Source organism: Limimaricola hongkongensis DSM 17492 (assembly GCF_000600975.2).
Taxonomy (GTDB): Bacteria; Pseudomonadota; Alphaproteobacteria; order Rhodobacterales; family Rhodobacteraceae; genus Limimaricola; species Limimaricola hongkongensis.
The window spans coordinates 497078-605930 of record NZ_KK088650.1; the positions used below are offsets into that span (position 1 = coordinate 497078).

Annotated in this window: 105 protein-coding genes, 2 tRNA genes, 1 other RNA gene and 2 pseudogenes (2 of these 110 cut by a window edge); 60 read left to right on the top strand and 50 right to left on the bottom strand. The window is 69.3% G+C overall.

Going from position 1 to position 108853, the window contains the following annotated elements; genetic code table 11:
- The 7 genes and pseudogenes from LOKHON_RS07030 to LOKHON_RS07060 all read left to right on the top strand — a co-directional run.
- Positions 1 to 428 (top strand): annotated as a pseudogene (locus LOKHON_RS07030) (methyltransferase domain-containing protein) (it extends 335 nt beyond the left edge of the window).
- Between the two features lie 253 nt (positions 429 to 681).
- Complete coding sequence (locus LOKHON_RS07035) at positions 682 to 1248, top strand: F0F1 ATP synthase subunit delta (protein ID WP_017928910.1); 567 nt, start codon at positions 682 to 684, stop codon at positions 1246 to 1248.
- Positions 1248 to 2786, top strand: coding sequence for a F0F1 ATP synthase subunit alpha (atpA, locus tag LOKHON_RS07040; protein WP_017928911.1), 1539 nt, complete (start codon positions 1248 to 1250; stop codon positions 2784 to 2786). The genes LOKHON_RS07035 and atpA overlap by 1 nt, the downstream gene beginning before the upstream one ends.
- Positions 2787 to 2816: 30 nt before the next feature.
- Positions 2817 to 3689 (top strand): F0F1 ATP synthase subunit gamma, encoded by an 873-nt coding sequence (locus tag LOKHON_RS07045; protein ID WP_017928912.1) that lies wholly within the window; start codon positions 2817 to 2819, stop codon positions 3687 to 3689.
- An 18-nt stretch (positions 3690 to 3707) separates the two neighbouring features.
- Positions 3708 to 5132, top strand: a complete 1425-nt coding sequence (gene atpD, locus LOKHON_RS07050; RefSeq protein ID WP_017928913.1) for a F0F1 ATP synthase subunit beta — start codon at positions 3708 to 3710, stop codon at positions 5130 to 5132.
- 12 nt (positions 5133 to 5144) lie between these two features.
- On the top strand, positions 5145 to 5582 hold the full coding sequence (locus tag LOKHON_RS07055) for a F0F1 ATP synthase subunit epsilon (protein WP_017928914.1): 438 nt from the start codon (positions 5145 to 5147) through the stop codon (positions 5580 to 5582).
- Positions 5583 to 5652: 70 nt separating this feature from the next.
- Positions 5653 to 6003 (top strand): H-type lectin domain-containing protein, encoded by a 351-nt coding sequence (locus LOKHON_RS07060; RefSeq protein ID WP_017928915.1) that lies wholly within the window; start codon positions 5653 to 5655, stop codon positions 6001 to 6003.
- A gap of 90 nt (positions 6004 to 6093) precedes the next feature.
- Here the strand turns inward: LOKHON_RS07060 and LOKHON_RS07065 are convergent, their stop codons facing one another.
- Positions 6094 to 6297, bottom strand: coding sequence for a hypothetical protein (locus tag LOKHON_RS07065; RefSeq protein ID WP_017928916.1), 204 nt, complete (start codon positions 6295 to 6297; stop codon positions 6094 to 6096).
- Between the two features lie 187 nt (positions 6298 to 6484).
- The gene (gene ettA / locus LOKHON_RS07070; protein ID WP_017928917.1) at positions 6485 to 8140 is read right to left on the bottom strand and encodes an energy-dependent translational throttle protein EttA; all 1656 of its coding nucleotides are present in this window, start codon (positions 8138 to 8140) and stop codon (positions 6485 to 6487) included.
- 124 nt (positions 8141 to 8264) lie between these two features.
- Between ettA and LOKHON_RS07075 the strand changes: the two genes are divergently transcribed.
- The 5 genes from LOKHON_RS07075 to LOKHON_RS07095 all read left to right on the top strand — a co-directional run bounded on the left by LOKHON_RS07075 (position 8265) and on the right by LOKHON_RS07095 (position 12611).
- Complete coding sequence (locus LOKHON_RS07075; protein ID WP_245631439.1) at positions 8265 to 9539, top strand: AI-2E family transporter; 1275 nt, start codon at positions 8265 to 8267, stop codon at positions 9537 to 9539.
- Between the two features lie 89 nt (positions 9540 to 9628).
- Positions 9629 to 10663 (top strand): L-glyceraldehyde 3-phosphate reductase, encoded by a 1035-nt coding sequence (gene mgrA, locus LOKHON_RS07080; protein ID WP_017928919.1) that lies wholly within the window; start codon positions 9629 to 9631, stop codon positions 10661 to 10663.
- A gap of 104 nt (positions 10664 to 10767) precedes the next feature.
- The gene (locus LOKHON_RS07085) at positions 10768 to 11265 is read left to right on the top strand and encodes an A24 family peptidase (protein ID WP_017928920.1); all 498 of its coding nucleotides are present in this window, start codon (positions 10768 to 10770) and stop codon (positions 11263 to 11265) included.
- Between the two features lie 66 nt (positions 11266 to 11331).
- Positions 11332 to 11910 carry a nitroreductase family protein gene (locus LOKHON_RS07090; protein ID WP_017928921.1) on the top strand — a complete coding sequence of 193 codons (579 nt, stop codon included), beginning with the start codon at positions 11332 to 11334 and terminating at the stop codon, positions 11908 to 11910.
- On the top strand, positions 11907 to 12611 hold the full coding sequence (locus LOKHON_RS07095) for an EI24 domain-containing protein (RefSeq protein WP_017928922.1): 705 nt from the start codon (positions 11907 to 11909) through the stop codon (positions 12609 to 12611). The genes LOKHON_RS07090 and LOKHON_RS07095 overlap by 4 nt, the downstream gene beginning before the upstream one ends.
- Here LOKHON_RS07095 and LOKHON_RS07100 read toward each other — a convergent pair.
- Together LOKHON_RS07100 and mce are read right to left on the bottom strand one after the other, a co-directional pair.
- Positions 12601 to 12894 carry a DUF1467 family protein gene (locus tag LOKHON_RS07100; protein ID WP_017928923.1) on the bottom strand — a complete coding sequence of 98 codons (294 nt, stop codon included), beginning with the start codon at positions 12892 to 12894 and terminating at the stop codon, positions 12601 to 12603. The genes LOKHON_RS07095 and LOKHON_RS07100 overlap by 11 nt on opposite strands.
- 10 nt (positions 12895 to 12904) lie before the next feature.
- Positions 12905 to 13309 (bottom strand): methylmalonyl-CoA epimerase, encoded by a 405-nt coding sequence (gene mce, locus LOKHON_RS07105; protein WP_017928924.1) that lies wholly within the window; start codon positions 13307 to 13309, stop codon positions 12905 to 12907.
- Between the two features lie 154 nt (positions 13310 to 13463).
- On the opposite strand from mce, the gene LOKHON_RS07110 reads away from it, so the two are divergent.
- Positions 13464 to 14180 carry a response regulator gene (locus LOKHON_RS07110; protein ID WP_017928925.1) on the top strand — a complete coding sequence of 239 codons (717 nt, stop codon included), beginning with the start codon at positions 13464 to 13466 and terminating at the stop codon, positions 14178 to 14180.
- 20 nt (positions 14181 to 14200) lie between these two features.
- Here the strand turns inward: LOKHON_RS07110 and LOKHON_RS07115 are convergent, their stop codons facing one another.
- From LOKHON_RS07115 to truA, 3 genes are all read right to left on the bottom strand, one after another.
- Positions 14201 to 19459: a translocation/assembly module TamB domain-containing protein gene (locus LOKHON_RS07115; protein ID WP_017928926.1), complete on the bottom strand. Its 5259-nt coding sequence runs from the start codon at positions 19457 to 19459 to the stop codon at positions 14201 to 14203.
- Complete coding sequence (locus LOKHON_RS07120) at positions 19456 to 21285, bottom strand: autotransporter assembly complex protein TamA (RefSeq protein WP_017928927.1); 1830 nt, start codon at positions 21283 to 21285, stop codon at positions 19456 to 19458. Before LOKHON_RS07120 ends, LOKHON_RS07115 begins: the two co-directional genes overlap by 4 nt.
- Positions 21286 to 21398: 113 nt before the next feature.
- Positions 21399 to 22172: a tRNA pseudouridine(38-40) synthase TruA gene (gene truA / locus LOKHON_RS07125; RefSeq protein WP_017928928.1), complete on the bottom strand. Its 774-nt coding sequence runs from the start codon at positions 22170 to 22172 to the stop codon at positions 21399 to 21401.
- Between the two features lie 155 nt (positions 22173 to 22327).
- Between truA and LOKHON_RS07130 the strand changes: the two genes are divergently transcribed.
- Both LOKHON_RS07130 and LOKHON_RS07135 read left to right on the top strand, forming a co-directional pair.
- Positions 22328 to 23746 carry a YcjX family GTP-binding protein gene (locus LOKHON_RS07130; RefSeq protein ID WP_017928929.1) on the top strand — a complete coding sequence of 473 codons (1419 nt, stop codon included), beginning with the start codon at positions 22328 to 22330 and terminating at the stop codon, positions 23744 to 23746.
- A gap of 10 nt (positions 23747 to 23756) precedes the next feature.
- Positions 23757 to 24764, top strand: a complete 1008-nt coding sequence (locus LOKHON_RS07135; protein WP_017928930.1) for a YcjF family protein — start codon at positions 23757 to 23759, stop codon at positions 24762 to 24764.
- A 30-nt stretch (positions 24765 to 24794) separates the two neighbouring features.
- Here the strand turns inward: LOKHON_RS07135 and LOKHON_RS07140 are convergent, their stop codons facing one another.
- Positions 24795 to 25196, bottom strand: a complete 402-nt coding sequence (locus tag LOKHON_RS07140) for a group III truncated hemoglobin (RefSeq protein ID WP_017928931.1) — start codon at positions 25194 to 25196, stop codon at positions 24795 to 24797.
- A gap of 282 nt (positions 25197 to 25478) precedes the next feature.
- Between LOKHON_RS07140 and ileS the strand changes: the two genes are divergently transcribed.
- The gene (gene ileS / locus LOKHON_RS07145; protein ID WP_017928932.1) at positions 25479 to 28400 is read left to right on the top strand and encodes an isoleucine--tRNA ligase; all 2922 of its coding nucleotides are present in this window, start codon (positions 25479 to 25481) and stop codon (positions 28398 to 28400) included.
- Between the two features lie 118 nt (positions 28401 to 28518).
- Positions 28519 to 29355 (top strand): EamA family transporter, encoded by an 837-nt coding sequence (locus LOKHON_RS07150; protein WP_017928933.1) that lies wholly within the window; start codon positions 28519 to 28521, stop codon positions 29353 to 29355.
- On the opposite strand, the gene LOKHON_RS07155 is transcribed toward LOKHON_RS07150, so the two are convergent.
- From LOKHON_RS07155 to fsa, 4 genes are all read right to left on the bottom strand, one after another.
- Positions 29352 to 30047 (bottom strand): CDP-alcohol phosphatidyltransferase family protein, encoded by a 696-nt coding sequence (locus tag LOKHON_RS07155; RefSeq protein ID WP_017928934.1) that lies wholly within the window; start codon positions 30045 to 30047, stop codon positions 29352 to 29354. The genes LOKHON_RS07150 and LOKHON_RS07155 overlap by 4 nt on opposite strands.
- Positions 30048 to 30112: 65 nt before the next feature.
- Positions 30113 to 31027: a tyrosine recombinase XerC gene (locus LOKHON_RS07160; protein WP_017928935.1), complete on the bottom strand. Its 915-nt coding sequence runs from the start codon at positions 31025 to 31027 to the stop codon at positions 30113 to 30115.
- On the bottom strand, positions 31024 to 31731 hold the full coding sequence (locus tag LOKHON_RS07165) for a DUF484 family protein (protein ID WP_017928936.1): 708 nt from the start codon (positions 31729 to 31731) through the stop codon (positions 31024 to 31026). The genes LOKHON_RS07160 and LOKHON_RS07165 overlap by 4 nt, the downstream gene beginning before the upstream one ends.
- A 131-nt stretch (positions 31732 to 31862) precedes the next feature.
- On the bottom strand, positions 31863 to 32516 hold the full coding sequence (fsa, locus tag LOKHON_RS07170; RefSeq protein WP_017928937.1) for a fructose-6-phosphate aldolase: 654 nt from the start codon (positions 32514 to 32516) through the stop codon (positions 31863 to 31865).
- 282 nt (positions 32517 to 32798) lie between these two features.
- Here fsa and LOKHON_RS07175 point away from each other — a divergent pair, with 282 nt between their 5' ends.
- The 6 genes from LOKHON_RS07175 (at position 32799) to LOKHON_RS07200 (ending at position 38978) form a co-directional block, all read left to right on the top strand.
- Positions 32799 to 34991: a primosomal protein N' gene (locus LOKHON_RS07175; RefSeq protein ID WP_017928938.1), complete on the top strand. Its 2193-nt coding sequence runs from the start codon at positions 32799 to 32801 to the stop codon at positions 34989 to 34991.
- A 112-nt stretch (positions 34992 to 35103) separates the two neighbouring features.
- Positions 35104 to 35532, top strand: a complete 429-nt coding sequence (locus LOKHON_RS07180; RefSeq protein WP_110549248.1) for a cupin domain-containing protein — start codon at positions 35104 to 35106, stop codon at positions 35530 to 35532.
- A 44-nt stretch (positions 35533 to 35576) separates the two neighbouring features.
- Positions 35577 to 36815: an MFS transporter gene (locus LOKHON_RS07185; protein WP_026147531.1), complete on the top strand. Its 1239-nt coding sequence runs from the start codon at positions 35577 to 35579 to the stop codon at positions 36813 to 36815.
- Between the two features lie 56 nt (positions 36816 to 36871).
- Positions 36872 to 37522, top strand: a complete 651-nt coding sequence (gene msrA, locus LOKHON_RS07190) for a peptide-methionine (S)-S-oxide reductase MsrA (protein WP_017928941.1) — start codon at positions 36872 to 36874, stop codon at positions 37520 to 37522.
- Between the two features lie 99 nt (positions 37523 to 37621).
- Positions 37622 to 38494: a 50S ribosomal protein L11 methyltransferase gene (locus LOKHON_RS07195; protein ID WP_017928942.1), complete on the top strand. Its 873-nt coding sequence runs from the start codon at positions 37622 to 37624 to the stop codon at positions 38492 to 38494.
- A 130-nt stretch (positions 38495 to 38624) separates the two neighbouring features.
- A complete protein-coding gene (locus LOKHON_RS07200) occupies positions 38625 to 38978 on the top strand; it encodes a hypothetical protein (RefSeq protein ID WP_017928943.1) in 354 nt (117 codons plus the stop codon).
- 21 nt (positions 38979 to 38999) lie between these two features.
- Here LOKHON_RS07200 and LOKHON_RS07205 read toward each other — a convergent pair whose 3' ends face one another.
- Positions 39000 to 40019 (bottom strand): ribose-phosphate pyrophosphokinase, encoded by a 1020-nt coding sequence (locus LOKHON_RS07205; RefSeq protein WP_017928944.1) that lies wholly within the window; start codon positions 40017 to 40019, stop codon positions 39000 to 39002.
- Between the two features lie 126 nt (positions 40020 to 40145).
- On the opposite strand from LOKHON_RS07205, the gene LOKHON_RS07210 reads away from it, so the two are divergent.
- The gene (locus LOKHON_RS07210; protein ID WP_017928945.1) at positions 40146 to 40745 is read left to right on the top strand and encodes a 2-hydroxychromene-2-carboxylate isomerase; all 600 of its coding nucleotides are present in this window, start codon (positions 40146 to 40148) and stop codon (positions 40743 to 40745) included.
- A 28-nt stretch (positions 40746 to 40773) separates the two neighbouring features.
- On the opposite strand, the gene LOKHON_RS07215 is transcribed toward LOKHON_RS07210, so the two are convergent.
- The 6 genes from LOKHON_RS07215 to LOKHON_RS07240 all read right to left on the bottom strand — a co-directional run bounded on the left by LOKHON_RS07215 (position 40774) and on the right by LOKHON_RS07240 (position 45423).
- A complete protein-coding gene (locus tag LOKHON_RS07215; RefSeq protein ID WP_017928946.1) occupies positions 40774 to 41820 on the bottom strand; it encodes a threonine aldolase family protein in 1047 nt (348 codons plus the stop codon).
- The gene (locus LOKHON_RS07220; protein WP_017928947.1) at positions 41820 to 42260 is read right to left on the bottom strand and encodes a YcgN family cysteine cluster protein; all 441 of its coding nucleotides are present in this window, start codon (positions 42258 to 42260) and stop codon (positions 41820 to 41822) included. Before LOKHON_RS07220 ends, LOKHON_RS07215 begins: the two co-directional genes overlap by 1 nt.
- Positions 42253 to 43191: a bifunctional riboflavin kinase/FAD synthetase gene (locus LOKHON_RS07225; RefSeq protein ID WP_017928948.1), complete on the bottom strand. Its 939-nt coding sequence runs from the start codon at positions 43189 to 43191 to the stop codon at positions 42253 to 42255. The genes LOKHON_RS07220 and LOKHON_RS07225 overlap by 8 nt, the downstream gene beginning before the upstream one ends.
- Positions 43192 to 43247: 56 nt before the next feature.
- Complete coding sequence (locus LOKHON_RS07230) at positions 43248 to 44126, bottom strand: TIGR01459 family HAD-type hydrolase (RefSeq protein WP_017928949.1); 879 nt, start codon at positions 44124 to 44126, stop codon at positions 43248 to 43250.
- Between the two features lie 4 nt (positions 44127 to 44130).
- The gene (locus LOKHON_RS07235) at positions 44131 to 45048 is read right to left on the bottom strand and encodes a manganese-dependent inorganic pyrophosphatase (protein WP_017928950.1); all 918 of its coding nucleotides are present in this window, start codon (positions 45046 to 45048) and stop codon (positions 44131 to 44133) included.
- A 123-nt stretch (positions 45049 to 45171) separates the two neighbouring features.
- The gene (locus LOKHON_RS07240; protein WP_017928951.1) at positions 45172 to 45423 is read right to left on the bottom strand and encodes a hypothetical protein; all 252 of its coding nucleotides are present in this window, start codon (positions 45421 to 45423) and stop codon (positions 45172 to 45174) included.
- A 598-nt stretch (positions 45424 to 46021) separates the two neighbouring features.
- Here LOKHON_RS07240 and groES point away from each other — a divergent pair.
- The 3 genes from groES (at position 46022) to LOKHON_RS07255 (ending at position 48898) form a co-directional block, all read left to right on the top strand.
- Positions 46022 to 46309, top strand: a complete 288-nt coding sequence (gene groES, locus LOKHON_RS07245) for a co-chaperone GroES (RefSeq protein WP_017928952.1) — start codon at positions 46022 to 46024, stop codon at positions 46307 to 46309.
- 48 nt (positions 46310 to 46357) lie between these two features.
- Positions 46358 to 48013, top strand: coding sequence for a chaperonin GroEL (groL, locus tag LOKHON_RS07250; protein WP_017928953.1), 1656 nt, complete (start codon positions 46358 to 46360; stop codon positions 48011 to 48013).
- A 138-nt stretch (positions 48014 to 48151) separates the two neighbouring features.
- A complete protein-coding gene (locus tag LOKHON_RS07255; RefSeq protein ID WP_017928954.1) occupies positions 48152 to 48898 on the top strand; it encodes a sulfite exporter TauE/SafE family protein in 747 nt (248 codons plus the stop codon).
- Here LOKHON_RS07255 and LOKHON_RS07260 read toward each other — a convergent pair.
- A complete protein-coding gene (locus LOKHON_RS07260) occupies positions 48895 to 49341 on the bottom strand; it encodes an NUDIX domain-containing protein (RefSeq protein ID WP_017928955.1) in 447 nt (148 codons plus the stop codon). The two genes, LOKHON_RS07255 and LOKHON_RS07260, sit on opposite strands and share 4 nt — an antisense overlap.
- Before the next feature lie 77 nt (positions 49342 to 49418).
- Here LOKHON_RS07260 and LOKHON_RS07265 point away from each other — a divergent pair, with 77 nt between their 5' ends.
- Entirely contained in the window at positions 49419 to 50165 is a 747-nt protein-coding gene (locus tag LOKHON_RS07265) for an alpha/beta fold hydrolase (protein ID WP_017928956.1), read from the top strand.
- A 104-nt stretch (positions 50166 to 50269) separates the two neighbouring features.
- A complete protein-coding gene (locus tag LOKHON_RS07270; protein ID WP_017928957.1) occupies positions 50270 to 50497 on the top strand; it encodes a WGR domain-containing protein in 228 nt (75 codons plus the stop codon).
- A gap of 12 nt (positions 50498 to 50509) precedes the next feature.
- Here LOKHON_RS07270 and LOKHON_RS07275 read toward each other — a convergent pair whose 3' ends face one another.
- From LOKHON_RS07275 to LOKHON_RS07285, 3 genes are all read right to left on the bottom strand, one after another.
- The gene (locus LOKHON_RS07275) at positions 50510 to 51466 is read right to left on the bottom strand and encodes a calcium/sodium antiporter (RefSeq protein ID WP_017928958.1); all 957 of its coding nucleotides are present in this window, start codon (positions 51464 to 51466) and stop codon (positions 50510 to 50512) included.
- 120 nt (positions 51467 to 51586) lie between these two features.
- A complete protein-coding gene (locus LOKHON_RS07280; protein ID WP_017928959.1) occupies positions 51587 to 52717 on the bottom strand; it encodes a Gfo/Idh/MocA family protein in 1131 nt (376 codons plus the stop codon).
- Positions 52718 to 52726: 9 nt separating this feature from the next.
- Positions 52727 to 53428 carry a GntR family transcriptional regulator gene (locus LOKHON_RS07285; protein ID WP_026147533.1) on the bottom strand — a complete coding sequence of 234 codons (702 nt, stop codon included), beginning with the start codon at positions 53426 to 53428 and terminating at the stop codon, positions 52727 to 52729.
- A 97-nt stretch (positions 53429 to 53525) separates the two neighbouring features.
- On the opposite strand from LOKHON_RS07285, the gene LOKHON_RS07290 reads away from it, so the two are divergent.
- The 7 genes from LOKHON_RS07290 to LOKHON_RS07320 all read left to right on the top strand — a co-directional run bounded on the left by LOKHON_RS07290 (position 53526) and on the right by LOKHON_RS07320 (position 60259).
- Positions 53526 to 54680 (top strand): LLM class flavin-dependent oxidoreductase, encoded by a 1155-nt coding sequence (locus LOKHON_RS07290; RefSeq protein WP_017928961.1) that lies wholly within the window; start codon positions 53526 to 53528, stop codon positions 54678 to 54680.
- The gene (locus LOKHON_RS07295; RefSeq protein ID WP_017928962.1) at positions 54680 to 55570 is read left to right on the top strand and encodes an aldo/keto reductase; all 891 of its coding nucleotides are present in this window, start codon (positions 54680 to 54682) and stop codon (positions 55568 to 55570) included. Before LOKHON_RS07290 ends, LOKHON_RS07295 begins: the two co-directional genes overlap by 1 nt.
- Positions 55567 to 56076 (top strand): flavin reductase family protein, encoded by a 510-nt coding sequence (locus tag LOKHON_RS07300; RefSeq protein ID WP_017928963.1) that lies wholly within the window; start codon positions 55567 to 55569, stop codon positions 56074 to 56076. Before LOKHON_RS07295 ends, LOKHON_RS07300 begins: the two co-directional genes overlap by 4 nt.
- Positions 56077 to 56134: 58 nt before the next feature.
- Entirely contained in the window at positions 56135 to 56725 is a 591-nt protein-coding gene (locus LOKHON_RS07305) for a TRAP transporter small permease (protein ID WP_026147534.1), read from the top strand.
- Complete coding sequence (locus LOKHON_RS07310; protein WP_017928965.1) at positions 56725 to 58014, top strand: TRAP transporter large permease; 1290 nt, start codon at positions 56725 to 56727, stop codon at positions 58012 to 58014. The genes LOKHON_RS07305 and LOKHON_RS07310 overlap by 1 nt, the downstream gene beginning before the upstream one ends.
- A gap of 35 nt (positions 58015 to 58049) precedes the next feature.
- Entirely contained in the window at positions 58050 to 59108 is a 1059-nt protein-coding gene (locus tag LOKHON_RS07315; protein ID WP_017928966.1) for a TRAP transporter substrate-binding protein, read from the top strand.
- 158 nt (positions 59109 to 59266) lie between these two features.
- Complete coding sequence (locus tag LOKHON_RS07320; RefSeq protein WP_017928967.1) at positions 59267 to 60259, top strand: YeiH family protein; 993 nt, start codon at positions 59267 to 59269, stop codon at positions 60257 to 60259.
- An 8-nt stretch (positions 60260 to 60267) separates the two neighbouring features.
- Here the strand turns inward: LOKHON_RS07320 and LOKHON_RS07325 are convergent, their stop codons facing one another.
- Genes LOKHON_RS07325 through LOKHON_RS07335 form a run of 3 tightly spaced genes read right to left on the bottom strand, consistent with a single transcriptional unit; the run spans position 60268 to position 63354 of the window.
- Positions 60268 to 61335 carry an ABC transporter substrate-binding protein gene (locus tag LOKHON_RS07325; RefSeq protein WP_017928968.1) on the bottom strand — a complete coding sequence of 356 codons (1068 nt, stop codon included), beginning with the start codon at positions 61333 to 61335 and terminating at the stop codon, positions 60268 to 60270.
- Complete coding sequence (locus LOKHON_RS07330; RefSeq protein WP_017928969.1) at positions 61332 to 62690, bottom strand: sensor histidine kinase; 1359 nt, start codon at positions 62688 to 62690, stop codon at positions 61332 to 61334. Before LOKHON_RS07330 ends, LOKHON_RS07325 begins: the two co-directional genes overlap by 4 nt.
- Positions 62683 to 63354, bottom strand: a complete 672-nt coding sequence (locus LOKHON_RS07335; protein ID WP_017928970.1) for a response regulator — start codon at positions 63352 to 63354, stop codon at positions 62683 to 62685. The genes LOKHON_RS07330 and LOKHON_RS07335 overlap by 8 nt, the downstream gene beginning before the upstream one ends.
- 155 nt (positions 63355 to 63509) lie before the next feature.
- Between LOKHON_RS07335 and LOKHON_RS07340 the strand changes: the two genes are divergently transcribed.
- From LOKHON_RS07340 to LOKHON_RS07350, 3 genes are all read left to right on the top strand, one after another.
- Positions 63510 to 64499: a Bug family tripartite tricarboxylate transporter substrate binding protein gene (locus LOKHON_RS07340; RefSeq protein WP_017928971.1), complete on the top strand. Its 990-nt coding sequence runs from the start codon at positions 63510 to 63512 to the stop codon at positions 64497 to 64499.
- Between the two features lie 71 nt (positions 64500 to 64570).
- A complete protein-coding gene (locus LOKHON_RS07345) occupies positions 64571 to 65002 on the top strand; it encodes a tripartite tricarboxylate transporter TctB family protein (protein ID WP_017928972.1) in 432 nt (143 codons plus the stop codon).
- A gap of 10 nt (positions 65003 to 65012) precedes the next feature.
- Positions 65013 to 66554, top strand: a complete 1542-nt coding sequence (locus tag LOKHON_RS07350; RefSeq protein ID WP_017928973.1) for a tripartite tricarboxylate transporter permease — start codon at positions 65013 to 65015, stop codon at positions 66552 to 66554.
- A 39-nt stretch (positions 66555 to 66593) separates the two neighbouring features.
- On the opposite strand, the gene LOKHON_RS07355 is transcribed toward LOKHON_RS07350, so the two are convergent.
- Positions 66594 to 69521, bottom strand: a complete 2928-nt coding sequence (locus LOKHON_RS07355) for a hybrid sensor histidine kinase/response regulator (protein WP_017928974.1) — start codon at positions 69519 to 69521, stop codon at positions 66594 to 66596.
- A gap of 190 nt (positions 69522 to 69711) precedes the next feature.
- Between LOKHON_RS07355 and LOKHON_RS07360 the strand changes: the two genes are divergently transcribed.
- From LOKHON_RS07360 to LOKHON_RS16080, 5 genes are all read left to right on the top strand, one after another.
- A complete protein-coding gene (locus LOKHON_RS07360; protein ID WP_026147535.1) occupies positions 69712 to 70848 on the top strand; it encodes a TRAP transporter substrate-binding protein in 1137 nt (378 codons plus the stop codon).
- 62 nt (positions 70849 to 70910) lie between these two features.
- Positions 70911 to 71498 carry a TRAP transporter small permease subunit gene (locus LOKHON_RS07365; protein ID WP_017928976.1) on the top strand — a complete coding sequence of 196 codons (588 nt, stop codon included), beginning with the start codon at positions 70911 to 70913 and terminating at the stop codon, positions 71496 to 71498.
- 40 nt (positions 71499 to 71538) lie between these two features.
- Positions 71539 to 72960 (top strand): TRAP transporter large permease, encoded by a 1422-nt coding sequence (locus LOKHON_RS07370; RefSeq protein WP_017928977.1) that lies wholly within the window; start codon positions 71539 to 71541, stop codon positions 72958 to 72960.
- A 1-nt stretch (position 72961) separates the two neighbouring features.
- Complete coding sequence (locus tag LOKHON_RS07375) at positions 72962 to 74332, top strand: amidase (RefSeq protein ID WP_033315602.1); 1371 nt, start codon at positions 72962 to 72964, stop codon at positions 74330 to 74332.
- On the top strand, positions 74326 to 74484 hold the full coding sequence (locus tag LOKHON_RS16080; protein ID WP_017928979.1) for a hypothetical protein: 159 nt from the start codon (positions 74326 to 74328) through the stop codon (positions 74482 to 74484). Before LOKHON_RS07375 ends, LOKHON_RS16080 begins: the two co-directional genes overlap by 7 nt.
- 93 nt (positions 74485 to 74577) lie before the next feature.
- Here LOKHON_RS16080 and gndA read toward each other — a convergent pair whose 3' ends face one another.
- The 7 genes from gndA to LOKHON_RS07410 form a co-directional block, all read right to left on the bottom strand.
- On the bottom strand, positions 74578 to 75996 hold the full coding sequence (gene gndA, locus LOKHON_RS07380; RefSeq protein ID WP_017928980.1) for an NADP-dependent phosphogluconate dehydrogenase: 1419 nt from the start codon (positions 75994 to 75996) through the stop codon (positions 74578 to 74580).
- A gap of 134 nt (positions 75997 to 76130) precedes the next feature.
- Positions 76131 to 76205, bottom strand: a tRNA-Glu gene (locus tag LOKHON_RS07385).
- A 52-nt stretch (positions 76206 to 76257) separates the two neighbouring features.
- A tRNA-Glu gene (locus LOKHON_RS07390) sits at positions 76258 to 76332 on the bottom strand.
- 99 nt (positions 76333 to 76431) lie between these two features.
- Positions 76432 to 78177: a single-stranded-DNA-specific exonuclease RecJ gene (gene recJ, locus LOKHON_RS07395; RefSeq protein WP_033315603.1), complete on the bottom strand. Its 1746-nt coding sequence runs from the start codon at positions 78175 to 78177 to the stop codon at positions 76432 to 76434.
- Between the two features lie 153 nt (positions 78178 to 78330).
- Positions 78331 to 79314, bottom strand: a complete 984-nt coding sequence (gene glpX, locus LOKHON_RS07400; protein WP_017928982.1) for a class II fructose-bisphosphatase — start codon at positions 79312 to 79314, stop codon at positions 78331 to 78333.
- A gap of 179 nt (positions 79315 to 79493) precedes the next feature.
- Positions 79494 to 80780, bottom strand: coding sequence for a homoserine dehydrogenase (locus LOKHON_RS07405; protein WP_017928983.1), 1287 nt, complete (start codon positions 80778 to 80780; stop codon positions 79494 to 79496).
- Positions 80781 to 80831: 51 nt separating this feature from the next.
- Positions 80832 to 81221: a hypothetical protein gene (locus tag LOKHON_RS07410; RefSeq protein WP_017928984.1), complete on the bottom strand. Its 390-nt coding sequence runs from the start codon at positions 81219 to 81221 to the stop codon at positions 80832 to 80834.
- Between the two features lie 175 nt (positions 81222 to 81396).
- Between LOKHON_RS07410 and LOKHON_RS07415 the strand changes: the two genes are divergently transcribed.
- Positions 81397 to 81867, top strand: coding sequence for a hypothetical protein (locus LOKHON_RS07415; protein WP_017928985.1), 471 nt, complete (start codon positions 81397 to 81399; stop codon positions 81865 to 81867).
- Here LOKHON_RS07415 and LOKHON_RS07420 read toward each other — a convergent pair.
- From LOKHON_RS07420 to LOKHON_RS07430, 3 genes are read right to left on the bottom strand one after another with little or no spacing between them, the layout of a single operon-like run.
- A complete protein-coding gene (locus tag LOKHON_RS07420) occupies positions 81864 to 82454 on the bottom strand; it encodes a TadE/TadG family type IV pilus assembly protein (protein ID WP_017928986.1) in 591 nt (196 codons plus the stop codon). The genes LOKHON_RS07415 and LOKHON_RS07420 overlap by 4 nt on opposite strands.
- Positions 82451 to 82969, bottom strand: a complete 519-nt coding sequence (locus LOKHON_RS07425; protein WP_017928987.1) for a TadE/TadG family type IV pilus assembly protein — start codon at positions 82967 to 82969, stop codon at positions 82451 to 82453. Before LOKHON_RS07425 ends, LOKHON_RS07420 begins: the two co-directional genes overlap by 4 nt.
- 8 nt (positions 82970 to 82977) lie before the next feature.
- On the bottom strand, positions 82978 to 84552 hold the full coding sequence (locus LOKHON_RS07430; RefSeq protein ID WP_017928988.1) for a TadE/TadG family type IV pilus assembly protein: 1575 nt from the start codon (positions 84550 to 84552) through the stop codon (positions 82978 to 82980).
- A gap of 208 nt (positions 84553 to 84760) precedes the next feature.
- On the opposite strand from LOKHON_RS07430, the gene LOKHON_RS07435 reads away from it, so the two are divergent.
- The 8 genes from LOKHON_RS07435 to rpmG all read left to right on the top strand — a co-directional run bounded on the left by LOKHON_RS07435 (position 84761) and on the right by rpmG (position 90794).
- Entirely contained in the window at positions 84761 to 86182 is a 1422-nt protein-coding gene (locus LOKHON_RS07435; protein ID WP_017928989.1) for a Glu/Leu/Phe/Val family dehydrogenase, read from the top strand.
- A 16-nt stretch (positions 86183 to 86198) separates the two neighbouring features.
- Positions 86199 to 86855: a hypothetical protein gene (locus tag LOKHON_RS07440; protein ID WP_017928990.1), complete on the top strand. Its 657-nt coding sequence runs from the start codon at positions 86199 to 86201 to the stop codon at positions 86853 to 86855.
- Positions 86856 to 86884: 29 nt separating this feature from the next.
- Positions 86885 to 87172, top strand: a complete 288-nt coding sequence (gene gatC, locus LOKHON_RS07445) for an Asp-tRNA(Asn)/Glu-tRNA(Gln) amidotransferase subunit GatC (protein WP_017928991.1) — start codon at positions 86885 to 86887, stop codon at positions 87170 to 87172.
- 10 nt (positions 87173 to 87182) lie between these two features.
- The gene (gene gatA / locus LOKHON_RS07450) at positions 87183 to 88667 is read left to right on the top strand and encodes an Asp-tRNA(Asn)/Glu-tRNA(Gln) amidotransferase subunit GatA (protein ID WP_017928992.1); all 1485 of its coding nucleotides are present in this window, start codon (positions 87183 to 87185) and stop codon (positions 88665 to 88667) included.
- Between the two features lie 38 nt (positions 88668 to 88705).
- Positions 88706 to 89398, top strand: coding sequence for a hypothetical protein (locus tag LOKHON_RS16335; RefSeq protein WP_017928993.1), 693 nt, complete (start codon positions 88706 to 88708; stop codon positions 89396 to 89398).
- 8 nt (positions 89399 to 89406) lie between these two features.
- Positions 89407 to 90096 carry an N-acetylmuramoyl-L-alanine amidase gene (locus LOKHON_RS07460; RefSeq protein ID WP_017928994.1) on the top strand — a complete coding sequence of 230 codons (690 nt, stop codon included), beginning with the start codon at positions 89407 to 89409 and terminating at the stop codon, positions 90094 to 90096.
- An 11-nt stretch (positions 90097 to 90107) separates the two neighbouring features.
- An RNA gene (gene rnpB, locus LOKHON_RS07465) (RNase P RNA component class A) lies at positions 90108 to 90500 on the top strand.
- 126 nt (positions 90501 to 90626) lie between these two features.
- Positions 90627 to 90794, top strand: a complete 168-nt coding sequence (rpmG, locus tag LOKHON_RS07470; RefSeq protein ID WP_017928995.1) for a 50S ribosomal protein L33 — start codon at positions 90627 to 90629, stop codon at positions 90792 to 90794.
- A 60-nt stretch (positions 90795 to 90854) separates the two neighbouring features.
- On the opposite strand, the gene LOKHON_RS07475 is transcribed toward rpmG, so the two are convergent.
- Positions 90855 to 91745 carry a LysR substrate-binding domain-containing protein gene (locus tag LOKHON_RS07475; protein ID WP_017928996.1) on the bottom strand — a complete coding sequence of 297 codons (891 nt, stop codon included), beginning with the start codon at positions 91743 to 91745 and terminating at the stop codon, positions 90855 to 90857.
- 120 nt (positions 91746 to 91865) lie between these two features.
- Here LOKHON_RS07475 and LOKHON_RS16450 point away from each other — a divergent pair.
- Positions 91866 to 92148 (top strand): annotated as a pseudogene (locus tag LOKHON_RS16450) (DUF6552 family protein).
- Here LOKHON_RS16450 and LOKHON_RS07480 read toward each other — a convergent pair.
- The 9 genes from LOKHON_RS07480 to LOKHON_RS07520 form a co-directional block, all read right to left on the bottom strand.
- Positions 92145 to 93449, bottom strand: a complete 1305-nt coding sequence (locus tag LOKHON_RS07480) for an NAD(P)/FAD-dependent oxidoreductase (protein WP_017928998.1) — start codon at positions 93447 to 93449, stop codon at positions 92145 to 92147. The pseudogene LOKHON_RS16450 and the gene LOKHON_RS07480 sit on opposite strands and share 4 nt — an antisense overlap.
- Positions 93446 to 94798 carry a glutamine synthetase family protein gene (locus tag LOKHON_RS07485; RefSeq protein ID WP_017928999.1) on the bottom strand — a complete coding sequence of 451 codons (1353 nt, stop codon included), beginning with the start codon at positions 94796 to 94798 and terminating at the stop codon, positions 93446 to 93448. The genes LOKHON_RS07480 and LOKHON_RS07485 overlap by 4 nt, the downstream gene beginning before the upstream one ends.
- Complete coding sequence (locus tag LOKHON_RS07490; protein ID WP_017929000.1) at positions 94795 to 95472, bottom strand: type 1 glutamine amidotransferase; 678 nt, start codon at positions 95470 to 95472, stop codon at positions 94795 to 94797. Before LOKHON_RS07490 ends, LOKHON_RS07485 begins: the two co-directional genes overlap by 4 nt.
- 67 nt (positions 95473 to 95539) lie before the next feature.
- Positions 95540 to 96346, bottom strand: a complete 807-nt coding sequence (locus LOKHON_RS07495) for an ABC transporter permease (protein ID WP_017929001.1) — start codon at positions 96344 to 96346, stop codon at positions 95540 to 95542.
- Positions 96343 to 97248, bottom strand: coding sequence for an ABC transporter permease (locus LOKHON_RS07500; protein WP_017929002.1), 906 nt, complete (start codon positions 97246 to 97248; stop codon positions 96343 to 96345). Before LOKHON_RS07500 ends, LOKHON_RS07495 begins: the two co-directional genes overlap by 4 nt.
- Before the next feature lie 45 nt (positions 97249 to 97293).
- Positions 97294 to 98031: a transporter substrate-binding domain-containing protein gene (locus LOKHON_RS07505; RefSeq protein ID WP_017929003.1), complete on the bottom strand. Its 738-nt coding sequence runs from the start codon at positions 98029 to 98031 to the stop codon at positions 97294 to 97296.
- Between the two features lie 41 nt (positions 98032 to 98072).
- A complete protein-coding gene (locus LOKHON_RS07510) occupies positions 98073 to 98861 on the bottom strand; it encodes an ABC transporter ATP-binding protein (protein WP_017929004.1) in 789 nt (262 codons plus the stop codon).
- A 113-nt stretch (positions 98862 to 98974) separates the two neighbouring features.
- Positions 98975 to 99421 carry a tellurite resistance TerB family protein gene (locus tag LOKHON_RS07515; RefSeq protein ID WP_017929005.1) on the bottom strand — a complete coding sequence of 149 codons (447 nt, stop codon included), beginning with the start codon at positions 99419 to 99421 and terminating at the stop codon, positions 98975 to 98977.
- 42 nt (positions 99422 to 99463) lie between these two features.
- Positions 99464 to 100249 (bottom strand): 23S rRNA (adenine(2030)-N(6))-methyltransferase RlmJ, encoded by a 786-nt coding sequence (locus LOKHON_RS07520; protein WP_017929006.1) that lies wholly within the window; start codon positions 100247 to 100249, stop codon positions 99464 to 99466.
- A gap of 166 nt (positions 100250 to 100415) precedes the next feature.
- On the opposite strand from LOKHON_RS07520, the gene LOKHON_RS07525 reads away from it, so the two are divergent.
- The 3 genes from LOKHON_RS07525 (at position 100416) to LOKHON_RS07535 (ending at position 102315) form a co-directional block, all read left to right on the top strand.
- Entirely contained in the window at positions 100416 to 101195 is a 780-nt protein-coding gene (locus LOKHON_RS07525; protein WP_017929007.1) for a MipA/OmpV family protein, read from the top strand.
- Between the two features lie 79 nt (positions 101196 to 101274).
- On the top strand, positions 101275 to 101754 hold the full coding sequence (locus LOKHON_RS07530; RefSeq protein WP_017929008.1) for a GNAT family N-acetyltransferase: 480 nt from the start codon (positions 101275 to 101277) through the stop codon (positions 101752 to 101754).
- Between the two features lie 93 nt (positions 101755 to 101847).
- Positions 101848 to 102315 (top strand): lysozyme inhibitor LprI family protein, encoded by a 468-nt coding sequence (locus tag LOKHON_RS07535; protein WP_017929009.1) that lies wholly within the window; start codon positions 101848 to 101850, stop codon positions 102313 to 102315.
- 57 nt (positions 102316 to 102372) lie between these two features.
- Here the strand turns inward: LOKHON_RS07535 and LOKHON_RS07540 are convergent, their stop codons facing one another.
- Positions 102373 to 104016 (bottom strand): CTP synthase, encoded by a 1644-nt coding sequence (locus LOKHON_RS07540; protein WP_017929010.1) that lies wholly within the window; start codon positions 104014 to 104016, stop codon positions 102373 to 102375.
- Between the two features lie 173 nt (positions 104017 to 104189).
- A complete protein-coding gene (secG, locus tag LOKHON_RS07545) occupies positions 104190 to 104549 on the bottom strand; it encodes a preprotein translocase subunit SecG (RefSeq protein WP_017929011.1) in 360 nt (119 codons plus the stop codon).
- A gap of 174 nt (positions 104550 to 104723) precedes the next feature.
- On the opposite strand from secG, the gene LOKHON_RS07550 reads away from it, so the two are divergent.
- The gene (locus tag LOKHON_RS07550; RefSeq protein ID WP_017929012.1) at positions 104724 to 106016 is read left to right on the top strand and encodes an adenylosuccinate synthase; all 1293 of its coding nucleotides are present in this window, start codon (positions 104724 to 104726) and stop codon (positions 106014 to 106016) included.
- 13 nt (positions 106017 to 106029) lie between these two features.
- A complete protein-coding gene (locus tag LOKHON_RS07555) occupies positions 106030 to 106266 on the top strand; it encodes a DUF2842 domain-containing protein (RefSeq protein ID WP_017929013.1) in 237 nt (78 codons plus the stop codon).
- A gap of 83 nt (positions 106267 to 106349) precedes the next feature.
- Here LOKHON_RS07555 and LOKHON_RS07560 read toward each other — a convergent pair whose 3' ends face one another.
- Positions 106350 to 108401, bottom strand: coding sequence for a hypothetical protein (locus LOKHON_RS07560; protein WP_162561767.1), 2052 nt, complete (start codon positions 108399 to 108401; stop codon positions 106350 to 106352).
- Positions 108402 to 108538: 137 nt separating this feature from the next.
- On the opposite strand from LOKHON_RS07560, the gene LOKHON_RS07565 reads away from it, so the two are divergent.
- A protein-coding gene (locus LOKHON_RS07565; protein ID WP_017929015.1) for a thiamine diphosphokinase crosses the window boundary here: on the top strand, positions 108539 to 108853 show its beginning. 363 nt of this gene lie beyond the right edge of the window; 315 of the gene's 678 nt are visible here — the first part of the coding sequence; it begins with the start codon at positions 108539 to 108541; its stop codon lies off the right edge, out of view.

Sequence of the window (108853 nt, forward strand, 5' to 3'; positions counted from 1 at the left end):
ACACGCGACCGCGCTTTTGGAGGAGTGCTGGCGGGCGCTGGGGCCGGGGGGCCGGGCGGTGTTCGTGGTGCCGAACCGGGCCGGGCTGTGGTCGCGGTCGGACGCGACGCCGTTCGGCTATGGGCGGCCCTATTCGCTGGGTCAGCTCGAAGCGCAGCTCAAGGCGCATCGCTTCGAGACCGAGCGCGCGGTCTCGGCGCTGTACCGGCCGCCGAGCCTGCGCCGCGGCTGGCGCCGCTCGGCGGCGCTTCTGGAGAGGGCGGGGCGGCACATGCCGGTGCTCAACACCGGCGGCGTGCTGATGGTCGAGGCCACCAAGCAGGTCGCGGCCCCCCAGCCGTCCGGGGCTGACGGCGGCGGTGAAGCGGCCCTTGCGGGTGCTCGAAGGGATCGGCTCGCCGGTGCCCGAGCCGTCGCGGCGCGGCTGAGCCGGCGCCGGGTCTTCGGGCGGGCAGGGGCGCAGCCCGCGGCGCGCGGGCAAAACGTCGCACCCCCGATGGGCTTGTGACCATGGGGCAAAGCCCTGCCATCCGCCGCTTCAAGGCGGTTGCGACAGCCGGATCGCTCTGCTACATCGCCCCTGATTTTGACGGCCTTCGCCCGCGCGAGGGCCATGCAAGCTGCCCGGCCGTCGCCATGTTCCCATGGCGCGGCAGCGCCGGGCCCAAAGACTGCGGAAGGGTGGACGTGTCCGAACCAGCATCGATCTCAACCGGCATCGCTCAGCGCTATGCCACGGCCGTGTTCGACCTGGCGCGGGAGGGCGACGATCTCGCCGCCCTGACGTCGGATGTCGACGCGTTGCGCGCGGCGCTGTCCGACAGCGCGGAGTTTCGCGACCTGATCTCCTCGCCGGTCTACAGCCGCGACGATCAGGGCCGCGCGATGTCGGCGATCGCCGCCAAGATGGGGCTGACCCGGACCATGGCGAACGTGCTGGGCCTGATGGCCTCCAAGCGCCGCCTGTTCGTGCTGCCGCAGATGCTGCGCGCGCTCGACGCGCAGCTGGCCGAGGCCCGCGGCGAGGTGACCGCCGACGTGACCACCGCCAAGGCGCTGTCCGACAAGCAGAAGTCGGCGCTCGCCGCCGCGCTCAAGGAGAGCGCCGGGCGCGAGGTGAAGATCAATCAGACCGTGGATGAAAGCCTCATCGGCGGTCTCGTCGTCAAGCTGGGCTCGAAGATGATCGACACCTCGATCCGCTCGAAGCTCCAGGCACTCCAGAACACCATGAAAGAGGTCGGATAATGGCGATCCAAGCTGCGGAAATCTCCGCGATCCTGAAGGACCAGATCAAGAATTTCGGCCAGGAGGCCGAGGTCGCGGAGGTCGGTCGCGTGCTCTCCGTCGGTGACGGCATCGCCCGTGTCCACGGTCTCGACAACGTCCAGGCCGGCGAGATGGTCGAATTCCCCGGTGGCATCCAGGGCATGGCGCTCAACCTCGAGAGCGACAATGTCGGCTGCGTGATCTTCGGCTCCGACCGCGACATCAAGGAAGGTGACGTCGTCAAGCGCACCAACTCGATCGTGGACGTGCCCGCCGGCATGGGGCTTCTGGGCCGCGTCGTGGACGGCCTTGGCAACCCGCTCGACGGCAAGGGCCCGATCGAGGGCGCCGAGCGCCGCGTCGCCGACGTCAAGGCGCCGGGCATCATCCCGCGCAAATCGGTGCACGAGCCGATGCCGACCGGCCTGAAGTCGATCGACGCCATGATCCCGATCGGCCGCGGCCAGCGCGAGCTGATCATCGGCGACCGCCAGACCGGCAAGACCGCCGTGGCGCTCGACGCCGTGCTCAACCAGAAGACCTATAACGATGCCGCCGGCGACGACGAGAGCAAGAAGCTCTACTGCGTCTACGTCGCGATCGGCCAGAAGCGCTCCACCGTGGCGCAGCTGGTGAAGAAGCTCGAAGAGACCGGCGCGATCGAATATTCGGTCGTCGTGGCCGCCACCGCCTCGGACCCCGCGCCGATGCAGTTCCTCGCGCCCTATGCCGCGACCGCCATGGCCGAGTATTTCCGCGACAACGGCAAGCACGCGCTCATCATCTATGATGACCTGTCCAAGCAGGCCGTGTCGTATCGCCAGATGTCGCTGCTGCTGCGCCGCCCGCCGGGCCGCGAAGCCTATCCGGGCGACGTGTTCTATCTCCACTCGCGCCTGCTGGAGCGGTCGGCCAAGCTCAACGAGGATCACGGCGCCGGTTCGCTGACCGCGCTGCCGATCATCGAAACCCAGGGCGGCGACGTGTCGGCCTTCATCCCGACCAACGTGATCTCGATCACCGACGGCCAGATCTTCCTCGAGACGGAACTGTTCTACCAGGGCATCCGCCCGGCGGTGAACACCGGTCTCTCGGTGAGCCGCGTGGGCTCCTCGGCCCAGACCAACGCGATGAAGTCGGTCGCCGGCCCGGTGAAGCTCGAGCTCGCGCAGTACCGCGAGATGGCCGCCTTCGCGCAGTTCGGCTCCGACCTCGACGCCTCGACCCAGCAGCTGCTGAACCGTGGCGCGCGCCTGACCGAGCTGATGAAGCAGCCGCAGTATTCGCCGCTGACCAACGCCGAGATCGTCTGCGTGATCTTCGCGGGCACCCAAGGGTACCTCGACAAGATCGCCGTCAAGGATGTCGGCCGTTTCGAACAGGGCCTGCTGAAGCACCTGCGCAGCAATGACCGCGAGCTGCTGGACTGGATCACCACCGAGGATCCGAAGATCAAGGGCGACGCGGAAGCACGTATCCGCAAGGCGATCGATGCGTTCGCCAAGGACTTCGCCTGAAACCAGCCACGGACTTAGGGAGGCTGGCCGATGCCTAGTCTGAAGGACCTCAAGAACCGGATCGCGTCGGTCAAATCGACCCGCAAGATCACCAAGGCGATGCAGATGGTCGCGGCGGCAAAGCTCCGCCGCGCCCAGGATGCCGCCGAAGCGGCGCGCCCCTATGCCGAACGGTTCGACGCCGTGATGGCCGGGCTCGCCTCCTCCGTGGGCGGCTCCGACGGGGCGCCCAAGCTCCTTGCCGGGACCGGCAAGGAGGACGTGCACCTGCTCGTCGTCATGACCGCCGAGCGCGGGCTCTGCGGCGGCTTCAACGGCTCGATCGTGCGCAAGGCGCGGATCCGCGCCAGCGAGCTGATCGCGCAGGGCAAGACGGTGAAGATCCTCACCGTCGGCAAGAAGGGCCGCGAGATGCTGCGCCGCGATTACGGTCAGCACTTCGTCGGCCATGTCGATCTCAGCGAGGTCAAGCGCGTCGGTTACGCCAACGCGCAGGACATCGCCCGCGACGTGCTCGACCGCTTTGCGGCGGACGAGTTCGACGTGGCGACGATCTACTATGCGCGGTTCCAGAACGTGATCACCCAGATCCCGACCGAGCAGCAGATCATCCCGGCCAAGTTCGAGGGCGGGGACGAGGCCGACACGGCGCTCTACGACTACGAGCCCGGCGAAGAGGAGATCCTCGCGGATCTGCTGCCGCGCGGCGTGGCGACGCAGATCTTCGCCGCCCTGCTGGAAAACGGCGCCTCCGAACAGGGCGCCCGGATGAGCGCGATGGACAACGCGACCCGCAACGCGGGCGAGATGATCGACAAGCTGACGATCGAGTACAACCGCTCGCGCCAGGCCGTCATCACCAACGAGCTGATCGAAATCATTTCGGGCGCCGAGGCGCTCTAAGAGAACCGGAGAAACGACATGGCTAACGCAACAGGCAAGGTCACCCAGGTGATCGGCGCCGTCGTGGACGTGCAGTTCGGGGATCACCTGCCGGAGATCCTCAACGCGCTGACCACCGAAAACAACGGCAAGACGCTGGTTCTCGAAGTGGCCCAGCACCTTGGCGAGAACACCGTGCGCACCATCGCGATGGACGCGACCGAGGGTCTCGTGCGCGGCGCCCCCGTGACCGACAGCGGCAAGCCGATCTCGGTGCCGGTCGGCAACGCGACGCTGGGCCGCATCCTCAACGTCATCGGCGAGCCGATCGACGAAAAGGGCCCGGTCGAGACCACCGAGACCCGTCCGATCCACGCCGAGGCCCCGACCTTCGCCGAGCAGTCGACCTCGTCCGAGATCCTCGTCACCGGCATCAAGGTCATCGACCTGCTGGCCCCCTATGCCAAGGGCGGCAAGATCGGCCTGTTCGGCGGCGCCGGGGTGGGCAAGACCGTGCTCATCATGGAGCTGATCAACAACATCGCCAAGGTGCACTCGGGCTACTCCGTGTTCGCCGGCGTGGGCGAGCGGACCCGTGAGGGCAACGACCTCTACCACGAGATGATCGAATCCAACGTCATCAAGCCCGACGCGCTGGGTGAGAGCCAAGTGGCTCTGGTCTATGGCCAGATGAACGAGCCGCCGGGTGCGCGTGCCCGCGTCGCGCTGACTGGACTGACGCTGGCCGAGCAGTTCCGCGACCAGTCCGGCACCGACGTGCTGTTCTTCGTCGACAACATCTTCCGCTTCACCCAGGCGGGCTCCGAGGTGTCGGCGCTTCTGGGCCGCATTCCTTCGGCCGTGGGCTACCAGCCGACGCTGGCGACCGACATGGGCGCGCTGCAGGAGCGGATCACCTCGACCAAGAACGGCTCGATCACCTCGGTGCAGGCGATCTACGTTCCGGCCGACGACCTCACCGACCCGGCGCCGGCGACCTCGTTCGCCCACCTCGACGCCACCACCGTGCTCAACCGCGCGATCTCCGAGCTCGGCATCTACCCGGCCGTGGACCCGCTCGACTCGACCTCGCGCCTGATGGACCCCGCGGTCGTGGGCGAAGAGCACTACCAGGTGGCGCGCGACGTGCAGGGCATCCTGCAGCGCTACAAGTCGCTTCAGGACATCATCGCGATTCTCGGCATGGACGAGCTTAGCGAAGAGGACAAGCTGACCGTGGCCCGCGCCCGGAAGATCCAGCGTTTCCTGTCGCAGCCCTTCGACGTGGCGAAGGTCTTCACCGGTTCGGACGGCGTGCAGGTGCCGCTCGACGTGACCATCGCCTCGTTCAAGGCGGTCGTCGCGGGCGAGTACGACCACCTGCCGGAATCGGCCTTCTACATGGTCGGCGGCATCGACGAGGTGAAGGCCAAGGCCGAGAAAATGGCCGCCGCCGCGGCCTGATAGGAGGGCTTCATGGCCGACACGCTGCAATTCGACCTGGTCAGCCCGGAACGGAAGCTTGCTTCCGTTTCGGCGACCGAGGTGCGCATTCCGGGCACCGATGGTGACCTGACGGCGATGGCGGGCCACACGCCCACCATCACCACCCTGCGTCCCGGCCTCTTGCAGGTCGTGCATCAGGGCGGGACCGACGACTACGTGATCTCCGGCGGTTTCGCCGAGATCGGCCCCGACAACGTCTCCGTTCTGGCCGAGCGCGCGCTGCCGCGCGGCGAGGTCACGCAGGAGGTCTATGAGGGCATGGTCGAGGAATTCGCCGCCGCGCATCGCGACGCGAAGGCGAAGTTCGAGAACGAGCCGGGCCCGGTGGACGACACCGCCAAGCTTCTGGCGGACATGGTCGCGATCGGCACGCATATCGGGCTCGACCCGAAGCAGCCGAACTTCTGATCAAACCGCGCATCGAACGACGAAGACCCCGCCCCGGCGGGGTCTTTTCGTATGGGGGGAGGCAAATCACATGGCGCGCTACATGCAGGGCGGCTTCGGGATCGATCAGGGCGAGCTGATTCCGTTCGACGATTTCGAGACCGGCGGCTCGATGTGGACCGGCGCGGGCGCGCGCGAGCTGCGCCGGCGCGTCGATTTCAACCTGGCGTTTTCGCAGCCGCCGCTGGTGCAGCTCGGCGTGACGATGTGGGATGTCTCGAACGCGGCGTCGATGCGGCTCGACGTGCGGGCCGAGGAGATCGCGCGCACCGGCTTCGTGCTGCGCACGCATACGTGGAGCGACAGCCGAATCGCCCGGATCCGTGTCGCGTGGACGGCGTTCGGCGCCTGCTACGACGATGAAAGATGGGATATCGATTGACGCGAAGGGGCGGTGGCGGCCTCTGCGGTCGAAGGGGCCGTGGCGGCCCCGGCGGTCTTTCAGCGCGCGGAGGGACGCCGCGCCGGATGGTCAGGCGAGATGCCGGATCGGCCCCGCATGGCGCACCGCGCGGCTCAGCGGCATGATGATGGCGGTGAACATCAACGCCGCCACCGGACCCGAGGCGATCCAGATGGCCAGCCCCGCAAGAAGCGGAAGATTGCCGAACCCGACGAGGAACACCGCGGCGATGAAGCCGAGCATGCTTCCGGCGAGGATGAAGATCGTGCCCATTCCTGCGTCTCCTGTGCTATCCTGTATAGGTTGCAGGGCAATCAGGCAGGAATATGACCTGCCGCGGGCATTATAGCTCAAATCATCGCGTTCGGGCATGGCGCTCATGCGCAGGCCGAAGAGGCGGCCCGGTTCGGGCGCCCCCTCATGCGGGACGGGCGGAGCCATGGCCCCGCCCGCCGCCATGTCAGCGCGTGAACTTCTTGAACTTGACCCGCTTGGGTTCCACAGCGTCGGGGCCGAGGCGGCGCTTCTTGTCCTCTTCGTAATCCTCGAAGTTGCCCTGGAACCACTCGACATGCGCCTCGCCCTCGAAGGCGAGGATGTGGGTGCAGATCCGGTCGAGGAAGAAGCGGTCGTGGGAGATCACCACCGCGCAGCCCGCGAAATCGACCAGCGCGTCTTCGAGCGCGCGCAGGGTTTCGACGTCGAGATCGTTGGTCGGCTCGTCGAGCAGCAGCACGTTGCCGCCATCCTTCAGAAGCCGCGCCATGTGGACGCGGTTGCGCTCACCGCCCGACAGCAGGCTGACCTTCTTCTGCTGGTCGCCGCCCTTGAAGTTGAACGCGCCGCAATAGGCGCGCGAGTTCATCGAGGCGTCGCCCAGCTCGATCACCTCGGCGCCGCCCGAGATCGCTTCCCAGACGGTGGCGCCCGGGTCGAGATCGTCGCGGCTCTGGTCGACATAGGACAGCTTCACGGTGTCGCCGAACTCGATTCGCCCCTCGTCGGGCTGTTCCTGACCGGTGAGCATCTTGAACAGGGTCGACTTGCCGGCGCCGTTCGGACCGATCACGCCGACGATGCCGCCCGGCGGCAGCGAGAATTCCAGATCCTCGATCAAGAGCTTGTCGCCCATCGCCTTCTTCAGGCCCTCGACCTCGATCACCTTGCCGCCGAGACGCGGGCCGTTCGGGATGACGATCTGCGCCTTGCCGACGCGCTCGCGCTCGGACTGGCTCGCCAGCTCCTCATAGGCCGCGATCCGGGCCTTGGACTTGGCCTGGCGCGCCTTCTGGCCCTGCCGCATCCATTCCAGCTCGCGCTGCAGCGTGTTCTGCTTGGACTTGTCCTCGCGGGCCTCCTGCTCGAGCCGCTTGGCCTTCTGCTCCAGCCAGCTCGAATAGTTGCCCTCGTAGGGAATGCCGCGGCCACGATCGAGCTCGAGGATCCAGCCGGTGATGTCGTCGAGGAAATAGCGGTCGTGGGTCACGACGAGAATCGTGCCCTTGTACTCGATCAGGTGGTTTTGCAGCCACGCGATCGTCTCGGCGTCGAGATGGTTGGTCGGCTCGTCGAGGAGCAGCATGTCGGGGGCTTCGAGCAGCAGCTTGCACAGCGCCACGCGGCGCGCCTCGCCGCCCGACAGGGTGGTGACGTCGGCGTCGTCCGGCGGGCAGCGCAGCGCCTCCATCGCGACGTCGATCTGCGCGTCGAGATCCCACAGGTTCTGGGCGTCGATGTCGTCCTGAAGCTGGGCCATCTCCTCGGCGGTCTCGTCCGAGTAGTTCATGGCCAGCTCGTTGTAACGCTCGAGCACGGCCTTCTTGGCGGCGACGCCTTCCATGACGTTCTCGCGGACGGTCTTGGTCTCGTCGAGCTTGGGCTCCTGGGGCAGGTAGCCGACGCGGGCGCCCTCGGCGGCCCAGGCCTCGCCCTGGAAATCCTTGTCGAGCCCGGCCATGATCTTGAGCAGGGTGGATTTACCGGCGCCGTTGACCCCGACCACGCCGATCTTCACCCCGGGCAGGAAGTTCAGCCGGATGTTCTCGAAGGTCTTCTTGCCGCCGGGATAGGTCTTGGAGACGCCATCCATGTGATAGACGTACTGGTAGCTGGCCATCGGGGAACTCCTGTCTGCGATCGGCCCTCCTCATACGCGCGCAGGCGCGGCGTAGCAATCGGGCGCGCGCGGAACCGGCGCCTGCGCGACGACGTTGGGCGGCATTGCGCATGGGGGAGCTGCGGTGGCAATCAGCGAGACGGGCGGCGCGCCGGTGCCCCCCAGGGACAGGTCCGGTGACAGGTCCGGTGACAGGCCCGGCCAAGAGGCCGGAAACGGGGCCGGTGACGGAGACGCGCCGGATGACTGGCAGCACGATCTGACCGAGCAGCGCCTGTCGGAGCTGCGCAAGATCCGGCGGCTGATGCTGTGCTCGTTCCTGCTCGCGGCCTTTACCGCCACCTATTTCGCGCGCGACGTGCTGTTGCCCATCGTTCTGGCGGTGCTGCTGACGCTGACGCTGCGTCCGGTGGTGCGCGGATTGCAGCGGATCGGCATTCCGCCGGGGGTCAGCGCGGTGCTGCTGATGCTGGCGATCGGGCTGGGATTCGCGGTGGCGGGCTATTTCCTGTCGGGACCGATCGGCGAGATGGCGGCGCGGGCGCCGCAGATCGGCACGGAGGTACAGCGAAAGCTGGCGGGGCTGATGGACCGGCTGGCCTCGATCCGCGAGGTCGGCGAACAGGTGACGGAGATGGCCGACGCCGCCGGGGCGACCGGCGAGAAGATGGAGGTGGTGGTCGACCAGTCGGGACCGATCCCCTCGGCGGTGGGCAGCGCCGCCTCGATCGGCTCGACGCTGGTGGCGGCGATGATCCTGACGCTGTTCCTGCTGGCATCGGGCGATTTCTACCACCGCCGCATCGTCGAGGCCTCGCCCAAGCTGCATGACAAGAAGCGCGCCCTGACCATCGTGCGCGACGTGGAGCGGCAGATCTCGCGCTATCTCGGCGCGATCACGGTGATCAATGCCGGGCTGGGCGTGGCGATCGGGATCGCGCTGTGGATCATCGGCCTGCCGATGCCGCATGTCTGGGGCACGCTGGCCTTTTTGTTGAACTTCATGCCCTTCATCGGCGCGATCATCGGCACCGTCGCCGCCGGGGCCTTTGCGCTGGTGAGCTTCGACAGCGTGCCTTACGCGCTTTTGGTGCCGCTGTCCTACTTCACCCTCACCACCATCGAGGGCAATTTCGTCACGCCGATGCTGGTCGGGCGCAGGCTGGAGCTGAACATCGTGTCGGTCTTCGTCACGGTGGCCTTCTGGATCTGGCTGTGGGGCGTGCCGGGTGCGGTGCTGGCGGTGCCGTTTCTCGTGGTGGTCAAGGCGGTCTGCGACCACGTTCCCTCGCTCAAGGCCTTTGGCGGTTTCCTGTCCGGCGACCCGGCGGTGAAGGCTGAGGACCGGGAAGGCGACCCCAAGGACCGAACCGGCAAACCCGCCGCGCGGCACGCCTGAGGCCGGTTTGACAGCGCGCGAAGCCCCGGCCTAGGGTTCGCCGCGATGCCGGGCCCGGAAACGGCCGCGGCCCCAAGGAGATCCGACAGATGAGCTACGTCCCCCACCCAGACCGCTACACGCGGATGGCCTATCGCCGCTGCGGCGCATCCGGGCTCAAGCTGCCCGCCATCAGCCTCGGGATGTGGCACAATTTCGGCGATGACACGCCGCACCAGACCAAGCGCGACATCTGCCGCGCCGCCTTCGATCACGGCATCACGCATTTCGATCTGGCCAACAATTACGGCCCCGAGCCGGGCGCCGCCGAGACCGCCTTCGGCGAGATCCTGAAAACCGATTTCGCAGGCTATCGCGACGAGCTGCTGATTTCGTCCAAGGCGGGCTACGACATGTGGCCGGGACCGCATGGCGAATGGGGCAGCCGCAAGCATCTGATCGCGTCCTGCGACCAGTCGCTCAAGCGGATGGGGCTCGACTATGTCGACATCTTCTACTCCCACCGCTTCGACCCCGAGACCCCGCTCGAGGAAACGATGGGCGCGCTCGATCACATCGTGCGCTCGGGCCGCGCGCTCTATGTCGGCATTTCCTCCTACAACTCGGATCGCACCCGCGCGGCGGCGGCGATTCTCAAGGAGCTCGGCACGCCCTGCGTGATCCACCAGCCGAGCTACAACATGCTCAACCGCTGGGTCGAGCGCGACGGGCTGAAGGACACGCTCGACGATCTCGGCATCGGCTCCATCGCCTTCACGCCACTGGCGCAGGGCATGCTGACGAAGAAGTATCTCGGCGGCATCCCCGAGGACAGCCGCGCCGCGCAGGACAAGTCGCTCTTTCCCTCCATGCTGAGCGAGAAGGCGATCGGCAACATCCGCAAGCTCAATGAAATCGCCGAAAGCCGGGGCCAGACGCTGGCGCAGATGGCGATCGCATGGGTGCTGCGGAATGGCGGCATCACCTCGGCGCTGATCGGCGCCTCGAAGCCGAGCCAGGTGATCGACTGCGCCGGCGCGGTCGGCAATCTCGACTTCACCGCCGACGAGCTGAAGCTGATCGACGATTACGCCGACGAGGAGCAGATCAACCTCTGGGCCCGCTCCTCCGAGACCGACGCCTGAAGGACGGGGCGGGGCGCGATGCCATCATCGCGCCCCGCTCTCGCCCCCGAATCTGCGCGCGGGGCGGGCAGGGTGGCCCCGTGCCCGCGCGACGGGCGCGCCCGATGCCGGAGACCAGCCCGATGCCCGACACCATCCCCGCCGCCATGCCCGGCCTGCCGCTGATCCTCGCCGCGCCGCTCATGGCGGTGATGATCTGGACCGATCTGCGCCACATGCGCATTCCCAACCGGCTGGTGGGGGCGGTGGCGCTGCTCGGTCTCGGCTGCGCCGCCTTCGGTCTTCTGCCCGATCTCGTGCCCCGGCTGATCGCGGGCGGGGCGGTCTTCGTGATCGGGCTTGGTCTCTTTGCCCTCGGCGCGATGGGCGGCGGCGACGTGAAGATGCTGGCGGTGCTGGTGCCGCTTGTCCCGCCCGAGGCGCTGCCCGCCTTCGGGGTGCTGTTGTCGATCACCATGCTGACCGGGGTGCTGCTGTTGTCCGGGGTGCGCCGGATGGCGGGTGGTCCTGAATCGTCATGGGTCAGCCTGCGGGCGCGCGGGCGTTATCCTCTGGGCCTGTCGATCGCGGCGGCGGCGATGATCCTGCCGCTGGGGCTCTGAGCGCCGCCTTTTCCCCGCGCGCGATCTGCGGCAGGAAGGGCGCGACACGCACCGCCCGGAGACGACATGCCCGATCCCAACCCGCAGGCGCTCGACTTCCTGTCGACGCGCCGGTCCCGCCCCGCCAAGACCCTGACCGCGCCCGCCCCCGACCGCGCGGCGCTGCGCCCGCTGCTCACCGCCGCGCTGCGGGTGCCCGATCACGGCAAGCTGGAGCCGTGGCGGCTCATCGTGCTCGAAAAGCCGGCGCTGGAGCGGCTCGCCGCGCTCATCCCCGCGCGCGCCGAGGCGCTGGGCATCGATCCGTCCAAGCGCGACAAGGCCGTGGCGCAATACCGCGACGCCGATCTCGTGGTGGCGGTGGTCTCGGCGCCCAAGCCGTCCGAGAAGGTGCCGCAGGTCGAGCAGCTCCACTCCGCCGCCTGCGTCTGCCTGTCGCTTCTGAACGCGGCGCTGGCGGCGGGCTGGGGCGCGAACTGGCTGTCGGGCTGGGCCAGCCATGACGCGGTGTTCTGCCGCGAGGGGCTGGGGCTGGGCGAGGGCGAAAGCATCGCCGGGCTGATCCATATCGGTACCGAGACCGTGCCCGCGCCGGAACGCCCGCGCCCGGATGTCGAGGCGCTGACCGAATGGCGCGAGGCATGATCCTCACCGATTTCGCCCGCGCGCTGGCGCAGATGGTCGACCCGCGGTTCCGCCGGGTGCTCTGGCTTGGCATCGCCTTGTCGGCGGGGCTTCTGGTGGCGCTTTACGCAGGGCTACTGGGGCTGGTCGGGCTGTTCGCGCCCGACAGCGTGACGCTGCCGCTGATCGGCGAAGTGGCGTGGGTCGACGACGCGCTGGGCTGGGGCTCGCTCTTGCTGATGCTCGCGCTGTCGGTGTTCCTGATGCTGCCGGTGGCCTCGATGATGAGCGGCTTCTTCCTCGAGGAGGTGGCCGACGCGGTCGAGGCGAAGCATTACCCCGGCCTGCCGCCCGCGCGTGCCGTGCCGCTCGCGGATCAGGTCCGCGACACGGTGGCGTTCCTCGCGGTTCTGGTGCTCGTGAACGTCGCGGCTTTCGCCGCGAGCCTCGCCTTTCCGCCCGCCGCGCCGTTCTTGTTCTACGGGGTGAATGGCTGGCTGCTGGGGCGCGAGTATTTCCAGGTCGCGGCGATGCGCCGCGAGGGCCGGACCGGCGCGCGCATGATGCGCAAGCGGCATCCGCTCAGGATCTGGGGCGCGGGCTGCCTGATGGCGGTGCCGCTGACGGTGCCGGTGGTGAACCTGCTGGTGCCGGTGCTGGGGGCGGCGACCTTCACCCACCTGTATCACCGGCTGGCGCGGCGGCGGGCCGCTACTCGCTGACCAGCGGGCCGTTGGCGGGGGCCATGCGGTCGAACACGTCGATGTCGCGCACCGTGACCCCGCCCCACAGGATGAAGGCCGACAGCGCGGCCCAGATCGGCACCGCCCAGAGCGTGGTGAGCCGGGCCTTGCGGCCGATGCGGAAATCGGCGGGCGCCGAGGCATGGGTGCCGGGCACGGTTTCGCCCGCGTCGCCCTGGGTGACGAGCCGGAGCGGCAGCACGACGAAGAACACCATGAACCATGTCACGGCAAAGAGCACGAAGGCGGCGGTGATGGTCATGGGCGTCTCCTCAGACCTGTTCGATCTCGATCAGGCAGCCGTCGAAATCCTTGGGGTGCAGGAACAGCACCGGTTTGCCATGCGCGCCGGTTTTCGGCGTGCCATCGCCCAGCACCCGCGCGCCCGATGCCACGAGACGGTCGCGCGCGGCGGCGATGTCGTCCACCTCGTAGCAGACGTGGTGCATCCCGCCAGAGGGCGATTTCGCGAGAAACCCCGCGACGGGCGAGCCGTCGTCCAGCGGCTCCATCAGCTCGATCTTGGTGTTGGGCAGCTCCACGAAGACGACCCGGACGCCGTGATCGGGCAGCGCCTGCGGCGCGCTGACCGTGGCGCCGAGCGGGCCGGAATAGCGCGCGGCGGCGGCGTCGAGGTCGGGCACGACGATGGCGACATGGTTGAGACGTCCGATCATCCGGGGGCTCCTGCTTGCATGGCGGGGATATGGCGGCTCGGGCCGGGCGGCGCAACCGCGCGGATCGTCGCGGCTTAAGACGGGATTCACCATGTCGGGCCAAGCTGGGTCGCGCAGGGCCGGTCCGGCCCGCGCATTCGAAAGGAAGGCTGCCATGCCCGTCAACATGACCTTTCCCGGTCTTCGCGCTCCGAGCGCCGACCGTCCGCTTCTCGGATTGACCGTGCTGCTGGTCGAGGACAGCCGCTTTGCCTGCGAGGCGATGCGCCTGTTATGCCTGCGTTCGGGCGCGCGCATCCGCCGCGCCGACAGCCTGCACAACGCCCGGCGCCACCTGCGGGTCTATCGCCCCGACGCGGTGATCGTCGATCTCGGCCTGCCCGACGGCTCGGGAATCGAGCTGATCGTGGAGCTGGCGCAGGCCACGCCGCGCATCGACATGCTGCTCGCCATTTCCGGCGAGCCGGAGGGGGAGGGCCCCGCGCTGGCGGCGGGGGCCGACGGGTTTCTGGCCAAGCCGATCGCCCGTCTGGTGGAGTTCCAGCAGGCATTGCTCGCGCATATGCCGGCCGAGCGCCGCCCCGGCGGACCGCGCCCGCTCTCCGAGGAGGTGGTGGTGCCCGACCCGGTGGCGCTGCGCGACGATCTCACGCTCGCCGCGCAGCTGATCCGGGGCGGCTGGCCCGCCGAATGCGACGTGGCCTATGTGGCGCAGTTTCTGGGCGGCGTGGCGCGCAGCGCCGGTGACGCGCGGCTCGGCGCGGCGGCCGAGGCGCTGGCGGCGGCGCGCAGCAGCGGCGCGGCGGGGCCGGCGCTCGACCGGCTCGCGGCGCTGGTCGAGGACCGGCTTGCGGCGCCGGCCCCGATCTGAGCGCGACCCGGTGCCGCGTTCTAGTAATCGCGCTCGAAGAACACGCCGAGCGAGGTTTCGCCATCGCTCGACACCCGGCCCTGGGCCTTGATGTCGTCGGTCACGTCGAGGTTGAGGTTGATGGATGTCTGGTCGGTGCCGACGGTGACGTCGGTATAGATGTTCTCCGACAGGTACTTGCCCGCGCGCAGGGCGGCATTGCCTTCGTCGTCGGTGGTGATGTCGAGATCGTCGAGCCCGGTGCCCGCGCGGAAATCGTCGATCAGACCGCCGCCGCCGCGCCCCGCGAGCGTGCCCACCGCCGCGGCGAGCTGCACCGCCTGCAGCGGCGAGATCGAGGACAGGTCGCGCCCGAAGATCAGCTGCGACAGCACCTCGTCCTGCGGCAGGTCCGGGGTCGATTCGAACCGCACCTCGGGCGCGCTGGCCGGACCTTCGATGATGATCCGCACCCGGGTGCCGGTCGCGGTTTCCGTGGTGGCCACCAGCCGGATGAAGGGGCTGAAATCGCCCTGAAGAAAGGCGCCGCCCTCATCCAGCTCGAAGCGCTGCTGCAGGATGTCGAGACGGCCCCGGATCAGCTCGAACTCGCCCACCGGGATCACCTGGTTGGTGCTGCCGCCGATCTCCAGCTCGCCGCCCAGCTCGGCGTCGAGCCCGCGCCCGCGGATGAAGATGCGCGACGGCGCGCGGATCGTCACGTCGAGCCCGTAGCCCGGACCCGAGGGGCCCTGCGTCTCGGCCGCCGCCGCGCCGATATCGACGCCCGCGATGGTGAGCCCGGCGCGCGCCAGCGTGCGCTGCACCGCCTGCGGGGCGTTGACATGGCGCACCTGTGGCAGGTCACCCAGCGCGCCGATGCCCGAGGAGGGCACCTGGATCTCGGTCGGGCCAAGCTCGACCAGCCCCGCGATCAGCGCGCCGCCCGCAAGCGGACCCGTGACGCTGAGCCGCCCGTCGGCGGTGGTCTCGTAAAGCTCGGGGTCGCGCAGTTCGAGATCGTCGAGCGCGATGACGAGATCGGCGTCGAACCCGCCGGTGAGCGCGACCGGGCCGGAGACCGAAAGCCGCCCGCCTTTTTCGAGCGCCGCAGAAAGCGCGAGATCGGCGCGGTTGCCCGACAGGGCGATGGTGGTGTCGATGTCCTGCACCGTCAGCCCCACGGTCGGCACCGCCAGCTGGGCGTCGGCGGTGGAGATCGTGCCGGTGAGCGAGGAGAGCGCGGGCGGGCCGTCGAGGCGCAGGTCGAAGCGGGCGGTGCCGTCGAGACGGCGCGGCGCGATCAGGTCGTTGACCAGCCCGAGCTGCGCCTGCCCGGTGACGCCGAGATCAAGCGTGCCGTTCGACAGGTAGCGCCCTGCGACATCGGCGCTGGTGCCGCCCGGACCGGTGGCCGTGACATCGAGATCGAGATCGCCCGCGGCGTTGCGCGCGGCGGTGCCGGTGGCGGTGACCGGGCCGGTGAAGTCGGGCGTGAAGATCCCGATATCGTTCAGCCGCGCCGTGAAGCTGGCGCTCTGGTCGCTGCCGGTGCCGGTGGCGTCGGCCTGCACCGAAAAGGCGGGAAAGCGAATGTCGAGATCGCGCACCGCGATCTCGCCCGGCGCGTCGCGGCTGAGCCGTGCGTCGATCGTGCCGCTGCCGTCGAGAAGCCGCGACGCCGCCTCGACGCCGATGTCGAGATCGGAGGCCCGGCCATCGACGGTCACGTCGAAGGCCGACAGGTCCGGCATCAGCGTGCCCGCCGCGTCGAGATCGACGCTGCCGCCAAGCGGGCGGCCCGCGAGCTGCGAGAACGGCGCGAGAGAGGCTATGTCGGCGCCGAGCCGCGCGGTGATCTCGCGGCCCCGGGCCTCGGGCGCGACCCGCCCGGTGGCGGCGATGTCGGTGCCCTGCGCGGTGCCGGTCACCTCGAAATCGATGCCGCCCTGCGCGTCGCCGGAGGCCGTGGCCGCGACGGTGGCGGGGCCCGACAGGCCCGGCGCGAAGGGCGCGATCTCGGCCAGGCGGATGTCGAAATCGCCGGTGGGCAGGCCGTCCGTGACAGTGGCGTTGCCGCTGGCGCGGATCTGCGGGTTCGACAGCTCGAAGCGGGGCAGGGCGAAATCCTGCGGGCCGGAGCGGATCGTTCGGGCATCGAGCACCGTCTCGCCCACGAGCAGCGGGTCGAGCTGGTCGATGCCGGTGGTGACGTCGGTGGCGGTGCCGTCGAGCGTCACCTCGAAGCGCGACAGGTCGGCGCTCGCGGTGCCGGAGGTCGAAAGATCGACCGCGCCGGAGAGCGGACGGCCCGCCAGCGTGCCGACCGGGGCGAGATCATCGATGTCGAGGTCGAGGTCGAAATCGCCCGACCCGTTCTCGATCATGGCCGCGCCGGTGACGTCCAGCCCCTGCGCGGTCACGCGCAGGTTCTCGACCATGAAATCCTCGGGACCGCTGCGCACGGCGTGGCCCGACAGGCTCAGCGTGCCGCCGAACAGCGCATCGGCCGCGTCCTCGCCGGTGGCGAGATCGGTGGCGCGCCCGTCGAGTGTCACGTCGAAGCTGGAGGCATCGAGCGCGGCGGAGCCGCTGGCCGAGAGCCGCGCCTCGCCCGCGAGCGGGCGGTCCACCGCCTCGCCCACCGCGGACAGGTCGCGCGCGTCGAGGTCGAGGTCGAACTCGGCCAGCCCCTCGATCACCTCCGCGCGGCCCGTCGCCGCGATGGCGGGGCCGTCGAGCACGAGATCCTCGACCGAGAAGCTTTCGGCACCGCTACGGGTCGCCCGGCCCGACAGCGCGACCCGGCCCCGCAACAGCGGGTCGGCCTGGTCGATGCCGGTGACGAGATCGGTGGCGGTGGCGTCGATGGTGATGTCGGCTTGGCTCAGATCGGTCTGCATCCGGCCCGAGGCCGAAAGGTCGATCGCACCGGAAAGCGGCCTGTCCACCGCTTCGCCCACCGGGCCGAGATCGGCGGCGGTGGCGTCGATGTCGAAGATCGCGGTGGTGCCGTTGAGCTCGGCCCGCCCGGTGGCGGTCAGGCTCTGCGAGGTCAGGTCGAAATTCTCGACGCGGAAGCTTTCGGGGCCCGACCGCACCGCCCGGCCCGACAGCGCCGCCTGTCCGCGCAGCAGCGGATCGGCCTGCGTCACGCCGGTGACGAGATCGGTGGTCGCGGCGTCGATCACCAGGTCGAAGGTCGAGGCGTCGGATGCGAGCGTGCCCCTGGCCGAGAAATCCGCGGCACCCGACAACTCGCGGCCCGCGATGGTCGAGAAGGGCGCGACGTCGCGCAGATCGGCGGTCATGTCGAGCGTGACCTGTCCGCCATCTTCCTCGGCGGCCTGCGTCGCGTCGATCACGGCGCGGCCATTGGGCAGGGTCGCGACCACGTCGGCGGTGGTGACGCCAGCCGCATCGCGCGAGGCGGTGCCGGTGAGGCTGGCCGGCCCGGTGACGCCGTCGAGCGCAAAGCCCGCATTCTCGACCGAGATGTCGAATTCGGCGGCGCTTGCGCCCGAGGTGATGTCGGCCTGCGCGGTCGCGGTCATTTCGGGCGTGGCGATGCGCAGATCGTCGATCCGGGTGCCGGTTTCGTCGCGCGCGGCACGCAGCGCGATCTCGCCTGCGCCGCCGATATAGGGATCGAGCGGTTCGATCCCGAGCGCGAGATCCTGCGTGCCGCCCGACAGCGTCACGTCGAAGATGCCGTCGAGCGGGCGGATCGTGCTGTCGATGTCGAGATCGGCGGCGCCCGCGAGATCGAGACCGGTCAGCCCCGAGAAGCGCTCCAGCCGCTCGGCTTCGAGGCTGAGCGTCGTCTCCGTCTCGAAGCCGTTCTCGGCACCCGCGACCGTGCCCTTGGCGTCGAGCGCGATGCCCGGCCCGTCGAGCGTGACGCGGTCGATCATGACCGGCCCGTCGCCATCGCGCTCGAGCACGATCTCGCCCGCGATCTGCTGGCCCAGCGCCTCGGCCAGATCGGCATCGTCGAATTGCAGCCCGCGCGCGGTGTAATCCACATCGGCGGTGAACAGGCTCGGCGCGGCGTCGGTCGCGCCGACGATCACGCCGCCGCCCTGCACGGTGAATTGCGGGATGGTCAGGCCGGGGCGGGCGAAATCCCGCGCGGTGAGGTCGATCACCCATTGGTCGCCGGTGCTGGCGTCGAATTGCAGCGCAAGTTCCGCGCCGCCGATCCGCGTCTCGCCGCCCGCGACGGGCAGGGTGACGGGGCCGCCATCCGCGCCGCCGACCCGGCCCGAGAGGTCGAAGCGTTCGGGCCAGCCATCGGCCCCGATCCGGGCCGAACCGTCGAGTTCGAGCGCTTGCGCGGAGATCGACAGCCGCGACAGCGCCAGCGCGCCGTCCGGCCCGCGCGATCCCGTCACGCCGAGCGTGACATCGGGGCCGAAGAACCCGGCGTAATCGGGCGCGACGAGCGGCGTGACGTCGCCATCGACATCGAGCGAGAACCGCAGCGGCGCGGGGCCGTTTTCGGGGGCTTCGCCACGGTCGAGCGCGAAGTCGCCGCTGATGCGCGGCGCGCCGTCCGTGGCCAGCGAGATCGCGGCGTCGAAATCGTCGACCGGCCCCGCGCCTTCGACCTTGAGCGCGACCGAAGGCCGGCCCGGCAGGTCCAGAAGCCGCGCGGCGATGCCGTTCTCGGCCTCGTCGAGCGCCAGCGTCAGGTCGAGCTGGCGGCTGTCGTTGGAATAGCTGCCCGACAGCTCGAAACGGCCGGTCCGCTCGCCCAGACGCTCGGCGGTGAGCTGCGCTTCGCCTTCGCCGTCCGCGAGCTGCGCGGAGCCCTGCACGGTGAGCGTGATCTCCTCGTCGAGAAAAGCCTCGCCGAGGATCAGCTGGTCGATGGCCAGCTCGTCGAGCCGGATCGAAACCGGCAATTCGGGCAAGGAAAAGGGCGAGGCTTCGGCGGCGGGCGGCTCGCCCGGCCCGGCGATCGGCGGGCGGCTGAGCTCGATCAGCTCGGCCGACAGCTCCTCGACATCGAGCCTGCCGCGCAGGAGCGCCGAGCGGTTCCAGTCGAGCACGAGGTTCTCGGCCCTGAGCCAGACACCCTCTTCGTCGGCGATGGTCATCACCTCGATCGAGGCCGAGGAGGACAGCGCGCCCTGGAACCCGGTGATGATCACCTCGCGGCCCGCGCCCGACAGGTTGTCCTCGATCAGCCCGGTGAGAAAGCCGCGATCGCGATCGGCCTGCTCCTGCTGCGCGGGCAGCATGGTCGGCGCGACGGTGGCAATGGAGATCGCGGCGGCGCGGGAAAGCTGTTTCAAAACGACTGTCCTATTCCGATGTAGATCTGGACGCTCTCATAGGCGCCGTCTCCGGTGACGGGGGTGGCGACGTCGAGCCGCACCGGCCCGATCGGCGTGGCGTAGCGGATGCCCGCCCCGGCCCCGGCCTGGAAATCGCCCTCGCCGTCGGGCAGGGCGTCGGCCTCGACATAGCCGATGTCGTAAAAGCCCACGGCGCCGAACTTGTCGGTGACGCCGAACCGGGCCTCGAGCTGCGCCCCGGCAAAGCTCTTGCCGCCGGAGCGGACCTCGACCGGGCCGTCGCCGAAATCGCGGGTATAGGTGACGCCGAGCGACTGGTAGTCATGGCCGCGCACGGTGCCGCCGCCGCCCGAGTAGAACAGGTAGTCGGCGGGGGTGGAGGCGATGCTCGATCCGAGCACGGAGCCGAGCTGGCCGCGCGCGGCCAGCGTCAGCCGCTCCGTCTCGCCGAAGCTGCGATAGGCGCGGGTGTCGACATAGAGCCGGGCGCCGCTGTCGCTGCCGGTCACGCCGAGAAAGGGCGTCAGCTCGGCATCGATGAAATAGCCGTTCTTGGCATCGAGCGACACGTCGCGCCGGTCGAGCGTGGCATCGAGCGGCAGCGTCAGAAGCGTGTAGTCGCGCACCCGCGCATCGGTTTCCTCGCGCGCGGTGAGAAAACCGACCGCGGCGGAATAGGTCAGCGTCTCGTTGACATAGCGCGACAGGCCGATCTCGGCGCTGAGCTGGTCGAGCTGGTAGTCGATCTCGTTCTCGTGGCGCAGCTCGGCCTCGGCGAAGAGGTCGACATCGGCGCGCAAGGTGGCGGGGCGGTTGAAGTTCGTCCCGAGCCGGTAATCGGCGCCGCCCGACCCGGTGACGCCGGGCACCTCGCCCTCGATCCCCGAGATCTCGCCCTCGACGCGCAGCCGTTCGGCCCCGCCCAGAAGGTTGCGGTGCAGCCAGAAGGCCGACAGCCCGAGCCCCTCGACGGTCGAGATCTCGGCGCCGAAGCCGATCCGGCGGGGCAGGGCTTCGGACACGCCCAGCTCGAAGGGCAGCGTGTCGTCCGGGCCGATCTCGTCGCTTTCGATGAAGGCGACCGAATCGAAGGCGCCGGTGCGGCGCAGCCGGGTGGCGGCGAAATCGAGCGCCTCGGGGTCGTAGACCCGGCCCACCGGCAGATCGGCGATGGCGCGGATGCGGCTTTCTCGCACGTCCTCGTTGCCGGTGATGCTGAGCGCGCCAAAGCGCAGCCGCGGCCCCGGCGCGAGGGTGACGGCGGCGGCGAGCCGTTCGGAGGCGTGGTCGGCGACGATCTCCTGCCCGGCGACGTCGGCCTTGGCAAAGCCGACATCCCGCCAGGCCTCGACGCCCGCGCGGGCGGCGGCGCGCACCTCTTCGGCGCGCGCGGTTTCGCCGGGGGCGAAGCTTTCGGGCAATTCGGTGTCGGGGGCCAGCGGCGCGATCTCGGTGCGCCCGAAGGTGAATCGCGGCCCCTGGTTCACCCGGATCGCGATGTCGTCGATGCGCGCGGGCGCGTCGAGCGGCGCGAGGTTTGCCGCCTCCTGCCCGTTGACCAGGATCGAGATGGTGCCGCCGTAATAGCCTTCGGAGTAGAGCCCGGTCAGCAGGCGGCGGTAATCGGCGCGGGCGGCGGCGACATAGTCCTGCGGTGTCGGGGCCGCGTCGTCCTTGAGCGCGACCAGCAAGGAGGAGTTCTCCAGCACGCTTTCGAGATCATCATTCGCGACGTCGATTTCGAAGCGGACATCCTGCCCCAATGCCGCGGAGGTGGACAGGGCAAGAACCGACAGACCGGTCAACACGGCGATATGGCGCAACTTCGATGTCCTCCCGGCGAACCGCTCTTGTTCATGGCGCGGTCTGGGCCGGGCCTTGGCCCCATTGCTATCCTATCGGGACAAGGAGGCAACAGCCCGTTCCCGCTCCGCGGTCAATTGTGATCGAACGGATCGGGGTCGTATCCCACCCCCGCGAGGTAGAGCCCGTGCGGCGGGCAGACCGGCCCGCAGGCGGCACGCGAGCGCGCTTCGAGCGCCGCCGTCACGTCATCGGGCGTCCATGCGCCTGCGCCGACCCGCTCCAGCGTGCCGACGAAGCTGCGGACCTGGTTGTGCAGGAAGGCGCGCGCTTTCACGTGAAACCGGATCTCCGGGCCCGAAAGGCCGGTCACCGCCTCCACGTCGAGCCGATCAAGCGTGCGCAGCGGCGAACTCGCCTGGCAGATCGAGGAGCGGAAGGTGGTGAAATCGTGCCGCCCGATCAGCCGGTCGGCCCCCGCCTGCATCGCGGCCACGTCGAGCGGATGCGGCACCTGCCACGCCAGCCCCTTGTCATGGGTCAGCGGCGCGCGCCGCATCACGAGACGAAACAGGTATTGCCGCCAGGTGGCGGAAAACCGGGCGTGGAAGTCATCCGCGACCCGCGCGCAGGCGGTGATCGCCACCGGTTCGGGCTTGAGATGGAAATTCAGCGCCTCGGACAGCCGGAACGGATCCCAGTCCTTGTCCATGTCGCAATGCGCGACCTGCACGGTCGCGTGCACCCCGGCATCGGTGCGCCCGGCGGCGGCGATGGTGTGCGCGCGCCGCTCCAGCCGCCCGAGAGCGGCCTCGATCGCGCCCTGCACGGAGGGGTGTTCGGACTGGCGCTGCCAGCCGGAGAAGGGCGCGCCGTGATATTCGACCTTGAGAGCATAGCGGGGCATGGCGCTGCGGGTAGCGCCGGGCCGGGCGCTTGGCAAGCGCGCGCGCCCTTTCACCATTCTCCAAATACGCAAATCCGGCGATGCCCCCGGCGCGCCCCTGTCCAATCCGGGTGCGCATGCCTATCTTGCCGCCCAGACGGGCAGGGAGCAGCGCATTGGTCATCGGGACGATCACGGAGGGCATCACGCGCGGCGTCGAGGGGGTGACGGACCGTCTGTCCGCGCCCTTCGGCGATCCGGTGATCCGGCTTGGCGTGACGGGCCTGTCGCGCGCCGGCAAGACGGTGTTCATCACCTCGCTGGTCGCCAATCTGATGGATCGCGGGCGGATGCCGCAATTCGCCGCCCAGAGCCGCATCCTCGGCGCGGTGCTGCAGCCGCAGCCCGACGACACGGTGGCGCGGTTCGACTACGAGGGTCATCTCGCGCAGCTTTTGTCGCCCGAGCCGCGCTGGCCCGAGGGCACGCGCCGCGCCAGCGCGCTGCGGCTGTCGCTGCGGGTGCAGCAGGGCGGGCTGTTGGCCGGGATGCAGGGGCCGCGGACCGTGCATCTCGACATCGTCGATTATCCCGGTGAATGGCTGCTCGATCTCGGCCTGATCGAAAAGGATCATGCCGACTGGGCGCAGGAGGCGCTGGCGCGGGTCGCGCGGCGGGCGGCCAGCATCCCCGAGGCGGCGGCGTTCCACGAGATGGTCGGGGCCACCGACCCGGACGCCCCTCTGGAGGAGCCGCGCGCCAAGGCGCTGGCGCAGGGCTTCACCGCCTATCTCAACGCCGCGCGCGAGGCGGGTTATTCGGACTGCACGCCGGGGCGGTTCCTGCTGCCCGGCGATCTCGAAGGCTCTCCCGTGCTGACCTTCGCGCCGCTGCCCGGCGGCGCGGCGCCCAAGGGCAGCCTGGGCCGCGAAATGGCGCGGCGCTATGAGGCCTACAAGCGCGAGGTGGTCAAACCCTTCTTTCGCGATCATTTCGCCCGGATCGACCGGCAGGTGGTGCTGGTCGACGTGCTGTCGGCGATCCATGCCGGGCCGCAGGCGGTCGAGGATCTGCGCGCCGCGATGGCCGACATCCTGCGCGCGTTCCGCCCCGGCCGGAACGCGTTCCTGAGCCGGATCCTCCAGGGCCGCCGCATCGACCGCATCCTGTTCGCCGCGACCAAGGCCGATCATCTGCACCACACCGAGCACGCCAAGCTCGCCGCGATCACGCAGGCGCTGTTGCGCGATGCGCGCGACCGGGCCGATTTCGCCGGGGCCAAGACGCAGGCGATGTCGATCGCGGCGCTGCGCACGACCGTGGAGGACCGGATCAGTCATAATGGCGAAGAGATCGACGTGGTGCGCGGCAAGCTTCTGGACACCGGGCGGCAGGCGGCGCTGCATGCCGGCGCGCTGCCCGAGGATCCCTCGCAGCTTCTGGCGCCTGCGCGGGCCGGGGCGGAGGCGTGGCTCGACGGCGATTATTCGGTGATGAACTTCGCGCCCGCGCGGCTGAGCCTGAAGCCCGGCGAGGGGCCGCCGCATATCCGGCTCGACCGGGCGGCGGAGTTCCTCTTGGGCGACCGGATTTGAGGAGGCGGTCATGAGCGACGAGAAACGGCGCGGCCCGGTGATGATCGACCTCGAGGAGCAGGCGCCCGAGGTCACGCCCGCCACCGCCCCGCCGGTGCCCGAGCCCGGCCTGCCGCAAGGCGCCGCGATGCAGCGCGTGGCGGTGATGGCGGCGCGGCCCCGTTCGAAGCTGGCGCGCTGGTTCTTTGCGGCGCTGGGCGCGCTGGTCGGCTTCATGTTGTCGGTCGCGGCGTGGGACTGGGTCACCGGGCTGCTGGCCGCGAACCCGGTCCTGGGCCTCGTCGCCAGCGTGTTGCTGGCGCTGGTGCTGGGGCTCTTGCTGGCGATCGCGGTCAAGGAGGCGTGGGCGTTCCGCAGGCTGGCGCGGCTCGATCACATCCAGAAAGACGCGGCGGCGGCGCTGGGCGCGCAGGATCTCGGGCTGGCGAAATCGGTCTCGGCGCAGATGGTGACGCTTTATGCCGGGCGCGACGAGCTGGCGCCGGGGCTTGCGCAGGTCGAGGCGCGCACGGCGGAGATGTTCGATGCCGACGGCGTGCTCGGCCTGGCCGAGCGCGCGCTTCTGGCGCCGCTCGACGCGATGGCGCTGCGCGAGGTCGAGGCGGCGGCGCGGCAGGTGGCGACGGTGACGGCGGTGGTGCCGCTGGCGCTGGCGGATGTGACGGCGGCGCTGACCTCGAACTTGCGGATGATCCGCCGCGTGGCCGAGATCTATGGCGGCCGTTCCGGCACGCTCGGGGCGTGGCGGCTGACGCGCTCCGTGCTGACGCATCTGGTGGCGACGGGGGCGGTGGCCGTGGGCGACGACCTGGTCGGTTCGGTCGCGGGCGGCGGTGTGTTGAGCCGGGTGTCGCGGCGGTTCGGCGAAGGGGTGGTCAACGGCGCGCTGACCGCGCGGGTCGGCGTGGCGGCGATCGAGGTCTGCCGCCCGTTGCCGTTCCGCAGCCTGCCGCGCCCCGGCGTCACCGGTCTCGTGCGGCGGGCGCTGACCGGGCTGTTCGGCGCGCGGGACGGCTGACCGGGCAGGGGGGCTGAACTTTAGCGCAGCTCAGAGCAGCTTGGGGATTCCGCCGGGCAGGGTTTCGCGTTCGGTCACGCCCGCGCGCAGGGTGCGGCCGATGCGATGCGCGAGCGCCGACCACGCGGCGGCGGTTTCGGGCGGCAGCTCCTCGCGCAGGGTCATGTCGAACAGCGCCAGCCACGGCGCGAACATGCCGGGCCGTACGTCGCGCGCGTCGCGGTGCAGCCTGACCGGGCTGCCGCGATAGCCGGGCCGCCCGAGGATCGCGCTTTCCCAGAAGGCCGCGATGCGCGCCTCGTGCGCGGGCCAGTCGGTGACGTGGGCGGCAAAGACCGGCCCGAGACCGGGATGGGCGCGGATGCGTTCATAGAACCGCGCCACGACGCGGGCGATCTGTTCGGGGCTGACCTCGATGCGGGGCTCTGGCATGGCGGGATCCTTTCGCCTTCCAGATAGGCCGGCGGGGCGGCGGGCGAAACCGGCGAGGCGGTATATTCGAAGAACAAAACCGGTGGGTGCGGCGGCGCTTTACCCGCCGCCGCGCCGCGCCTATAAGCGGCGCCATGCAGGCCCTTCGCGCCCATATCAAGCGAATTACCGGCCCGGCGCTCTGAGGATCAGGGCCGCCGGGACAAGGCGCATGAGCCCACGCCGCGCCGCCCTTTCACGAGACATTCCGACACGACCGGACTTCGACAGGACCGAACAGCGATGTGCGCCGATACGCCCGACACCCCGACCGACACCCCCGACTACAAGGACACCCTGAACCTGCCGCGCACGGAGTTTCCGATGCGCGCGGGCCTGCCCAAGCGCGAGCCGGGCTGGCTTGCGCGCTGGGAGGAGATCGGGGTCTATGACCGGCTGCGCGAGAAGGCGGAGGGGCGTCGTCCCTTCACGCTGCATGACGGCCCGCCCTATGCCAACGGCAACCTGCATATCGGTCACGCGCTCAACAAGATCCTCAAGGACATGGTGGTCCGCTCCCAGCAGATGATGGGCCGCGACGCGCGCTACATCCCCGGCTGGGACTGCCACGGCCTGCCGATCGAGTGGAAGATCGAGGAGCAGTACCGGGCCAAGGGGCTCGACAAGGACAAGGTCGACGTCGTCGATTTCCGGCAGGAATGCCGCAAGTTCGCCGATGGCTGGGTCGGCGTGCAGCGCGACGAGTTCAAGCGGCTCGGCGTCACCGGCAAGTGGGAGAAGCCCTATCTGACGATGGATTTCCACGCCGAGCGGGTGATCGCCGAGGAATTTCAGAAGTTCCTGATGAACGGCGTGCTGTACCAGGGCTCCAAGCCCGTGATGTGGTCGCCGATCGAAAAGACCGCGCTGGCCGAGGCCGAGGTCGAGTACCATGACAAGGAAAGCTTCACGATCTGGGTGCGCTTTTCGGTTCTGGGCTCTGACGACCCGCTCCTGCAGGGCGCGGATGTCGTGATCTGGACCACCACGCCATGGACCATCCCGTCCAACAAGGGCGTGGTCTATCACCCCGACATCTCCTACGGCGTCTACGAGATCACCGGCGCGCCCGAGGACAACTGGGTCAAGACCGGCGACAAGCTCCTGTTGGCCGACAAGCTGGCCGAGGGCTGCCTCGCGAAGGCCCGCGTCGATGGCTGGGAGCGGATCGGCGACGCGCCGTCGCTCGACGGGCTGTCGGTCGCGCATCCCTTTGCGGGCATCGAAGGCGGCGAGGGCGAGTGGGACCAGCCGCGCGACTTCCGCGCCGCGCCCTTCGTCACCGACGAGGACGGCACCGGCTTCGTGCATTGCGCGCCCAGCCACGGCATGGACGAGTTCGAGCTCTACCGCGACGCGGGGATGCTGTCGGAGGTGATCACCTACAACGTCGAGGAGGACGGTGCCTTCCGCGCCGACCTGCCGCTGTTCGGCGGCAAGCGCATCCTCAAGCCGAACGGCAAGGAGGGCGATGCCAACACGGCCGTCATCGACGCGCTGGCACAGGCGGGCAAGCTCTTCGCGCGCGGCAAGATCAAGCACTCCTACCCGCATAGCTGGCGCTCCAAGGCGCCGCTGATCTTCCGCAACACGCCGCAATGGTTCGCCGCGATCGACCGCGCCGTCGGTGACGGGCAGGACCAGTACGGCGAGACGATCCGTGACCGCGCGCTGACCTCGATCGACGAGCTGGTGACATGGACGCCGAAATCGGCGCGCAACCGGCTTTACTCGATGATCGAGCAGCGCCCCGACTGGGTGCTGTCGCGCCAGCGCGCCTGGGGTGTGCCGCTGACCTGCTTCGTCAAGAAGGGGGCCAAGCCCACCGATCCCGATTTCCTGCTGCGCGACGAAACCGTCAATGCCCGCATCCTCGAAGCCTTCGAGGCCGAAGGTGCCGATGCGTGGTACAAGGATGGCGCGAAGGCGCGCTTCCTCGGCGATGCCGTGAACCCGGACGACTACGTGCAGGTGTTCGACATCCTCGACGTGTGGTTCGACAGCGGCTCCACCCATGCCTTCGTGCTGCGCGACCGCGAGGACGGCTCCGAGGACGGGCTGGCCGATCTCTATCTCGAAGGCACCGACCAGCATCGCGGCTGGTTCCATTCCTCGATGCTGCAATCTTGTGGCACCAAGGGCCGCGCGCCCTATCGGGGCGTGCTGACGCATGGCTTCACGCTCGACGAAAAGGGCATGAAGATGTCCAAGTCCTTGGGCAACACCGTCAGCCCGGCGGATGTCACCAAGCAGTACGGCGCCGATATCCTGCGGCTGTGGGTGGCGCAGTCGGATTACACCGGCGACCTGCGCATCGGGCCGGAGATCCTCAAGGGCGTGGCCGATGGCTATCGCCGCCTGCGCAACACCATGCGTTTCATGCTGGGCTCGCTTTCGGACTTCTCCGAGGCCGACCGCGTGGAGCCCGCGGAGATGCCCGAGCTGGAGCGCTGGGTGCTGCACCGCCTGGCCGAACTCGACCAGACCGTGCGCGAAGGCTACGACGCCTATGATTTCCAGGGCGTGTTCCGGGCGGTGTTCGATTTCGCGACGGTGGAGCTGTCGGCCTTCTATTTCGACATCCGCAAGGACGCGCTCTATTGCGACGGCGACACGGCGCGCCGCCGCGCCGCGCGCACCGTGCTCGACCTGCTGTACCAGCGCCTGACGACCTGGCTGGCGCCGATCCTCGTCTTCACGATGGAAGAGGTCTGGCTGGAACGGAATCCGGGCGATGACGCCTCGGTGCACCTGACCGACATGCCGCAGACGCCGCAGGATTGGCGCAACGACGATCTGGCCGCCAAGTGGGCCGCGATCCGCCGGGTGCGCCGCGTGGTGACGGCGGCGCTCGAAGTGGCGCGGCGCGACAAGGTGATCGGCGCCTCGCTCGAAGCGGCGCCGGTGGTGCATGTGCGTGACGCCGAGGCGCTGGCGGCGCTCAAGAGCGTGACCTTCGAGGATCTGTGCATCACCTCGGCGATCTACCTCACCGGCGATCCGTCGCCCGCCGAGGCGTTCCGCCTGCCCGAGGTCGAGGGCGTCGGCGTGGTGTTCGAACGCGCCGAGGGCGAGAAGTGCCAGCGCTGCTGGAAGATCCTGCCCGATGTCGGCCGCCACGCCCATCCGGGCGTCTGCGCGCGCTGCGCCGCGGCACTGGCGTGACGACCTTCCGGCGCCGCGCGGGCCGCGGCGCCGGATTTGCGTATTTGAAGAATGGTGAAGCAGGGCGCGCGCGCTGTTTCACCACGCGGCAAATACGCAGCCGCGGTGTTCGCCCGCGATGAGCCTGCCGGTCTTTCTCGCGGTGATGCTCGCGGCGCTGCTGCATGCGAGCTGGAACGCCATGATCAAGCTCGGCGCCTCCAAGGTGGCGGGCATGGTGATCCTGGCGCTGGTGCAGGGCGTCATGGGGCTCGCCGTGGCGCTGACGCGGCCCTTCCCGGAAGCCGAGGTCTGGCCCTGGGTTGCCGCCTCCGCCATCTGCCACGCGGTCTACAACACCTTTCTCGCCTTCGCCTACGAGCATGGCGACCTGAGCCGGGTCTACCCGATCGCGCGGGGTGCCGCGCCGATGGCTGTGCTGGTGGCGAGCGCGCTGTTTTTGTCGGACGCGATCGAGCCGATGTCGGTGGCGGGCGTGCTGGTGCTGGGCCTCGGCATCCTCGGGATGGCGCGCGGCGCGCTGGGCTCGGGCGAGAGCCGGCGGCTCATACCTTACGCGCTGGGTGCGGCGGCGGGGACGGCTGGCTACACGCTGGTCGATGGCTTGGGCGCGCGGGTCTCGGGCGATCCGATCGCCTATGTCGGCTGGCTCTTCGTGGCGCAGGCGCTGCTGTTTCCGCCCATGGCCTTCGCGATGCGCGGGCGCGGGCTGTTGCGCGTCTCCGCCCGCGTCTGGGGGCAGGGGGCGCTGGCGGCGGTCGCGTCCTACGGGGCCTATGCCATCGCGGTCTGGGCGATGACGCTGGCGCCGATCGCGCTGGTCAGCGCGCTGCGCGAGACCTCGATCCTGTTCGCGGTGCTGATCGGCTGGGCCGCCTTCGGCGACCGGATGGACCGCACCAAGGCGGTCTCGGCGGCGCTGATCGTGTCGGGCGTGGTGCTGACGCGGCTCTAGCCGTCCTTCCCATGAACCAGCTGCTGCGCCGCACCCGCGCAGATCAGGTAGGCCGAGGTCACCACGAGACCCCAATGCGCCCAGCTCGCCGGATCGAAATCGACCCACGCCGCCCAGCCCGCGAAGAAGGTCCAGGCCAGCGCCATCGGCAGCGACACCGCGCGCCAGCGCTTGGTGCGCACCGGGTGGATGAACTTGATCGGCAGGAACATCGCCACCGAAAGCACCACGACCAGCGCGAGGATGATCCAGAAATTGGGCGACAGCGCGAACAGCACCAGCACCAGCATGTTCCAGCAGCCGGGAAAGCCCTGGAACGAGTTGTCCTTGGTTTTCATCCGGCTGTCGGCGAAGTAGAGCGCGCTCGCGAAGGTGATGACGATGATCGCGACCCAGCCGGTCCAGCCCGGCAGCAGGTCCGATTCGAACAGCGCGAAGGCCGGGACGAAGACATAGGTGAGATAGTCGATGATCAGGTCGAGCAGCACCCCGTCGAAGATCGGCGCGTTGCGCTTCACGTCGTATTTGCGCGCCAGCGGCCCGTCGACACCATCCACGGCAAAGGCCACGACCAGCCAGAAGAACATCATGCTCCAGTCGTCCTGCACGGCCTCCAGCATGGCGAGCATGGCAAAGACCGCACCGGTGGCGGTGAAGAGGTGGACCCCGAGGGCCTTGTTCGCATCCGTCATGGATCTCCTCATGGCCGAAAGCCGGGCCGGGTGCAACGCGCCTGACGCGCATCGGATAGCGGGTGTCAGGCGCGGGGATGGGCCTTGTCGTAGATTTCCATCAGCCGCGCCGCGTCGACCGCGGTGTAGGTCTGGGTGGTCGAGAGAGAGGCGTGGCCCAGAAGCTCCTGGATCGCGCGCAGATCGCCGCCCGCGCTCAGAAGATGCGTGGCAAAGCTGTGGCGCATGGCGTGCGGCGTCGCGGTGGGCGGCAGGCCGAGCTGCATCCGCGCCGCCTCCATCGCCTTCTGGATCGGCCGCGGGCTCAGGGCGCCGCCGCGCACGCCGCGAAACAAAGGCAGCGCGGCATCCATCGGGTGCGGGCAGAGCTTCACATAGGCCGAGACCGCCTGCCGGGCCGCGGGCAGCACCGGCACCAGCCGTTCCTTGCCGCCCTTGCCGGTGATGCGCAGCGTGTCGGGCAGCGGCGCTTCGGCCCCGGTCAGCGACAGCGCCTCGGAGATGCGCAGCCCGCAGCCCCATAGCAGCGTCACCACCGCCACGTCGCGCGCCGCGACCCATGGTTCGGTCGATTGCAGTTCGACCGCCTCAAGCACCCGGTGCGCCGCCTCCTCGTCGAGCGGGCGCGGCAGCCGCGCCTTCATGCGCGGCGCGCGGGTCGACAGCACGGCGGTGGGTTCGAATCCCTCGCGCGCCGACAGCCAGCGGTAGAAGCTCTTCACCGCCGACAGCGCCCGGGCCAGGCTGCGCGCCGACAGGCCGCGGCCGCGCTCATGCGCCATCCACGATCGCATGTCCGACACCGTCACCCGCGCGATCGCCGCGAGACCCTGCGCTTCGGTGTGGTGGCGCTGCATGAAGGCGAGAAAGCCCAGCACGTCGGCCTGGTAGGCGGTCAGCGTGTTCTGCGCAGCCCCGCCCAGCGCCCGTTCGTGGTCGAGCCAGCGCCCCAGCGCATCGGTGAGCGCGGGCGAGATCACGACAGCCAGCGCCGCATCTGCCGCTCGAACACCCCGGCGAAGAATCCCATGAGATCGGTCGCCTGCGCGGGCGCGAAGCGCTCCGCGTCGGAGGCCCCCAGGAGCAGCATGCCGGGCAGGCGGCCCGGCCCGAAATCGAGCTTGAGACAGGCCTCCGACAGGATGTCGGGCGCGCGCGCGCCGTAAGGCCCGGCCTCCTGCGGCTCGACCGCGCGCAAGGACACCTGTCGCAGCGGCACGTTGCGTCCTTGGGTGACGTAATCGACGACGAATCCCGGCTCGGCCACCGACAGCACGTCGGACAGCCGCGCGATGGCGGGGTCGTCCTCGGGACTGGCGGTTTCGAGCACCAGCCGCACCACGTCGACGCGCAGCATGTCGGCCACCTCGCCCGACAGGTCCTGAAGGAAGGTCTCGAACCGGGTGGCATCCATCATCCGCAGCACGGCGCGGTGGATCTGGTTGGTCCCGGCGAGGTTTTCATAGGCCGCGGCGATCACCGAGCGGTGCGTGTCCTCGAGCCGGTCGAGCCGCGATTGCAGCCGCTCCATGGCGAGGCCACGCAAATCGACGACATTCGCGCCCTTGGCCTCGGCATCGGCGGCGACGAGGGCGCGCATGATTTCGGGGTCGTCGAGCAGACGGGCGGGATCGGCGAGAATGCGGTCGCGCAGCCCGTCATCGGGCAGGGTGTCGTCTGTCATCTGGGCGGGTCCGGGCTGTCGCATCCGGTCGATCATAGCAGCCGCCGGAGGGCGATGCGCCCCGATGTGGCAAGAATGCGGCGGGGCGCGGCCCGGAAGGCACAGCGCCCCGCCAGAGGTCGGTCAGGCGATCAGAGGATCTTCTGGCCGGTCTTTTCCCAATCCTTCAGGAAGCCTTCGAGGCCCTTGTCGGTCAGCACGTGGTTGGCCATCGCCTTGATGACCGAGGCCGGCGCGGTGGCGACGTCGGCGCCGATCTTGGCGCATTCGCTCATGTGGTTGGCCGAGCGGATCGAGGCGGCGAGGATGTTGGTCTCGAAGCCGTAATTGTCGTAGATCTGCCGGATGTCGGCGATCAGCTCGAGGCCATCGGTGTTGATGTCGTCGAGGCGGCCGATGAAGGGCGAGATGAAGGTCGCGCCCGCCTTGGCCGCCAGCAGCGCCTGGTTGGCCGAGAAGCACAGCGTGACGTTGACCATGCGGCCTTCGTCGGTGAGCGTCTTGCAGGCCTTGAGGCCGGCCCAGGTCAGCGGCACCTTGATGGCGATGTTCTCGGCGATCTTGGCCAGCTCGCGGCCTTCGGCGATCATGCCCTCGGCGTCGAGCGCCACGGTCTCGGCCGAGACGGGGCCGTCGACGATCGAGCAGATCTCCTTGGTCACTTCCTTGATGTCGCGACCCGACTTCATGATCAGAGACGGGTTGGTGGTGACGCCATCGATCATGCCCAGATCGTTGAGCTCGCGGATCTGGTCGATCTCGGCGGTGTCGACGAAGAATTTCATGGGGTCTCTCCCTGTCAGGTGGCGTGCGCCTTGCACGCCGCTTCGAAATCGGGCGCCCCCGCGCGGGGGCGGTTTCGGCCTTGGTCTAGCAAGTGACGCAGCGGCGTAACAGCGCTTTCCACATGGCGGGTCCGCGATCCCCGGCCCGCGCATCACCGCGGGCCCATGATGCCCGGCCTCGCGCGCCCGCGCCGCGAGGGGGCGCTCTCTTGAAGCGGGCGGGCGCGCGGCGCATGTTGGCGGCTCTGTCGCGCCCAAGGCCCCGAGGAGACCGCCCCGCCCATGACATCGCCCCGATTCGAGGAAGGCGCGTTGATCGGCGTGCTGACGACCCAGCCGCTGGACCGGGTGCTCGATTACCGCGCGCCCAAGGGCGGCTGCGCGCCGGGCGACCATGTCGAGGTGCCGTTCGGCCCGCGCAAGGTCACCGGCGTGGTCTGGGGGCCGGGGGCGGGGGATTACGACCCCGCCAAGGTCCGCGCCGCGATCCGCGTGCTCGACATCCCCGCGATGCGCCCGGCCATGCGCGAGTTCCTCGGCCGGGTGGCGGATTACACGCTGACGCCGATGCCCGCGATGCTGCGGCTGGCCACCCGCGCGCCCGGGCTCACCGATCCGCCGGGCATGCGCAAGATCTATCGGCGCGGCCATGGCCAGCCGGGGCGGATGACGCCCGCCCGGGCCCGCGTGCTTGACCTGCTCGAAGAACATGACGGGCTGGCCTTCATGCTGGGCGAACTGGCCGAGCTGGCGGGGGTCGGCTCGTCGGTGGTCAAGGGGCTCGTGGCCTCCGGCGCCGTGGCCGAGGAGGAGGCGCCGCGCGACGTGCCCTATCCGCCGCTCGACCCGGCCATGCCGGGTAAGGCGCTGACCGGCGATCAGGCGGCGGCGGCGGCGCGGCTGCGCGAGGGAATCGAGGCCGGGCGCTACGGCACGACGCTGCTGAAGGGGGTGACCGGTTCGGGCAAGACCGAAGTGTACCTGGAGGCGGTCGCCGCCTGTCTGGAACAGGGGCGGCAGGCGCTGGTGCTGTTGCCGGAAATCGCGCTGACGGCGGAGTTTCTCACCCGGGTCGAGGCCCGCTTCGGCGCGAAACCCGCCGAATGGCATTCCGGCGTCACCACCACCGAGCGGCGGCGCTGCTGGAAGATGGTGGCCGAGGGCGGCGCGCAGCTTGTGGTCGGGGCGCGTTCGGCGCTGTTTTTGCCCTTTGCGGATCTCGGGCTGATCGTCGTCGATGAAGAACACGACACCTCCTACAAGCAGGAGGACGGCGTGCTTTACAACGCGCGTGACATGGCGGTGCTGCGGGCCTCGCTGGAAAAGGCGCAGGTGGTGCTGGCCTCGGCCACCCCGAGCTTGGAAAGCTGGGTCAACGCGCGCCAGGGCAAATATGCCCGCGTCGATCTCGAAAGCCGGTTCGGCCCCGCCGTGATGCCCGAGATGCGCGCGATCGACATGCGCACCGAGGAGGTGCCCTCGGGCGCCTGGATTTCGCCCAGCCTCAAGGGCGCGGTGCGCGCGCGGCTGGAGCGCGGCGAGCAGTCCTTGCTGTTTCTCAACCGCCGTGGCTATGCGCCGCTGACCATCTGCCGCGCCTGCGGCCACCAGATCGGCTGCACGCATTGCGACGCGCGGATGGTCGAGCACAGGTTCCTCAAGCGGCTGATGTGCCACCAATGCGGTGAAACCGCGCCGATGCCCGAGACCTGCCCGAACTGCGAGGTGGCGGGCAAGCTCGCCGCCGTCGGGCCGGGGGTGGAGCGGATCACCGAAGAGGCGCAGGCGCTGTTCCCGGACGCCCGCGTGACGGTGCTGTCGTCGGACCTGTTCGGTTCGGCCCGCGCGCTGAAAGCGCGCATTCTCGAAATCGCCGAAGGGGCCGCCGACATCGTCGTCGGCACGCAGCTGGTCGCCAAGGGCCACAATTTCCCCAAGCTGACGCTGGTCGGCGTGATCGACAGCGATCTCGGGCTTCAGGGCTCGGATTTGCGCGCCGCCGAGCGGACGTTTCAATTGATGCGGCAGGTGGCGGGCCGGGCGGGCCGGGCCGAGGCGTCGGGCACGGCGCTGTTGCAGACCTTCCAGCCCGAGCATCCGGTGATCGGCGCGATCCTGTCGGGCGACGAGGAAGGCTTCTGGTCCGCCGAGGCCGCGGCGCGCCGCGCGGCGGGTGTGCCGCCCTTCGGCCGCATGGCCGGGATCGTCATCTCCTCGCCGGACATGCAGGCCGCCTTCGATCTGGGCAACCGGCTGGCGCGGCTCGACGCGCCGCTGCGCCGGATCGGCGCGCAGGTCTTCGGCCCTGCGCCCGCGCCGATCGCGCGGGTGCGTGGCCGTCACCGGGTGCGGCTTCTGGTCAAGGCCGATAAGGCCGCGCCTTTGCAGGCGGCGCTGGCCGAATGGACGGCGCAGCTGCGGTTGCCCGCGAATCTGCGGCTCGCCATCGACATCGATCCGCAGAGCTTTCTCTGACGGCTGCGCGGCGCGGCACGAAAACGACCCGCGCATGTCGGCGCCGGGCCCGACCGGGCGGGGCGATTCGGCCCAGCCTTGGCACAGGGGGATCGCGCAGCGGGAGCGGGCCATGGAGATGATGTGCGAGGCGACGGGCCGGAGCGGGGCGCCGCTGGCGCGGGGCTTTTCGGTGGATGCGGCGCGCCTGCCGCTCGAAGGCGAGGGTGATCCGGCCTTCGGCACGGTGCGCTGGCGCACGCTGGTGTCCGCCGACCGGACCCCGTCCGAGGCGCTGACGCTCGGGCTGGCGGAATTCGCGCCCTTCGGCACGCTGTCGCCGCACCGCCATGCCCTGGCCGAGTTCTATCTCGGCCTTGAGGGCACGGGCATCGTCACCATCGACCAAGAACCGCACCCGATCGGGCCTGGCATCGCCGTGTTCATCCCCGGCGAGGCCGAGCATGGCGTGGTGGCCGGGCCCGAGGGGCTGCGCTTTGCCTATGGTTTTGCGACCGCGCGCTTTGCCGAGGTGGAGTACAGATTTTCGCCCGCCGGGTGACGCGACGTCTCGCCAAGCGCGGGGCCATGGCCTAATGCTTGCGCATGACACGTAATCCGATGCCGCTTTCCGAGGCGCGCCACCTGCCGCTCTGGCGCAGGCCGGTGACGCTGCTGTTCTTGATGGCGATGGCCATGCCGGTGGCCTTCGCCACCTGGTCGGCGCTGTTGAACAACTTCGTCATCGAGGCGGCGGGTTTCGATGGCTCGGACATCGGCTGGCTGCACACGGTGCGCGAGATCCCCGGCTTTCTCGCCATCGGCGTGATCGCGATCCTGCTCTTCGTGCGCGAACAGGCGCTGGCACTGATCTCGCTCGGCCTGCTGGGCGTGGCGACGGCGCTCACGGCGCAGTTTCCCTCCATGGGCGGCATCCTGACGATCACCATGCTGTCGTCGATCGGCTTTCACTACTACGAGACGGTGAACCAGTCGCTGCAGCTTCAATGGCTGCCGAAGGACCGCGCGCCGCAGATGCTCGGCTGGCTGGTCTCGGCCGGGGCGGGGGCGACGCTGGTGGCCTATCTCGCCATCGTGCTGACATGGGAGGCCTTCGATCTCTCCTATCACTTCGTCTACATGCTCTCGGGCGGGTTCTGCGCCGCCGTCGCGCTGTGGTGCTGGCTGGCCTTTCCGGCGTTTCGCGAACCGCATCCGCAGACCAAGAGCTTCGTGTTGCGCCGCCGCTACTGGCTCTATTACGCGCTGCAGTTCATGTCCGGGGCGCGGCGGCAGATCTTCGTGGTCTTCGCGGGCTTCATGATGGTCGAGAAATTCGGCTACGACGTGCATGAGGTGACGGCGCTGTTCCTGATCACGCTTTTGACCAACATCTTTGCCGCGCCGCTTCTGGGCCGCGCCGTCGCCCGCTGGGGCGAGAGACGGGCGCTGGCGATCGAGTATCTCGGGCTGATCCTCGTCTTCCTGAGCTATGGCGGGCTTTACTGGTTCGGCTGGGGCGTGGCGGTGGCGGCCGCGCTTTACGTGATCGACAACATCTTCTTCGCGCTGGCGCTGGCGCTGAAGACCTATTTCCAGAAGATCGCCGATCCGGGCGACATCGCCCCCACCGCCGCCGTGGCCTTTACCATCAACCACATCGCCGCCGTGTTTTTGCCCGCGCTGCTGGGCTATCTGTGGCTGGCCGCGCCGGATGCGGTGTTCGTGCTGGCGGCGGGCATGGCGGGGCTGTCGCTGGTGCTGGCGCTGTTGATTCCGCGCCATCCCGCGCCCGGCCACGAGACCGTGTTCGCAGGGCGCGCGCTTCCGCTCGCCGCGGAGTAGCGTTCGGCGCCCGGCATGCCTATATGCCGGGAAAACGCCCCGAAAGGAGTCCCGAGATGTTCGGCCTGAGTTCCACCAAGACCGAGATGGTCACCCCCGAGAACGCGCTGCCGGGCCGCCCGCAGCCGATCCCGACCGCCGACACCCACAACGTGCTGGGCACCCGGCTCGACCCGACCCCGTCCGAAGGGCACGCGGTCGCGATGTTCGGGCTGGGCTGCTTCTGGGGCGCCGAGCGGATCTTCTGGCAACTACCGGGCGTGCACGCGACCATGGTGGGCTATGCGGGCGGCTACACGCCGAACCCGACCTACGAAGAGGTCTGCACCGGGCGCACCGGCCACAACGAGGTGGTGCGCGTGATCTACGACCCCGCGCAGACCAGCTATGACGAGCTGCTGCGCGTGTTCTGGGAAAACCACGACCCGACCCAGGGGATGCGGCAGGGCAATGATCGCGGCACCCAGTACCGTTCGGGGATCTACACCTTCGACGAAAGCCAGAAACGCGCCGCCGAGGCCGCGCGCGAAGCGTTCGCGGCGCGGCTGACCGGCGCGGGGTACGGCGCGATCACCACCGAGATCGTCGACGCGCCCGCCTTCTTCATGGCCGAGGATTACCACCAGCAATATCTCGACAAGAATCCGTCGGGCTATTGCGGCATCGGCGGCACCGGCGTGACCTGCCCGATCGGCGTCGGCGCCTGAACCACCGCCACGGCCACGTCATGACAGGGGGCGGCGATTGACCGCCCCCTTCGCTTGCGCCTATGCCGCCTGCGACACCCTTTCCCCGGAGAACCCGAGATGCCCGTCTTCACCGCCATCACCAAGCTCGACGACCAGCGCCGCGGCGAGGTGCTGTCCGAGGCGCTCGAAGAGCTCGACCCCGTGCCCTACGGCACCGGCGTGTTCGAGATCGAGGACGGTTCGGGGCTCTACGAGGTGACCGCCTATTTCGAGGAGATGCCCGACGCGGTCGCGCTCGATCTTCTGGCGGCGAGCCATGGGGCGGGAAGCTTCGTGGTCTCCGAGGTGCCCGACGAGGACTGGGTCGCCAAGGTGCGCCGCGAGCTGGCGCCGGTCGAGGCGGGGCGCTTCTTCGTCTATGGCAGCCATGACGCCGACCGCGTGCCCGCCGACCGGATCGGTCTTCTGATCGAGGCGGCGATGGCCTTCGGTACCGGCCATCACGGCACCACGCTGGGCTGTCTCAAGGCGCTCGACGCGCAGGCCGCGGCGGGCGCGGCCCCGGCGCGGGTGGCCGATATCGGCTGCGGCACCGCGGTGCTGGCGATGGCGGCGGCCAAGGTCTGGCCCGAGGCGCGGGTGATGGCGTCGGATATCGACGCGGTGGCGGTCGAGGTGGCCGAGGCCAATCTCGCGGCCAACGGCATGGCCGGGCAGGTGGAATGCCTCGAGGCGGCGGGCTTCGAGCACGAGGCGCTGGAGGCGGCGGCGCCCTTCGATCTCGTCTTCGCCAACATCCTCAAGGGGCCGCTTCTGGCGCTTGCCCCGGAAATGGCGGCCAAGGTGGCGCCGGGCGGGCGGGTGATCCTGTCGGGCATCCTCATCGAGCAGGCCGACGCGGTCGAGGCGGCCTATATCGAGCGGGGCTTCGTGCGCGCGGCCCGCGAGAACCACGGCGAATGGACCACGCTCGACCTGCAGCGCGGCTGAGCCGAAGCATGGCGAAGAGGTGGCCGCGCGCCACCTTTTCGCCGGAAAGCGGCGCGTCCGCCACAATTTGGTCACGATTCGGCAATAGTGCTGACACCGTAAGGTGGGGGCACCTTGCAGGGCCGTTTCCATGTCCAACGTGTCATACAGCGTCGACGCTCGTTCGTCGCACCGTTTCACGCCATTCCGTCAGCCGGATTCGCGCGCGGTGCGCGCCGCCCATGATCGCGATTGCGTGGTGCTCGCGCCGCTGCCGCGCGCGCGGGGCGCGGGGCTGATCCTGACGCTGCTGGCCCTGTTTCCGATCTTCGCGGCGCTGGGCGCCAAGAGTTTTCTTCTGGCGCGGCTCGACCCGGCGGCGCTGTCCGGGGTGCTTTCGGACGCCGAAGCGTCGGGCGCCATGGGCCGGGCGCTGGCCTGGCTGATGCAGCCCGATCCGGTCAGCGCGGCGCTGGCGCCGCTGCTGGCGGGGCTGCTCGGCTGAGCCGCCCCGCCACAGGCGGGTTCAGTCAGCCGCGTACATGCCTTCGTAGATCGGCGTCAGGGTCTCGTGCTCGAAGAGCGAGCTGACGCTGGTGCCGTTCCAGATGTTGAGGATCGCCTGCGCGAACATCGGCGCGGTCGGCACGATGCGGATGTTGGGGGCGTTCTTCACCGCCTCGGTCGGCTCGATCGAATCGGTGATCACCAGCGATTTCATCACCGATTTCTCGATCCGGCTCACCGCCGGGCCCGACAGCACGCCATGGGTGATGTAGCTGTGCACCTCGGTGGCGCCGGCCTCCATCAGCGTCTCGGCCGCCTTGCACAGCGTGCCGGCGGTGTCGCAGATGTCGTCGACGATGATGCAGGCCTTGCCCGACACGTCGCCGATCACCGTCATCTCGGCCACTTCGCCGGCCTTTTCGCGGCGCTTGTCGACGATGGCGAGCGGTGCGCCGATGCGCTTGGCCAGCTCACGCGCGCGCGCCACGCCGCCGACATCGGGCGACACCACCATCACCTCGTCGCGGCGGCCCTTGAAGTGATGCGCCACGTCGAGCGCGAAGATCGGCGCGGCGTAGAGGTTGTCGACGGGGATGTCGAAGAAGCCCTGGATCTGCGCCGCGTGCAGGTCCATCGTCAGCACCCGCTCGATCCCGGCCTCGGCGATCAGGTTGGCGACCAGCTTGGCCGAGATCGGCGTGCGCGCCTTGGCGCGGCGGTCCTGGCGGGCATAGCCGAAATAGGGGATCACGGCGGTGATCCGCGCCGCCGAGGAGCGCCGCAGCGCGTCGGCCATGATCAACAGCTCCATCAGGTTGTCATTGGCCGGGTTGGAGGTCGGCTGGATGATGAACATGTCCTCGCCGCGGACGTTCTCATAGACCTCGACGAAGATCTCCTGATCGTTGAATCGCTCGATCCGCGCATCGACGAGACCGACATTCATGCCCCGGTGCATCGACATGCGCCGCGCGACGGCGGTGGCGAGGGGCTGGTTGGCATTGCCGGCGATCAGCTTCGGCTCGTTCAGGGTGGGCATCAAGCGGCATCCTTGGCAGGCTTGGGCGGCCCCGGAGCGGGGCGGCGCTGGAGATTGACACCGCCTAGCACAGCCCTAGCATGACGCAAACCTGCCCGATGGGCTTGGTGACGAAGGAGGGCGCGCGTGCCGAAGATCGACTACTTTTTCGCGACGCTGTCGCCTTATGTCTACATCGCCGGAACCCGGCTGGAGGAGATCGCGGCCAAGCACGGCGCCGAGATTTCCTATCGGCCGATCGACGTGATGGCGCTGTTTCCGCGCACCGGCGGCCAATTGCCGCAGGACCGTCATCCGAGCCGGCTCGAATACCGCGCGCAGGAAATGCGGCGCCAGGCCAGGAAGGCGGGGCTGCCATTGGTGCTGCGCCCGGCCAACTGGCCGACCAACGCCGCGCCCTCCTCCTATGCCGTGATCAGCGCGCAGAAGGCGGGCGGCGGCGACATGGGGCGGCTGGTGCACGCGCTCGGGCGGTCCTGCTGGGCCGAGGAGCGCGACATCGCCCAGGAAGACGTGATCCGCGCCGCGCTCGAAGAGGCCGGGTTCGATCCCGATCTCGCCGAAAGCGGGCTGATGATGGCCGCCGACCAATACGCGCAGAACCTCGAGGAAGCGGTGCGGCGCGGCGTGTTCGGCGCGCCGTTCTACATCACCGATACCGATGAACGGTTCTGGGGGCAGGACCGGCTCGGCGATCTCGACCTGCACCTGTCGGGCCAGCTCTGAGGCCGACGCCTCGGGGCCCTACGGGGTCTCAGCCCAGCAGCGACAGGAAGCGATCGACGCCGTCTTCGTCCATGGACCAGTCGCAGACCATCCGCGCGGTGAGCCGTTCCTCGGGCGCGCCCTGCATCGGGTCGCCATCCATCACATGGTAATCCGCGCCCGCCTCCAGCAGCCGCCGGTGCACGGCGCGGGGCAGGGCGACGAAGACGAGATTGGCATCGGCGGGCCAGACGATCTCGGCCTCGGGATGCGCACGCAGCCCCGCAACGAGCCGGGCGCAGGCGGCGTTGGCGCGGGCGGCGAGATCGCGCCAGAGGTCTGCATCGAGATAGGCCTCCATCTGCGCCGACAAAAACCGGTGCTTGGAAAAGAGGTGCCCGCCGCGCTTGCGCCGATGCGCGAACTCGGCCGCCAGCGCCGGGTCGAAGAACACCGCCGCCTCGACGCCCATGCAGCCGTTCTTGGTGCCGCCGAAGGCCAGCGCGTCGACGCCCGCCTTCCACGTCATCTCCGCCGGGCTGCAGCCCAGCGCCACGAGCGCGTTGGCGAACCGCGCGCCGTCCATGTGCAGCTTCATGCCGCGCGCATGGGCGATCTCGGCCAGCGCGGCGATCTCGGGCGCGCCGTAGACCGCGCCGGTCTCGGTGGTCTGGGTGAGGGTCAGGGGGCCGAGCTGCGCGTTGTGAAAGCTGCGCGCCCCGTCGGGCAGCAGCGCGCGTTCCAAGGCCTCGGGCGTCATCCGCCCGTCTGGGGCGGCGACGAGCGACAGCTTGGCGCCGCCGGTGTAGAATTCCGGCGCGTTGGCCTCGTCATGTTCGACATGGGCGTGCTCGGAGCAGAACACCGCATCCCATGGCCGGGCCATGCAGCCGAGCATCAGCGCGTTGGCCGCGGTGCCGGTCGCGACGAGATGCACCTCGGCCTGCGGCGCCTCGAAGATCTCGCGGATGCGGCCCTGCACCCGCTCCATCGCCGCTTCGGCGCCATAGGCGCGCTGGTAGCCGTCACTGGCGCGCGCCACCGCCTCGATCACCGAAGGGTGCGCCGGGCCCGCATTGTCGGAGGCAAAATGCATCAGACCGGCTCCTCGATGATGTGGTCTTCCCAGTCGTCGTCATCGACCTGCGTCTCGGGCACGGTGCGCCCGGCCATCGACACGCCCGCGCGGTGCACCGCCTGCCAGTCGCCCGAGATCAGGTGATGCCAGTCGTAAAGCGGGCGGCCTTCGGCGCGCAGCCGGTAGGCGCAGGTCTCGGGCAGCCAGTACATCGTTTCGGCGATCTTCTCGGGCGTCAGCACGATGCATTCGGGCACGTATTTGTGCCGGGTTTCGTATTTGGTGCAGCGGCAGGTCGCGCCGTCGAGCAGGCGGCAGGCCACGCGCGTCAGCGCCACCTCGCCGGTGTCCTCGTCCTCGATCTTGTTGAGGCAGCATTTGCCGCAGCCGTCGCAGAGCGCCTCCCATTCGGTCTTGTCGAGGCTTTCGAGCGGCAGCTCCCAGAATTTCTCACGCATCGGCCAGCACCTTTCGGGCCCGGAGGCAGTCGGCATCCATCTGCGCGATCAGCGCGTCAAGCCCGTCGAACGTCTCTTCGCCGCGCAGGTATTCGACCAGCGCCACCGAGATCTCGGCATCGTAGAGATCGCCCTTGAAGTCGAAGATATAGGTTTCGCAATTGGGGTGGTTTTCGCCGAACATCGGCCGCACGCCGATCGAGGCGGCGCCGTCATAGCTGCCCGCATGGGGTCCGTCGAGCACGTCGATCTTCACGGCATAGACCCCGAATTTCGGCATGTGCAGCCCGTCGATGGCCATGTTGGCGGTGGGGTAGCCCAGCTCGCGGCCACGCTTTTCGCCATGCGCCACCACGCCTTCGAGCCGGTGCCAATGGCCCAGCATCCGGGCCGCGTCGCGCGGCCGGCCTTCGCTGAGCGCGGCGCGGATCGCGGTGGAGCTGACCTCGCCTTGGTCAAACGCGACGAGCGGCGCGATGGTGACGCCGAAGCCGTGCCGCTTGCCCAGATCGCGCAGCATCGCCGCGTCGCCCGCCCGGCCCTTGCCGAAGCGGAAATCGGCGCCGACGACGACATGGCGCAGCCCGAGCCCTTCGGCGATCACCTCGGCGGCGAAATCCTCGGGGCTGAGGGCTGCGAGGGCGGCGTCGAAGCGCAGCTCGTAGAGCCGGCCCACGCCGAGCTTTTCGAGCCGGTGGGCGCGGGCGGCGCGGTTCATGAGCCGGAAGGGCGGGGCGTCGGGGGCGAAATATTCGCGTGGATGCGGCTCGAAGGTCATCACGCCCAATGGCGCGCCGAGCCGCTCGGCCTCGGCGCGGGCGAGGTCGATGACGGACAGGTGCCCCAGATGCACGCCGTCGAAATTGCCGATCGCCGCGGCGGCGCCACGGTCGGTCGGCGCGAGGCCCGTGAAATCGCTGAGAATGCGCATGGCGCCTTGGGTAGCCGCGAGCCGGGGCGCGCGCAAGCGGGCGCGCGCCCGGACAATCAACGCAGGAAGCCGATGGAATAGGCCGGGGCCTGTCCTTCGTCCTTGAGATAGGCGTCGAGCTTGCCGGCATCGGGCTGGCCGCCCGGCGCGGTGGCGGTTTCACCGGCCGCGAGACCGCCGGTGATGAACAGGCAATCGAGATCTTCGCCCGCGGCCCCCGAGACATCCGTGTGCGGCCCGTCGCCGATGCAGATGATCCGGTCATCGGCGATGCCGGCGTCGATCTCGGCCAGCCTGCGTCGCGCGAGATCGTAGATCGGCGGGTGCGGCTTGCCGAAATAGAGGCTTGTCCCGCCCATCTCGGTATAGAGCTTGGCCAGCGCGCCCGCGCACCAGACCCGTTCCTCGCCGCGATCGACGACGATGTCGGGGTTGGCGCACAGGAGCTTCAGCCCGTTTTCGACCGCGCGCTCGAACTGCGGGCGGTAGAGCTCCGGGTCGGCATGCTCGTCCTCGGGGCCGCAGCAGACGATGCCCTCGGCGCGATCCAGATCGGTGCGCTCGATCGCGACCGGGTCCTTGATGATCTTCAAGGGCTCGAAGAAGGCCTCGTCGCGTTCGTCGCCGATGAACCAGACCTTGGAGCCCACCGCGCCGGTGAACATCGCGGCGCGGGCCGAATCGCCCGAGCTCGCCACGCTGTCATAGCAGTCGCGCGGCACGCCCAGCCCCTCGACTTGGCGCTCGACCGAGGCGCGGGGCCGGGGGCTGTTGGTGACGAGGATCACCTTGCCGCCCGCCGCCCGGAAGCCGCGCATCGCGGCGACGGCGTCTTCATAGGCCCGCACGCCGTTATGCATGCAGCCCCACAGATCCACGAAGGCGGCGTCGTAGCCGCCCATGATGTCGGCGAAGCGGTCGATGATCCTCGTCATCGGCTCAGACCTTCAGCACGGGGATGATCTGCTTCTTGCGGCTCATCACGCCGGGAAGCACGACCTGATCGCCCGAAACGGTGGCGTCGAAGCTCTTTTCGGCGATGCCCTTCACCGTGTCGTTGGGGATCAGCATCGTCGCCTCTTCGCGCAGGATGTCGACCACGAAGAGCAGCACCTCGTCGGCGCCGTCCTCGGCGGCGACCTTCGGCATCGCCTCCAGAAGCGCCGCCTTGCGCGACAGCACCTGCTCGGGCGAGGTGGTCTCCAGCACGCTCACGCGCAGCTTCTTGCCGTCGACGGTGGTTTCCTTGCTGTCCATGCGCAGGAGTTCCGCCTCGGAGAAGGCCGAGACGTCGGACTTGGCGGCGAACATCTCGGCCGCGTAATCCGACAGGTTCAGCCCCAGATCGGCGGCGAGCCGCTCGGCCAGCGCCTTGTCGGCGGGGGTGGTGGTGGGCGAGCGGAACTCCAGCGTGTCGCTGAGGATGCACGACAGCATCAGGCCCTTGATGCCCTCGGGCATCTCGGTCGCGACGTGGCCCATCAGCTCGTGCATGATGGTGGCGGTGCAGGCGACCGGCTTGATCGTGATGTCGATCGGACCCTTGGTCTCGAGCCCGCCGAACAGCTTGTGGTGGTCGATGATCGCGAGGATGTCGGCGCCGTTGATCGAGGCGGGCAGCTCGGCGGGGTTGTTGGTGTCGACGATCACGACCTTCTGGCCGGCATCGACATCCTCGATCACCTGCGGCAGCTCGAAGCCCCAGCGCTCGGCCACGAAGAGGGCCTCGGTGTTGGGCTGGCCCAGAAGCCGGGCCTCGGCCTGTTCGCCGCGCTGCTGGAGATACCAGGCCCAGATGAGCGGCGAGCCGGTGGAATCGGTGTCGGGCGCCTTGTGGCCGAAGACGAGCGTGGTCATGCGGATGATCCTTCGGGAAATGGGGTGTGTCGCGTCGCGCGCCTTATAGGCAGGGGCGCGGGGCTTGTCACCCGCCCGAAGCGGCGGCGGGAAGGGGCGGCGCGGTCGCGCGCCGCCCCCGTTTCACCGCGCGGGCTCCGTTCTCGGCCTGCGGTCCAGAAACGCCCGCAGGCGCGGCCAGACGCCCCCCATGCCGGTGCGGCGCGCGGGGGGATCGGCGCTTGCGACATGCCGGGCGGCAAGGCCGGTGCCCGGATGCGGCTGGCCCAGCTCGAGCCGGGCCGGGCCGCCCCGGCGCTGGCGCGGGCGGTCTTCCCACGGGGCGGGGGCATCGGGCTGGGCGCGGTGGTCGACGATGTAGAATGGCGGATGCATGTGATCTGTCCTTTATCATCCATGGGTTGAGTTTTCGGGCATGGAGAGACCACGCCCGGTCGAGAAAGCGGCCACGCGGCACAGGTCCGGTGGCGCGGGAGGCGCCGCCGGGGAGGGCCGGGTCTGGTCGCTGGCGGGCTCGCCCCTAGAGGGGAGAGGCGCGCGGGGGGTGGGCGATCGCCGCGCCGCCGCGTCGCGACGGGCGACGCTCAGCGGCGATCGGCCACGTGGATATGGGGGGTCACGGATCTGGCCCTGGAGCTTGGGAGACTGGCATGCGGAGGCGGGGGCTAGGCCGGCGCTCCGCGAGCAGGCGGTGGCGCGGCGTTCAGCCGTGAGAAAGATATCCTCGAGTCATAAGCCGCCCTCCCGATCCGGGGTTGTCCTTGCGGCATCTTGCACGAACACGGCCCCGTGAGAACCCCTTTTCTCGAAATTCTCCTGCGCGCGCGGAAGAGGTGACATTTCCGCGTTTCCGCCCGCTTGACAGCTCCGTGAGCCCTGCTTACCTCTCTCGTCGTTGGCACTCACCTGAGGGGAGTGCTAATGCCCCCGGCCGGGGGCATGAGAACACATATACTGCTGAGGAGCTGCAGAGATGGCATTCAAACCGCTTCACGACCGGGTCCTGGTGCGTCGCGTCGAGGGCGAGGAAAAGACCAAGGGCGGTCTGATCATCCCCGACAACGCCAAGGAAAAGCCGGCCGAAGGCGAAGTGATCGCCTGTGGCGAAGGCGCCCGCAAGGACAATGGCGAACTGATCGCGATGGCCGTCAAGGAAGGCGACCGCGTCCTGTTCGGCAAGTGGTCGGGCACCGAGGTCACCGTCAACGGCGAAGACCTGCTGATCATGAAGGAAGGCGACATTCTCGGCGTCATCGCCTGAGACCTCGCCTGACCTTTCCTCACTGAATTCAGATCAAGGAGCATTCACATGGCTTCCAAGGACGTCAAGTTCGACACCGATGCCCGCAACCGCATGCTCAAGGGCGTCAACACGCTCGCGAACGCGGTCAAGGTGACCCTCGGCCCCAAGGGCCGCAACGTGGTCATCGACAAATCCTTCGGTGCGCCCCGCATCACCAAGGACGGCGTCACCGTCGCCAAGGAAATCGAGCTGGAAGACAAGTTCGAGAACATGGGCGCGCAGATGGTGAAGGAAGTCGCTTCCCGCACCAACGACGAAGCGGGTGACGGCACCACCACCGCCACCGTTCTGGCCCAGGCCATCGTCAAGGACGGCCTGAAGTCGGTCGCCGCCGGCATGAACCCGATGGATCTCAAGCGCGGCATCGATCTCGCCACCGCCAAGGTCGTCGAGGCCATCAAGGCCGCCGCGCGTCCCGTCAACGACAGCGACGAAGTCGCGCAGGTCGGCACCATCTCCGCCAACGGCGAAGCCTCGATCGGTCGTCAGATCGCCGACGCGATGCAGAAGGTCGGCAACGAGGGTGTCATCACCGTCGAGGAGAACAAGGGCCTCGAGACCGAGACCGAAGTCGTCGAGGGCATGCAGTTCGACCGCGGCTACCTGTCGCCCTACTTCGCGACCAACCACGACAAGATGGTCGCCGAGCTCGAAGACTGCATGATCCTGCTGCACGAGAAGAAGCTGTCGTCGCTGCAGTCGATGGTGCCGCTCCTTGAGCAGGTCATCCAGAGCCAGAAGCCGCTCCTGATCATCGCCGAGGACGTCGAGGGCGAAGCCCTGGCCACGCTCGTCGTGAACAAGCTGCGTGGTGGCCTGAAGATCGCCGCCGTCAAGGCGCCGGGCTTCGGCGATCGCCGCAAGGCCATGCTGCAGGACATCGCGATCCTGACCGGCGGCCAGGTGATCTCGGAAGATCTCGGCATGAAGCTCGAGAACGTCACCATGGACATGCTGGGCACCGCCAAGAAGGTGACCATCACCAAGGACGCGACCACCATCGTCGACGGCGCCGGTGACAAGGCCGAGATCGAGGCGCGCGTCGCCCAGATCCGCACCCAGATCGAGGACACCTCCTCGGACTACGACAAGGAAAAGCTGCAGGAGCGCGTGGCCAAGCTCGCCGGTGGCGTCGCCGTCATCCGCGTCGGCGGCATGACCGAAGTCGAGGTGAAGGAGCGCAAGGACCGCGTCGATGACGCGCTCAACGCGACCCGCGCCGCGGTGCAGGAAGGCGTGATCGTCGGCGGCGGTGTCGCCCTCGTGCAGGCCGGCAAGTCGCTCGACGGCCTCGTCGGCGAGAACTCCGACCAGAACGCCGGCATTTCCATCGTGCGCCGCGCGCTCGAGGCGCCGCTGCGCCAGATCGCCGAGAACGCCGGCGTCGACGGCGCCGTGGTGGCCGGCAAGGTCCGCGAGTCGACCGACCTGACCTTCGGCTTCAACGCCCAGACCGAAGAATATGGCGACATGTTCAAGTTCGGCGTGATCGACCCGGCCAAGGTGACCCGCACCGCTCTCGAGGACGCGGCCTCGGTCGCCGGCCTGCTGATCACCACCGAAGCCATGATCGCCGACAAGCCCAAGAAGGACGACGGCGCTGGCGCCGGCGCCGACATGGGCGGCATGGGTGGCATGGGTGGCATGGGCGGCATGATGTAATCTGCCGCGATCCACACCGATCGCTACGGGAAAGGGGGCTCTTCGGAGCCCCCTTTTTCGTGTTCAGGTCGGGGCTTGCGCCGGGTCCATGCGCGCGGCATGTATCGGGCGGCCCCCGACGGGCCATCGGGAGGCCCCATGCTGTTCATCGTCACGCTCGCCGTCGCGGGCCTTCTCGCGGGCGCGCTCAACGCGGTGGCGGGGGGCGGCACCTTCCTGACATTTCCGGCGCTGGTCTGGCTCGGCGTGCCGCCGATCGCGGCGAACGCCACCTCCACCCTCGGCGCGCTGCCCGGCTATGCCAGCTCGGCCTGGGGCTACCGCGAGGATCTGCGCGCCGAAGGCACGCTGGGGCTGCGCGGGATCGTCGGCCTGGGCGCGCTTGGCGGGCTGATCGGGGCGGGGCTGTTGCTGATCACGCCGGGGGCGGTGTTCGACGGGCTGGTGCCGTGGCTGCTGCTCGTGGCCACCGCGCTGTTCGCGCTCGGCCCGCGCGTGCTCGCCTTCGTGCGGGCGCGCGGCTTCGGCCCGGCGGGGCCGGTGCTGTCGGGAGCGGCGGTGCTCGCCGTGTCGATCTATGGCGGCTATTTCAACGGCGGCCTCGGCATCCTGCTCTTGGCGATGCTGGGGCTGATCGGCTTCGTGAACCTGCATGGCATGAACGGCATCAAGGTGCTGCTCTCGGCGGTGCTCTCGCTGGTCTCTGCGGCGGCCTATGCGGCGGCGGGGCTGATCGAATGGGACGCGGCGCTGATCGTGGCGGTGGCGACGACGCTTGGCGGCTATCTCGGCGCGCGCGGCGCCAGGCGCATCCGCATGGACCATCTGCGCATCGGCATCACCGGGGTCGGTCTGGTGATGACCGCGCTGTTCTTCGTCCTCTAGGGCAGGATCGGCTCCAGCGGATCGTAGCCCGGCGCGTCCGCATCGCCCCACGCCACGGCGGCGAGGCTGTCCGGCTTGACCCGCAGCCCGGCCATTTCGGGCCGCGTGACCCAGCGGCGATGGCTGACGATGCCCTCGGGGTCGACCCAGGGACCATCCGGGTCGCCCGACAGGATTTCGCAGCGGAAATAGAGATCGACCTGATGAAAGCCGCGCCGCGCATGGTGGAATTCGTTGACGAGACAGGGCGCACCGACCGCGATCTCCAGACCGCATTCCTCGCGCAGCTCGCGCGCGAGGTTGTCGGGCAGCGCGGCATGCGGCTCCACCCCGCCGCCGGGGGCGCACCACAGATCGTCGCGGCCCTTGTAGGCGTTGACGAGAAGCAGGCGGTCGTCGCGCATCAGGATGGCGCGCACGGCAAGGCGGACGGGGGCGGTCATGGCGCAACCATGGCCGGGGCCGGGCGCACACGCAAGCGTGGGCTGTCCGGCGCGGCGATCGCGTCTAGATATGCGGCATGAGATATCCCGCCCTGATCCTGTCGGCCTGCCTGATGCTGCTGTCGGCCTGCGCCCGCGCCGCGCCCGAAGACGACGGCGAATGCGTGGTGTTCCTGCACGGGCTGGCGCGCACCGATCTCAGCTTCGCGCCGATGGCCGAGGTGGTGGAGGCCAATGGCTACCGGGTGGTCAATCGTGGCTACCCTTCGACCGAGGCGCGGATCGAGGATCTGGTGGGCGCGCTGCCCGACGACGTGGCGGCCTGCGGCGACCGGCGGGTGCATTTCGTCACCCATTCGATGGGCGGCATTCTCGCCCGGCTCTGGCTCACCGATCACCGTCCGGCGAAGATGGGCCGCGTGGTGATGCTCGCCCCGCCCAACAAGGGCTCCGAGCTGGTCGACGTGTTCGGCGAGTTCGAGCCGTTCGAGTGGATCAACGGCCCCGCCGGGCTGCAGCTGGGAACCGAGGCCGACAGCCTGCCGAACCGGCTGGAGCCCTTGCCCTCCTACGAGGTCGGCATCATCGCCGGGGATGCCTCGCTCAACCCGGTGTTCTCGGGGCTGATCGAGGGGCCGGATGACGGCAAGGTCTCGGTCGCCTCGACCCGGCTCGACGGGGCGCGGGACCATATCGTCATGCCGGTGAGCCATACCTTCATGATGAACAACCCGCTGGTGATGGCGCAGGTGCTGGCGTTTCTGGAGGAGGGCGGCTTCGACCGCTCGCTGAGCCTTGGCGGCGTGTTGTTCGGCCTCGACTGACGGGGTGTGCGGAACGGGACGGCCCCGGCGCGCGGGTGCGCCTCTTGCCACGGGCGGGGCGGGCGCGTCTTATGAAGGGATCGCAAGGCGAGGGGTGCGGCCTCATGGAGATCCATCTCGAAAAGATCGACGCGCGGCGCAACTGCTACCGCTTCTACGAGATCAGCGTCGAGGCCGATCTTTTCGCGCAGGCCGCGCTCGTGGTGCGCTGGGGCCGGATCGGCGGGCGCGGCCGGGTGCGCATCGCGGGGTCGGGCTCGGTGCGCGAGGCGCAGGACCTCGCGACCCGGCTGCTCAAGCTCCGGCTCAAGCATGGCTACGCGCTGCGCTGAGCCGCGCGCCGCTCAGGGCCAGAGCGCCCAGAGATAGGCGCCGTAGCCCAAGAGCAGCACCGCCCCCTCGCGCCGCGAAATCCTCAGCCCGGTCCAGGCCAGCCCCACCACCGCCAGCGAGGCGGCGATCATCACGAGGTTGTCGAAGGACAGGATCTCGGCCGGCACCCGGCCCGGCGCGGCCAGAGCGGTGACGCCGCCGATGCCGAGGATGTTGTAGATGTTGGAGCCGATGATGTTGCCGAAGGCCATGTCGGCCTGCTTGCGGATCGCCGCCATGACCGAGGTGACCAACTCGGGCATCGAGGTGCCGATGGCCACGATGGTCAGGCCGATGATCGTCTCGGACACACCGAACGCCCGCGCCAGCGTGGTCGCGCCGTCGACCAGCAGGTAGCCGCCCAGCACCACGAGGCCGAGACCGGCCACGGCGGTCAGCAGCCCGACGAGGATCGAGCCGCCGTGATCGGGGCCGAGCGCGGGGTCCACGGCTTGCGTCGCGGCGGCCTTTTCGTGCACTGCGCCGCGGCTTTCCTGCCGGAAGGCGATCCAGATATAGGCGGTCAGCGCCACGGTGAAGGCCGCGCCCACGGCCACGCCGAGCGGCATCACGAGGCCAAGCGCGGCAAAGATCACCGCCACCGCCACCATCACCCCGCCATCGCGCCTGAGCGCCGCCGACTGCACCGCGATCGGCGTGATCAGCGCCGAGGCGCCGAGGATCAAGAGCAGGTTGGCGATGTTGGAGCCGACGATGTTGCCATAGGCGATGCCCGGCGCGCCCGAGAGCGCCGCCTGCACCGAGGTCACCAGTTCCGGCATCGAGGTGCCGAAGCCCACCAGCGTCAGGCCGATCACCAGCGGCGAGACGCCGAGCTTTTCGGCCACGCGCACCGCGCCGCGCACCAACAGGTCGCCGCCCAGCACCAGCAGCACGAAGCCCCCGATCAGAGGAAGCCAGATTTCCATGCAAGTCGTCCTTCACCGCCCGTCGGGCCGCTCATGCGGCCCCGCGGTGACATGGGAGCGCGGGGCCCGGTCCGACAAGCCGTCCGGGCCTGTAAGGCGCAAATAATGTCGCGGCGTGGCCTAGGCCGCGCGCAACCGTCCCGGCATCAGCCCGGTTTCCTCGATCGACACGGCGCGGCCCTCGCGGATCGACATCTGTGCCGCGATGCCCATGGCGACCGCGGCCCAGCCATCTTCGAGCGTGACCTCGGGCCGGGTGCGATGCCCGCGCACCAGTTCGAGAAAGCGCACATGCTGGTAATAGGTCGATCCGTTGTGGTCGCCCGCCTCCAGAAGCGCGGGGTCGACCGGGATCTCGCGCATTTCCGGCCCCTTGGGGTCGCGCGGGCTGACGATCAGCTGCGGCACCGGGGCCTCGCCCAGATGCGCGGGCCAGAACCGGCCCGGCCCCGGCACCAGCGCGTCGATCCGGGCCTCGGGGCCGACGGCGGTGACCTCCTCCTGCCAGCGCGCGCCTTCGGCGAACATGCACAGCTCCAGCATCGCCCGGCCGCCGCGCGCGAAATCGACGATGACATAGCCGTTGTCGAGCACGTCGGGCGCCACGCCTTCGTAATCCTCGTCGGCGTGGTTCACCGCCTGGCTGCCCGACGCCATCACCCGTACCGGCTCGTCGCCCAAGGTCAGCCGCATCAGGTCGAAGAAATGGCAGCATTTCTCGACGAAGGTGCCCCCGGTGTAGCGGTTGAAGCGGTTCCAGCCGCCGACCTTGTGCAGGAAGGGAAAACGATGCTCGCGGATGGTCAGCATGCGGATGCCGCCGGTGGTGGTCTGCGCCTCCTTCAGAAAGGCGGCGATCGGCGGCATGTAGCGGTATTCCATCGCCACCCAGACCGGGGCGGGATAGGCGTCGCGGAACGCCGCGAGCCGCGCGGTTTCGGCCGGGTCGGTGAAGAGCGGCTTTTCCACGAGGATCGGCAGCGGCCGGGTGGCGGCGATCTCCTCCATCTGTTCGAGATGGCGGAAATTCGGGCTGGCGATCAGCAGGCAGTCGAGATCCGGCGTGGCGAGCAGATCGGCCACCGATTCCGCCATGCGCGCGGCGGGGGCGAGAGCGGCGGCCGCGTCGCGCATCCCGGCGTCGGGCTCGAAGATCGCGGCGACCTCGGCACCGTCGAGAAGCGCGATGTTGCGCAGGTGCTCCTGTCCCATCATGCCGCAGCCGATGATGCCGTAACGGGTGGTGGTCATGTCGTCTCCCTAGATCAGGCGCTGCAGGTAGACCGCGCGCGCCGTGTCGAACCATGTGCGCGAAAACTCGACCGGGGCGGGGCGCTGGGCCCAGCTCAGCCGCTCGATATAGCCGGTGGGGGCGCCGGGGCGGACGCCGAAGGCGGCGGGCGCCCAGTCCGGCACCGCGGCCATCGTGACCCGGTCCTCGGCGCGCGCGATCCAGAAGCCGAGATGGGTCTTGTAGTAGAGATAGAGCGAATCGGCGAGCTTGCCGGGGTCGATCGCGCCCGATGCCCCGTCGAGCCAGATTTCCTCGACCGCGATCACGGTCTGGTTCAGATAACGCAGCCGCCGCACCCGCGTGGCCTCCTCCGAGGCGCCGAAATCGGGCAGGTCGCCGGGCTTCTTCATCCGCGCGATGCCGAGCACGTCGGCGGTCGGCAGCCCGCCGCCCTCGGGCAGCTCCAGCCGGAACATCGAGTAGACGCTCTCGACCTCGCCGTTGCGCCGCACGTAGTTGCCCGATCCCTGCACCCGTTCGAGCATGCCCTTGCCCGACAGGTCGGCCAGCGCCTTGCGCAGCGTGCGCACCGAGGTGTTGAGCTGGGCCGCGAAGTCGCGCTCGGGCGGCAGGCGCTCGCCCTCGACCAGCCGCCCGGCCGCGATCTCGCGGATCAGGAATTCGCTGATCTGCTGGTGCACCGGGAGCGAGGCGGGGGCGGATGGCATCTGGGCGAGCCCGTGAATTCCGAATTGATGCACCATTGATTTGCATTCCGGCGACTGCTACGCAAGTCGAAATCGCCGCAGCCCGAGGAAAGCCGTCATGACCGTCGTCCCCATCACTTCGCCCGATCTCGACGCGGTGGAGGTGTCGTGGTTCGCCGCGCTGTGCTCGGATGATTTCCGGCTTCTGGGCAAGCCCGAGGGCGATCTGCGCTCGTCCTGGGCGCATTGCTCGGAGATCGTGAAGACCGCCGAAGCGCAGGGCTTTCGCAACATCCTGTGCCCGTCCTCCTACCAGGTCGGCCAGGACACGCTGTCTTTCGTCGCCGGCTGCGCGCCGATCACCTCGAAGATCAACATGCTGGCCGCGATCCGCTGCGGCGAGATGCAGCCGATCATGCTGGCGCGCACCGTCGCCACGCTCGACCACATGCTCGAAGGCCGCCTGACGCTCAACGTCATCTCGTCCGACTTTCCGGGCGAGAAGGCCGAGAGCGAATACCGCTACCAGCGCTCGCGCGAGGTGGTCGAGATCCTCAAGCAGGCCTGGACCCGCGACGAGATCAATCACAAGGGCGAGGTCTATGACTTCGAGGGCCTGACCACCGACCCGGCCAAGCCCTACCAGACCGGCGGCCCGCTTTTGTATTTCGGCGGCTACAGCCCGGCCGCGCTGGAGCTGTGCGGCGAGCATTGCGACGTCTACCTGATGTGGCCCGAAAAGAAGGAAGACCTCGCCGAGCGGATGCGCGCGGTGCATTCGGTCGCCGAGAAATACGACCGCACGCTCGATTACGGGCTGCGCGTGCATGTGATCGTCCGCGACACCGAGGCCGAGGCCCGCGAATACGCGCAGCACCTCGTCTCCGAGCTCGACGACGAGCAGGGCCGCGCGATCCGCGATCGCGCGCTCGACGCGACCTCGCTTGGCGTGTCGCACCAGTCGCGCAACCGCGAGCTGGCCGACATGGACGGTTTCATCGAACCGAACCTGTGGACCGGTGTGGGCCGGGCGCGCTCGGGCTGCGGCGCGGCGCTGGTCGGCTCCACCGATCAGGTCTATTCCAAGCTGGAAGAGTATCGGAAAATGGGCATGCGGGCCTTCATCCTGTCGGGGTATCCGCATATCGACGAGGCGAAGCATTTCGGCGCCCGCGTGCTGCCGAGGATGAACACCTGTTCGCTGCCCGAAGCCTATGGGCGCGTGCCGAACCAGACACCGCAGACGCCGCTTGGCGCGGGAGAAAGACGTTGATGGACCGTATCGAGATCTCGAAGGACGTGGCGTTCAGCCGGATCGTCTATGGCATGTGGCGCATCGCCGATGATGCCGACACCTCGCCTGCCCATGTCCGCGCCAAGATCGATGCCTGCCTCGCGCAGGGCATCACCACGATGGACCAGGCCGACATCTATGGCGCTTACGGCGCCGAGGCGGTGCTGGGCGCGGCGCTGCGCGAGGATCCGTCCCTGCGCGACCGGATCGAGCTGGTCAGCAAATGCGGCATCGTCGCCCCGATGGGCCGGCATGCCGACAAGCGGGTGAAGCATTACGACACCTCGCGCGGCTATATCGAGCAGGCGGTCGAGACCTCCCTGCGCGACATGGGCACCGAGTATCTGGACCTGCTCTTGATCCACCGCCCCGACCCGATGATGGACCACAACGAGACCGGCGCCGCGCTCGACGATCTCGTGGCGACCGGCAAGGTCCGCGCCGTCGGCGTGTCGAACTTCCGCCCCTGGGACGTGGAGCTGCTGGAGCAGGCGATGAAGACGCCGCTTGCCACCAACCAGATCGAGATCTCGCTCAAGGAGCTTGCGCCCTTCACCAATGGCGATCTCGCCTTTCACCAGCGCCGCAACGACCCGGTCATGGCGTGGTCGCCGCTGGGCGGGGGCGATCTGATGACCGGGCAGGGACCGGTGGCCGAGAAGCTCGACGCGATCGCCGCCGATCACGGCGTCGACCGGGCCGCCGTCGCGGTGGCGTTCCTGCTGGCGCATCCGGCGCGGATCCTGCCGGTGATGGGCACCAACAACATCGACCGCATCGCGAAGATCTCGGACGCGCTCAAGGTGACGCTCGACCGGCAGGACTGGTTCGCGCTCTACGAGGCGGGTCTTGGCAAGGAGGTGCCGTGACCGCGCGCACCGATATCACGGGCTTCGTGCCCGACGCCGACAACAAGCGGCTGTTGCGCGACGCCTTCGGGCGGTTCGCGACCGGCGTGACCATCGTCACCGTGGCGGACGAGGCGGGGCCGGTGGCGATCACCGCCAACAGCTTTTCGAGCCTGTCGCTCGATCCGCCGCTGGTGCTGTGGTCACCCGACAAGGGCTCGCGCCGCTTCGACCGTTTCGCCCATGCGCAGAACTACGCGATCCACGTGCTGGCCGAGGATCAGGCCGAGCTGTGCTTTGGCGTGTCCAAGGACGCGGGCAAGCTCGGCGATCACGCGCTGGAGACCAACGCGGCGGGGGTGCCGGTCATTCCCGGCGCTCTGGCGCGGTTCGACTGCACCCGCGAGGCCACGCATGACGGCGGCGACCACGTGATCGTGGTGGGCCGGGTCGACCGGGCCGAGCTGCGCGACGGCGCGCCGCTCGTCTTCTTCGCGGGCAAGCCGGCGCGGCTGGCGCAGGACTAGAGACAGGCCGCGCGCCCTTGGGGAGGGGGCGGCCACCCGGCAGGGAAGGGGAGACGGAATGGGAGGAGTTCTGGCCGTGCTGGGGCCGCTGGGGCGGCTCAACGCGGCGCTGTGCACCGCGGGCCGCGCCATCGGCGTCGTGGCCATCGCCATCATGGTGGCGGTGACGCTGTTGCAGGTGGTGATGCGCTACGTCTTCAACAACGCGCTGCCCTGGCCCGACGAGGCGGCGCGGTTCTGCATGCTGTGGATGACCGGGCTGATGGCGCCGACGGCGCTGCGCCATGGCGGCTTCGTCGCCATCGACAGCCTGCTTCTGGCGCTGCCGGTGCGGCTGTCGTCGCTGCTGTCGCTGATCCTTCTGTCGATCGCCATGCTGGTTCTGGCGATGGGGCTCAGCATCGGCTGGGCCGAGGTCAACGGGCTCGGCGGCCGCTTCGACACCGCCTCGCTCTACCTGCCGACCTCGCTGTCCTTCGACAGCTGGTACCGCATCCCGCGCAGCTGGATGATGCTGTCTCTCGTGGTGGGCTTCGCGCTGCTGATCCTCGTCAATCTTGAACTGATGCTGCGCGCGATCATGGGGCTGTTCGGCGCCGCCGACCGGCTGCCCATGCTCCGCAATCCCGAGCTGGGGAGCGCCGAATAATGCTGGTCCTGTTCCTTCCGGTCTTCCTGTTCTTCCTGATGGTCGGCCTGCCGGTCTTCTTCGGCCTGCTGTTCGCGCCCGGCATCCTGTTGTGGCTCAACGGGCAGGAGCGCGACCTCACGCTTTTGTATCGCAACCTCTACAACGGCATGGACAGCTTTCCGCTGATGGCGATCCCGTTCTTCATGCTCGCGGGCGAGCTGATGAACCGCGGCGGCATCACGCTGCGGCTGGTGGAGTTCAGCCAGGCGCTGATGGGCCATTTCCGCGGCGGGCTCGCGCATGTGAACATCCTGTCGTCGATGCTGTTTGCCGGTCTTTCGGGCTCGGCGGTGGCCGACACCTCGGCGCTGGGCTCGATGCTGATCCCGGCGATGGAAAAGCAGGGCTATACGCGCCGCTTCGCCGCCGCGATCACCGCCGCCTCATCGGTGATCGGCCCGATCATCCCGCCCTCGGGGATCATGATCATCTATGCCTATGTCATGGGCGAAAGCGTCGCGGCATTGTTCCTCGCGGGGATCGTGCCGGGCATCCTCGTCGGCACCGGGCTGATGGTGATCGTGAAGCTGATGGCCGACCGCTACGATTTTCCCGTCGCCTCGCGCCGTCACACATGGGGCGAACGCGGGCAGGCCTCGCTCAAGGCGTTCTTCCCGCTGCTGACGCCGGTGATCATCCTGGGCGGCATCCTGTCGGGCGTGTTCACGCCCACCGAAGCCGCCGCCGTGGCCGTGGCCTATGCGCTGGTCATCGGGCTGTTCGTGCTGCGCACGCTCAAATTCTCCGAGCTGGGCGACGTGCTTTCCAAGGCCGGGATCACCTCCGCCGTGGTGCTGCTGCTGGTGGGGGCGGCGATGTCGTTCAAGACGGTGGTGTCGCTTTCCCACGCGCCCGAGCTTCTGGCCGAATTCATCCTGACGCTGACCGAGAACCCGCTGCTGCTCTTGTTCCTGATCAACCTGCTGCTGTTCGCGGTGGGGATGTTTCTCGACGCGGGGCCGGCGATCATCATCCTCGGGCCGATCCTCGGACCGGTCTTCACCTCTCTGGGCGTCGATTCCGTTCATTTCGCGATCATCATGTGCGTGAACCTGACCGTGGGGCTGGCGACGCCACCGATGGGGCTGGTGCTGTTCGTGGCGGCCTCCGTGTCGGGCGAGAAGGTCGAAACCATCTCCAAGGCGATCCTGCCCTTTCTCGCGGTGGAGATCTTCGTGATCATGCTGATCACCTTCGTCCCGGCGATCTCGATGACGGTGCCGCGGCTGACCGGTTTCGTGAACTGACAAGACAAGAAGAAGAGCAAAAGGGAGGACACCACATGCTCAAGACCCCGCTCAAGGCGATCGGCCTTGCCGCGCTGCTGGCCGGCACCGCGCTGCCGGCCTTCGCGCAGGAATACACGCTGCGCGCCACCGCCAACTCGAACGAGGCGGACGAGGATTACGACGGGCTGCAGGCCTTCAAGAGCCATGTCGAGGCCGCCTCGAACGGCGCCATCGAGGTCGAGATCTTCATGGGCACGCAGCTGTGCTCGAACGGCGCGGAATGCCTGCAGGGCGTGGCCGACGGATCGATCGACATCTACATCTCCACCTCGGGCGGCGCCTCGGGGCTGTTTCCCTATGTTCAGGTGCTCGACCTGCCTTACGTGATGGCCGATGACCGCGTGGCCGAAGCCGTGCTGTCGGGCGATTTCACCCGCACCATGCGCGACATGGCGCTTTCGGATTCGGGCGACAGCATCCGCCTGATGACGATCGGCAACACCGGCGGCTGGCGCAACTTCGCCAACACCCAGCGCCGGATCGCCCAGCCCGCCGACATCGAGGGGCTGAAGATCCGCACCGTGGTCGCCGACCTGCCGCAGGAGCTGGTGCGCGCGCTGGGCGCCTCGCCCACGCCGATCCCGTGGCCCGAGCTGTTCACCTCGCTGCAGACCGGCGTGGTCGAGGGCTCCAAGAACGGCATCACCGACATCATGTCGATGAAGTTCCCCGATGCGGGCCTGCAATACGTCACGCTCGACGGCCACGCCTATATGGGCGCGCTGTGGTGGATGTCGAACCAGCGGTTCCAGGAGCTGCCCGACGATCTCAAGCGCGTGGTGGTCGATGGCTTCTACCAGCTGCAGCAGGCGACCTTCGCAAGCCCCAAGCGCAAGTCGATCGAGGCCTATGAAGAGTTCGTGGCCGGTGGCGGCGATCTCTACGTGCCGACCCCCGAGGAAAAGGCCGCCTTCGCCGAGGCCGCGGCGCCGGTCTATGACTGGTTCACCGCCAATGTCGAAGGCGGGCAGGAGATCTACGACGCGCTGACCGCCGCCGTGGCCGAGGCCGAGACCGAGCTCGAGGCCGCCCGCGCCGCCGACATGGAGTGATCCCGGCGCGATGATCCGACCGGGGGCGGCGCGCCGCCCCCGGTTTTTTGTTGGCCCGGCCCTGTCCGAGCCGCCCTAACCCCCCCCCCGAAACACCCCGCAGACCCGCGACCGGGCCGCCGCCCGGTGCCGCCGCCGCCTTGCCGACAGGAGACGCCATGACCCGCCTCGCAGACCAGTTGCGGACCCTGTTTCCGGGCACCGCCCTCGCGGCGCTGGTGGCGATGGCGGCGCAGTTTCTGTCGGAGCATTACGGCGCGCCCGCGATGCTGATGGCGATCCTGCTCGGGATCGCGCTGGCCTTCCTGTCCGAAGAGCCGCGCAGCGCGCCGGGCATCGCGTTCTCGTCGCGCATGCTCTTGCGGATCGGCGTGGCGCTCTTGGGCGTGCGGATCTCCACCGGCATGGTGCAGGAGCTGGGGCTCGGGCTTCTGGGGCTGGTGGTGGGCGGCGTGCTGGCGACCATCGGCGCCTCGGTGCTTGCCGCGTGGATGCTGGGCCGCGACCGGCTGTTCGCCTTTCTGTCGGGCGGGGCGGTGGCGATCTGCGGCGCCTCGGCGGCGATGGCGATCTCATCGGTGCTGCCAAAGCGCGAGGAGAGCGAGCGCGATCTCATTTTCACCGTGGTCTCGGTCACCATGCTTTCGACGCTGGCGATGATCGCCTATCCCATCCTGGCCGCGAGGCTCGGCTTCGACATGCGCCAGACCGGGGTGTTTCTCGGCGGCACGATCCATGACGTGGCGCAGGTGGTGGGCGCGGGCTATTCGGTGTCCGAGGAAACCGGCGATCTCGCGACGCTGGTCAAGCTGATCCGCGTCACCATGCTGGCGCCGATCGTGCTCGGCGCCGCGTTGATCATGCGCCGCCATGCCCCCGAAGAGGGTGCGCGCCCGCCGCTGGTGCCGGGCTTCGTTCTGGGATTTCTTGTGCTGGCAGGGCTGAATTCGGCCGGGCTGCTGCCGGGGTGGGTGTCCGAGGGCGCGAGCGCCGTGTCGCGCTGGGCGCTGCTCACCGCGATCGCGGCGGTCGGCATGAAGACCTCTTTGAAGAAACTGCTCGATGTCGGTGGACCGGCGATCGCGCTGGTCGCGGCGCAGACCGTCTTCATCGCGGTGCTGCTCGGGATCGGCGTGGTCTGGATCGGCTGAGGCAGGGCTCAGGGCACGGCGTCCGGCGTCGCGGGAAAGGCATCGCGCCAGCGGGCCCGGAACAGCGCCTGCTTGTGCGCGTCGAGCACGATCAGCAGCGCCGGGCTGAGCGCGATCGGGCGCTGCAGCGTCTCGGAGGCCTGCGGCAGCTCGATCGGCGCGCCGTCGCCGCCCTCCAGCCGCACGATCAGCAGCGCCGCTTCCAGCGCGCGCCGCCCCTCCTCCGACAGCAGGAAGTCGACGAACTGCGCCGCCGCACGCGGCTGGCCGGCGGCGCGCGGGATCATCGCGGCGCGCGACAGCACCAGCGTGTAATCCTGCGGCGCGACCACGCCGAGCCGGTCGTCATGCCGCGCCCGCGCCAGCGCGTAGGAGCCCAGCACATTGTAGGCCACGAAAAACCGGCCCTCGGCCACGCCGTCGATGATCTCGGCCGAGCAGCAGGTGGCGATGGCGCCGCTGCGCCCGAAGCTTTCCATCAATCCGCCGAATGTGGTGGCCTCGGTCGAATCCGCGAAGGCGAAGAGAAAGCCGAGCCCCGAGCGTTCGATGTCATAGGTGGCGACCCGGCCCCGGAACGGGCTTTCGGTCGGGCGCAGCAGGTCGAGCAGGTCGAAGCGCGAGCGTGGCACCTGCGCGGGCGCCACGAGATCGCGGTTATAGACCATGACGGCGGGCTCGCGCGTCACGCCCCACAGCTCGTCGCGCCATGACAGCGCATCGGGCAGGGCGGCGGTCAGGGCGGAGCGATAGGGCCGCGCGCAGCCTTCGTTCACCAGATCGACCATCTGGTGCACCGCCGAGGAGATCACCAGATCCGCGCCCGCGCGCCCGGCGGCGCAATCGGCGGCCTGCAGGCCGTACATCGCGTTCGAGCCCCATTGCTCGTAGGCCACGCGCAGGCCGGGATGGGCGGCGAGAAACGCCTCGACCACCGGGCCGAGCACCGCGATGTCGGTGGTCGAGCGCAGCCGCAGCGTTTCGGTGGCGCTGCCGGGGCCGAAATCGCGCACCAGCTCCTGCGCGCGGGCCGGTGCGGCCAGCAGCAGCAGCGCGATGAACACCGCGCGGATCATGCGCCGAGCCTCGGCAGCGACAGCGCCGCCTCGAAGCCGTCCGCGCGGGGCCCGAGCGACAGCGCGCCGCCATGGCTTTGCGCCACCTCGCGCGCGATGGCGAGACCGAGCCCGGCGCCGCCCGGCGCATGGGCGGCGAAGCGCGCGCCCATGCCGTCCATGATCGCCGCCGCCGGGCCGGGGCCCGCATCGCGCGCAAAAAGCCGCGCGGCTGCGCCGTCGCGCGCCACGCCGAGCCGGATCGGCGCGCGCCCATGCGCCAGAGCATTGGCGGCGAGGTTCTTGCCCGCCTCGACCAGCGACAGCGCATCGCCGCGCACCACCACGGGGCCGGGCGGCAGGTCGAGCCGGATCGCCGCGCCGCCGGGCGTGTCTTCCAGCGCCTCGTAGATTTCGAGCGCCACGTCGCGCAGGTCGATCGCGGCACGCGGCGCGGTGTCGGTGCGGTGGATGATCATGGCGCGGTCGAGCATCCGGTCGAGCAGCCGCGACAGCCCGACGCTGCGCGCGTGGATGCGGGACAAAAGCCGGGCGCGGCGGCCCGGATCGGTTTCGTCCTGCGCGTCCTGCGCCTGCGCGCGGATCGCGGCGACCGGCGTGCGCAGCTGGTGCGCCGCGTCGCCGATCAGGTTGCGGCTGGCCATGGCCTGCCGGTCGAGCCGCCCCATGAAGCCGTTGAGCGCGCCCAGAACCGGCGCGATCTCGGACGGCATCGGCAGGGTGATCGGCGTCAGATCGGTCGGGTCGCGCCGCGCCAGCGCCCGGCCCAGCCGCCGCAGCGGGCGCAGCGCCGACAGGATGGCGAGCCAGGCGAACAGCCCGATGGCGATCCCGGCGGCGGCCAGCACCGCGAGCGCGCCGCCCGCGATGTCGCGCGCCAGCGCCTGCCGGGCGCGCAATGTCTGCCCGACCATGACCCGGACCGGCCCCGAAAAGCTGCGCTCGGCAAAGCGGCGGGTCAGCGCCACGTAGCGCCCCGGCTCGTCGCCCAGATCGCCATCGTAGAACACCGGCCCCGCGCCCTCGCGCGGCGGCGGGGCGGGGGCCGCGTCCGATCCGGTCAGCGTCGCGCCGTCGGGCCCGGTGACGCGGTAGCGGATCCGATCCTCCGGGGCGAGCGCCAGCATCTGGAAGGCCGAGGCCGGCATGTCGACCACCGCTGCGCCGTCGCGGATGGTGATCGAGGCGGCGATGTCGCGCGCCGCGCCCAGAAGCAGCCGGTCATAGGCCTCGCGCGCGGCCTGCCGTCCGTAGGCCAGCGCCACCGACAGCACCACGATCCCGCCCAGAAGCAGCACCGCCCCCACCGCCAGCGCCACCCGCGATTTCAGCGACCAGCTGCGCGTCTCAGCCATCGAGATCGAGCCGGTAGCCGAGCCCGCGATGGGTTTCGATCGCCACGCCCGAGCCCGCGAGCTTCTTGCGCAGCCGCGCCACGTAGAGTTCGATCGTGTTGGTGCCGACATCGGCGTTCTCGAAGCCGAACAGCCCGTCGAACAGCCGTTCCTTGGGCATGATCCGGCCACGATTGGCGATCAGCAGGTTCAGCAAGGCCAACTCGCGCCGGGTCGCCGTCACCGCCGCGCCACCCACCCGCAGGCTCTGCGCGCCCGGATCGAAATCGAGCCCGCCGAGCCGCACCCGGTTCTCGGCGCGGCCCGCCTCGCGCCGGGTGAGCGCGCGCAGCCGCGCCTCCAGCTCGCGCAAGTCGAAGGGTTTGACGAGGTAATCGTCGGCGCCCTCGTCGAGCGCGCCGACCCGGTCCTCGACCGAGAACTGCGCGGTGAGCACCAGCACCGGTGTCAGATCGCCCGCGCGGCGGCGCTCGCGCAAAAAATCGCGGCCCGAGCCGTCGGGCAGGTTCAGGTCGAGCACGATGGCGGCATAGGCGGTGATCGCGGCGCAGGCCTGCGCATCGGCCAGCGTCGGCGCGATGTCGCAGGCAAAGCCCGCGCGCCCCAGGCTCGCGCTCGCGGCTTCGGCGACATCCGAGGTGTCTTCGACGATCAGTATCCGCATGGGCCCTCCGGCGGCCCAGCATAGGGGCAGGGCGCCCCGGAAAGAAGACCGGTCGCGCGCGATGACAGCTTGATGACAGCTTGGGGGCCCAAAAGGGCGGGCGAGGCCGCCGGGGGAGGACCCGATCGGCGGCCCCGACCCTTGGGAGGACAGAGATGACCATCACGATCCGCCGCGGCCTGATCGCCGCCGCCCTTCTGGGCACAGCCCCCGCCGCGCTCATGGCGCAGGGCTACAGCCCCGAGAACCCCGAATGCATCGCCCCCGCCAATCCCGGCGGCGGCTGGGACTTCACCTGCCGCCAGGCGGGCAAGACGATGCAGGATCTCGACCTGATCCCGTCGACCATGCAGGTCGTGAACCTCGCCGGTGGCGGCGGCGGCGTGGCCTTCGCCGAGGTCGTCAACAAGCGCGCCGACGAGAACGACCTGATCGTCGCGGCCTCCTCGGCCACGGCGACGCGGCTGGCGCAGAACGCCTATCCGGGCAATTCGATGGACCAGGTGCGCTGGCTCGGCGCGCTGGGCGCGGATTACGGCGTCATCGCCGTGGCCGCCGACAGCGAGGTGCAGGACCTGCCGGGCCTGATGGAGATGATCAAGGAAGATCCGACCTCGGTCTCGATCGGCGGCGGCTCGGCCGTGGGCGGCTGGGATCACCTCAAGGTGCTGATCGCCGCGCAGGAGGCGGGCATCGAGGATGTGCGCAAGGTCAAGTACATCGCCTTCGACGGCGGCGGCGAGGCGGTGACGCAGCTCTTGGGCGGCGCGCTTCAGGCCTTCACCGGCGATCTGTCGGAATCGACCGGCTTCGTCGATTCGGGCGACATCCGGGTGCTGGCGGTGCTGGCGCCCGAGCGGCTCGAAGGCGAGTTCTCGCAGATGCCGACCGCCAAGGAGCAGGGCATCGACGCGGTCGGCGCCAACTGGCGCGGTTTCTACGGGCCGGGCGAGATGTCGGACGCGGCCTATGACTACTGGGTCTCGGCGATCGACCAGCTCTATGACAGCGAGGAGTGGAAGGCGGTCATGGAGACCAACGGTCTCGCGCCGCTCGACCTGCAGGGCGAGGAGTTCGAAAGCTTCGTGTCCGAGTCCGTCTCCAACATCACCGACCTGTCGAAAGAGATCGGCATCATCCAGTAACCGGCCCCGCGTGGCCAGGGCGGGGCGGCGCGGGATGCGCGCGCCCTGCCCATCAATGGAAGGAGGGTCGCATGAGCGATCGCATCTTCGGCGGCATCGGCCTGATGCTCGCGGCGCTCTACGCCTTTGCCGCCACCACCATTCCCGACAGCTTCATGTCCGACGCGGTCGGCCCGCGCGCCTTTCCCTATGGCATCGCCGCGGTGATGGCGCTGTCCTCGGTCTGGTTCCTGTTCAAGCCCGACCCGGCGCCGGACTGGCCCCGCATGGGCCGGATCGCCGAGATCGGCGCGGCGGCGCTGGTGATGATCGCCTATGCGCAGCTTCTGCCCGAGATCGGCTTCGTCATCGCCACCGCCTTCGCGGCCGCCTACCTGACGTGGCGCTTGGGCTCGTCGCTGCTGCAAAGCGCGATCATCGGCGTCGGCACCTCGGTCGGCATCTACGTGATCTTCCACCTCGTGCTCGGGCTCAGCCTCGCCCGCGGCCCCTTCGGCTTCTAGAGGAACGCCCATGGACACCCTTGCCTCCCTTGCCGACGGTTTTGCCGTCGCGCTGACCTTTCAGAACATCGCGCTCGCGCTGATGGGCTGTTTTCTGGGCACGATCATGGGCGCGCTGCCGGGGCTTGGCCCCTCGAACGGCGTCGCGATCCTGATCCCGCTCGCCTTCACGCTGGGCCTCGGGGCCACGCCGTCTCTGATCCTGCTCACGAGCGTCTATTACGGTGCGATGTATGGCGGGCGGATCTCCTCGATCCTTCTGAACATCCCCGGCGACGAACCGGCGATGATGACCTGTCTCGACGGGCACCCGATGGCCCGGCAGGGCCGGGCGGGCGAGGCGCTGGCGCTGTCGGGCGTGGCGAGCTTCGTCGGCGCCTTCTTCGCCACCTGGGGCCTCGTGCTGCTGGCGCCGCAGCTGGTCAAGGTGGCGCTGCTGTTCGGCCCGGCGGAGTATTTCGCGCTGTTCGCGCTGGCCTTCATGACGCTGGGCGGCGTGTCCTCGACCAACCAGGCGAAATCGGCCTTTGCCGCGGCACTCGGCCTCGGGCTCGCCATGGTCGGCGTCGACACCCAGACCGGCGTGCCGCGTTTCACCTTCGGCGAGGTGCATCTTTATGACGGGATCGACTTCCTCGTCGCCATCGTCGGGCTGTTCGCGTTGTCGGAGGTGTTCATCTTCCTCGAGCATCGCGGCACCGACAAGGATGCGAGCACCGCGCCGAAACTGGATATCGGACGCATCACGCCGTCGTGGAAGATGCTGAAATCCTGCACGCCGACGATGATGCGCACCACGGTCCTGGGCTTCATCGCGGGCGTGCTGCCCGGCGCGGGCGCCTCGCTCGGCTCCTTCATCAGCTACTCGATGGAAAAGAAGCTGGTCGACCGCAAGGGCACCTTCGGCACCGGCGATCCGCGCGGCGTCGCGGCGCCCGAGGCGGGCAACAACGCCGCCGCCGGTGGCGCTCTGGTGCCGATGCTGGCGCTGGGCGTGCCGGGGTCGGGGACGACCGCCGTGCTGCTGGCGGTGCTTTTGTCGCTCAACATCACGCCGGGGCCGCTCCTGTTCACCCAGAACCCGGACGTCGTCTGGGGCCTGATCGCGGCGCTGTTCATCGGCAACGTCATGCTGCTGGCGATGAACATCCCCATGGTCGGCCTGTTCGTGCGGGTGCTGATGGTGCCGCCGCGCATCCTGATGCCGGTCGTCGCGATGGTCTCCTTCGTCGGCATCTACGGCATTTCCGGCTCCAGCTTCGATTTGATGGTGATGATCGCCTTCGGCGTTGCGGGCTGGGTTCTGCGCAAGCTCGACGTGCCGCTGGTGCCGGTGATCCTCGGCACGCTTCTGGGCAACGCGATGGAGGTCAACATGCGCCGCGCCGTGACCATCGCCGACGGCGACTATTCGGTGCTGGTCGGCTCGTGGCTGACGCTGGCGCTCTGGGCCGTCGCCATCGTGGGCTTCGTGCTGCCGATCTTCGTGGGCGGCGTGGTCAAGGCGCGGATGCGCGGCGCCGCCGAGCGCGAGGCGTCGATCACCGACTGAGACGGCGGGCGGGGCGCGCCCCCGCCCGGCTGGCGGTGTCTATTCGGCGGTGGCGCGGGCCGGGTGGCCGCGCGTCACCGCCTTCAGCAGCGCGGCCTGACCGAACGGCTTGGTCAGCACCCGCGCCTGCGGCAGGTCTTCGGCGCCCGGCACCTTGTCGCGCCCGGTGGCGAAGATCACCGGCAGGTCGGGCTGACGCGCCACCGCCTCGCGCGCCACATCGAGCCCGGAGCAGTCGGGCAGGCCGACATCGACCAGCAGCCGGTCGGCGGGAGCCTCCTGCAGAAGCGCCAGCGCCTGCGCGCCGGTCGCGGCCTCGCGCACCTCGGCCCCGGCGGCCGTCAGCATCTCGACGAGATCGAGCCGGATGAACGTGTCGTCCTCGCACACCAGAACCCGCAGCCCGGTCAAGTCGCCGGGCCCGCTGGCGGCGGCGTCGGCCTCTGCGTCGGCGGGGGGCGGGGGACCGGGGGCCGGGCGGGGCGCGGCCTGCGGCTCGGCGCGCTCCGCGCCGTCGAGCAGTTCGCGCAGCCGCCGGGCCAGCGTCTCCCGGCGATAGGGCTTGGACAGAAGCTGGATGCCCTCGTCGAGCCGCCCGTCATGCACGATGGCGTCGCGCGAATAGCCCGAGGCGAACAGCACCGGCAGGCCGGGCCGCAGCGCCTGCGCCCGCTCGGCCATCTCGCGGCTGGTAAGCCGTCCGGGCATCACCACGTCGGTGAGCAGCAGGTCGAAATCATGACCGGCCTCGATCACGGCGAGACCGGCATCCGCGTCCTCGGCCTCGATCACCGCGTAGCCCAGATGGCGCAGCATCTCGCCTGCGACCAGCCGGACGTCGTCGTCATCCTCGACCAGCAGCACCGTCTCGTCGCCGCCGACCACCGGCCCGGCGCTGCGTTGCGCCGCGGGCTCTTCGGAGCGCAGCGAGCGGGGCAGGTAGATCCGCACCGCCGTGCCCTGACCCGGCGCGCTTTCGATCGTCACATGGCCGCCGGATTGCTTGACGAAGCCATAGACCATCGCCATGCCGAGCCCGGTGCCGCGGCCCTCGGGCTTGGTGGTGAAGAACGGCTCGAAGATCTTCTCGATCACCTCCGGCGCCATGCCGCTGCCCTCGTCGACCACCGACAGCCGGACATATTCGCCCGGCACCACGTCGGTCATGCTGCGCGCCGTCCGGGCGTCGATCTCGGTGTTGACCATGTCGATGACGAGACGGCCCTGGCCCTCCATGGCGTCGCGGGCGTTGACCACGAGGTTGAGCAGGGCGTTCTCGAGATTGGTGGCGTCGACCAGCGTGTTCCACAGCCCGCGCGCCACGCGGGTCTCGATGCGCACGCCTTCGCCCATCGCCGAGCGCAGGATCGGGTCGATGTCGCCGATCATCCGGCCCAGATCGACGGCGCGCGGCTCCAGCGGCTGGCGCCGGCCAAAGGCCAGTAGCTGCGCGGCGAGCGTGGCGCCGCGTTCCACCGCGCCCATCGCCTGTTCGATCCGCCACGCGGCGGGCGCGCCGTCGGGCAATTCGCGCTGGGCCAGCTGCAGGCTGCCGGTGATCGCCTGCAACAGGTTGTTGAAGTCATGCGCCACGCCGCCCGCGAGATTGCCGATCGCCTCCATCTTCTGGCTCTGGCGCAGCGTCGCGTTGATCTCCTCGAGCGCGCGGTTGCGGCTTTCCACCCGCTCCTCGAGCGTGGCGTTCAGCTCGGCCAGCGCGGCCTCGGTCGCCTTGCGGCCCTCGATGTCGGCATTGGTGCCGATCCATTGCGCGACCCGGCCCTCGGCATCGCGCACCGGCACCGCCCGCACGAGAAACCAGCGATAGCCGCCCGCGGCGTCGCGCAGCCGGAATTCGGCCTCGTAGGTGCTGCCGCGTTCGATCGCGGCGGCCCAGATCGGCGCCACGCGCCCGATGTCCTCGGGATGGACCGCGTGGCCCCAGTTGTGGCCGAGAATCTCGTCGCCCCTGGTGCCGGTATAGTCATAGACCTGGTCGCTGACCCAATCGAGCCCGCCATCGGGGCGGGCGGTCCAGACATGCGACGGCATGGTCTGGGCCATGGTCCGAAACCGTTCCTCGGCGGCGCGCAGCTCGGCCTCGGCGCGCTTTTGGGCGGTGACGTCGTGGCCCTGGACCAGAATGCCGACGGTCTTGCCATGCGGGCCCGCCAGCGGCTGGTAGACGAAATCGACATGGATCTCGCTGGCCGGGCCGCTTTCGGTCTGCACGAAGGCCTGCACCCCGTGCATCGTCACCGCCTCGCCGCTGTCATAGACCTCGTCGAGCAGCTGGACGAAGCCCTGCTCGTGCAACTCGGGCAGGGCCTCGGCGGCGGGGCGGCCGATCAGCTTGCGGTGGGTGCCGGCGATTCGGCGGTATTCGCGGTTGGCCAGCCGGATCACGTGGTCGGGGCCCGAATGGATGGCGATGATGCTGGGCGCCTGGTCGAAGACGGTTTCGAAGAACCGGGTGGCAAGCCCCAGCTCGAGATTCTGCTGCGCCACCGTTTCGGCGCGCAGCAACACGTCGCCGCCATCGCCCGTGGCGCCCGACGGCATGTCCGCCGCGTCGTCGCGATGCGCCTTCATGTAGAGATCGGTCACGTCATGCGTGTTCTGCAGCACGTATTCGACCCGCCCCTCGGCGTCGAGGATCGGGGTGTGGGTGGCGCTCCAGTAGCGCTGCTCGATCCGCCCATCCGGCCCGGCGATCGGGTAGGGGATCAGCGGCAGATGATCGGCCCGGCCGGTCTCGAACACCCGCTCGAAGGAGGCGTTCAGCATCCGCGCGGCCTCTCCCTCGGCCGGGAAGGCCTCGGTCACGACGCGGCCCAGCACCTGGTCGGGCTGCCGCCCCGTCACCTCCCAGTATTTGCGGTTGCCCCAGACAAAGCGCAACTCCCGGTCGAGCAGCATGTAGGCGCTGGGGACCGTCTCGAAGATCGCGCTGACGTCGACACTCATGGAACCGCTCTCCCGATCTGCAAGCTCCGCTTGATATATCCGGCAGGACCGACTGAGCAAGGCAGGCTCTCGTAGCGGCAGGAGTCAAGTGGTCAAGAATAATTACCAGTTGCCTTTGAAGCGCCGAGGTTGAATGATCGGGGAGGCCGCGCGGGGGAGCGACGGCCCATCGAATATCTGGGAGGAGTTCATGACAGTTACCCCTAACAAGACCGCGCAGGTGTCGCGGCGGTCGTTCCTGCGCAAGGGTGCGCTTGGCGCGGGCGTCACCGCGGCGGGCGGTCTCGCCGCCCCGGCCGTGCTGGCCCAGAGCCCGATCGTGGTGAAGCTGCAGACCTCGTGGCCCGCCTCCGACATCTGGCAGGAGATGGCGCAGGCCTATGCCGACCGGGTCGAGGCGATGTCGGGTGGCCGGCTCAAGGTCGACGTGCTGCCCGCCGGCGCCGTGGTCGCGGCGTTCCAGGTGATGGACGCGGTGAGCGACGGCCTGATCGACATGGCGCATTCGGTGCCGGTCTACTGGTACGGCAAGAACAAGGCCGCCTCGCTGTTCGGCACGGGCCCGGTCTTCGGCGGCTCGGCCGACACCATGCTGGGCTGGTTCTATGCCGGCGGCGGCAAGGAGTTCTACGCCGAGCTGATGGACACGATGGGGCTCGACGTCGAGGGCATGCTGGGCTTCCCGATGCCCGCCCAGCCCTTTGGCTGGTTCAAGAACGAGGTCGCGGGCGTCGACGACATCAAGGGCCTGAAATACCGCACCGTGGGTCTCGCGGCCGACCTGATGCAGTCGATGGGCATGTCGGTGGCGCAGCTGCCCGGCGGCGAGATCGTCCCCGCCATGGAGCGCGGCGTGATCGACGCCTTCGAGTTCAACAACCCGACCTCCGACAGCCGCTTCGGCGCGCAGGACGTGGCCAAGAACTACTACCTGTCGTCCTATCACCAGGCCTCGGAAAGCTTCGAGTTCCTGTTCTCCAAGAGCTTCATGGAGGGGCTCGACCCGGATCTGCAGGCGATCATGCGCCACGCGGTCGAGGCGGCGTCGACCGCCAACAGCGCGCAGGCGCTGGACCAGTATTCGCGCGACCTGCAAAAGCTCGGCGAAAGCGGCGTCACCGTGCACCGCACCCCGGACGCGATCCTCTCGGCGCAGCTCGAAGCCTGGGACGCGCTGATCCCGCAGCTCGAAGAGGACGAGTTCATGAAGCGCGTGCTCGACAGCCAGCGCGAATGGGTCGAGCGCGTGACCTACTACACGCTGATGAACTCGCCCGACTACCAGCTCGCCTACGAGCATTACTACCCGGGCAAGCTGGCGCTCTGAGCCGGATCTGACCGCCCGGCGGCGCCACCGTGCCGCCGGGCCCTCATCGAGACGGGACACGAATGCTCGGATACATCAAATTCGCCGACGCCCTTTCCGCCGCCTTCGGCAAGGTCTTCGGCTGGCTCATCGTGCTGATGACCTTCGGGGTCAGCTACGAGGTCTTCGTGCGCTACGTGCTGGGCGCGCCGACGCCATGGGCGCTCGACATCTCCTTCATCATGTACGGCACGCTGTTCATGCTGGGCGGCGCCTACACGCTGTCGCGCGGCGGCCATGTGCGCGGCGATTTCCTCTACCGGCTCTGGCCGGTGCGGGTGCAGGCGGCCATCGACGGGCTGCTCTACATCGTCTTCTTCTTTCCCGGCGTGCTGGCGCTGATCTTCGCGGGCTGGAAATACGCCTCCCGCTCCTGGCAATATGGCGAGGTCTCGGTCAACAGCCCGGCGGGCGTGCCGATCTACCAGTTCAAGACGGTGATCGTCGTCGCGGGGCTGCTGCTCGCGATCCAGGGGCTCGCGCAGGTCTTCCGCTGCATCCTCGCGATGCGCGACGGCGTCTGGCTGGCCGCGGCCGAGGATGTCGAGGAGACCGAGCAGCTTCTGATGAAGCAGATGACCTCGCCCAGCGAACACCCGGACATGAAATGACGCGCGGCTTCCGCGTTAACCCGATACGGAGCGCACGCACGTGACCGAACCGCAAATCGCCCTGATGATGCTCGGGGTTTTCATCTGCCTTGTCTTTCTGGGCTTTCCCATTGCCTTCACGCTGATGGCGCTCGGCATCGGATTTGGCTATTTCGCCTATTACGACGCCGGCCGCATGTGGCGCGACTTCGACCGGCTCGACCCCGAGCTCGCCTCGTGGTGGGAGAGCACCTCGACCTGGATCGGCGGCTTTTTCAACAACCGCGTCTTCGATCTCTTCATCAACCAGACCTACACGGTGATGTCGAACGAGGTGCTGACCGCGGTGCCGCTGTTTCTCTTCATGGGCTACATCGTCGAGCGCGCCAACATCGTCGACCGGCTGTTCACCACGCTCAACATCGCGTCGAAGAACCTGCCCGGCTCGATGGGGGTCGCGGCGCTGATCACCTGCGCGCTGTTCGCCACCGCCACCGGCATCGTCGGCGCCGTGGTGACGCTGATGGGGCTTCTGGCGCTGCCCGCCATGCTCAAGGCGCGCTACGACACCTCCTTCGCCACCGGCATCATCTGCGCGGGCGGCACGCTGGGCATCCTGATCCCGCCCTCGATCATGCTGATCGTCTATGCGGCGGCCTCGGGCGTGTCGATCGTGCGGCTCTATGCGGGCGCGCTGCTGCCGGGCCTCGTCCTCGTCGGCCTCTACCTCACCTACGTGATCGGCCGATCGATCCTGCAGCCCTCGGTGGCGCCCCGCCCGACCAAGGAAGAGGTGCCGGACGTTCCCTTCGTCAAGCTCTTGTGGATGCTGTTCACCTCCTTCTTCCCGCTGGCGGTGCTGATCCTGTCGGTGCTGGGCTCGATCCTGTTCGGTCTCGCCACCCCGACCGAGGCCGCCGCGATCGGCGCGCTGGGCGGCATGGTGCTGGCGGTGATCTACCGCGCCATGACCTTCCAGCGGCTGCGCGAAAGCGTCTATCTCACGGTGCGCACGACGGCGATGGTGTGCTGGCTCTTCGTCGGCTCCTACATCTTCTCTTCGGTCTTCTCCTACTTGGGCGGCGAGCATCTGATCTCGGAATTCGTCTCGGGGCTCGACCTGACGCCGGTGCAGTTCCTGATCCTCGCGCAGCTGATCATCTTCCTTCTGGGCTGGCCGCTCGAATGGTCGGAGATCATCATCATCTTCGTGCCGATCTTCCTGCCGCTTCTGGAGATCTTCGGGGTCGATCCGCTGTTCTTCGGCATCCTCGTGGCGCTGAACCTGCAGACCTCGTTCCTGACGCCGCCGATGGCGATGTCGGCCTACTACCTCAAGGGCATCGCGCCCCCCGAGGTGCGGCTGACGCAGATCTTCAAGGGAATCCTGCCCTTCCTTGCCATGGTGATGGTGTCGATGGTGCTGGTCTACGTCTTCCCGCAACTGGTGTTCGGCCTGCCGGAGCTGTTCTATGGGCGCTGAGATGACCATGAAACCGATGCCCAAGGGCCATGTCGCCATGCTTGACCTGTCGGCGCGCGCGCTGCGCGACCGGATGGCTTCGGGCGCGCTGAACGCCACCGATCTGGTGCAGGCCTGTCTCGACCGGATCGCCGCGCTGGAGCCCGACGTGCAGGCCTGGGCCTGGCTCGACGGCGGGTACGCGATGCAACAGGCGCAGGCGCTCGACGCCGCGCGCCGGGCCGGGCGGCCGACCGGGCCGCTGCACGGGTTGCCGGTGGCGCTCAAGGACGTGATCGACACCGCGAAGATCCCGACCCAGAACGGCACGCCGCTCGACGAGGGGCGGGTGCCGCGGAAGGACGCCGCCCTCGTGGACCGGCTGCGCGCGGCGGGCGCCGTCATCATCGGCAAGACGGTGACGGCGGAGCTGGCCTTCATGCATCCGGGCAAGACCCGCAACCCGCATGACGCGGCCCGCACGCCGGGCGGGTCGTCCTCGGGCTCGGCGGCGGCGGTGGCGGCGGGCATGGTGCCGCTCGCGGTCGGCACGCAGACCGGCGGCTCGGTGATCCGGCCCGCCTCGTTCTGCGGCACGGTGGGGTTCAAGCCGAGCTTCGGCGCGATCCCTCGCACCGGCGTGCTGAGCCAGTCGCCCACGCTCGACACGGTGGGGGTCTTTGCCCGCAGCATCGAAGACGCGGCGCTTCTGGCCGAGGCGCTTTACGGCCATGACGCGGGCGACCGGGCCACCGCGCTCAGCCCCCCGCCGCGGCTGCACGCCATCGCCATGACCGAGCCGCCGGTGCGCCCGACGCTGGCCTTCCTGCGTCCGCCGGGCTGGGACCGGGCCGACGCCGACACCCATGCGGCCTTCGCGGAGCTGGTCGAGGCGCTGGGCGAGCAATGCTTCGAGGCGGCGTTGCCGGGCGCCTTCGACGAGGCCGCCGAGATCCGCGCGCGCATCAATCTCGCCGAGATGGCGAAATCCTACTACGCCTATGAAAAACGGGGCAGGGAGCAGCTTTCGGAGGAAATGCGCGACGCGCTCGACCAGGGCAGGTCGATCCCCGCGCGCGACTATATCGCCGCACTCGACTGGCCGGACGTGCTTTATGCCGGTCTCGACGAGATCTTCGAGCGCTGCGACGCGATCCTGTGTCCGGCGGCACCCGGCCCCGCGCCCGAAGGCCATGCCAGCACCGGCGATTCGATCTTCAACGGGCTCTGGACGCTGTGCGGCACGCCCGCCGTGACCGTGCCGATCCTGCAATCGGAAACCGGCCTGCCGATGGGCGCGCAGCTCATCGGTCGGCGTGGCGACGATGCCCGGCTCCTGCGCACCGCGCGCTGGCTCGAAGGGCTGTTGTCAGAGGAGACGGACCAATGCTGAACCGCATCATGACCATCGTGGCGCTCGCCGTCTTTCTGGGGTTTCTCGGCATCCTCGTCTGGCACATCCCGCGATTCGACCTGGGCGCGGTGCTTGCCGTGACCGTGGCGCTGGTGCTGTGGGACGTGTTCACCACCTCCTTCGACGCCTGAGGCGCGCATGAAAAAGCCGGGCGGCCCCTTCGGGCGCCCGGCCATCTCTTTCGACGCCGCCCGCATCTGCAGGCGGCGTCTTTCGTCAGCGGTTCAGACGCCGTGGCCGTGCCACGGCCCGTGCGCGTCCTCGATGCCGTCGGTGCGCTCGAAGCCGTGCTCACCGAAATAGTCGCGCTGCGCCTGAATCATGTTGGCGGTGCCGCGCGCGGTGCGCATCGTGTCGAAATAGCTCAGCCCCGAGGACAGCGCGGGCATCGGATGGCCAAAGCGCGCGCCGATCGCGACCAGCTCGCGCAGCGCCACGTGGCCTTCGCGCAGGTGGCGGGCAAAGGCCGGGGCCAGCATCAGGTTGCGGTCCTCGTCCTCGGCCAATGCGGCGGCCATGTCGTCGAGCATCGCCGAGCGGATGATGCAGCCCTCGCGCCAGACCTTGGCGATCTCGGGCAGCGGCAGCGTCCAGCCGAACTGCGCCGAGGCGGCGGCGATCATGTCGAAACCCTGCGCGTAGCACAGCACCTTGCCCGCGATCAGCGCGCGTTCCAGCATCTCGTCGGAGATCATCTCCGAGGGGATCTCCATCGGCGCGGCGCCGAACATGTCCTCGCCCTCGCGCCGTGCCGCGACGCGGCTCGACAGGTTGCGCGCCACCACGGCGGCCTCGATCGCGGGGATCGGGGCGGCGAGGTGCTGCGCCTCGATCGCGGTCCAGCGGCCGGTGCCCTTCTGGCCCGCCTTGTCGAGAATGAGGTCGATCATCGGCTGGCCGGTATGCGTGTCGGCGGCCTTCGTGACGGTCGAGGAGATCTCGATCAGGTAGGATTTCAGCGCGCCCTCGTTGAAGCGGGCGAAGGTGTCGCCGATCGCGTCGGGCGCCATCTTCATGCCGTCGCGCATCACGCCATAGGCTTCGGCGATCATCTGCATGTCGGCGTATTCGATGCCGTTATGCACGGCCTTCACGAAATGGCCCGCGCCCTCGCGGCCCATCCATGCGGCGCAGGGCTCGCCCTCGAACTTGGCGGCGATGGCCTCGAGGATGTGCGACACGCGGTCCCACAACTCCTTCTTGCCACCGCCCATGATCGCGGGGCCGTGCCGCGCGCCCGCTTCGCCGCCCGAGACGCCGATGCCGAGAAACTCGACATCGTCGATCTCGCGCACGCGGCGGTTGGTGTCGTGGAAATTGGCGTTGCCCGCGTCGATGATGACGTCGTCGGCGTCGAGCAGGGGGCGCAGCTTGGCGATCTGTTCGTCGACCGGCTCGCCCGCCGGGACCATCAGGATGATCGCGCGCGGCTTGGCGATGGCGGCGACGAGCTCCTCGTGGGTCTCGGTCGGGATCACCTTGTCGGCCAGCTCGCCCGCCTCGTCGTGGAAATCGCGGGTCACCTGCGTCTTGCGGTTCCAGACCGCGATCGGAAAGCCTTTCTCGGCGATGTTGAGCGCGAGCGCGCTGCCCATCGTGCCGAGGCCGATCAGGCCGATCTGTGCTGTGTCCTCTTGTGCCATCGCTGCGGCTCCGATCCTGTCAATGTCCCGGCACACTTAGCCTTCGCGCGCGCGAGGAACAACATCGCAGACGCGAGGAGAGCCTGTGCGCGTGGCGGCGTGTCTGGCAGGGGAGGGGAAAGGAGAAGGCGTCGTGGCAGCCCGTAGGGGAATCGAACCCCTCTTTCCAGGTTGAAAACCTGGCGTCCTAACCGATAGACGAACGGGCCACTCTGACGACAGCACCGGTTTCGCGAAACGCGACCTTGCGCCGTAAACCGATGGCAGCCCGTAGGGGAATCGAACCCCTCTTTCCAGGTTGAAAACCTGGCGTCCTAACCGATAGACGAACGGGCCGCTCGTCGGTGAGGCGGTGTTTAGGGAAACCGCCCCGAAGCCGCAAGGGGAAAATCGCGCCTGCGTGAAATTGCCGTCGGGGCAAATTGCGCCTTGCGATCAACCGGCAGGGGCGGCGTCGTCGAGCCGGAGCTGCACCGAGCGGCGGCCTTTCCAGATGTTGAGGTCGAGCTTGCCCGCGAGGTGAAAGCGCGCGCCGCCATGGCGCGCCAGCGCCGCCCCCATCGGCCCGTCCATCGCGCCAAAGGCGATGCCGTCGAGCCGCGCGCCCAGACCATCGCCGAACGAGATCTTGAGATGGCCCTGTCCGACCTCGCGCACGTGGTGGATCATCACGTCGGGAAAGGCAAAGCGCGGCGCGGGGGCGGCGGCGCCGAACGGACCCGCCGCCTCGATCCGCTCGATCAGCTCCAGCGTCGCGGCGCCCGGCATCAGCACCGAATCGAGCCGCAGGTCGCGCGGGCCCCCGGCGCCGGCGCCCTGCTTTTCCAAAAGCTCCGACAGCCGCGCCATCGCCGCCTCGACCTTGTCCTCCTCGACGGTGAGGCCGGCGGCCATCTTGTGACCGCCGCCACGCAGCAACAGCCCCTCGGCGGCGACCCGGTGGATCGCGGCCCCGAGATCGATGCCCGGCACCGAGCGGGCCGAGCCCTTGCCGATGCCGTCCTCGATGCCGATCACCACGGCGGGGCGGTTGGTCGCCTCCTTCATCCGCGCCGCCGCGATGCCGACCACGCCCGGATGCCAGCCCGGCCCGGCGGCCCAGGCAAGCGGCCCGTCGGTGCCGCGCGTCTCGGCCTGTTCCAGCGCCGCGTCGCGCACCCGCGCCTCGATCTCGCGGCGCTCGCGGTTGAGGAGGTCGAGCTTTTCGGCCAGCGCCGCCGCCTCGTGCGGATCGTCGGTGGCCAGAAGCCGCGCGCCGAGGTCGGATTTGCCGATCCGCCCGCCCGCATTGACCCGCGGCCCCAGCAGGTAGCCCAGGTGATAGGCGGTGGGCGGCACGTCGAGCCCGGCCACGTCGGCGAGCGCCACAAGCCCCGCGCGCTGCCTTTTGGCCATGACCTGAAGCCCGGTGCGCACCAGCGCCCGGTTGACGCCGATGAGCGGCGCGACATCGGCCACGGTGGCCAGCGCCACCAGGTCGAGCATCGCCATCAGGTCCGGGCCCCGTTCGCCCGCCTCGCGCAGCTGCCGGTTCAGCTCCACCAGCAGCAGGAAGACCACGGCGGCGGCGCACAGATGCGCGAGATCGCCGCTTTCGTCCTGCCGGTTGGGGTTCACCACCGCGACCGCCTCGGGCAGCGTCTCACCGCCCAGGTGATGGTCGAGCACGACCACGTCGGCACCCTTGGCGGCGGCGATCGGCTCGTGGCTGAGAGTTCCGCAATCGACGCAGATGATCAGGTCGTGATCGCGCGCCAGCCGCGCCATGGCGGGCGCGTTGGGGCCGTAGCCTTCTTCGATCCGGTCGGGGATATAGAGCGTCGCGCGCAGCCCCATCTGGCGCAGCCAGACCAGCAGCAGCGCCGCCGAAGAGCCGCCATCGACGTCGTAATCGGCAAAGATGGCGATCCGCTCGCGGCCCTCGATGGCCCGCATCACGCGCGCGGCGGCGGTTCCCATGTCGCGCAGCGACAGCGGATCGGGCAGCAGGTCGCGCAAGGTGGGGGCGAGAAACCCCGCCATTTCCTCGGCGGTGACGCCGCGCCCGACAAGCGCGTGGCACAGCGGCAGGGGCAGGTCGCAGCCCTGCGCCATGGCTTGGGCGAGGCGGTCGGCCTCGGCGGCGGGGCCGACCCAGCGGCGGCCGGTCAGCGAGGCGGAGACATTGAGAAAGTCAGGCATGGCGCGGGTGTCGCCCGAAACCATGCGCCATGGCAAGCCCGCAGAGAGCGCCCCCGCGCAGCTGCGCGCGATCCCCGTTCACCATTCCCGAAAATACGCCGGGGGGACGCCCCGCAGGGGCGGCGGGGGCAGCGCCCCCTCCGCCGGTGCCGTTCAGCGGCCGGGCTGGCTGCGCTCGACCGGGTTGCGGTAATACATGCGCCGCACCGAACCGGTCTTGGAGCGCATCAGGATCGTCTCGGCGGTGAGATAGCCGCCATCGCGGCGGATGCCGGGCACGAGGTTGCCGTCGGTGACGCCGGTGGCGGCAAAGATCACGTCGCCGGTGACCAGCTCGTCGCGGGCATAGATCCGGTCGAGATCCTCGATCCCGGCCTTGCGGGCGCGGCCCACCTCGTCCTCGTTGCGAAACAGCAGCCGTCCGAACATCTGCCCGCCCATGCATTTCAGCGCCGCCGCCGCGAGCACTCCCTCGGGCGCGCCGCCCGAGCCCATGTACATGTCGATCCCGGTCTTGGCGGGCTCGGCGCAATGCATGACGCCCGCCACGTCGCCATCGGTGATCAGCCGGATCGCGGCGCCGGTGGCGCGCAGCTCGGCGATCATCTCCTCGTGGCGCGGACGCTCCAGCACGCAGACGGTGATGTCGCCCGCATCGGTGCCCTTGGCCGCGGCCAGCGCCGCGACCCGCTCGGACGGGCTCATGTCGAGCGTCACCACGCCCGGCGCGAAGCCCGGGCCCACCGCGAGCTTGTCCATGTAGACGTCGGGCGCGTGCAGCATCGAGCCGCGCGGCCCCATCGCGATCACGGTGAGCGCGTTGGGCATGTCCTTGGCGGTCAGGGTCGTGCCTTCGAGCGGGTCGAGCGCGATGTCCACCGCCGGGCCTTCGCCGGTGCCGACCTCCTCGCCGATATAGAGCATCGGTGCCTCGTCGCGCTCGCCCTCGCCGATGACGACGGTGCCCGCGATGTCGAGCATGTTGAGCTGGATGCGCATGGCGTTGACGGCGGCCTGATCGGCGGCCTTTTCGTCGCCGCGCCCGATCAGCGGCGCGCAGGCGATGGCCGCCGCCTCGGAGACGCGGGCGAGGCCGAGCGACAGCATGCGATCATGGAATTCAGGCGTTTGGGGCATCGGGGCGTCCTCGGGCAATCATGAGCGTTGCCTCGACCTAACCGGGCCGCGCGCGCGGTGACAAGCGCGAGGGGGGATGTTTGCGCAAACGGGCGAGAGACCGGGGACGCCGCGCCCGGCCCCGGCCGGGCGCCATGCGTATTTGGAGAATGGTGAAAGGCGAGGGGGCCGCCTTTCGTTCAGACCTGTTCGATGCGGATCGCGACGGGCGTGCCCTGCACGACGCCGGTGGCCTCGAAGCCCGACAGCGCCTCTTCGAGCGCGGATCGCGTGGTCTTGTGCGTCACGATCAGCACCGGGGCCGAGACGTCCTCGTGGTCGTATTGACGCATCCGGTCGATCGAGATCCCGGCCTCGCCGAGCACCTTGGCCACCTTGGCCAGCGCGCCGGGCTTGTCGATGAGACGCAGGCGCAGGTAGTAGGGCGCGGGCACCGCGGCCCGCGCCGCGCGCGCGCCGCGCAGACCGGCGGCGGGTTGGCCGAACACCGGCAGCCGCAGCCCGCGCGCGAGATCCATCACGTCGCCCATCACCGCGCTGGCGGTCGGGCCCGCGCCCGCGCCCGGCCCGCGCAGCACCACCTGGCCGATCGCGTCGCCTTCGAGCACCACCATGTTGGTGCCGCCTTCGAGCTGACCCAGCGGCGAGGACGCCGGGACGAGACAGGGCGACATGCGCTGCTCCAGCCCGCGCCCGGTCATCTGCGCCACGCCCAGAAGCTTGATGCGAAAGCCCATGTCGGCGGCGTGGGTGATGTCCTCGATGGTGATCGCGCCGATGCCTTCGAGTTCGACGCCCGAAAAGTCGACCTTGGTGCCGAAGGCGATCGCGGCCAGAAGCGCCAGCTTGTGGCCCGCGTCGATGCCGCCCACGTCGAGTTGCGGGTCGGCTTCGAGATAGCCCAGATCCGCGGCCTCCTGGAACACCGCGTCATAGGGCAGCCCCGCGCTCTGCATCCGCGTCAGGATGTAGTTGCAGGTGCCGTTCATCACCCCCATCACGCGGGTCATCTCGTTGCCCGCCAGCGATTCGGTGAGCGCCTTGATCACCGGGATGCCACCCGCCACGGCGGCCTCGAAGCGGATCACCCGGCCATTGGCCTCGGCCCGTTCGGCCAGCGCCTGACCGTGATGGGCGAGCAGCGCCTTGTTGGCGGTGACCACGTCCTTGCCGCTGTCGAGCGCGATTTCGACCACCCGCTTGGCGATGCCGTCATGGCCGCCCATCAGCTCCAGCACCACGTCGACATCGTCGCGCGCGGCCAGGGCCGCGGCGTCGTCTTCCCAGGCATAGGCCGACAGCTCCACGCCGCGGTCGCGATTTCTGTCGCGGGCCGAGACGGCGGTGATCTCGACGCCGCGCCCGGCGCGGGCGGCGAGCAGCTCGGGATGATCCTGCACGATGCGGACGACCCCTGCGCCGACGGTTCCGAGACCGGCGATTCCGAGGCGAAGGGGAGAGGTCATGGGAAGCTCCGGTCTGTCTGGCTGCGCGAGACTGTTAGCGCCTGCGCGGGGTCACTGCAACGCGGCAGGACGGATGGCCCCGGTCTCGAGGCGATCGCGGTCGGCAGGCGCGATCACCGGCGCCGCGCGCAGCGCCTCGGCCCGCGTGGTCAAAGCCTGCAGCCGGGCGTCCTGCGCGGCGGGGCGGGCAGGGCGGGCGGTATGCGGGGCGGCCTGCGCCGAGAGCGCCTGCGCCCGCGCGCCCAGCGCCGCCCCGGTGGCAGGCGTCAGCCGCTGCGATCGTTGCGCCGCGTCGGCCTGCGCCAGAAGCGGCAGCACGTCGATCAGCGCGGGCGGCGGACCCGTGCGCTCGGCTTCGGGCACGCGGGCGTCGATCTGCGGAAACTGGGTGCAGCCCGCCGCCATGATCAGCAGCGGCACGAAGAGGAGAAAAGGGGGCATCTGGGTCCGGGGCTTGGGCCGTCGCAGGTTAGGTGGCGCGCGCCGGGTCGGCAAGCGGGCGACGCGGGCGGGTGGCGTGAAAGCCGGGCGGTGCGAGAGGCGGGGTGACGGGGCGGGGGGTGACGGGGCGGCGGGGCCGGGCTATGCCATGACCGCAGCAGCCAGGGATGGAATGATGGAGATCGAATTGCGGGCCGAGCCCGCGCGCCGGGCGATGGCGGTGGGCGTTCTCTATGGCTTTGGCGGGCTGTGCGTCTACACCGCGCTGGCGCAGACGGCGCAGATCGGCTGGTCGGCGGCGCTGCTCGGTCTCGGCGTGGCCGGGCTGTGCGCGGGCGAGGCGCTGCGCCGCGCCACGCGGCGGGTGCTGCGGCTCGACGATGCGGGGCTGCGCGACAGCGACGGCACGGTGCTCGCCGCGTGGGAGAACATCGTCGCGATCGAGCGCGGCAGCCTCTCGCTCAAGCCGACCAACGGCTTCACGCTGCGGCTGGCGCGCCCGGCCGCGCGGGCGTGGCGGCCGGGCCTGTGGTGGCGGTTCGGGCACCGGCTCGGGGTCGGTGGGGTGACATCGGCCCGCGCGACCAAGGCGATGGCGCAGGCGATCGAGATCCGCCTCGCCGACCGGGCGGCGCCGATTCCCTAGCAGATCCTGTCGTCGATCAGGCCGGTCGGGTTGAAGCACAGCTGGCCCGCAAAGCGCAGCCGCGTCACCACCCGGTCCTCGAAGGTGAAGGGCACGATCCCGACATCGAAGACCGGGCTGTAATCCACCCAGGTTTCCACCAGCGTCGCGATTTCATGGTCGGGCATCACCGGAAGCTCGTCGCGCATCCCCGCGAGCAGCCCGTCGGTCAACAGCGAAACCCCGGTGCCGCGCCCGATCGACCAGGCCACCGCGTAGCTGTCGGTGGCGGCATCGTAGCGGAACACGCTCACCCGCAGCCGGGGCGTGTCCCCGGAGGTCACGAGGAAATCCTGCAGCGCGAACAGGCTGTCGACATAGGCCGGGGTGATGTAGTTCGATTCCCGGCTCAGCGCGTCGCCGATGGTATAGGCGGCGCGGGCATTGGTGGATTGCGCGCGATAGGCGTCGAAGAAGACCCATGACCCGGCAAAGCACCACACCAGCAGCGGCAGCATGATCACCCCTTCGACCACCATCGCGCCATGGTCGCGGCGGCCCAGGCGGCGAAGCAGGCGGGCGGCCCGCGAGACGACGCCCCCGCTCATGGCTCGATCACGAAGGCGGAGGCCGAGGCCAGCGCGTAGGCACCGCCCGACTGGCGCGGCAGGGTCGCGCCAAGGCCGGTGGTGGGGAAATACGGGTCGAACAGCGAGCAGGCCCGCAGCAGCATCAGCTGGTTCTCGACCCCGGCGACGAAACGGCGCACCGGCACCGTGTCGTCGGCCCGGTCGATGCAATCGGCCCCGGCGGGCGGCGCGACCCAAGCCCGCGGGTCGAGCGGCATCATCTCCAGCCGCAGGTTGGCGGCGCAGTCGGGCAGCAAGAGCGCATGCGCGCAGATCGAGGCGCTGACCTGGGCATGGGTGACGGGGGTAAGCTGGCCCAGCCGGATCTCGCGCACCGTGATCTCCAGGCCGCGATCGAGCATCACCTGCCGCAGCGTGATCATGCCCAGCTCGTAGGTCGAGGCGAGCACCAGCATCAGCATCGGGAAGATCAGGGCGAACTCGATCGTGGCGGCGCCCTCGCGCGCGCCGACCAGGCGGCGCCATCCTGCCATGACACGGGTCATTGAATCAGCCTCAGCGCGTTGATCTTGGTGGCAATCGAGGTGAAGGCGCTGCTGATCTCCAGCCCCTCGACCCGGTAGAAATGCGACGGCGAGGAGGCGCACTCGGCCATGATCTCGGCGGCATGGCTGTTGACCTCGAAACCGATCGTGAAGACGATGATGCCACGGGCGCGGGCGGCGGCGCAGATGCTCCGGGTGCGCGCATCCTTGGTGGTCGACCAGGTGGTGTCGACGATCGCTTTCCAGGCGTCCCGCGTCGATCGGGAGTAATTCTGCATGTAGCGCAGGTGATAGGCATGCTCGCCCACCGTCATGCGCGAGAACAGCTCGGCCCAGCTCAGCCGCGTGCCGCGCCTCGTCTGGGTCCAGCCTTGCTCCTTGGCCCGGAAATACCATCCGCTGCCGACATAGACGTAGTAATCATCGTCGCCGTCGAGCCAGACATCCGACGGCGTGTCGGTCCGGTAGGGCGCCTGCAGGCGGTAGTCGCGGGTGTTCTCGCCATCGGTCATCACCACGAGCACCTTCATCCCCTCGGGGGTGTCGAAGTCGCGCGGCCAGCCCGCGAGATTGGCGCCGACGCCGTTGCCGATCATGCCGGTCAGCGCGGCGCGAGCCGAAGGGTCGAGCAGCGCCGCCCCCCAGTTCACGCCCATCTCGGTCGAGGTCCAGCCGCTGTCGCGCAGGGCCGCGATCTTGTCGAGAAGCTTGGTGCGGTCGTTCGACCATGGCAGCACCTCGAAGCTGGCATCGGTGCGGCAGACCGGCGTGTCGAGCCCCATGCGGTCATACCTGCCGCCGCTGCTGCTGGCATCGAAATGCCCGGCCTGCACGAGCCCCGCGGGCAGCTGCACGGTCGTCAGGTAGGCCGTGGGCGGCAGGTCGACGCAGTAGCTGAAGGCATGTTCTCCGACCGAGGCCAGCCCGCCGACCATGCCATAGGCCTCGGCGAGCGGGCGGCCGAGATTGACCTGCGTGGCATAGGGCACGACCGAGATCGACAGGTGCTCGGGCTCGACATTGTCGAACATCGTGTTGATGAATTCGGACCCGGCGGTCTTGAGCCGCGGCAGCTTGTTGTTGTCGCCCATCGAGCCCGAGACGTCGAGCACGAGGCCGATTTCGATGTCGCTCACCGATTCGGTGGCCGAGCCGGCGGCCGGGGCGCTCAGCGCGTCGATCCCGGCCATGCGCAGCAGGGTGGTCGAGACGGGCATCTCGGCCTCGGCGCGCACGGTGCGGGAGTTGAGCGTCTGGACGACTTCGACCTTGCCGAGACTGTCGATCAGCCCGGCCTTGGTGAAGTAGTCGCGCACCACCGCCTCGGGGTCGCGGCTCTGCTGCAGGTCGGCGGCGGCCAGAACGGCGCGGTCGAGCGTGGTCTGCAGGTGGTTGCGCTTGGCTTCGACCCGCATCGTGTCGACACCGATCCCGCCGATCGCCAGCATGATCACCATCATGAACAACGAGAAAATGATGATCGAACCGCTGTCGTCGCGGCGCAGGTCACGGCGCGGCCATCCGGTCGCGCCCGGCGCGCCGTCCGCCTGCCTGTCCTTGTGGTGCATCATCCCGAAACCCTTCAACCTTCCGGGCCATACAACAGGGTCGCTGTGGCCAAACTGGGGCGTGGATCGTTCGGGATTGGCGCTTTCCGTCGCGCGACCGGCACATGGATGGTCGAATCTCTTGGCCAGAGGACTAGGATCGGTCAGGGATCGCCGGCGAGGTCCGGCAGCACAGGGAGAGTTGACCGCCATGACAGAGCACCAGCCACAGATGACAGAACCGGGATTCCGCGATTCCGTCGACATGATGTTCAACCGCGCCGTGGCGCTGATGGACCTGTCGCCCGGGCTCGAGGAGAAGATCCGGGTCTGCAACGCCACCTACACCGTGCGCTTCGGCGTGCGCCTGCGCGGCCAGATCCACACCTTCACCGGCTACCGCTCGGTGCATTCCGAGCACATGGAGCCCGTGAAGGGCGGCATTCGCTATGCCTCGTCGGTGCACCAGGAAGAGGTCGAGGCGCTGGCGGCGCTGATGACCTACAAATGCGCCCTCGTGGAGGTGCCCTATGGCGGCTCCAAGGGCGGGCTTCGGATCGATCCGCGCGACTGGGACGAGCACGAGCTCGAACAGATCACCCGTCGCTTCGCCTATGAGCTGGCCAAGCGCGACCTGATCAGCCCCTCCCAGAACGTGCCCGCCCCCGACATGGGCACCGGCGAGCGCGAGATGGCCTGGATCGCCGACCAGTACGCGCGGATGAACACCACCGACATCAACTCCCGCGCCTGCGTCACCGGCAAGCCGCTCAACGCCGGCGGCATCCATGGCCGTGTCGAGGCGACGGGCCGCGGCGTGCAATACGCGCTGCGCGAGTTCTTCCGCCATCCCGAGGACGTGGCCAAGGCGGGGCTGTCGGGCAAGCTCGCGGGCAAGCGGGTGATCGTGCAGGGCCTGGGCAACGTGGGCTACCACGCCGCCAAGTTCCTCTCCGAGGAGGACGGCGCCAAGATCACCGCGATCATCGAGCGCGACGGCGCCATCACCGACGAGAACGGCATCGACATCGAGGCCGTGCACCAGTGGATCGCCAAGCATGGCGGCGTGGCCGATTACCCGCATGCCACCCATCACACCGATGGCGCGAAGCTGCTCGAGGCCGAGTGCGACATCCTGATCCCGGCGGCTCTGGAAAGCACGATCAACCTGTCCAATGCCGACCGGATCAAGGCGCCGCTGATCATCGAGGCCGCCAACGGCCCCGTCACCGCGGGCGCCGACGACATCCTGCGCGAAAAGGGCGTGGTCATCATCCCCGACATGTACGCCAACGCCGGCGGCGTGACCGTGTCCTATTTCGAATGGGTCAAGAACCTCAGCCATATCCGCTTTGGCCGGATGGAGCGCCGCGCCGACGAGGCGCGCGCGCAGGCCATCGTCGACGAGCTGGAGCGGCTGTCGAACGACGAGGGGCTGGGCTGGAACCTGTCGAAGAACTTCAAGGAACGCTACCTCAAGGGCGATGACGAGCTGGAGCTGGTGCGCTCGGGTCTCGATGACACGATGCGCACCGCCTATCAGGCGATGCGCGAGATCTGGCACAGCCGCGACGACGTGCCCGACCTGCGCACCGCCGCCTATCTCGTGGCGATCGGCCGGGTGGCGCTGAGCTACCGCTCCAAGGGTCTCTGAAGGTCGGGGCGGAGTCATGGACTGGACGGCCCCGCTCGACGGCTATTGCGAAAGGCTCGGCCCCGGATTGGGGGCCGAGCCGCTCAACCTCGTGACCAACGCGGCCTTCGTGATCGCCGCGATCTGGTGCTGGCGCCGCGCGCGGGGGCTGTGGCTGCCGCGCGCGCTTTCGGTGATCCTGTTCGCCATCGGCGTGGGCAGCGGGCTGTTCCACTCGGTCGCTACCTTCTGGGCGATGCTGGCCGACGTGATCCCGATCGGGATCTTCATCCTCGCCTATGTCTTTGCCGCGAACCGGGTGTTCTGGCACTGGCCGGTCTGGGCCGCCGCGCTGGGCGCGGCCACGTTCGTGCCTTGGGCGATCCTGCTCACTCCGGTCTTCGCCACGTTGCCGTTCTTCGCGGTATCTGCCTTCTACTGGCCGGTGCCGCTGCTGATCGCGATCTATGCCGCGCTTTTGTGGCGGCGCTGGCCGATGGTGGGGCGGGGCATGGCGGCGGGAGCCGCGCTCTTGTGCGTGTCTCTGGCCTTCCGCTCGGTCGATGAGACGGCCTGCGCGGCGCTGCCCATTGGCACGCATTTCGCGTGGCACATGCTCAACGCCGTGATGCTGGGGTGGATGATCGAACTGATCCGCCGGGCGCTGCTTGCGGGAGCGCCCCGGGGCGGCTAAAGCCGGGATCGACCAGACAGGAGAGCCCCATGTCGATCGACACCGACACCGCCCGGCGGGTGGCCAAGCTGGCCCGCATCCGGGTCGAGGACGAGGCGCTGCCCGCGCTCGCCTCCGAATTCAACACCATCCTCGGCTTCATCGAGCAGCTGCAGGAGGTGGATGTCGACGGCGTCGAGCCGATGACCGGCGTGACGCCGATGCATCTCAAGCGCCGCGACGACGTGGTGACCGATGGCAGCCAGCCCGAGAAGGTGCTCGCGAACGCACCGGATGCGCGCGAAGGCTTCTTCGCGGTGCCGAAGGTCGTGGAATAAGGGGCGCGATATGACCGAACTGACCAAGCTGACCATCGCGGGCGCCCGCGACGCGCTCCGCCGCGGCGAGATCACCTCCCATGAGCTGACCGACGCGCTGAACGCCGCCGTCGACGGGGCCGACCGGCTCAACGCCTATGCCCACAAGACGCCCGATATCGCGGCCCGGCAGGCCAAGGCCGCCGATGCGCGGCTCAAGGCCGGGGACGCGCCGGACCTGTGCGGCATCCCGCTCGGGATCAAGGATCTGTTCTGCACCGAAGGCACGGCGAGCCAGGCGGCGAGCCGCATCCTCGACGGGTTCAAGCCGCAATACGAATCCACCGTCACCTCCCAGCTGTTCCGCGACGGCGCGGTGATGCTGGGCAAGCTCAACATGGACGAGTTCGCCATGGGCTCGTCGAACGAGACCTCGGCCTATGGCGCGGCGGTGAACCCGTGGCGCGCCGATGACGGGGTCGACCTGACGCCGGGCGGCTCCTCGGGCGGCTCCGCCGCCGCCGTGGCCGCCGATCTGTGCCTTGGTGCCACCGGCACCGACACCGGCGGCTCGATCCGGCAACCGGCGGCCTTCACCGGCACCACCGGCATCAAGCCGACCTATGGCCGCTGCTCGCGTTTCGGCATCATCGCCTATGCCTCCTCGCTCGACCAGGCCGGGCCGATGACCCGCGACGTGCGCGACGCGGCGATCATGCTGCGCGCCATGTCCGGCCACGATCCCAAGGATTCGACCTCCGCCGACATCGCGGTGCCGGATTTCGAGGCGATGCTGACGGGCGACATCCGCGGCAAGGTGATCGGCATTCCGCGCGAATACCATGTCGACGGCATGCCCGGCGAAATCGAGACGCTCTGGACCCGCGGCACCGAGATGCTGCGCGACGCGGGCGCGGTGATCCGAGACATCTCGCTGCCGCACACCAAATACGCGCTGCCCGCTTATTATGTCATTGCGCCTGCCGAGGCGTCGTCGAACCTCGCGCGCTATGACGGCGTGCGTTTTGGCCACCGCGCCAAGCTGGCGCAGGGCGACGGCATCACCGAGATGTACGAGAAAACCCGCGCCGAAGGTTTCGGCCCCGAGGTGCAGCGCCGCATCATGGTCGGCACCTACGTGCTCTCGGCGGGCTTCTACGACGCCTATTACAACCGCGCCCGCAAGGTCCGCGCGCTGATCAAGCGCGACTTCGACCAGGTCTTTGCCGAAGGCGTCGACGCGATCCTGACGCCGGCGACGCCCTCCTCGGCCTTCGGGCTCGGGGCGATGAAGGAGTCCGACCCGGTGCAGATGTATCTCAACGACGTCTTCACCGTGACGGTGAACCTTGCCGGGCTGCCGGGCATCTCGGTGCCCGCCGGTCTCGACCACAAGGGGCTGCCGCTGGGGCTGCAGCTGATCGGACGGCCGTGGGAGGAAGGCGACCTGCTCAATACCGCCTATGCGCTGGAGCGGTCGGCGGGCTTCGTTTCCAAGCCCGGGAAATGGTGGTAACGCGCTGCCTCGAACAGGTCAGCGCCCGGAGTGTCGCCGTGAAACCAATTGTCTTTCGCACGAAATTCGCCGCGCTCGCGGGCGCCGCCATGGCGCTGTCGGCCTGCGCGGCGCAGCTGCCCGATAGCGGCGAGGCCGCCGCCCGCGCGGCGCGCGAGGCGCAGCTGACCGGCCAGTTCGGTGGTCAGCCCGGTGCTCAGTCCGGGGGCCAGCCCGTCGCCCCCGGTGCCATCTCCAGCACCGATCTCGCGGCGGCGGGCATCGACGTGGAGCGGCGCGGCGGCGTGCAGGCAAGCCCCGCCAACGCCGCCCCCTCTGCCGCCGACCCGAGCGGGGCCGCGATTTCGGACGAGCAGAGCTTCGAGGCGGTGGCCAACCGCGAGACGATCGAATCCGACGCCGCCCGCCGGGCCGAGCAGGCGGCGGCTTACCAGGTGATCCAGCCCACCGCGCTGCCGCAGCGCGCGGGCGACACCGGGCCGAACATCGTCGAATACGCGCTGAACGCGCCCAACCGGCGCGGGCAGGAATGGTATTCGCGCTTCATTCTCGGGACCATGGGCAACCGGTTCGAGCGCAACTGCGCCGCCTACCGCTCGCCCGACGAGGCGCAGCGCGATTTCCTCGCACGTGGCGGGCCGGAACGCGATCCCAAGGGCATCGACCCCGATGGCGACGGTTTCGCCTGCGGCTGGGATCCCGCGCCGTTCCTCGCGGCGGTCGGCCGCTGAGGGCAGGCGTGCCGCTGTCTCCGAATCACGGGCCGCGGCGTCTTGGCGCGCGGCCCGATCTCGTCGTGATCCACTACACCGCGATGGAAAGCCATGATGCGGCGCTGGCGCGGCTGTGCGATCCGGCCGCCGAGGTGTCCGCGCATTGGCTGATCTCGGGGGCGGGGACGGTCACAAAACTGGTGCCGGAGGCGTTGCGCGCATGGCACGCGGGCGCGGGACGCTGGGGCGCGGTCGGTGACGTGAATTCGCGCTCCATCGGGATCGAGCTCTACAATTGCGGCGACCACCCCTTTGCCGGGCCGCAAATGGCCGCGCTCGAAGAGCTGCTGGCGGGTGTCATGACGCGCTGGCAGATCCCGCCCGAGCGGATCATCGGCCATTCCGACATGGCGCCGGGCCGCAAGGACGATCCCGGCCCGCGATTCGACTGGCAGCGTCTGGCGCGGCGCGGGCTGTCGGTCTGGCCGGTGGCCGGGCGGGAGCAGGGGCCGGTGGCCGCGTCCGGGCCCGCCGCCTTCGACGATCTTGCCAAGCAGTTCGGCTACACCGCCGATGTCACCCATGCGCAGCGGCTTGCCGCGTTTCGCCTGCGGTTCCGCCCGCGCGCCACGGGGCCGGTCGATGCGGCCGACATGGCGCTGATCGCCGATCTCGCCCATCGCTTTCCCGTTGACCGGACCGCGCCGGCACCATAGGTCAGCCGGGCGCGGATGGCTGGATGGCCGCGGGCCTTCGGGCTCGAGGAAAGTCCGGACTCCACAAGGCACGGTGCCGGGTAACGCCCGGCCGGGGCAACCCGAGGGAAAGCGCCACAGAGAACAGACCGCCTTGGTTCGCCAAGGTCAGGGTGAAACGGTGGGGTAAGAGCCCACCGCGGGACGGGCAACCGGACCGGCACGGCAAGCCCCACCGGGAGCAATGCCAAATAGGGACCTCGCGCGGGTGCTGATCCGGTTCGCCGGATATCGCCGCAGGGACGCCTGACCCCGAGAGGTCCGGGTTGGCAGCTTCAGACGCCGTGGCAACACGGTGTCGAGATGAATGGTCATCGCCGGGGGCAACCCCGGGACAGAATCCGGCTTACAGGCCATCCGCGCAAATCACCCACGGGCAATCCGGCCCGTTTCCCGGTTGACAGCGCCTCGCGCGCGGTTAAAAGCCGGGGCTCAGACGTATTCACGCGGGCGCCGTCAACGCGCACGCCCCGCGAGCAGGAGAGACGACCATGGCGAAGCCGACGACGATCAAGATCCGCCTGAACTCGACCGCGGGGACCGGCCACTTCTACGTGACCAAGAAGAACGCCCGCACCATGACCGAGAAGATGGTCGTGCGGAAGTACGACCCCGTCAAGCGCGAGCATGTCGAGTACAAGGAAGGCAAGATCAAGTAATTGATCCGAGCCTCCTCGGCGAGAGTTCAGGGCCGCGCTCCGCAAGGAGCGCGGCCTTTCTCATGCCGGGCCGTCGGCCTGCGCGAGAAGCCAGTCGCGCGCCGCCGCCGTGGCGGGCGTCATGCGGCGCCGCGAGGCCAGGAGGAAATAGTCGTGCGGGCCTTGATGGGTATGCGCGACCGGCTGCACCAGCCGCCCCGCCGTAAGGTCGCGATCGACCAGAAAGCGGCTCGCCAGGGCGATTCCCTGTCCCGCCAGCGCCGCGTCGAGACCCAGCGTGGTCTGGCTGAAGCGGATGCCGCGCATCCGCCCGAACCGGGTGCCCGGAAAGGCCGCGCGCAAAAACGGCGGCCAGAGGTCGTGCGTGTCGTGCAGCAGGGTCTGCCGCGCCATCGCCTCGGCCCCGAGCGGCAGCGCGGCGTCCCCGACCAGATCGGGCGCGCAGACCGCGACGATGTCCTGCCGGAACAGCGGATCGGCGCGGATGCTGGCGCCGAACGATGTCTCGCCCTGCCGCACGGCGAGATCGATCCCGTCGGAGTGAAAGCTCGTCACCCGCTCCGTCGCCATGACCCGCAGGTCGATCTCGGGATGGGCGAGGCCGAATCCCGGCAAGCGCGGGATCAGCCATTTCGAGGCGAAGGTCGGCGTCACCGAGATGGTGACATGCCCCGGCGCGGGCCTGAGCCGCGCCGTCGCCTCCGACAGCTGCGCGAAGGCCTGCGAGACGGCGGCGTGGTAGGCGCGGCCTTCCTCGGTGAGCGTGAGCCCGCGCGCCTCGCGCAAAAACATCCGCAGCTCCAGCTGCGCCTCCAGCCCGCGCACATGCTGCGCCACCGCGCCTTGGGTCACGCCGAGCTCCTCGGCGGCCGCGCGGAAGGTCAGGTGACGGCCCGCCGCCTCGAAGGCGCGCAGCGCGTTGAGCGGGGGCAGGGCGGTGCGGCGTGACACGATAGATTTCCTACTGACAGGCTGTAGTGGATCTGGCTCGTCACCGGAGCCTAGCGGAATTACCTGCCATGACAACGGGCCGCTCTGGCTTGGCCCGGACATGCCATTCGAGAGAACATCATGACGGTAGAAAATATCGAGCCCGGCCTGCAAGGCGGGGCGCGGCAGAGTGCATTTTGGCAAGACCCGCGGCTGGCCTTCGCGGTGAAGTGGGTCGCCAGCGCGATCCAGATCGCGGGCTATGCCGCGACCGCCTTCGGGATGACGCCGCTGAACCTCTATCTGTTTCTCGGCGGGGTGGTCGGCTGGCTCGCCATGGGGGTGGCTGTGGAACGACCGGGCGATCATGCTGATCCATCTCGTCGCGCTCGGCGCGATGCTCGCGGGCATGGCCAGCGGTTAGATCCCGAGCCGGTCGCGCAGCGAGAACCACGTCATCGCCAGCGTCAGCAGCGGCGCGCGGTAGCGCGCGCCGCCCGGAAACTCCGGCACCGGCAGGCGCGAAAAAGTGTCGAATCGCCCGGCCTGTCCCGCGACGGCCTCGGCCATGACCCGGCCCGCCATGCCCGACAGCGCCACGCCGTGGCCCGAGAAGCCCGCGCCCGACAGGATGTTGGGGCCGATGCGTTGCAGCGAGGGCAGGCGCGACATGGTGATGCCCAGCGTGCCGCCCCAGACATTGTCGATCCGCACATCCGCGAGTTGCGGAAACAGGCTCTCCATCCGCGCGCGCAGCTTGGTCGTGATGTCGGTCGGAAAGCCGATGGAATAGCTTTCGCGCCCGCCGAACAGGAAACGGCGATCCTCGGTCATCCGGTAGTAGTTCACCACGAATCGCGAATCGGCGACGGCGATGTCGCGCGACAGCACCTCGCGCCAGCGATCGCCAAGCGGTTCGGTCGCGGCGATGAAGCTGTTGATCGGCATCACGCGGGAGGCGACCTCGGGCATGATGCCCGGCAGGTAGCCATTGCCCGCGAGGATGACGTGATCCGCGGTGACACGGGCCTTGGGCGTGTGCAGCACGGCGGGCGTGCCGCGCTCGACCTTCGTCACCTCGGTCAGCTCGTGGATCGTGGCGCCGGCGACCTCGGCCTCGCGCGCCAGCGCGCGGGCATAGCGCAGCGGATGCAGGTGGCCCGCGCCCTCGTCGATCAGGCCGCCATGATAGGCGTCGGTCCTGACGATCTCGCGGATCGCGCCCCGATCCAGCGGACGGATCGCGTCGTAGCCATAGGCGCGCGAAAGATGCTCGGCCTCGGCGCGGTCGCCCGCCGCCTCCTTTTCGGAATAGGCGCCATGCACCACGCCGGGCAGGTAGCGCGCCTCCGGCGCATGGGTTTCGCAAAACTCGCGCAGCTGACGCTTGGCCGCTTCGGCGATGTCCCAAAGCTGCCGCGCCGGGCTTTCGCCCAGACGCTGCTCCAACCAGAGCTGCCCCTTGTTGAAGCCCGAGCCGACCTGGCCGCCATTGCGCCCCGACGCCCCGAAGCCCGCGCGATGCGCGTCGAGCACCACCACGTCCAGCCCGGCCCGCGCCGCCGTCAGCGCCGCCCAGAGCCCGGTGAAGCCCGCCCCGACGATCGCGAGATCACAGCGGCGGTCGTCCGAAAGCGGCGCGCGGTCGGCCACCGGCTCGGCGGTGGCGGCATACCAGCTGCGCGGCATCTGGCCGGGGCGGTCGTTGCGGTAGAGCGGGTTCATACGTTGAGCAGCAGGTGCTGGCGCTCCCACGGGCTGATCACCTGCAGGAACTCGTTGTATTCCGCGCGCTTGACGATCGAATAGACCCGGACGAATTCCGGCCCCAGAACCTCGTGCAGCTCCTTGGCGTGGTCGAACAGGTCGAGCGCTGCATAAAGCCCCTGCGGGATCTCGTCCTCGGCCTCGTAGGCATCGCCCCGGTAGCGTTTGTCGGGCCAGATCTCGTTCTTCAGCCCCAGATAGCCGCAGGCGAGCGAGGCGGCGATGCACAGATATGGGTTGCAATCCATCCCCGCGAGCCGGTTCTCGACCCGGCGCGCCTGCGGCGGCGAGATCGGCACCCGGATGCCGGTGGTGCGGTTGTCGCGGCCCCATTCGAGATTGATGGGCGCGGCGTGATCGCGCACGTAACGGCGGAAGGAGTTCACATAGGGCGCGAACATCGCGATCACGCTCGGCATGTGCTCCTGCAGACCGCCGATGAAATTGAAGAAGGCATCGGTCTCGCCGCCCTGCGGGCCGGTAAAGATATTGCGGCCCTTGGCGTCGATGATGCTGTGATGCACATGCATGGCCGAGCCCGGCTCGCCCTCGATCGGCTTGGCCATGAAGGTGGCAAAGCAGTCATGCTTGAGCGCCGCCTCGCGAATGAGCCGCTTGAAGAAGAACACTTCGTCGGCGAGCTTCACGGGATCGCCATGGCGCAGGTTGATCTCGAGCTGGCCCGCGCCGCCCTCCTGCGTGATGCCGTCGATCTCGAAGCCCTGGATCTCGGCATATTCGTAGATGTCGTCGATCACGGGGCCGTATTCGTCCACCGCCGTCATCGAATAGGCCTGCCGGGCCGCCGCCGGGCGTCCCGTGCGGCCCAGCATCGGCTCGATCGCCTTGGCCGGGTCGGTGTTGCGGCCGACGAGGTAGAACTCCATCTCCGGCGCGACCACGGGGGTCCAGCCCTCGGCCTTGTAGAGATCGACCACGCGTTTCAGCACGTTGCGCGGTGAGCAGCCGACGGGGCGGCCCTTCTGGTCGAAGGCGTCGTGGATCACCTGCAGCGTGCCGTCGGCGGCCCAAGGGGCGGCGGTGGCGGTGGCGAGGTCAGGCTTCAGGACCATGTCGGGCTCGACGAAGCCCTCGGGTCCCGCCGCCTCGCCCCAATCGCCGGTGATGGTCTGGAAGAAGATCGAATTGGGCAGGTGGAAGAACTGCTGCTTTTCCCATTTCGCCGCCGGGACCGCCTTGCCGCGGGCGATGCCCGGCAGGTCGGCGATCACGCATTCCACCTCGTCAAGACGGTGCTGGTCGAGATAGAGGCGGGCGGCTTCGGGGATGTCGTCGACCCAGCTCATGCGGCCCTCTTGAGCACGCGCGCCATGCGGTCGGCCAGCAGGTCAGCATCGACCGGCTTTTCGAGATGGGCGAGCGCGTGATCGATCTGCTCTTGCGGCACCACGCCGATGGCGCGGGTGGTGGCGAGGCCCTCGATGAAGCGGGCGTCGAATTCGGGATGCGGCTGCACGGTAAAGACGTGATCGCCCCAGGCCAGCGCCGCATGGGCGCAGAAATCGTTCGAGGCGACGATGCGCGCGCCTTCGGGCAGGGTTGTCACCTGGTCCTGGTGCCAAGCGTTGAGCGCGATCTCGCGGCCCTCGAAATCATAGGGCTGGCGGCCGATCGACCAGCCGCGCGCGAATTTCTCGACCCGGCCGCCAAGCGCCTGCGCGATGATCTGGTGGCCGAAGCAGACGCCGACCAGCGGCATCCGTTTGGCGTGAATCACCCGGATCAGCTCTTCGAGCGGCGCGATGAAGGGGTGGTCCTCATAGGCGCCGTGCCTGGAGCCGGTGACGAGCCAGCCGTCGCACTCCTCCGCGCCGCCGGGAAACGCCATCGCCTCCACGTCGTAGCGCCGGAAGGAAAAGCCGTGCCCGTCGAGCAGCCGCTCGAACAGGTCCGAATAGTCGCCAAGCTCCGGGCGCAGCGCGTCTGGCGCGTGGCCGGTCTCAAGAATGCCGATCTGCATGAAGCACCGTCTGTAGGAACACCCGGAAGCTAGACTTCCGCAAGGGCCGGGGCAAGCGGCGCGACGCCTAGCGCAACAGCAATCCCGCGCGCTTGGCCCGCCGCGGCGCGGCCTGTGGCAGATGCCGGTTCAGATGCCGCCCGATCAGCCCCATCACCCCGATCACCACCAGCGTCAGCAGCACGAAATATCCCGCGAGAATCGGGTAGGGGATGAAGGGGTTGAAGGTCTTGTCCGCGAAATAGGAGGCGTAGTAGAGCGCGTCGCCCTGCTGGCGCGAGGCGGGAAAGCCCGAGAAGAACACCAGCGTCGTCGCATGGAACAGGAAGATCGCCTCGTTGGTGTAGGCGGGCCATGCCAGCCTGAGCGTCGTCGGCCAGACCACGCGCCGGAACTTGGCCCAGCCCGACAGGCCATAGGCGTCGGCGGCCTCGACCTCGCCGCGCGGCACCGACATCAGCGCGCCATAGAAGATCTCGCCCGAATAGGCGGCGGTGTTGAAGAACAGCACCACCGCGGCGCCGAGCCAGGCGGAGGTCAGGGCGTCGAAGGCCGGCACCTGTCCCTTGAGCGACAGAAACAGGAAATAGGCGAAGAAGAACTGGATGAAGAGCGGCGAGCCGCGAAAGACGAAGATCGTCCATTCCGCCGGCTTGCGGAACCATGGCGATGAGGCCGCCTTGCCCGCCGCCAGCGCGGTGGCGAGCGCAAAGCCCGACAAGAGCGCCACGATGCCGAAATAGACGTTCCAGATCATGCCCGAGCCGATCAGCACGAATTGCTGGCACAGGGTGAAATCCGAACGCGGCAGCAGCCGTTCGCCATAGCCGATCGAGCGCAGCCCGTAATCGATGAGGGTGTCGTAACAGCTCATGGCGGGCCCGCCTTGTTCATGCCGATGGGGCCGGTGCGCTTGTGGCTTCCGAGCGTCGCCTGCCCGTGGGTGAGACGCAGCATGACGCGGTCGAGCACGATCTCGGAGATCCGCGTGAAGCCTAAGTAGAACACCAGCAGGAACAGGAAGTACCACATGCGCCAGTCGCCATGCGGGTAGGCGGTGAATTGCGGTGTCTTGGTCGAGCCCAGCTCGCGCGCCCAGTAGACGATGTCCTCGACGCCCAGAAGGAACAAGAGCGGCGAGGCCTTGATCAGCACCATCCACAGGTTCGACAGGCCGGGCAGGGCATAGACCCACATCTGCGGCACGATCACGCGGCGGAACACCTGGGCGCGGTTCATGCCGTAGGCCTCGGCGGTCTCGATCTGGGGGCGCGGCACGGCGCGCATCGCGCCGTAGAGCACGTTGGCGGCGAACGCCCCGAACACCAGCGCGAAGGTGAAGACGGCGAGCCAGAAGCCGTAGACCTCGTGCACCCATTGGGCCGAGGTCGACAGCGGCATCTTGGCCTCGGCGCAGACGATGAAATCATTGCCCTGCCGGATCGGCTGGTCCCAGTCGGGGCATTTCGCCTTGTGGCGCAGCCATTCGATGCCCTGGTCGAGCGCGATCACGAAGAACAGGAAAAAGGCGATGTCGGGCACGCCGCGCACGACGGCGATGTAGCCCTTGCCCAGCCACGACAGCGGCGCGAGGCGCGAGCGCGCCGCGACCGCGCCGCCAAAGCCGAACAACAGCGCCACCGGCGCGGTGACCGCGAGCAGCAGCAGAACGGTGCCGAAGGCCCAATAGAAGGCGATGTGCTTGCCCGTGGTGAGGTAGCACGTCAGCCAGCTCAGGCCGGACAGCGTTTCGGGATCGGCGCAGGATGCGAACATGGAAGCTTTCGGTCGGGGCGGCGCGGGGCCGCCCCGCGTGTCAGGTCACTCGAAGGTCTGGGCGTCTTCGCCGAACCATTTCACGATCAGCTCGTTGAGCGAGCCGTCATCCTTCATCGACTGGATCGCCGCGTCGAGCGTGTCGCGCAGCGCGCCGTCGCTTTCGCGCAGGCCGACACCGAGACCGCCGCCGAGTGGGACGTCGTCGCCCACGAAGACCAGCTCGCCGCCCGAGGCTTCGACGATCGGCACGAGGAAATCCTTGTCGGCAAAGATCGCGTCGGCTTCGCCGTTGCGCACCGCGGCCACGGCCTCGTCGGGGGTGGCGAACTCCAGCAGCGCCGCGCCGCTATCGGCGACGTGGCCGGCCTGGATCGTGGTGGCCTGCGCCGAGACGACGCCGCCGGTCAGGTCCACGTCCTCGGAGGGCGCGGCATAGGCCGAGGCGGCGGGCGGGTAGTAGTTCTGCGTGAAGTCGATCACCTCGTCACGCTCGTCGGTGATGCTCATGCCCGCGAGGATCGTGTCGTAGTTGCCCGAGACGAGGTTGGGGATGATCGAATCCCAGTCGTTGGTGACCCATTCGCAGGTCAGCTCGGCGCGCGCGCACAGCTCGTCGCCCACCTCGCGCTCGAAGCCGTCGACCTCGCCCGCATCGTTGAGGAAGTTGTACGGAGGGTAGGCGCCCTCGGTGCCCAGACGGACGGTTTGGGCGTGGCTTTCGGCCAGCGCGGCACCGGCGCTCAGCGCGAGCGCCGCGGTCGTGAGGATCAGCGTCTTCATCTTGGGGTGGTCTCCTGTTGGGAAAGATACCGTGCCCGCTCTCAGGCGGGCTGCGGATGCGGGGCGGAATGCGACAGGAATTGTTGCAGCCGCTCTGATTTCGGGTTGCCGAACAGCTCGGCGGGCGGACCCTGTTCCTCGATCAGCCCCTGGTGCAGGAACACCACGTGATCGGCCACGTCATGCGCCATGCGCATGTCATGCGTCACGATGATCATGGTGCGGCCCTCATCGGCCAGATCCTTGATCACCCGCACCACCTCCTGCTCCAGCTCGGGATCGAGCGCGGAGGTCGGCTCGTCGAACAAAAGCGCGCGCGGCTCCATGCACAGCGCGCGGGCGATCGCGGCGCGCTGCTGCTGGCCGCCCGAAAGCTGCGCGGGCCAGGCATCGGCCTTGTCGCCGATGCCGACCTTCTCGAGATATTCGCGGGCCTTGGCCTCGACCTCGGCGCGGGGCCGACCGAGCACCGTCACCGGCGCCTCCATGACGTTCTGCAGGATCGTCATGTGCGCCCAAAGGTTGAACTGCTGGAACACCATGGCAAGGTTGGTGCGGATCCGCGTGACCTGTTTGGGGTCGGCGGGGCGGCGGTTGAGCCCCTCGCCCTTCCAGCGCACCGGCTCGCCCTCGAACAGCACCTCGCCCTGCTGGCTGTCCTCCAGCAGGTTGCAGCAGCGCAGCAGCGTCGACTTGCCCGAGCCCGACGATCCGATCATCGACACGACGTGGCCCGCGGGCGCGCTGATATCCACGCCCTTGAGCACTTCGAGCGCCCCGTAGGACTTGTGCAGGTCGCGGATCTCGATAACCGGCTTGGTGTCGTTCACGTGTTCTCAGGCCCCCTGTCTGGCGTGCGAGTAGGGGACAGTTTGCGCGAAAATGCAACGGGGCGCGCGCGGCTGACCCAGCGTCAGAAACGCCACGGCAGATGGTCGGAAAGCTAGGAGGTGCCGCGCTCAGCCGCGCGTTGCCGGGCATGGGCGCTGTCGGGGTCCGACACGCCCAGCATCGGCGCCACCATCCGCATCAGCGCGTCCTCCTGCGCATCGCGCTCGCCGTCGGCCAGAACCACCTCCCACAATGCCTCGATCACCGCGATGCGGTCCTCGTAGCTCACCGCGTCCTTGATGGCGCGGGTGAAGCGGACGGTGTCGGGGGCCTCGGCCTCCATGATCTCGCAATCCGCCCGCAGCCGGATCGCGGCATCGCTGTCGAGGGCAAAGCGCGTCGCGAGGATGCGATCGATGCGCTCGGCCTCCTCGACGCTGTAATCCCCGTCGGCGCGGGCAAGCCGCACCAGAAGCGCGCCCAGCGCAAGTCGCGCATCGGCATCGGGGAGCGGCTCGGGGCCGGGGGCGGTGAGGCGGCGAAGGAGATCTGCGAACATGGGGCGAATATAGACGCCCGCGCGGCGGGGGAAAGGGGGCGTTCAGCCCTGCGGCGCGAGCGTGGCGAAGCGGGTCGAAAGCCACTGCGCCTGTGCATGAAAGCCATAGGGCGGGTTGACCACGAACAGCCCCGAGCCGGTCATGCCATGGCCCGCGCGGGCGGGCGGGAACGTCACCTCGTGGCGCACCCCTTCGGGCAGGTCGCGCTCCAGCGCGCGCAGCATGGCGGCATGGGGCGCATCGCGCAGGATCGGGTACCACAGCACGATGCAGCCCACCGGCCATCTCTTGGCGATGCGCCGCACCGCCTGCGGGATGGCGCGGTACTCGTCCTTGATCTCCCAGCTCGGATCGATCAGCAGCAGGCCGCGCCGGGGCTCCGGCGGGGTCTGGGCGATGGCCATCTCGATCCCGTCGCGACGGTGCACCTTGGCGCGCTGGCCCATCCCCGCCTGCAGCGCCGCGTGCTCTTGCGGGTGCAGTTCGGCCAGATGCATCCGGTCGTCGGCCCGCAGGCTGCGCGCCGCGATCTCGGGCGAACCGGGATAGGCGAGGGGGCCGTGTTCGGCGCGGGTCTCGGCGAGGATGCGGGCATAGGGGTGATCGGCCTCGAACCAGTCCGCCACCTTGAGGATGCCCTGCGCCGCCTCGCCAGTCTTTGCGGCCTCGGCGGCGTCGAGCCGGTAGAGCGCGCGGCCCGCATGGCTTTCGATGTAGCTCAGGGGCTTGGGCTTTCGCGTCATGTAGCCCAGCATCCAGGCCAGAGCCGCGTGCTTGTGCACGTCGGCGAGGTTCCCGGCATGGTAGGCGTGCTGGTAGGATAGCATCGGGATCTCCTTCGCCGACCGGACTAGCCGTGGGGCGCGGGCGGGGCAAGCCGTGGCCCCCGTGCCGCGCCGGTGCCGCGCCCGTGCCACGGCACCCCGCCGATCGTTTGCCTTGCGGGGCGGGCGGGGTATGTCTGGGACAACTCGCACCGAAAAGGACCCGCCCATGCGCCGCCTGCCGCTTCTCGCCCTCGCTCTCGCCCCCATGCCCGCCATGGCCGGCGCGCTCGACCAGCCCGTGGCCGCGCCGGTCGCCACCGTCGTCCCGCAGCCCGCCGCCCCGGCGCGCCGGCTCGCCTTCACCCTGCGCGGCGGCGTAAAGGTGTCGCCCGAATATTTCGGCGCGGAGGATTACGAGACCGGCCCCGATTTCGGTTTCTCGATCGACCGGATGCGCTTCGGACCCTTCGACATCGGCAGCGACGACCCCGATTTCATCTCCGAGGGCTTCGGCATCCGGGGCGCGTTCCGCTTCATCGGCGAACGCGACGCGGATGACGTGGAGAACGTCGCCGGTCTCGACGACATCGACGCGGCGCTGGAGGTCGGTCTCGGCCTGTCCTACGACACGCGCGCCTTCGGCGTCTTCGCCGATCTGCGGCGCGGTTTCGGCGGGCATGAAAGCTTCGTGGCCGAGATCGGCGCCGACGCCTATTTGCGCCCGAACGACGCGCTGACGCTGCGCGCGGGCCCGCGCGCGCTCTTTGCCGAGGATGATTACGCCCAGACCTATTTCGGCGCGCCGGGGTTTCAGGCCGATGGCGGCCTGATTTCGGTCGGGGTCGAGATCGGCGCGATCTATGCCTTCGACGACACTTGGGGGCTCGACGGGGCGATCACCTATGAACAGCTGCAAGGCGATGCCGCCGACAGCCCGATCAGCCTCGATGACGACCAGTACACCGCGCGCATCGGCCTGACCCGCAAGGTCGATTTCCGGTTCTGAGACCGGCGTTACACGGCTCCGGCCTCCTCTTGGCGGAGGGGGCCGGGGCAATCGCTTCTGCGGCCGAGGGGGCAGGGCCATGACGATGACGATCCGGCAGGTGCCGGCCCACGAAGCGATGCGCCTGCTGCCGCTGCTCCGCCAGGGGCAGGCGTTTCACGCGGCGGCGTTGCCGGACGTGTTTCGCACCGACCAGGGCGATGCCGAGCTTGGCGCCTATCTGGAGGAGTGGCTCGCCGGCGACGGCGTCGTGGCGCTCGCGGCGCTGTCGGAGGCGGGCGCGGTGATCGGCTGCGCGGTGTTCGAGATCGAGGAGGTGGCCGAGCGGCCGCTGCTGCGCGCGCGCCGCAACGGGCTGCTCAAGCATATCGTGGTCGATGCCGATCATCGCGGCGCCGGGATCGGCACGCGGCTGGTCGCGGAGGTGAAGGCCCGGCTGCGCGCCGACGGGATCGGGCGGGTGCGGGCGCATCACTACGGCTTCAACGCCGCCTCGGCGGCGATGCTGCGCCGCGCAGGTCTCGTGCCGCATGTCGTGACCGTCGAAGGCGACACCTGACGGGCGCGGCCTCGGTCCCGACCGGACGCAGGCGCAAGAGATCCGCGGGAATCGTGCTAGGCTGCACGCCTTGCAGTTTAGCGGAGTTCTGCCATGTCACGCCTGATTGCCATTCTGCTGATACTCACCTTCGCCGCGCCGCTCGGTGCCCAGAGCTCGCCCGGTTCGCACGACATCGCCCGCGTCGGGGAGTGCGTCCAGACCCATGCCGCGCGCGGCTCGCAGGCGCAGGTGCTGTCGCGCTGCACCGAGATCATCGCCGGGGCCTGCCGAGGCGGCACCACGATCGAGATCGCCGATTGCCTGATGCGCGAGACCGCCGCCTGGGACGCCTGGCTCAACGCATGGTGGGCGCCGATGCGCGCGCGGGCCAAGGCCAACGGCACATGGGATCGGCTGCTCGCCTCGCAGCGGCGCTGGATCACCGAGCGCGACGCCGAATGCCACCGCGCCTATGACAGCGCCGGCGGCGGATCGATCCGGGTGATCTATGGCGCCGCCTGCCAGCGCGACCTCACGGCGCGCAAGGCGGTGGAGTTCTATTTCAGCCTCTACCGCTGAACGACAAGGGCCAGCCCGAAGGCTGGCCCTGTCATCGGCGTTCAGGCAGTGCGGGCTTCAGACCAGCCGCGAGGTTTCGACCGCGGCGCGGATGAAATCGGCAAACAGCGGGTGCGGCGCGAAGGGTTTCGACTTCAGCTCGGGGTGGAACTGCACGCCGATGAACCACGGGTGGTCCTTCCACTCGACGATCTCGGGCAGGCGGCCATCGGGCGACATGCCCGAGAAGCACAGACCCTTGCCCTCCAGCGCCTCGCGATACTTGATGTCGACCTCGTAGCGGTGGCGGTGGCGCTCCTCGATCCGGCTGGCGCCGTAGACCTCGGCCACCTTCGAGCCTTCGGTCAGCGCGGCGGTGTAGGCACCGAGGCGCATCGTGCCGCCCTTGTCGTCGGCGACCGTGCGCTCGACCACGTGGTTGCCCTGGATCCATTCCTTGAGGTGATAGACCACCGGCTCGAAGCGGCGCTTGCCGGCCTCGTGGTCGAACTCCTCGGACCCGGCGGTCTTGAAGCCCGCGACGTTGCGCGCCGCCTCGATCACCGCCATCTGCATGCCGAGGCAGATGCCGAGATAGGGGATGCCGCGCTCGCGCGCGAATTGCGCGGTCTTGATCTTGCCCTCGGTGCCGCGCTCGCCAAAGCCGCCGGGCACGAGAATCGCGTGGTAGCCTTCGAGATAGGGGGCCGGATCCTCGCGGTCGAAGACCTCGCTGTCGACCCACTCGACCTTGACGCGGACCTTGTTGGCCATGCCGCCATGGGTCAGCGCCTCCTTGATCGACTTGTAGGCGTCCTCGAGCTGCACGTATTTGCCGACGATGGCGACGCGGACCTCGCCCTCGGCATGGGTCAGACGCTCGTTCACGTCGTGCCAGCGCGCGAGGTTGGGTTTTGGCGCGGGCGCGATGCCGAAGGCGTCGAGCACGGCCTGGTCGAGCCCCTCGCGGTGATAGGCCAGCGGCGCCTCGTAGATCGACTTGAGATCGTAGGCCGCGATCACACTCTCCTTGCGCACGTTGCAGAAGAGACCGATCTTCTCGCGCTCCTTTTCGGGGATCGGGTGCTCGGAGCGGCAGACCAGCACGTCGGGCGCGATGCCGATCGAGCGCAGCTCCTTGACCGAGTGCTGCGTCGGCTTGGTCTTCAGCTCGCCGGAGGCGGCGACGTAAGGCAGCAGGGTCAGGTGCATGAAGATGCACTGGCCGCGCGGGCGCTCCTGGGCGAATTGGCGGATCGCCTCGAAGAAGGGCAGGCCCTCGATGTCACCCACCGTGCCGCCGATCTCGCAGAGCTGGAAGTCGACCTCGTCGGCGCCGACCGAGAGGAAATCCTTGATCTCGTTGGTGACGTGCGGGATCACCTGGATCGTCTTGCCCAAGTAGTCGCCGCGGCGCTCCTTCTCCAGCACATTGGAATAGATCCGGCCCGAGGAGACAGAGTCGGTGCGCCGGGCGGCGACACCGGTGAAACGCTCGTAATGGCCGAGATCGAGGTCGGTCTCGGCGCCGTCATCGGTGACGAAGACCTCGCCATGCTCGAACGGGCTCATCGTGCCGGGATCGACGTTGAGATAGGGGTCGAGCTTGCGCAGACGGACCGTGTAGCCACGCGCCTGCAAGAGCGCGCCCAGCGCCGCCGAGGCCAGTCCCTTGCCGAGCGAGGAGACAACGCCGCCGGTGATGAAGATGTAACGCGCCATGGTCGGAAGTACCCCGTGATCGTCGAATGAGCATCAAATGGAAGACTGCCGCGAAACGTTGGTTTCGCGGCATCACGGGATTTGAGGATATCCGGATTCGGCCCGTGACCGCAACCGGGGGCGCTAGATCATGTGGCCGAATTCGGCCGACGCCCAGTGGTTGTGGATCGGGTTTACTCGGCCAGCGGCACGACGGGGCCGTCACCGGCCGAGGGCGGCAGCAGGCTGTCGCCCAGATCGGTCGCGGGCGCGCCCTCTTCGGTCTCGGTGCCGCCGGTCAGCCGGTCGAGCACGGAGCCGCCTGCCGAGTTTTCGGCGGCGATGATCGTCAGCGCGATCGAGGTGATGATGAAGGCCGCGGCGAGACCCCATGTGATCTTGCCCAGCGCGGTCGCGGCCGCGCGGCCCGACATCACGCCGCCACCGCCGCCGCCGCCCATGCCGAGGCCGCCCCCTTCGGAGCGCTGCAGAAGCACCACGCCGATCAGCGACAAGGCGAGGATCAGGTGGACGATCAGGACGACGTTTTCCATGCGGACCTCTGCGTGCGGCGGGGGATGGGTGGAACGCGCCGTATCTAGAAGAGGGCGGCCCCTGTCGCAACCCCGAAGTGGGTCCGAGGGGCGCGCCCGGCCAGTTTGCGGTTTCGCGGCGGCGCGCGTGACGCTATAGCGACGCCGGATTGAAAGACCGGAGAGGGTACGTCCATGGCGAATGTGGTGGTCGTCGGCACCCAGTGGGGCGACGAAGGCAAGGGCAAGATCGTGGACTGGCTGTCCGAGCGGGCCGACGTGATCGCGCGGTTCCAGGGCGGGCATAACGCGGGCCATACGCTGGTCGTCGGCGGCGAGGTCTACAAGCTGCACGCGCTGCCCTCGGGCGTGGTGCGCGGCGGCAAGCTGTCGGTGATCGGCAACGGCGTCGTGCTCGACCCGTGGCACCTGCTCAACGAGATCGAGGGCATTCGGGCGCAGGGTGTGGACATCACGCCCGAGACGCTGATGATCGCGGAGAACACGCCGCTGATCCTGCCGTTCCACGGCGAGCTGGACCGGGCCCGTGAAGGCCAGAGCACGGTGGCCAAGATCGGCACCACCGGGCGCGGCATCGGCCCGGCCTATGAGGACAAGGTCGGCCGCCGCGCGATCCGCGTCGCCGATCTCGCGGACGACGCGACGCTGGAGCTTCGGGTCGACCGGGCGCTGGTGCATCACAACGCGCTGCGCGCGGGGCTCGGCCTCGAGGCGATCGACCGCGACGCGATCATCGCCAAGCTGCGCGAGATCGCGCCCGAGATCCTGAAATACGCGGCCCCCGTCTGGAAGGTGCTGACCGAGCGCCGCCGCGCCGGCGAGCGGATCCTGTTCGAAGGCGCGCAGGGCGCGCTTCTGGACATCGATTTCGGCACCTATCCCTTCGTCACCTCCTCGAACGTGATCGCCGGGCAGGCCGCCACCGGCACCGGCGTCGGCCCGAACGCGATCGATTTCGTGCTCGGCATCGTCAAGGCCTATACCACCCGCGTCGGCGAAGGCCCGTTCCCGACCGAGCTCGACGATGATGACGGCCAGCGGCTCGGCGAGCGCGGTCACGAGTTCGGCACCACCACCGGGCGCAAGCGCCGCTGCGGCTGGTTCGACGCCTGCCTCGTGCGCCAGACCTGCGCCACGAGCGGTGTCTCGGGCATCGCGCTGACCAAGCTCGACGTGCTCGACGGTTTCGAGACGCTGAAGATCTGCACCGGCTACGAGCTCGACGGCGAGCGCTACGACTACCTGCCGACCGCCGCCGACCAGCAGGCGCGCTGCACGCCGGTCTACGAGGAAATGCCGGGCTGGTCGGAATCGACCGCCGGGGCGCGCAGCTGGGCCGATCTTCCGGCGCAGGCGATCAAATACATCCGCCGCATCGAGGAGCTGATCCAGTGCCCGGTGGCCATGGTCTCGACCAGCCCCGAGCGCGACGACACGATCCTCGTCACCGACCCGTTCTCGGACTGAGGGGGCAGGGCCGATGGCGCGCAAGCTTTCGATCAAGGCGCGGCGGCGGTTGTCGCTGCTGATCCTGCTGGTGGGCCTGCCGGGCTACATCGTGGTGGCGATCACGCTGGTCGGGCTGTTCGACCGGCCCTCGATTCTCGTGGAGCTGGCGATCTACGTGGTGCTCGGCATTCTCTGGGCGCTGCCGTTCCGCAGGATCTTTCTCGGGATCGGCAAGGCCGACCCGAACGAGGACCGCGACGACGGCTGAGCCGCGCAAGAACAGGCCAACGCAAAAGGGGCGGCACCGCGGTGCCGCCCCTTTTCATGACGATCCCTGTGGCCGTGCCGGTGTCAGCCGGCCCGGCGCTCGGGGTTGAAGCGGCTCGATTGCGCGACCGAGAAGCGGCCGCTGCGCACGCGGGTCAGCGCGCCTTGCCGCAACAGCGTGCCAAAGCTGCGCAACCCGTCCTCGCGGCTGATCGGGTCGGGGCTGGCCTCGCGGACCCGCTCCATCAGCTGCGGGCGCGAGAAATCCTCGGCCCCTTCGACGAAGGCGGTATAGGCGGCGGCGGCTTCGAGCAGCTCGGACAGCTCCTGCGCGCCCATCCGCGCCGCGAAGGCGGTGAAGCTCTCGGAGGGCTGCGGCGCGGGCTCGGCGGCCACGGTCTCGGCCACCGACACCCGGCGCGGGCGCACCGGGGCGGGGCGCTCCTGCGGGGCCGTCTCGGTGACATCGACCCGCTGGGCCGCGACCAGCTTGAGCGGCGCGGGGCGGGGGCGTTCGGGACGCGCATCGGCGGTCTCCGCCGCGTCCTGGCCCGGACGGGCCGGGCGGCGGGGACGGACGGCCTGGCGCAGATCGTCGCGGAAGGCCTCCTCGACCTTGGCGGGCTGGTCCACCTCGCCCAGTTGCCGCGCGGCCTCGGTGGCGGCGACGGCGGCCTTGAGCTGCGAGATCGACTCGCGGCGACGACCCGATTCGGGATCGGCCATGCGGGCATCCGTCGCCGACATGATGCGCGACATGTCCGCCTCGTCGGTTTCGAGCGTGCGATGGGCGGCGGGCTGCCCGGCGTCGTCCTCGGCGGCGGGCGTGTCGTGCTCGGAGTGGTGCTTGGGGCGGGCTATCGGATCGACATGCTCCTGCTCATCGCCGGTCAGCGCCGACACGGCAGCCGCGATGGCGTCCTCGTTCGTGTCCTCGTTGGTATCTGGGGCTGCGGCCCGGTCCGGGCCGGTGTCGGTCATCTCCACCGAGGCCGGGCCGTCGCGCTCTAAACCCATCTCGCGCTCCAGCGCCGCCAGCTCCGCGAGCAGGGCGCGCTCGGCATCGTCCGGCAAACCGGCCTCGCCCTGCGGCTCCGGCGCCTCCGCGCCGGTGTCGACCAGGACTTCGGCGCGGTCTTCGGCCGGGGTTTCGGCCTGGGCACGCGCGTGGGGGGCGGGCTGCGCTTCGGCCATTTCGCGTGCTTCAACGGACGCCGCCTCGGCCTCGGTCCGGGCCTTGGCGCGCGTCTCGGTGTCCTGCCGCGCGGCGGTGTCGGTGTCGGTGTCGGTGTGCGCCGCTTCGGCCTCCGGCGCCTCGCTCAGCGCCTGATGCGCGCTGCCACGGGCGACCGCGCGGTCGAAATCGGCCTTGCGCATCCGCACCACGCGGGCGCGGGGCTGTTGGGCCCGGGCTTCGCTGGCGGGCGCGTCCGGTTCCCCGTCGACGGGGCTGGCAGGCGCGGCTTCGGCGGCGGGCTGCGGAGTGTCGGCTCTGGAAGACCGGGCAGGGGCGGTGTCGAACATCCCGGCCGCGCCTTGCTGCGGCGCGGGGGCGATGTCTTCCTCCTCGTCCTCCGTGGCAAGCGACGGCTGGCGACCGACCACGGCGCGGATGCGCTGCAGCTTGGCCGCGACGCTGTCGCCGTCGGGGGCCGGGCGCGGCTGGGCCGGGGCGGTCCCCGCGGCGCGCGGGGCGGCGGGTTCGGGCTGCGGGGCGGGGTCGTCTTGCGACACGGGGTCGGGCTGCGCGGTGGGCACGGGCTTCGCGGCGGGCACGGGCTGCGGTGCCGCCTCCTGTCGCGTCTCGGGCGCTGGCGGCGCGGCGGGGGCGGGTCGGGGCGCGGGCTGCGGCGCGGCCTCGGCGGTCACGGGCGGCAGGGCCTGCGCGGCGCGCAGCACGATGCCGCTGGCATCGCTGCGGGTCTCGACCCGGCGGGCGGCCTCGCGCTCGGCGATCCGGGCCAGCATCTCGGCATCCGGCGTCGGTGGCTCGGCCCCGAAATAGCGGTCGTCGGACGCCAGGTCGCGGAAATACTCTGCGATGGCCTTCATCGTGTCGAACGAGTCGTCGAACCCCTCCAGCGTGCAGGAGAACGTGCCGTAGGACACCGTGAGTATCTTGCCTGATCCAACCATCTGAGTGCTCGCTTTCTACCCTGTCCGTCCCGATGTAGCAGGGAATGGGTTTGAAACGGGATCACGACATGGGTGGCCATGGGATGATTTCATGGCAAAACCGCGGCGGACCGTTCGATGCGCGGGGATGATGGGAGATGGCCATGGCGATTGTCCAGAGCGGCGAGGCGGTGACGCTTCTGGGGGGCGGCGCGCTCGGCGCGGACGACCTGGCGCTGGCGCTGGCGCGCGCGCCGCGTCTGGTGGCCGCCGATGGCGGGGCCCGTCATGCCGCCGCGGCGGGGCAGGCGCCGATGGCGGTGATCGGCGACATGGACAGCCTCGGCGATGCCGCCGCGCGTTTCGCCGACCGGCTGCACGAGATCGCCGAACAGGACAGCACCGATTTCGACAAGGCGTTGCGCAACATCGACGCGCCGCTGGTGCTCGCCGTGGGGTTCACGGGCGGGCGG

Excerpts from the sequence above, each read along its gene's own strand:
- LOKHON_RS07355 (WP_017928974.1), bottom strand. The coding sequence starts at position 69,521 with ATGAGTGTCGACGTCAGCGCGATCTTCGAGACGGTCCCCAGCGCCTAC.
- atpD (WP_017928913.1), top strand. The coding sequence starts at position 3,708 with ATGGCTAACGCAACAGGCAAGGTCACCCAGGTGATCGGCGCCGTCGTG.
- LOKHON_RS07225 (WP_017928948.1), bottom strand. The coding sequence starts at position 43,191 with ATGCGCATTCTCAGCGATTTCACGGGCCTCGCGCCGACCGACCGTGGC.
- LOKHON_RS07140 (WP_017928931.1), bottom strand. The coding sequence starts at position 25,196 with ATGCCAGAGCCCCGCATCGAGGTCAGCCCCGAACAGATCGCCCGCGTC.
- recJ (WP_033315603.1), bottom strand. The coding sequence starts at position 78,177 with ATGCCTGACTTTCTCAATGTCTCCGCCTCGCTGACCGGCCGCCGCTGG.
- LOKHON_RS07560 (WP_162561767.1), bottom strand. The coding sequence starts at position 108,401 with ATGGTTGGATCAGGCAAGATACTCACGGTGTCCTACGGCACGTTCTCC.
- truA (WP_017928928.1), bottom strand. The coding sequence starts at position 22,172 with ATGCCCCGCTATGCTCTCAAGGTCGAATATCACGGCGCGCCCTTCTCC.
- LOKHON_RS07285 (WP_026147533.1), bottom strand. The coding sequence starts at position 53,428 with ATGCCATCCGCCCCCGCCTCGCTCCCGGTGCACCAGCAGATCAGCGAA.
- LOKHON_RS07495 (WP_017929001.1), bottom strand. The coding sequence starts at position 96,346 with ATGAGCTGTTACGACACCCTCATCGATTACGGGCTGCGCTCGATCGGC.
- LOKHON_RS07500 (WP_017929002.1), bottom strand. The coding sequence starts at position 97,248 with ATGTTCGCATCCTGCGCCGATCCCGAAACGCTGTCCGGCCTGAGCTGG.
- LOKHON_RS07535 (WP_017929009.1), top strand. The coding sequence starts at position 101,848 with ATGTCACGCCTGATTGCCATTCTGCTGATACTCACCTTCGCCGCGCCG.
- LOKHON_RS07055 (WP_017928914.1), top strand. The coding sequence starts at position 5,145 with ATGGCCGACACGCTGCAATTCGACCTGGTCAGCCCGGAACGGAAGCTT.
- LOKHON_RS07350 (WP_017928973.1), top strand. The coding sequence starts at position 65,013 with ATGGACACCCTTGCCTCCCTTGCCGACGGTTTTGCCGTCGCGCTGACC.
- LOKHON_RS07235 (WP_017928950.1), bottom strand. The coding sequence starts at position 45,048 with ATGACCACGCTCGTCTTCGGCCACAAGGCGCCCGACACCGATTCCACC.
- LOKHON_RS07280 (WP_017928959.1), bottom strand. The coding sequence starts at position 52,717 with ATGACCACCACCCGTTACGGCATCATCGGCTGCGGCATGATGGGACAG.
- LOKHON_RS07310 (WP_017928965.1), top strand. The coding sequence starts at position 56,725 with ATGCTGGTCCTGTTCCTTCCGGTCTTCCTGTTCTTCCTGATGGTCGGC.
- LOKHON_RS07365 (WP_017928976.1), top strand. The coding sequence starts at position 70,911 with ATGCTCGGATACATCAAATTCGCCGACGCCCTTTCCGCCGCCTTCGGC.
- LOKHON_RS07505 (WP_017929003.1), bottom strand. The coding sequence starts at position 98,031 with ATGAAGACGCTGATCCTCACGACCGCGGCGCTCGCGCTGAGCGCCGGT.
- LOKHON_RS07435 (WP_017928989.1), top strand. The coding sequence starts at position 84,761 with ATGACAGAACCGGGATTCCGCGATTCCGTCGACATGATGTTCAACCGC.
- LOKHON_RS07255 (WP_017928954.1), top strand. The coding sequence starts at position 48,152 with ATGCTGTTCATCGTCACGCTCGCCGTCGCGGGCCTTCTCGCGGGCGCG.
- LOKHON_RS07550 (WP_017929012.1), top strand. The coding sequence starts at position 104,724 with ATGGCGAATGTGGTGGTCGTCGGCACCCAGTGGGGCGACGAAGGCAAG.
- LOKHON_RS07530 (WP_017929008.1), top strand. The coding sequence starts at position 101,275 with ATGACGATGACGATCCGGCAGGTGCCGGCCCACGAAGCGATGCGCCTG.
- LOKHON_RS16080 (WP_017928979.1), top strand. The coding sequence starts at position 74,326 with ATGCTGAACCGCATCATGACCATCGTGGCGCTCGCCGTCTTTCTGGGG.
- LOKHON_RS07090 (WP_017928921.1), top strand. The coding sequence starts at position 11,332 with ATGCCCGATCCCAACCCGCAGGCGCTCGACTTCCTGTCGACGCGCCGG.
- LOKHON_RS07045 (WP_017928912.1), top strand. The coding sequence starts at position 2,817 with ATGCCTAGTCTGAAGGACCTCAAGAACCGGATCGCGTCGGTCAAATCG.
- LOKHON_RS07340 (WP_017928971.1), top strand. The coding sequence starts at position 63,510 with ATGACCATCACGATCCGCCGCGGCCTGATCGCCGCCGCCCTTCTGGGC.
- LOKHON_RS07085 (WP_017928920.1), top strand. The coding sequence starts at position 10,768 with ATGCCGGAGACCAGCCCGATGCCCGACACCATCCCCGCCGCCATGCCC.
- LOKHON_RS07110 (WP_017928925.1), top strand. The coding sequence starts at position 13,464 with ATGCCCGTCAACATGACCTTTCCCGGTCTTCGCGCTCCGAGCGCCGAC.
- LOKHON_RS07240 (WP_017928951.1), bottom strand. The coding sequence starts at position 45,423 with ATGCATCCGCCATTCTACATCGTCGACCACCGCGCCCAGCCCGATGCC.
- LOKHON_RS07540 (WP_017929010.1), bottom strand. The coding sequence starts at position 104,016 with ATGGCGCGTTACATCTTCATCACCGGCGGCGTTGTCTCCTCGCTCGGC.
- LOKHON_RS07095 (WP_017928922.1), top strand. The coding sequence starts at position 11,907 with ATGATCCTCACCGATTTCGCCCGCGCGCTGGCGCAGATGGTCGACCCG.
- ettA (WP_017928917.1), bottom strand. The coding sequence starts at position 8,140 with ATGGCCAGCTACCAGTACGTCTATCACATGGATGGCGTCTCCAAGACC.
- LOKHON_RS07220 (WP_017928947.1), bottom strand. The coding sequence starts at position 42,260 with ATGCGTGAGAAATTCTGGGAGCTGCCGCTCGAAAGCCTCGACAAGACC.
- LOKHON_RS07260 (WP_017928955.1), bottom strand. The coding sequence starts at position 49,341 with ATGACCGCCCCCGTCCGCCTTGCCGTGCGCGCCATCCTGATGCGCGAC.
- LOKHON_RS07295 (WP_017928962.1), top strand. The coding sequence starts at position 54,680 with ATGGACCGTATCGAGATCTCGAAGGACGTGGCGTTCAGCCGGATCGTC.
- LOKHON_RS07425 (WP_017928987.1), bottom strand. The coding sequence starts at position 82,969 with ATGGCAGGATGGCGCCGCCTGGTCGGCGCGCGCGAGGGCGCCGCCACG.
- LOKHON_RS07520 (WP_017929006.1), bottom strand. The coding sequence starts at position 100,249 with ATGCTATCCTACCAGCACGCCTACCATGCCGGGAACCTCGCCGACGTG.
- LOKHON_RS07415 (WP_017928985.1), top strand. The coding sequence starts at position 81,397 with ATGGAGATCGAATTGCGGGCCGAGCCCGCGCGCCGGGCGATGGCGGTG.
- LOKHON_RS07345 (WP_017928972.1), top strand. The coding sequence starts at position 64,571 with ATGAGCGATCGCATCTTCGGCGGCATCGGCCTGATGCTCGCGGCGCTC.
- LOKHON_RS07330 (WP_017928969.1), bottom strand. The coding sequence starts at position 62,690 with ATGGCTGAGACGCGCAGCTGGTCGCTGAAATCGCGGGTGGCGCTGGCG.
- LOKHON_RS07155 (WP_017928934.1), bottom strand. The coding sequence starts at position 30,047 with ATGACGGATGCGAACAAGGCCCTCGGGGTCCACCTCTTCACCGCCACC.
- secG (WP_017929011.1), bottom strand. The coding sequence starts at position 104,549 with ATGGAAAACGTCGTCCTGATCGTCCACCTGATCCTCGCCTTGTCGCTG.
- LOKHON_RS07230 (WP_017928949.1), bottom strand. The coding sequence starts at position 44,126 with ATGACGAGGATCATCGACCGCTTCGCCGACATCATGGGCGGCTACGAC.
- LOKHON_RS07410 (WP_017928984.1), bottom strand. The coding sequence starts at position 81,221 with ATGCCCCCTTTTCTCCTCTTCGTGCCGCTGCTGATCATGGCGGCGGGC.
- LOKHON_RS07525 (WP_017929007.1), top strand. The coding sequence starts at position 100,416 with ATGCGCCGCCTGCCGCTTCTCGCCCTCGCTCTCGCCCCCATGCCCGCC.
- groL (WP_017928953.1), top strand. The coding sequence starts at position 46,358 with ATGGCTTCCAAGGACGTCAAGTTCGACACCGATGCCCGCAACCGCATG.
- LOKHON_RS07195 (WP_017928942.1), top strand. The coding sequence starts at position 37,622 with ATGCCCGTCTTCACCGCCATCACCAAGCTCGACGACCAGCGCCGCGGC.
- ileS (WP_017928932.1), top strand. The coding sequence starts at position 25,479 with ATGTGCGCCGATACGCCCGACACCCCGACCGACACCCCCGACTACAAG.
- LOKHON_RS07325 (WP_017928968.1), bottom strand. The coding sequence starts at position 61,335 with ATGATCCGCGCGGTGTTCATCGCGCTGCTGCTGCTGGCCGCACCGGCC.
- LOKHON_RS07555 (WP_017929013.1), top strand. The coding sequence starts at position 106,030 with ATGGCGCGCAAGCTTTCGATCAAGGCGCGGCGGCGGTTGTCGCTGCTG.
- LOKHON_RS07360 (WP_026147535.1), top strand. The coding sequence starts at position 69,712 with ATGACAGTTACCCCTAACAAGACCGCGCAGGTGTCGCGGCGGTCGTTC.
- gatA (WP_017928992.1), top strand. The coding sequence starts at position 87,183 with ATGACCGAACTGACCAAGCTGACCATCGCGGGCGCCCGCGACGCGCTC.
- LOKHON_RS07135 (WP_017928930.1), top strand. The coding sequence starts at position 23,757 with ATGAGCGACGAGAAACGGCGCGGCCCGGTGATGATCGACCTCGAGGAG.
- LOKHON_RS07185 (WP_026147531.1), top strand. The coding sequence starts at position 35,577 with ATGACACGTAATCCGATGCCGCTTTCCGAGGCGCGCCACCTGCCGCTC.
- groES (WP_017928952.1), top strand. The coding sequence starts at position 46,022 with ATGGCATTCAAACCGCTTCACGACCGGGTCCTGGTGCGTCGCGTCGAG.
- LOKHON_RS07490 (WP_017929000.1), bottom strand. The coding sequence starts at position 95,472 with ATGCAGATCGGCATTCTTGAGACCGGCCACGCGCCAGACGCGCTGCGC.
- LOKHON_RS07485 (WP_017928999.1), bottom strand. The coding sequence starts at position 94,798 with ATGAGCTGGGTCGACGACATCCCCGAAGCCGCCCGCCTCTATCTCGAC.
- rpmG (WP_017928995.1), top strand. The coding sequence starts at position 90,627 with ATGGCGAAGCCGACGACGATCAAGATCCGCCTGAACTCGACCGCGGGG.
- LOKHON_RS07290 (WP_017928961.1), top strand. The coding sequence starts at position 53,526 with ATGACCGTCGTCCCCATCACTTCGCCCGATCTCGACGCGGTGGAGGTG.
- LOKHON_RS07270 (WP_017928957.1), top strand. The coding sequence starts at position 50,270 with ATGGAGATCCATCTCGAAAAGATCGACGCGCGGCGCAACTGCTACCGC.
- LOKHON_RS07335 (WP_017928970.1), bottom strand. The coding sequence starts at position 63,354 with ATGCGGATACTGATCGTCGAAGACACCTCGGATGTCGCCGAAGCCGCG.
- LOKHON_RS07275 (WP_017928958.1), bottom strand. The coding sequence starts at position 51,466 with ATGGAAATCTGGCTTCCTCTGATCGGGGGCTTCGTGCTGCTGGTGCTG.
- LOKHON_RS07200 (WP_017928943.1), top strand. The coding sequence starts at position 38,625 with ATGTCCAACGTGTCATACAGCGTCGACGCTCGTTCGTCGCACCGTTTC.
- LOKHON_RS07180 (WP_110549248.1), top strand. The coding sequence starts at position 35,104 with ATGGAGATGATGTGCGAGGCGACGGGCCGGAGCGGGGCGCCGCTGGCG.
- msrA (WP_017928941.1), top strand. The coding sequence starts at position 36,872 with ATGTTCGGCCTGAGTTCCACCAAGACCGAGATGGTCACCCCCGAGAAC.
- fsa (WP_017928937.1), bottom strand. The coding sequence starts at position 32,516 with ATGAAATTCTTCGTCGACACCGCCGAGATCGACCAGATCCGCGAGCTC.
- LOKHON_RS07265 (WP_017928956.1), top strand. The coding sequence starts at position 49,419 with ATGAGATATCCCGCCCTGATCCTGTCGGCCTGCCTGATGCTGCTGTCG.
- LOKHON_RS07480 (WP_017928998.1), bottom strand. The coding sequence starts at position 93,449 with ATGAACCCGCTCTACCGCAACGACCGCCCCGGCCAGATGCCGCGCAGC.
- LOKHON_RS07420 (WP_017928986.1), bottom strand. The coding sequence starts at position 82,454 with ATGAGCGGGGGCGTCGTCTCGCGGGCCGCCCGCCTGCTTCGCCGCCTG.
- mgrA (WP_017928919.1), top strand. The coding sequence starts at position 9,629 with ATGAGCTACGTCCCCCACCCAGACCGCTACACGCGGATGGCCTATCGC.
- LOKHON_RS07430 (WP_017928988.1), bottom strand. The coding sequence starts at position 84,552 with ATGATGCACCACAAGGACAGGCAGGCGGACGGCGCGCCGGGCGCGACC.
- LOKHON_RS07165 (WP_017928936.1), bottom strand. The coding sequence starts at position 31,731 with ATGACAGACGACACCCTGCCCGATGACGGGCTGCGCGACCGCATTCTC.
- LOKHON_RS07440 (WP_017928990.1), top strand. The coding sequence starts at position 86,199 with ATGGACTGGACGGCCCCGCTCGACGGCTATTGCGAAAGGCTCGGCCCC.
- LOKHON_RS07315 (WP_017928966.1), top strand. The coding sequence starts at position 58,050 with ATGCTCAAGACCCCGCTCAAGGCGATCGGCCTTGCCGCGCTGCTGGCC.
- LOKHON_RS07515 (WP_017929005.1), bottom strand. The coding sequence starts at position 99,421 with ATGTTCGCAGATCTCCTTCGCCGCCTCACCGCCCCCGGCCCCGAGCCG.
- LOKHON_RS07215 (WP_017928946.1), bottom strand. The coding sequence starts at position 41,820 with ATGCATTTTGCCTCCGACAATGCGGGCCCGGCGCACCCTTCGGTGATC.
- atpA (WP_017928911.1), top strand. The coding sequence starts at position 1,248 with ATGGCGATCCAAGCTGCGGAAATCTCCGCGATCCTGAAGGACCAGATC.
- LOKHON_RS07320 (WP_017928967.1), top strand. The coding sequence starts at position 59,267 with ATGACCCGCCTCGCAGACCAGTTGCGGACCCTGTTTCCGGGCACCGCC.
- LOKHON_RS07405 (WP_017928983.1), bottom strand. The coding sequence starts at position 80,780 with ATGACCTCTCCCCTTCGCCTCGGAATCGCCGGTCTCGGAACCGTCGGC.
- LOKHON_RS07065 (WP_017928916.1), bottom strand. The coding sequence starts at position 6,297 with ATGGGCACGATCTTCATCCTCGCCGGAAGCATGCTCGGCTTCATCGCC.
- LOKHON_RS07305 (WP_026147534.1), top strand. The coding sequence starts at position 56,135 with ATGGGAGGAGTTCTGGCCGTGCTGGGGCCGCTGGGGCGGCTCAACGCG.
- LOKHON_RS07100 (WP_017928923.1), bottom strand. The coding sequence starts at position 12,894 with ATGACCATCACCGCCGCCTTCGTGCTCTTTGCCGTGACATGGTTCATG.
- mce (WP_017928924.1), bottom strand. The coding sequence starts at position 13,309 with ATGATCGGACGTCTCAACCATGTCGCCATCGTCGTGCCCGACCTCGAC.
- LOKHON_RS07060 (WP_017928915.1), top strand. The coding sequence starts at position 5,653 with ATGGCGCGCTACATGCAGGGCGGCTTCGGGATCGATCAGGGCGAGCTG.
- LOKHON_RS07175 (WP_017928938.1), top strand. The coding sequence starts at position 32,799 with ATGACATCGCCCCGATTCGAGGAAGGCGCGTTGATCGGCGTGCTGACG.
- LOKHON_RS07205 (WP_017928944.1), bottom strand. The coding sequence starts at position 40,019 with ATGCCCACCCTGAACGAGCCGAAGCTGATCGCCGGCAATGCCAACCAG.
- LOKHON_RS07150 (WP_017928933.1), top strand. The coding sequence starts at position 28,519 with ATGAGCCTGCCGGTCTTTCTCGCGGTGATGCTCGCGGCGCTGCTGCAT.
- gndA (WP_017928980.1), bottom strand. The coding sequence starts at position 75,996 with ATGGCACAAGAGGACACAGCACAGATCGGCCTGATCGGCCTCGGCACG.
- gatC (WP_017928991.1), top strand. The coding sequence starts at position 86,885 with ATGTCGATCGACACCGACACCGCCCGGCGGGTGGCCAAGCTGGCCCGC.
- LOKHON_RS07375 (WP_033315602.1), top strand. The coding sequence starts at position 72,962 with ATGACCATGAAACCGATGCCCAAGGGCCATGTCGCCATGCTTGACCTG.
- glpX (WP_017928982.1), bottom strand. The coding sequence starts at position 79,314 with ATGCCCCAAACGCCTGAATTCCATGATCGCATGCTGTCGCTCGGCCTC.